The sequence below is a fragment of the Telluria antibiotica genome, from assembly GCF_011682055.1.
In the GTDB taxonomy this organism is placed as follows: domain Bacteria; phylum Pseudomonadota; class Gammaproteobacteria; order Burkholderiales; family Burkholderiaceae_D; genus Telluria; species Telluria antibiotica.
Map to the genome: position 1 here is coordinate 56,664 of NZ_JAAQOM010000015.1, position 115,343 is coordinate 172,006.

The 115,343-nt window shown below is 66.4% G+C and carries 94 protein-coding genes and 6 tRNA genes (2 of these 100 cut by a window edge); 62 read left to right on the forward strand and 38 right to left on the reverse strand.

The genetic code is table 11. The features are described from left to right. Together HAV22_RS22830 and HAV22_RS22835 are read right to left on the reverse strand one after the other, a co-directional pair. On the reverse strand, positions 1-702 hold the start of the coding sequence (locus tag HAV22_RS22830) for a DEAD/DEAH box helicase (protein ID WP_166862105.1). 873 nt of this gene lie to the left of the window's left edge; the window shows 702 of its 1,575 coding nt (coding positions 1-702); the start codon lies at positions 700-702; its stop codon lies beyond the left edge, outside the window. 429 nt (positions 703-1,131) lie between these two features. Beyond that, positions 1,132-2,502 carry a transglycosylase SLT domain-containing protein gene (locus HAV22_RS22835; protein WP_208296336.1) on the reverse strand — a complete coding sequence of 457 codons (1,371 nt, stop codon included), beginning with the start codon at positions 2,500-2,502 and terminating at the stop codon, positions 1,132-1,134. Between the two features lie 431 nt (positions 2,503-2,933). On the opposite strand from HAV22_RS22835, the gene HAV22_RS22840 reads away from it, so the two are divergent. Both HAV22_RS22840 and HAV22_RS22845 read left to right on the forward strand, forming a co-directional pair. Further along, on the forward strand, positions 2,934-3,503 hold the full coding sequence (locus HAV22_RS22840; protein ID WP_166862107.1) for a DUF1415 domain-containing protein: 570 nt from the start codon (positions 2,934-2,936) through the stop codon (positions 3,501-3,503). An 88-nt stretch (positions 3,504-3,591) separates the two neighbouring features. After that, positions 3,592-3,795 carry a DUF1289 domain-containing protein gene (locus HAV22_RS22845; protein ID WP_166862306.1) on the forward strand — a complete coding sequence of 68 codons (204 nt, stop codon included), beginning with the start codon at positions 3,592-3,594 and terminating at the stop codon, positions 3,793-3,795. A 4-nt stretch (positions 3,796-3,799) separates the two neighbouring features. On the opposite strand, the gene HAV22_RS22850 is transcribed toward HAV22_RS22845, so the two are convergent. After that, the gene (locus tag HAV22_RS22850; protein WP_166862109.1) at positions 3,800-4,306 is read right to left on the reverse strand and encodes a DUF1993 domain-containing protein; all 507 of its coding nucleotides are present in this window, start codon (positions 4,304-4,306) and stop codon (positions 3,800-3,802) included. A 337-nt stretch (positions 4,307-4,643) separates the two neighbouring features. Between HAV22_RS22850 and HAV22_RS22855 the strand changes: the two genes are divergently transcribed. From HAV22_RS22855 to HAV22_RS22865, 3 genes are all read left to right on the forward strand, one after another. Then, complete coding sequence (locus HAV22_RS22855; RefSeq protein WP_371869715.1) at positions 4,644-5,891, forward strand: XylR family transcriptional regulator; 1,248 nt, start codon at positions 4,644-4,646, stop codon at positions 5,889-5,891. 160 nt (positions 5,892-6,051) lie between these two features. Next, complete coding sequence (locus tag HAV22_RS22860; protein ID WP_166862111.1) at positions 6,052-7,224, forward strand: helix-turn-helix domain-containing protein; 1,173 nt, start codon at positions 6,052-6,054, stop codon at positions 7,222-7,224. Between the two features lie 274 nt (positions 7,225-7,498). Further along, the gene (locus tag HAV22_RS22865; RefSeq protein WP_166862113.1) at positions 7,499-9,061 is read left to right on the forward strand and encodes an alpha-N-arabinofuranosidase; all 1,563 of its coding nucleotides are present in this window, start codon (positions 7,499-7,501) and stop codon (positions 9,059-9,061) included. A gap of 75 nt (positions 9,062-9,136) precedes the next feature. On the opposite strand, the gene HAV22_RS22870 is transcribed toward HAV22_RS22865, so the two are convergent. Beyond that, positions 9,137-11,743, reverse strand: a complete 2,607-nt coding sequence (locus tag HAV22_RS22870) for a glycoside hydrolase family 3 C-terminal domain-containing protein (protein ID WP_166862115.1) — start codon at positions 11,741-11,743, stop codon at positions 9,137-9,139. A 328-nt stretch (positions 11,744-12,071) separates the two neighbouring features. On the opposite strand from HAV22_RS22870, the gene HAV22_RS22875 reads away from it, so the two are divergent. Next, the gene (locus HAV22_RS22875; RefSeq protein WP_166862117.1) at positions 12,072-14,429 is read left to right on the forward strand and encodes a beta propeller repeat protein; all 2,358 of its coding nucleotides are present in this window, start codon (positions 12,072-12,074) and stop codon (positions 14,427-14,429) included. A gap of 70 nt (positions 14,430-14,499) precedes the next feature. Further along, complete coding sequence (locus HAV22_RS22880) at positions 14,500-15,081, forward strand: VPLPA-CTERM sorting domain-containing protein (protein ID WP_166862119.1); 582 nt, start codon at positions 14,500-14,502, stop codon at positions 15,079-15,081. A 76-nt stretch (positions 15,082-15,157) separates the two neighbouring features. Here HAV22_RS22880 and HAV22_RS22885 read toward each other — a convergent pair whose 3' ends face one another. The 3 genes from HAV22_RS22885 to HAV22_RS22895 form a co-directional block, all read right to left on the reverse strand. After that, complete coding sequence (locus tag HAV22_RS22885) at positions 15,158-15,556, reverse strand: hypothetical protein (RefSeq protein WP_166862121.1); 399 nt, start codon at positions 15,554-15,556, stop codon at positions 15,158-15,160. 377 nt (positions 15,557-15,933) lie between these two features. Further along, positions 15,934-18,789 (reverse strand): beta-galactosidase GalA, encoded by a 2,856-nt coding sequence (galA, locus tag HAV22_RS22890; protein ID WP_229421377.1) that lies wholly within the window; start codon positions 18,787-18,789, stop codon positions 15,934-15,936. Between the two features lie 27 nt (positions 18,790-18,816). Further along, positions 18,817-21,141 (reverse strand): alpha-L-fucosidase, encoded by a 2,325-nt coding sequence (locus HAV22_RS22895; RefSeq protein WP_166862123.1) that lies wholly within the window; start codon positions 21,139-21,141, stop codon positions 18,817-18,819. 273 nt (positions 21,142-21,414) lie between these two features. Between HAV22_RS22895 and HAV22_RS22900 the strand changes: the two genes are divergently transcribed. Both HAV22_RS22900 and HAV22_RS22905 read left to right on the forward strand, forming a co-directional pair. Then, positions 21,415-24,573 carry a bifunctional diguanylate cyclase/phosphodiesterase gene (locus tag HAV22_RS22900; protein WP_166862125.1) on the forward strand — a complete coding sequence of 1,053 codons (3,159 nt, stop codon included), beginning with the start codon at positions 21,415-21,417 and terminating at the stop codon, positions 24,571-24,573. A 34-nt stretch (positions 24,574-24,607) separates the two neighbouring features. Continuing rightward, a complete protein-coding gene (locus tag HAV22_RS22905; RefSeq protein WP_166862312.1) occupies positions 24,608-26,893 on the forward strand; it encodes a xanthine dehydrogenase family protein molybdopterin-binding subunit in 2,286 nt (761 codons plus the stop codon). A 132-nt stretch (positions 26,894-27,025) separates the two neighbouring features. Here HAV22_RS22905 and HAV22_RS22910 read toward each other — a convergent pair whose 3' ends face one another. Then, complete coding sequence (locus HAV22_RS22910; RefSeq protein WP_166862127.1) at positions 27,026-27,454, reverse strand: thioredoxin family protein; 429 nt, start codon at positions 27,452-27,454, stop codon at positions 27,026-27,028. A gap of 62 nt (positions 27,455-27,516) precedes the next feature. On the opposite strand from HAV22_RS22910, the gene tsaB reads away from it, so the two are divergent. Genes tsaB through HAV22_RS22930 form a run of 4 tightly spaced genes read left to right on the forward strand, consistent with a single transcriptional unit; the run spans position 27,517 to position 30,581 of the window. After that, positions 27,517-28,245 carry a tRNA (adenosine(37)-N6)-threonylcarbamoyltransferase complex dimerization subunit type 1 TsaB gene (gene tsaB / locus HAV22_RS22915; RefSeq protein ID WP_166862129.1) on the forward strand — a complete coding sequence of 243 codons (729 nt, stop codon included), beginning with the start codon at positions 27,517-27,519 and terminating at the stop codon, positions 28,243-28,245. Further along, positions 28,242-28,703 (forward strand): ribosomal protein S18-alanine N-acetyltransferase, encoded by a 462-nt coding sequence (rimI, locus tag HAV22_RS22920; RefSeq protein ID WP_166862131.1) that lies wholly within the window; start codon positions 28,242-28,244, stop codon positions 28,701-28,703. Before tsaB ends, rimI begins: the two co-directional genes overlap by 4 nt. Beyond that, positions 28,700-29,662, forward strand: coding sequence for a uracil-DNA glycosylase (locus HAV22_RS22925; protein ID WP_166862133.1), 963 nt, complete (start codon positions 28,700-28,702; stop codon positions 29,660-29,662). Before rimI ends, HAV22_RS22925 begins: the two co-directional genes overlap by 4 nt. Beyond that, positions 29,646-30,581: a DUF1853 family protein gene (locus tag HAV22_RS22930; RefSeq protein ID WP_166862136.1), complete on the forward strand. Its 936-nt coding sequence runs from the start codon at positions 29,646-29,648 to the stop codon at positions 30,579-30,581. The genes HAV22_RS22925 and HAV22_RS22930 overlap by 17 nt, the downstream gene beginning before the upstream one ends. A gap of 247 nt (positions 30,582-30,828) precedes the next feature. Here HAV22_RS22930 and lplT read toward each other — a convergent pair whose 3' ends face one another. Beyond that, a complete protein-coding gene (lplT, locus tag HAV22_RS22935) occupies positions 30,829-32,091 on the reverse strand; it encodes a lysophospholipid transporter LplT (RefSeq protein WP_166862138.1) in 1,263 nt (420 codons plus the stop codon). Positions 32,092-32,229: 138 nt separating this feature from the next. Here lplT and alr point away from each other — a divergent pair, with 138 nt between their 5' ends. The 16 genes from alr to HAV22_RS23015 all read left to right on the forward strand — a co-directional run bounded on the left by alr (position 32,230) and on the right by HAV22_RS23015 (position 49,535). Then, positions 32,230-33,342, forward strand: a complete 1,113-nt coding sequence (alr, locus tag HAV22_RS22940) for an alanine racemase (RefSeq protein WP_166862140.1) — start codon at positions 32,230-32,232, stop codon at positions 33,340-33,342. Between the two features lie 10 nt (positions 33,343-33,352). After that, on the forward strand, positions 33,353-34,732 hold the full coding sequence (radA, locus tag HAV22_RS22945) for a DNA repair protein RadA (RefSeq protein ID WP_166862142.1): 1,380 nt from the start codon (positions 33,353-33,355) through the stop codon (positions 34,730-34,732). An 86-nt stretch (positions 34,733-34,818) separates the two neighbouring features. Continuing rightward, positions 34,819-35,136 (forward strand): PilZ domain-containing protein, encoded by a 318-nt coding sequence (locus tag HAV22_RS22950; RefSeq protein WP_371869717.1) that lies wholly within the window; start codon positions 34,819-34,821, stop codon positions 35,134-35,136. A 508-nt stretch (positions 35,137-35,644) separates the two neighbouring features. Continuing rightward, positions 35,645-36,688, forward strand: a complete 1,044-nt coding sequence (gene pstS / locus HAV22_RS22955; protein WP_166862144.1) for a phosphate ABC transporter substrate-binding protein PstS — start codon at positions 35,645-35,647, stop codon at positions 36,686-36,688. Between the two features lie 106 nt (positions 36,689-36,794). After that, complete coding sequence (gene pstC / locus HAV22_RS22960; protein WP_166862146.1) at positions 36,795-37,814, forward strand: phosphate ABC transporter permease subunit PstC; 1,020 nt, start codon at positions 36,795-36,797, stop codon at positions 37,812-37,814. Further along, entirely contained in the window at positions 37,814-38,668 is an 855-nt protein-coding gene (gene pstA, locus HAV22_RS22965) for a phosphate ABC transporter permease PstA (RefSeq protein WP_166862148.1), read from the forward strand. The genes pstC and pstA overlap by 1 nt, the downstream gene beginning before the upstream one ends. A gap of 19 nt (positions 38,669-38,687) precedes the next feature. Further along, positions 38,688-39,491: a phosphate ABC transporter ATP-binding protein PstB gene (pstB, locus tag HAV22_RS22970; protein WP_166862316.1), complete on the forward strand. Its 804-nt coding sequence runs from the start codon at positions 38,688-38,690 to the stop codon at positions 39,489-39,491. Positions 39,492-39,526: 35 nt separating this feature from the next. After that, positions 39,527-40,231 carry a phosphate signaling complex protein PhoU gene (gene phoU / locus HAV22_RS22975; RefSeq protein ID WP_166862150.1) on the forward strand — a complete coding sequence of 235 codons (705 nt, stop codon included), beginning with the start codon at positions 39,527-39,529 and terminating at the stop codon, positions 40,229-40,231. 3 nt (positions 40,232-40,234) lie between these two features. Continuing rightward, complete coding sequence (locus tag HAV22_RS22980; RefSeq protein ID WP_166862152.1) at positions 40,235-40,927, forward strand: response regulator; 693 nt, start codon at positions 40,235-40,237, stop codon at positions 40,925-40,927. Positions 40,928-40,942: 15 nt separating this feature from the next. Then, positions 40,943-42,235, forward strand: a complete 1,293-nt coding sequence (gene phoR, locus HAV22_RS22985; RefSeq protein ID WP_166862154.1) for a phosphate regulon sensor histidine kinase PhoR — start codon at positions 40,943-40,945, stop codon at positions 42,233-42,235. Positions 42,236-42,317: 82 nt separating this feature from the next. Then, a complete protein-coding gene (locus HAV22_RS22990; protein WP_166862156.1) occupies positions 42,318-43,262 on the forward strand; it encodes a patatin-like phospholipase family protein in 945 nt (314 codons plus the stop codon). A 44-nt stretch (positions 43,263-43,306) separates the two neighbouring features. Next, on the forward strand, positions 43,307-43,714 hold the full coding sequence (locus HAV22_RS22995; RefSeq protein ID WP_166862158.1) for a GlcG/HbpS family heme-binding protein: 408 nt from the start codon (positions 43,307-43,309) through the stop codon (positions 43,712-43,714). A 379-nt stretch (positions 43,715-44,093) separates the two neighbouring features. Continuing rightward, positions 44,094-45,257 (forward strand): glutamine-hydrolyzing carbamoyl-phosphate synthase small subunit, encoded by a 1,164-nt coding sequence (gene carA, locus HAV22_RS23000; protein WP_166862160.1) that lies wholly within the window; start codon positions 44,094-44,096, stop codon positions 45,255-45,257. 10 nt (positions 45,258-45,267) lie between these two features. Next, positions 45,268-48,498 carry a carbamoyl-phosphate synthase large subunit gene (gene carB / locus HAV22_RS23005; RefSeq protein WP_166862162.1) on the forward strand — a complete coding sequence of 1,077 codons (3,231 nt, stop codon included), beginning with the start codon at positions 45,268-45,270 and terminating at the stop codon, positions 48,496-48,498. Positions 48,499-48,607: 109 nt separating this feature from the next. After that, complete coding sequence (gene greA, locus HAV22_RS23010) at positions 48,608-49,081, forward strand: transcription elongation factor GreA (RefSeq protein WP_036234141.1); 474 nt, start codon at positions 48,608-48,610, stop codon at positions 49,079-49,081. 13 nt (positions 49,082-49,094) lie between these two features. Then, positions 49,095-49,535, forward strand: coding sequence for a DUF4149 domain-containing protein (locus HAV22_RS23015; RefSeq protein ID WP_166862164.1), 441 nt, complete (start codon positions 49,095-49,097; stop codon positions 49,533-49,535). A gap of 153 nt (positions 49,536-49,688) precedes the next feature. Here the strand turns inward: HAV22_RS23015 and yhbY are convergent, their stop codons facing one another. After that, a complete protein-coding gene (gene yhbY, locus HAV22_RS23020) occupies positions 49,689-50,156 on the reverse strand; it encodes a ribosome assembly RNA-binding protein YhbY (RefSeq protein ID WP_166862166.1) in 468 nt (155 codons plus the stop codon). 43 nt (positions 50,157-50,199) lie between these two features. Here yhbY and HAV22_RS23025 point away from each other — a divergent pair, with 43 nt between their 5' ends. The 7 genes from HAV22_RS23025 (at position 50,200) to HAV22_RS23055 (ending at position 56,575) form a co-directional block, all read left to right on the forward strand. Next, the gene (locus tag HAV22_RS23025; protein WP_166862168.1) at positions 50,200-50,847 is read left to right on the forward strand and encodes an RlmE family RNA methyltransferase; all 648 of its coding nucleotides are present in this window, start codon (positions 50,200-50,202) and stop codon (positions 50,845-50,847) included. 241 nt (positions 50,848-51,088) lie between these two features. Beyond that, positions 51,089-52,966, forward strand: a complete 1,878-nt coding sequence (ftsH, locus tag HAV22_RS23030) for an ATP-dependent zinc metalloprotease FtsH (protein WP_166862170.1) — start codon at positions 51,089-51,091, stop codon at positions 52,964-52,966. A 95-nt stretch (positions 52,967-53,061) separates the two neighbouring features. Further along, a complete protein-coding gene (folP, locus tag HAV22_RS23035; RefSeq protein WP_166862172.1) occupies positions 53,062-53,898 on the forward strand; it encodes a dihydropteroate synthase in 837 nt (278 codons plus the stop codon). Positions 53,899-53,923: 25 nt separating this feature from the next. Further along, positions 53,924-55,261 (forward strand): phosphoglucosamine mutase, encoded by a 1,338-nt coding sequence (gene glmM, locus HAV22_RS23040; protein ID WP_166862174.1) that lies wholly within the window; start codon positions 53,924-53,926, stop codon positions 55,259-55,261. Positions 55,262-55,318: 57 nt separating this feature from the next. Continuing rightward, a tRNA-Pro gene (locus HAV22_RS23045) sits at positions 55,319-55,395 on the forward strand. Between the two features lie 71 nt (positions 55,396-55,466). After that, positions 55,467-55,543 (forward strand) — tRNA-Arg (locus tag HAV22_RS23050). A 114-nt stretch (positions 55,544-55,657) separates the two neighbouring features. After that, on the forward strand, positions 55,658-56,575 hold the full coding sequence (locus HAV22_RS23055) for an MBL fold metallo-hydrolase (protein WP_229421379.1): 918 nt from the start codon (positions 55,658-55,660) through the stop codon (positions 56,573-56,575). A 25-nt stretch (positions 56,576-56,600) separates the two neighbouring features. Here the strand turns inward: HAV22_RS23055 and HAV22_RS23060 are convergent, their stop codons facing one another. After that, positions 56,601-57,821: a family 1 glycosylhydrolase gene (locus tag HAV22_RS23060; RefSeq protein WP_229421380.1), complete on the reverse strand. Its 1,221-nt coding sequence runs from the start codon at positions 57,819-57,821 to the stop codon at positions 56,601-56,603. Between the two features lie 174 nt (positions 57,822-57,995). Next, entirely contained in the window at positions 57,996-59,216 is a 1,221-nt protein-coding gene (locus HAV22_RS23065; protein ID WP_166862178.1) for a hypothetical protein, read from the reverse strand. Here HAV22_RS23065 and HAV22_RS23070 point away from each other — a divergent pair. The 3 genes from HAV22_RS23070 to HAV22_RS23080 all read left to right on the forward strand — a co-directional run bounded on the left by HAV22_RS23070 (position 59,211) and on the right by HAV22_RS23080 (position 63,527). Next, a complete protein-coding gene (locus HAV22_RS23070) occupies positions 59,211-59,861 on the forward strand; it encodes a TonB C-terminal domain-containing protein (RefSeq protein ID WP_166862180.1) in 651 nt (216 codons plus the stop codon). The two genes, HAV22_RS23065 and HAV22_RS23070, sit on opposite strands and share 6 nt — an antisense overlap. 122 nt (positions 59,862-59,983) lie before the next feature. Further along, a complete protein-coding gene (locus HAV22_RS23075; protein ID WP_166862182.1) occupies positions 59,984-61,177 on the forward strand; it encodes a polysaccharide biosynthesis/export family protein in 1,194 nt (397 codons plus the stop codon). Between the two features lie 61 nt (positions 61,178-61,238). Further along, on the forward strand, positions 61,239-63,527 hold the full coding sequence (locus HAV22_RS23080) for a polysaccharide biosynthesis tyrosine autokinase (protein ID WP_166862184.1): 2,289 nt from the start codon (positions 61,239-61,241) through the stop codon (positions 63,525-63,527). A gap of 86 nt (positions 63,528-63,613) precedes the next feature. Here the strand turns inward: HAV22_RS23080 and HAV22_RS23085 are convergent, their stop codons facing one another. The 14 genes from HAV22_RS23085 to HAV22_RS23150 all read right to left on the reverse strand — a co-directional run bounded on the left by HAV22_RS23085 (position 63,614) and on the right by HAV22_RS23150 (position 79,033). Then, positions 63,614-64,843 (reverse strand): acyltransferase family protein, encoded by a 1,230-nt coding sequence (locus tag HAV22_RS23085; RefSeq protein ID WP_166862186.1) that lies wholly within the window; start codon positions 64,841-64,843, stop codon positions 63,614-63,616. Positions 64,844-64,871: 28 nt separating this feature from the next. After that, positions 64,872-65,474 (reverse strand): phosphatase PAP2 family protein, encoded by a 603-nt coding sequence (locus tag HAV22_RS23090; protein WP_166862188.1) that lies wholly within the window; start codon positions 65,472-65,474, stop codon positions 64,872-64,874. A gap of 15 nt (positions 65,475-65,489) precedes the next feature. Next, a complete protein-coding gene (locus HAV22_RS23095) occupies positions 65,490-66,080 on the reverse strand; it encodes a sugar transferase (protein WP_166862190.1) in 591 nt (196 codons plus the stop codon). Beyond that, positions 66,077-67,252, reverse strand: coding sequence for a DegT/DnrJ/EryC1/StrS family aminotransferase (locus HAV22_RS23100; protein ID WP_166862193.1), 1,176 nt, complete (start codon positions 67,250-67,252; stop codon positions 66,077-66,079). Before HAV22_RS23100 ends, HAV22_RS23095 begins: the two co-directional genes overlap by 4 nt. Further along, positions 67,245-68,489 (reverse strand): glycosyltransferase family 4 protein, encoded by a 1,245-nt coding sequence (locus HAV22_RS23105; protein ID WP_166862195.1) that lies wholly within the window; start codon positions 68,487-68,489, stop codon positions 67,245-67,247. Before HAV22_RS23105 ends, HAV22_RS23100 begins: the two co-directional genes overlap by 8 nt. Then, positions 68,486-69,268, reverse strand: a complete 783-nt coding sequence (locus tag HAV22_RS23110; protein WP_166862196.1) for a polysaccharide deacetylase family protein — start codon at positions 69,266-69,268, stop codon at positions 68,486-68,488. Before HAV22_RS23110 ends, HAV22_RS23105 begins: the two co-directional genes overlap by 4 nt. After that, entirely contained in the window at positions 69,265-69,957 is a 693-nt protein-coding gene (locus HAV22_RS23115; protein ID WP_166862198.1) for a hypothetical protein, read from the reverse strand. The genes HAV22_RS23110 and HAV22_RS23115 overlap by 4 nt, the downstream gene beginning before the upstream one ends. Positions 69,958-70,026: 69 nt before the next feature. Then, positions 70,027-71,190 carry a glycosyltransferase family 4 protein gene (locus tag HAV22_RS23120; RefSeq protein ID WP_166862200.1) on the reverse strand — a complete coding sequence of 388 codons (1,164 nt, stop codon included), beginning with the start codon at positions 71,188-71,190 and terminating at the stop codon, positions 70,027-70,029. A 151-nt stretch (positions 71,191-71,341) separates the two neighbouring features. Beyond that, entirely contained in the window at positions 71,342-72,496 is a 1,155-nt protein-coding gene (locus HAV22_RS23125; RefSeq protein WP_166862202.1) for a DegT/DnrJ/EryC1/StrS family aminotransferase, read from the reverse strand. An 18-nt stretch (positions 72,497-72,514) separates the two neighbouring features. Beyond that, complete coding sequence (locus HAV22_RS23130; protein ID WP_166862204.1) at positions 72,515-73,120, reverse strand: acyltransferase; 606 nt, start codon at positions 73,118-73,120, stop codon at positions 72,515-72,517. 1 nt (position 73,121) lies between these two features. Further along, positions 73,122-74,183: a Gfo/Idh/MocA family protein gene (locus tag HAV22_RS23135; protein WP_166862206.1), complete on the reverse strand. Its 1,062-nt coding sequence runs from the start codon at positions 74,181-74,183 to the stop codon at positions 73,122-73,124. 9 nt (positions 74,184-74,192) lie between these two features. After that, positions 74,193-75,521, reverse strand: coding sequence for a nucleotide sugar dehydrogenase (locus HAV22_RS23140; RefSeq protein WP_166862208.1), 1,329 nt, complete (start codon positions 75,519-75,521; stop codon positions 74,193-74,195). A gap of 35 nt (positions 75,522-75,556) precedes the next feature. Next, a complete protein-coding gene (locus tag HAV22_RS23145; protein WP_229421381.1) occupies positions 75,557-77,500 on the reverse strand; it encodes a polysaccharide biosynthesis protein in 1,944 nt (647 codons plus the stop codon). A 522-nt stretch (positions 77,501-78,022) separates the two neighbouring features. Next, positions 78,023-79,033 carry an N-acetylmuramoyl-L-alanine amidase-like domain-containing protein gene (locus HAV22_RS23150; RefSeq protein ID WP_229421382.1) on the reverse strand — a complete coding sequence of 337 codons (1,011 nt, stop codon included), beginning with the start codon at positions 79,031-79,033 and terminating at the stop codon, positions 78,023-78,025. A 222-nt stretch (positions 79,034-79,255) separates the two neighbouring features. Here HAV22_RS23150 and HAV22_RS23155 point away from each other — a divergent pair, with 222 nt between their 5' ends. The 7 genes from HAV22_RS23155 to HAV22_RS23185 all read left to right on the forward strand — a co-directional run bounded on the left by HAV22_RS23155 (position 79,256) and on the right by HAV22_RS23185 (position 85,959). Beyond that, a complete protein-coding gene (locus HAV22_RS23155; protein WP_166862212.1) occupies positions 79,256-82,201 on the forward strand; it encodes a TonB-dependent receptor in 2,946 nt (981 codons plus the stop codon). Between the two features lie 297 nt (positions 82,202-82,498). Continuing rightward, on the forward strand, positions 82,499-82,663 hold the full coding sequence (locus HAV22_RS23160; RefSeq protein WP_166862214.1) for a hypothetical protein: 165 nt from the start codon (positions 82,499-82,501) through the stop codon (positions 82,661-82,663). Between the two features lie 33 nt (positions 82,664-82,696). Continuing rightward, positions 82,697-82,864: a hypothetical protein gene (locus tag HAV22_RS23165; protein WP_166862216.1), complete on the forward strand. Its 168-nt coding sequence runs from the start codon at positions 82,697-82,699 to the stop codon at positions 82,862-82,864. A 202-nt stretch (positions 82,865-83,066) separates the two neighbouring features. Further along, positions 83,067-83,441 carry a LiaF transmembrane domain-containing protein gene (locus HAV22_RS23170; RefSeq protein WP_166862217.1) on the forward strand — a complete coding sequence of 125 codons (375 nt, stop codon included), beginning with the start codon at positions 83,067-83,069 and terminating at the stop codon, positions 83,439-83,441. Next, entirely contained in the window at positions 83,431-84,129 is a 699-nt protein-coding gene (locus HAV22_RS23175; RefSeq protein WP_166862219.1) for a LiaI-LiaF-like domain-containing protein, read from the forward strand. Before HAV22_RS23170 ends, HAV22_RS23175 begins: the two co-directional genes overlap by 11 nt. Before the next feature lie 10 nt (positions 84,130-84,139). Beyond that, on the forward strand, positions 84,140-85,240 hold the full coding sequence (locus HAV22_RS23180) for a sensor histidine kinase (protein WP_166862221.1): 1,101 nt from the start codon (positions 84,140-84,142) through the stop codon (positions 85,238-85,240). 2 nt (positions 85,241-85,242) lie between these two features. Further along, entirely contained in the window at positions 85,243-85,959 is a 717-nt protein-coding gene (locus tag HAV22_RS23185; RefSeq protein ID WP_166862223.1) for a LytR/AlgR family response regulator transcription factor, read from the forward strand. On the opposite strand, the gene HAV22_RS23190 is transcribed toward HAV22_RS23185, so the two are convergent. The 3 genes from HAV22_RS23190 to HAV22_RS23200 all read right to left on the reverse strand — a co-directional run bounded on the left by HAV22_RS23190 (position 85,956) and on the right by HAV22_RS23200 (position 90,758). Beyond that, the gene (locus HAV22_RS23190) at positions 85,956-88,226 is read right to left on the reverse strand and encodes an ATP-dependent DNA helicase (protein WP_166862225.1); all 2,271 of its coding nucleotides are present in this window, start codon (positions 88,224-88,226) and stop codon (positions 85,956-85,958) included. The two genes, HAV22_RS23185 and HAV22_RS23190, sit on opposite strands and share 4 nt — an antisense overlap. Continuing rightward, positions 88,223-89,878: a VRR-NUC domain-containing protein gene (locus HAV22_RS23195; protein WP_166862322.1), complete on the reverse strand. Its 1,656-nt coding sequence runs from the start codon at positions 89,876-89,878 to the stop codon at positions 88,223-88,225. The genes HAV22_RS23190 and HAV22_RS23195 overlap by 4 nt, the downstream gene beginning before the upstream one ends. Positions 89,879-89,984: 106 nt before the next feature. Then, entirely contained in the window at positions 89,985-90,758 is a 774-nt protein-coding gene (locus tag HAV22_RS23200) for a hypothetical protein (protein ID WP_166862227.1), read from the reverse strand. A 104-nt stretch (positions 90,759-90,862) separates the two neighbouring features. On the opposite strand from HAV22_RS23200, the gene HAV22_RS23205 reads away from it, so the two are divergent. From HAV22_RS23205 to HAV22_RS23225, 5 genes are all read left to right on the forward strand, one after another. Next, positions 90,863-91,702: a M15 family metallopeptidase gene (locus tag HAV22_RS23205; protein WP_166862229.1), complete on the forward strand. Its 840-nt coding sequence runs from the start codon at positions 90,863-90,865 to the stop codon at positions 91,700-91,702. Positions 91,703-91,801: 99 nt separating this feature from the next. Next, positions 91,802-95,548: a type VI secretion system membrane subunit TssM gene (tssM, locus tag HAV22_RS23210; protein ID WP_166862324.1), complete on the forward strand. Its 3,747-nt coding sequence runs from the start codon at positions 91,802-91,804 to the stop codon at positions 95,546-95,548. Next, the gene (tagF, locus tag HAV22_RS23215; RefSeq protein WP_371869718.1) at positions 95,545-96,534 is read left to right on the forward strand and encodes a type VI secretion system-associated protein TagF; all 990 of its coding nucleotides are present in this window, start codon (positions 95,545-95,547) and stop codon (positions 96,532-96,534) included. The genes tssM and tagF overlap by 4 nt, the downstream gene beginning before the upstream one ends. Beyond that, positions 96,531-97,316 carry an OmpA family protein gene (locus HAV22_RS23220; protein WP_166862231.1) on the forward strand — a complete coding sequence of 262 codons (786 nt, stop codon included), beginning with the start codon at positions 96,531-96,533 and terminating at the stop codon, positions 97,314-97,316. The genes tagF and HAV22_RS23220 overlap by 4 nt, the downstream gene beginning before the upstream one ends. An 84-nt stretch (positions 97,317-97,400) precedes the next feature. Beyond that, positions 97,401-98,702 carry a glycosyltransferase gene (locus HAV22_RS23225; RefSeq protein WP_166862233.1) on the forward strand — a complete coding sequence of 434 codons (1,302 nt, stop codon included), beginning with the start codon at positions 97,401-97,403 and terminating at the stop codon, positions 98,700-98,702. 12 nt (positions 98,703-98,714) lie between these two features. Here the strand turns inward: HAV22_RS23225 and icmH are convergent, their stop codons facing one another. The 3 genes from icmH to tssJ are packed head-to-tail and all read right to left on the reverse strand — an operon-like array spanning position 98,715 to position 101,431. Beyond that, the gene (icmH, locus tag HAV22_RS23230) at positions 98,715-99,476 is read right to left on the reverse strand and encodes a type IVB secretion system protein IcmH/DotU (protein WP_166862235.1); all 762 of its coding nucleotides are present in this window, start codon (positions 99,474-99,476) and stop codon (positions 98,715-98,717) included. Then, positions 99,473-100,819, reverse strand: a complete 1,347-nt coding sequence (tssK, locus tag HAV22_RS23235) for a type VI secretion system baseplate subunit TssK (protein WP_166862237.1) — start codon at positions 100,817-100,819, stop codon at positions 99,473-99,475. The genes icmH and tssK overlap by 4 nt, the downstream gene beginning before the upstream one ends. 48 nt (positions 100,820-100,867) lie before the next feature. Continuing rightward, entirely contained in the window at positions 100,868-101,431 is a 564-nt protein-coding gene (gene tssJ, locus HAV22_RS23240; RefSeq protein WP_229421383.1) for a type VI secretion system lipoprotein TssJ, read from the reverse strand. Between the two features lie 185 nt (positions 101,432-101,616). Here tssJ and HAV22_RS23245 point away from each other — a divergent pair, with 185 nt between their 5' ends. The 7 genes from HAV22_RS23245 to tssA all read left to right on the forward strand — a co-directional run bounded on the left by HAV22_RS23245 (position 101,617) and on the right by tssA (position 109,014). After that, the gene (locus tag HAV22_RS23245) at positions 101,617-102,219 is read left to right on the forward strand and encodes a tetratricopeptide repeat protein (protein ID WP_229421384.1); all 603 of its coding nucleotides are present in this window, start codon (positions 101,617-101,619) and stop codon (positions 102,217-102,219) included. Between the two features lie 45 nt (positions 102,220-102,264). After that, positions 102,265-102,783, forward strand: a complete 519-nt coding sequence (tssB, locus tag HAV22_RS23250) for a type VI secretion system contractile sheath small subunit (protein ID WP_166862239.1) — start codon at positions 102,265-102,267, stop codon at positions 102,781-102,783. Continuing rightward, complete coding sequence (tssC, locus tag HAV22_RS23255) at positions 102,780-104,270, forward strand: type VI secretion system contractile sheath large subunit (RefSeq protein WP_166862241.1); 1,491 nt, start codon at positions 102,780-102,782, stop codon at positions 104,268-104,270. The genes tssB and tssC overlap by 4 nt, the downstream gene beginning before the upstream one ends. Before the next feature lie 29 nt (positions 104,271-104,299). Continuing rightward, positions 104,300-104,791 (forward strand): Hcp family type VI secretion system effector, encoded by a 492-nt coding sequence (locus HAV22_RS23260; protein ID WP_166862243.1) that lies wholly within the window; start codon positions 104,300-104,302, stop codon positions 104,789-104,791. A 72-nt stretch (positions 104,792-104,863) separates the two neighbouring features. Continuing rightward, complete coding sequence (tssE, locus tag HAV22_RS23265) at positions 104,864-105,340, forward strand: type VI secretion system baseplate subunit TssE (protein ID WP_308789234.1); 477 nt, start codon at positions 104,864-104,866, stop codon at positions 105,338-105,340. A gap of 37 nt (positions 105,341-105,377) precedes the next feature. Continuing rightward, a complete protein-coding gene (tssH, locus tag HAV22_RS23270; protein WP_166862245.1) occupies positions 105,378-108,017 on the forward strand; it encodes a type VI secretion system ATPase TssH in 2,640 nt (879 codons plus the stop codon). 10 nt (positions 108,018-108,027) lie between these two features. Then, positions 108,028-109,014: a type VI secretion system protein TssA gene (gene tssA, locus HAV22_RS23275; protein ID WP_166862247.1), complete on the forward strand. Its 987-nt coding sequence runs from the start codon at positions 108,028-108,030 to the stop codon at positions 109,012-109,014. A gap of 21 nt (positions 109,015-109,035) precedes the next feature. On the opposite strand, the gene phaP is transcribed toward tssA, so the two are convergent. After that, positions 109,036-109,602 (reverse strand): TIGR01841 family phasin, encoded by a 567-nt coding sequence (gene phaP / locus HAV22_RS23280; RefSeq protein ID WP_166862250.1) that lies wholly within the window; start codon positions 109,600-109,602, stop codon positions 109,036-109,038. A 67-nt stretch (positions 109,603-109,669) separates the two neighbouring features. Next, positions 109,670-109,873: a hypothetical protein gene (locus HAV22_RS23285; RefSeq protein ID WP_166862252.1), complete on the reverse strand. Its 204-nt coding sequence runs from the start codon at positions 109,871-109,873 to the stop codon at positions 109,670-109,672. Positions 109,874-109,971: 98 nt separating this feature from the next. Between HAV22_RS23285 and cueR the strand changes: the two genes are divergently transcribed. Continuing rightward, entirely contained in the window at positions 109,972-110,391 is a 420-nt protein-coding gene (gene cueR, locus HAV22_RS23290; protein WP_166862254.1) for a Cu(I)-responsive transcriptional regulator, read from the forward strand. 40 nt (positions 110,392-110,431) lie between these two features. Then, positions 110,432-111,205, forward strand: a complete 774-nt coding sequence (locus HAV22_RS23295) for an alpha/beta hydrolase (RefSeq protein ID WP_166862256.1) — start codon at positions 110,432-110,434, stop codon at positions 111,203-111,205. A gap of 109 nt (positions 111,206-111,314) precedes the next feature. Here the strand turns inward: HAV22_RS23295 and HAV22_RS23300 are convergent. From HAV22_RS23300 to HAV22_RS23315, 4 genes are all read right to left on the reverse strand, one after another. After that, positions 111,315-111,399, reverse strand: a tRNA-Leu gene (locus HAV22_RS23300). Positions 111,400-111,431: 32 nt separating this feature from the next. After that, positions 111,432-111,516: transfer RNA gene (locus HAV22_RS23305), tRNA-Leu, on the reverse strand. Between the two features lie 65 nt (positions 111,517-111,581). Continuing rightward, positions 111,582-111,666: transfer RNA gene (locus HAV22_RS23310), tRNA-Leu, on the reverse strand. A 31-nt stretch (positions 111,667-111,697) separates the two neighbouring features. Continuing rightward, positions 111,698-111,782: transfer RNA gene (locus HAV22_RS23315), tRNA-Leu, on the reverse strand. A 305-nt stretch (positions 111,783-112,087) separates the two neighbouring features. Here HAV22_RS23315 and rnr point away from each other — a divergent pair. Both rnr and rlmB read left to right on the forward strand, forming a co-directional pair. Next, the gene (rnr, locus tag HAV22_RS23320; protein ID WP_166862257.1) at positions 112,088-114,676 is read left to right on the forward strand and encodes a ribonuclease R; all 2,589 of its coding nucleotides are present in this window, start codon (positions 112,088-112,090) and stop codon (positions 114,674-114,676) included. Between the two features lie 3 nt (positions 114,677-114,679). After that, positions 114,680-115,343, forward strand: the 5' portion of a protein-coding gene (gene rlmB, locus HAV22_RS23325; protein WP_166862259.1) for a 23S rRNA (guanosine(2251)-2'-O)-methyltransferase RlmB. It continues 83 nt past the right edge of the window; only the first 664 of its 747 coding nucleotides appear in the window; its start codon is at positions 114,680-114,682; its stop codon lies beyond the right edge, outside the window.

The following is a 115,343-nucleotide window of genomic DNA, read 5'->3' on the forward strand; positions in this document are numbered from 1 at the left end:
CGCGCTCATGATCTGGATCACTTGCGGATTCTTCGTGATGCGGCGCGCCATGTTGCCGACGACGCCATCCAGCGTGGCCGAGAACAGCATGGTCTGGCGCGTTTCCGGCGTCGCGGCGACGATCTTCTCGATGTCTTCGATGAAGCCCATGTCCAGCATGCGATCGGCTTCGTCCAGCACGAGGATCTCGAGCTGCGAGAAGTCGATCTTGCCCGACTCCATGTGGTCGATCAGGCGGCCAGGCGTCGCGACGAGGATTTCCGGATTCTTGGCCAGCAGTTGCATCTGCTTCGGATACGGCATGCCGCCCAGGATCGAGACGGCGCGGATGCGGCGCATGTGCGCGGTGTACTGCTCGGTGGCGGTGGTCACCTGCAGGGCCAGTTCGCGGGTCGGGGTCAGCACGAGCATTTTCGGCTGGGCTGCCTTGAAACGGACGCGCTCGCCACGAGCGCGGGCCGCCTGCGCATCCTGCGCGGGCGTGCGGCCGGCCGGGGCCGGTTCGGCGTCAGCGAATTTGTGCAGGGAGGGCAGCATGAATGCCGCCGTCTTGCCGGAACCGGTTTGCGACGAGACCAGCAGATCGCGGCCGGCGATCGCTGCCGGCACCGCCTGCTCCTGCACCGGGGTCGGCTTTTCATAGCCGGCCTGGAAGACTGCCTTGACGATGGACGCGTGTAAGCCTAGTGCTTCAAAACTCATTGTTTATTTAACTTTCGGTATGGATCAGTGAGCGTCCACGCTATTCGGAGCGGAACGCGAAATAGCAACGCGAGCCAACAATACGAAATGACTCTGAAACGAAAGAAATTTCGGCACAAAAGCTTTGCGCCGGGACGGTGCCTGTTTCGGCACGCAGGGCGGGAGGGCTTTATGAAAGGACATCCTTAAGGTGCGTCGATAAACCTGGTTTGTCGACGCATCCACTTTGTGGACGCCTGGGCTTGCGATGCTGCGGTTGTACTGCTTTACGACTTTGGTGGGCTGCCCTCGCGGAGCATGACAACGCGTTTATTGCAGCGCACAACCGACACTATACCGTACTTTTGAAGAGCGTGCACGGCACACGTCGGTATGTGCGCGATTGGACGGGCTGCGGGGCCCGTCGCGTTGTCGGAATGATACGGCGGATCAGCGGCGCTTGCGCCCGTGGGCACTGACGGCCGGCTTGTTGCCGCGCGACACGCGGCTCTTGAGCTCGGCCACGGCATGGGCCGCGCTGGCCTTGATGCGCTGGGCGCCGGACAGCTTGTGGGCGCGGCGCGCATCGCCGCGGTCGGCTTCGAGCGCCATCGAGGCGTTCTCGACGATGCTCTCGGCGATGTCGTTGCCGGCCGTGGCCGTGGTCTTCGGCACGAGGATGGTCGAGCCGGCCTTCAGGCGCATCTGCGGCGGGATGTTGTTCGCCTGGCGGATCACTTCCGGCGTCGTGCCCAGCTTGGCGGCCAGCGACGCGATGCTTTCGCGGGCCGACGTGATCTTGTGCGTCGTCCACGACGACAGCGCCCGGCCCCATTGCGCGAGGTTCAGGTTGAACTTCTCGGCGTTTTCCTTGGGGAGCAGGATCTTCGTGGATTCGCCCGTGATGACGGGCTTCTTGAATTGCGGGTTCAGCGCCTTGAATTCGTCGACGGACATCTCGGCCAGCTGGGCAGCCACGGCCAGGTCGATGTCGGACGTCTTGTCGACGGCGACGAAATACGGCGAATTGTCGATCGTGGGCAGCGCGACGCCGTACTGGGCTGGATTGGCGATGATGTTCTTGACCGCCTGCAGCTTCGGCACGTAGTTGCGCGTCTCGGCCGGCATCAGTTCGCACAGGCTTTCGTAATCCGTCGGCTTGCCCAGCGCGCGGTTCTTCTGGATGGCCCGCTGCACATTGCCTTCGCCCCAGTTGTAGGCGGCCAGCGCGAGCTGCCAGTCGCCGAACATCGTGTACAGGCGCTGCAGATAGGTGAGGGCGGCGTCCGTGGAGGCGAGCACGCCGCGGCGCTCGTCCTTGAACATGTTCTGCTGCAGATTGAAGTCGCGCCCGGTGCCGGGCACGAATTGCCAGATGCCGGCCGCGTCGGCGTTCGACAGCGCTTGCGGGTTGAACGCGGATTCGATGACGGGCAGCAACGCGAGCTCCGTCGGCATGCCGCGCTTTTCCAGTTCCTGCACGACGTGGTACAGGTACAGCGACGCGCGGCCGGAGGTGCGGGCCAGGTAATCGGGACGGCTCGCGTACCACTGGACGTGCTTGGCGACGAGGGCGTTGTCGATGTCGGGAATCGCGTAGCCGCTGCGGATGCGGGCCCACAAGTCCGGATCTTTATAGTCGTCGGCCTTGGCCGGGGTCAGCGCCTGCGGCAGGATGGACTTGGCCAGCGCCGCCGTGCTGGTCGTGGTGCTGCCGCTCTGGGCGATCGGGCTCGGGGCGCTGTCGGCGGCGTGACCGAGCGCGGGTCCCAGCAGGAGCGCGACGGTCAGGGCGTAAGTGGAGCGAGTCGTTTCGTTCATAGCTTTCCAGTGTTGCGTCCAGGAACGGCAGGACTGACGAGTAAACCCGGAGTGTACGGACCAGTTACCGGGCCAGTCAAGAAATAAGTCGCCGCGGTTACAAAAAACCTTGTCTATTCTTTTTGCCAACGGGTACCTGCGATAAGACGTTTTGGATGGGAGTATGGTTCCCTGCTTTGCATTTTTGTCTGACGGATATCAAGTGGATTTTTGCATACACCCGGGTGTACCTTGAAAATTGCGGTGGCGGCGCCGACATCCGCATTGTCAAGCCGGTATCCAGCGGCGAGCAACCGGCGGGTAATACCACCTGCGTGCGGGGATTTCGCCAAGGTAGCCCGGCGTGCCGGTCGTTCTATGAGAGGACGCAAACTGCGCGTACAATTGCCGTCTCCGCAGCATGCGGTTTGTATTACTTTAGAAAGCGTCACATGAGCACTGCCAACGAGATTCCGGACGATGAAGCGATCGTCGCCGCCACCCGGCGCTGGGTCGACCGCGCCGTCATCGGCCTGAACCTGTGCCCGTTCGCGAAGGCCGTGCAAGTCAAGGACCAGGTCCGCTACGTCGTCTCGCATGCGCGCACGCCGGAATCGCTGCTGGACACGCTGATGGATGAATTGCAGCTGCTGGCGGAGACCGACCCGGAACAGGTCGACACCACGTTGCTGATCCATCCGTACGTCTTGCAGGATTTCCTGGATTTCAATGAATTCCTCGACGTGGCCGACGCGGCCGTCGAAGACATGAGCCTGGATGGCGAGCTGCAGATCGCCAGCTTCCATCCGGACTACCAGTTCGCCGACACGGATCCGAACGACATCGAGAACTACACGAACCGTTCGCCTTACCCGACGCTGCAGCTGCTGCGCGAGGACAGCATCGACCGCGCCGTCGAAGCGATTCCGGACGCTGCCGAGATCTTCGAGAAGAATATCGAGACCATGGAAAAGCTCGGCCATGAAGGCTGGGACAAGCTCGATGTCGGCCCCGCCCGTTGATGCGCAGGGCGGGCCGTTGCCCGAAAGTCCTGTCGAGGCACTGCCGGAGCGGCCTGTCGAGTCACTGCGGGAGCGGCCTGTCGAGGCATTGCCGGAGCGCCCTGTCGGGGCGCTCCCGCAGCGCCCCGACACACCTTGTGTTGCCGTCTGCTCCACGACGTTCGACGACATCTGCCGCGGCTGCGGCCGGACCGTCGTCGAGGTCGCGCACTGGGTCTCGATGACGGCCGAGCAGAAGGAAGTCGTGTGGCAGCGGATTCTGGCGCAGGGCTATCCGCGCCGCAATACCTGATTCCTCAGAACGTCCCGACGAAATCCCGTTTCCCGATCTCCAGCCCGTTGTGGCGCAGGATGTCGTATGCCGTCGTGGCATGGAAATAGAAGTTGGGCAGCGCGTAGTGTAATAAATAGACCTGGCCCTTGAACTGGCGCTTGTTGTCGCCGGTGCCGATCGTGATGTCGCGGTCGCCGCCCGCGTCGACGGCTTCGCGCACGACCGTGTCGAGGAACGCCAGCGTCTTTTCCAGGCGGGCTTGCAGTCCTGCAAAATCCGTCTCGACGTCGTCGTAGCGGGGCACGTCCATGCCCGCCAGGCGCGCGCCCGCACCCTTGGCAAAATCCGTCGCAAGCTGGACCTGGCGCACCAGCGGGAACATGTCCGGGAACAGCCGCGCCTGCAGCAGCGCATTCGGGTCCAGCTTCTTCGCATCGACGTGCGCCTCCGCCTTCGCCAGGATGGCCGCCAGGCTGCCGAGGATCTGGCGGAATACGGGCACGGAGGCCGTGTACAGGGAAATGCTCATCAGGATCTCCTTTGTGGAAAGAGTTCGATCATAACAAGCTTGCATCGATGCCGCTTGGCGCCTGCCGGAAACTTCATGTTGCCTTAGAGAACTGCGGCTGCGGCGTGCCCCTGCCGCAGCCCATCGCGTGCGTGCGACACCGATGCGGCAGGAATAACAATTTTTTCGCGCAAAACTTCAACTTTTTGAATCCTCCTAGGAAATCGAAAAATACTATTACGAGAGGATCCTTATGCGAAAAATATACTTTTCCACGTAGGCGGAAGGGCTTGCTCCCGAGCATTGTCACGCTGCGGGGCCGGCCGGTTGCACTAGAGACGTCCGGACAGGACGCAACGTGGAGACTTGCATGACGACTTCTAAAACGCATCGGATCGCGCTGCTGTTCAACGCAAACAAGGTTTTCGATCGGGAGATCATCGCCGGCATCGCCGGGTACCTGTCGAGCAGGCGGGCATCCTGGGAATTGTTCGTGGAAGACGATTTCCGCCTGCGCCTGCCGAGTCTGGCTAACTGGCAAGGCGACGGCATCATCGCGGATTTCGACGACCCGGCCGTCGCCGCAGCCTTGTCCGGCAGCAGCATCCCCGTCGTCGGGGTGGGCGGCTCGTACGCCGACGACGCGGATTATCCCGTCGGCGTACCCTATGTCGCGACCGACAATTTCAAGCTCGTCAATCTCGCCTATACGCACCTGATCGACGTCGGCCTGCGTCATTTTGCCCTGTTTTCCTTGCCCAACGGCATCGAGCACCGCTGGGCGCACGAACGTGAAAAGGCGTTCGAGAATTTAATGAGGCGAGATAAACTCGACGTCGCGGTCTTCCGTGGACGGGCGCACGCGGGATCGTCGTGGGACGAGGTCGTCGCGCACCAGGTCGAGTGGCTGCACAGCCTGCCCAAGCCGGTCGGTATCATCGCGGTCACGGATGCACGGGCCCGGCAACTGCTGCAAGCATGTCAGACCGCCAATATCGCCGTCCCGGAACAGGTCGCGATCATCGGCATCGACAACGACCCGCTCGCTCGCATGCTGTCGTGCATCCCGCTCAGCTCAGTGATCCAGGGCACCCAGGAAATGGGGCGGACGGCGGCCCGCATGCTCCATCAGTTGCTCGAGGGAACGTATCTGGAGTGTAAGCGCATCCTCGTGCCGCCCGCCGGTATCAACGTGCTGTCGTCGAGCGCCCACCGGCCGATCAAGAATCCGCGCGTCATGCGCGCCAGGCATTTCATCCGCCAATACGCCTGCCAGGGCATCAAGGGCGACCAGGTGGCGGATTACGTCGGCGTGTCGCGCTCGACGCTCGAGTTGTATTTCCAGCAAGAACTGGCGTGCAGCGTGCACGATGAAATCCTGCGCTTCAAGCTCGAGGCCGCGACCGCGTTGCTGACGCGCGGCGACGTCAGCGTGGCCGAGGTTGCACATCGTTGCGGATTTACCTCAATGCAATACCTGTTCGCCGTGTTCAAGCGCGAACTCGGATGCACGCCGCGCGAGTACCAGCAGCGCATCGGTAACGGCGTGGCGGCGCCCGCCGACGGCGCCGCGAACGATGCCGATGCCTGCGTGATCGCCATGTAATGCCGTTGCGGCCGGCCTGCAGTAGTTAGTTGCCAGGAGGTGATGTCCCTCGACAGATGCGCCCGCGACCTGTCATCATATTGACGACGACCATGCCATGACGGCCTTGGGCGCGGAACGATGTCAGTCAGCGTAAATTTGCCGAGGCAGTAATCGCGTAATGCAGAGTTTTTACAACAAGGCGCTCACGGGGCTGCTGGTCCTGATGGCGGCAAGTGTCCTCATCGGCTTTATCTGTATGCGCTGCACGTACATCCGCATGACCGTGTTGCCGGCGGCGGACCGCGCCCTGCCGATGCGGAGTGACCTGATTTCCGACAAGGACGTGGGCGGACGGTCGACGATCCGGCTCGTCGACGACACGTCCACGCTGAGTTTCGAATCCACGTCGGTGAAGGCGGTGGACTACCCGTATGCCAAGGTCGAGCTGGCGTTTCTCGATCGGGCCGGCAAGCCCACGCTCGTCGACCTGTCGCGCTACAGCAGCATTGCCTTCGACGTCGCGTGCGCGCCGGCCAACACGCTGGCGTTCGGCCTCGTGATGTTCGAGGACCATGTGTCGGTCCCGGGCGACTACGCGACATACCGCTTGGCCTATTCCTATTATTTCTGCAATGAGCGAGGCGAACACGTCGAGCTCGACCTGGCGCGCCTCCGGACCGACCAGTGGTGGTTCGACAGGCACAAGCTGAACCTCGCGCAGCAGGAGTTCACGCCGAAGAAGGTCGCCAAGCTCTCGTTCGGCAACACGTTCCAGAGTCCGTTCGACGTGGTGTCCAAGGTGCAGATCAAGGGCGTCACCCTGATGGGGCGCGACATGCGCTACTTGTATGGATTCTGGGCGTTCATGATCGTCGCGTGGCCCGCCTACGCCTTCTGGTTCTTCCGGCGGCACACGCAGGCGTTGCTCGTGGACGTCGAAGACAAGGTGCGACGCGACCTGCCGCTGGTCGCTTACCAGCAACTGTCCCAGGACCTGCACAGGGACAAGGAGCAGAGTGCCATCCTGCGCTTCATGGCGACGGCGTATCCGAACCCGGAACTCGACGTCGAGACCATGGTGAGCACGCTTGGCATCAGCCGCAACAAGATCAACGAGATCCTCAAGGCGGAGCTGGGCTTCACGTTCTCCACCTATCTCAACAAGCTCAGGCTGACCGAGGCGGCACGCCTTCTGGGCGACAAGGAAGACAGCAGCGTGGCGGAAATTGCTTACGCGGTCGGCTACCGGAACGTCTCCTACTTCAACAAGCTGTTCAAGGAAGAATACGGCTGCACGCCGAAGACCTTCCGCAAGCTGCGCGAAGCGGCGCCCGCCGACCTCGGATCGTAGCGCGCGGCCGCGCTCGCGGCCGCATTTTTCACTTTGCCCACCCACGGGATTTCACCGCGCGGTTGATGGATTTCGTTGTGGCCGCGCCGCCGGGCCATTCGTAGAATGATTGCGTCGTATTGCATATCGTGCCGGGCTCGGCAGCGCGCATGCGCGACCCCGCCCGGCGATTTTCATTGCGATCTCCTCCCGCGTTCAAGTGGGTTCCGGGCGGCTTCGGCCGCCTTTTTTTTCGTCCGTGTTGGCTGGAGCATTCCCGACATCCATGAATTTTATGAAACGCATCCACTATCGCGCGCTCGCGCTGGGCGTGCTCGCGGCCTGCGCGTCCGCATCCGTGCTCGCCGCGGCGCAAGTCGCCGTCACCATCGACGCCGGCAAGCCGGGCCCCGTCATCAGCAAATACGTCTACGGCCAGTTCGCCGAACACCTCGGGACGGGCATCTACGGCGGCCTGTGGGTCGGCCCGGACTCGACGATTCCGAATACGCGCGGCTGGCGCAACGACGTCGTCGCCGCGCTGAAGGCGCTGCACGTGCCCCTCGTGCGCTGGCCGGGCGGCTGCTTCGCGGACCAGTACCACTGGCGCGACGGCATCGGCCCGCGCGCGCACCGGCCCGTGCGCATCAACACGAACTGGGGCGGCGTCGACGAGGACAACGCCGTCGGCACGCACGAATTCTTCGACCTCGTCGAGCAGCTCGGCGCCGACGCCTACGTCAACGGCAACCTCGGCACGGGCACCGTGCAGGACATGGCGGAATGGGTCGAGTACATGACGGCGAACGGCACATCCAGCCTGGCGCAGCTGCGTGCCCGCAACGGCCATCCGGCGCCGTACAAGCTCGCGTTCTTCGGCATCGGCAACGAGGCCTGGGGCTGCGGCGGCAACATGCGGCCGGAGCAGTACGCGGACGCCTACCGCCGCTACGCCACGTTCCTGCATCCAACCGGCGACACGCAATTCATCGCCGCCGGCGGCCACGACGACGACGCCAGCTGGACGGATTACCTGAGCCAGCACATCTTCGGCTGGGGCGTACGCGCCCACGGCATCTCGTTCCACTACTACACGTCGCCCGGTGCGGACAAGAACGGCAAGTACGGCGCGACGGGCTTCGACGAAAGCCGCTGGATCTCCACGTTGAGCCAGACGCAGCGCATGGAGGGCTTCATCGCCGCCAACGTCGCGAAGCTGGACGAGCACGACCCGCAGAAGAAGCTGATGTTCGCCGTCGACGAATGGGGCACGTGGTACGACGCGGAAGAGGGCAGCAGGTCCGGCTTCCTCCAGCAGCAGAACACGCTGCGCGACGGCCTCGTGGCCGCGCTCAACTTCAACATCTTCCACGCGCACGCGGACCGCGTGCGCATGACGAGCATCGCGCAGATGGTGAACGTGCTGCAGGCCATGGTCCGCACGGATGGCGCGAAGATGGTGCTGACGCCGACCTATCACGTTTTCCGGATGTACGTGCCGTTCCAGGACGCCGTCTCGGTACCGGTGCGGCTGGCGAACAATCCGTCGTACACGTTCGGCGGCGTGGCCATCCCCGCCGTCAGCGCGTCGGCCGCGCGCGCGAAGGACGGCAGGCTGTACCTCGCGCTCGTCAACACGAACCCGCACGAGCAGGCGGATGTGACGGTCGACGTGGGCGGCGCGGGCGCGCGCGGGGCGGCGGGTTCCGTGCTGACGGCCGCCGCGATGGATGCGCACAATACGTTCGCGACACCGGCCGCCGTCGCGCCGGCGCCGTTGCAGGCGAGGGCCAGCGGTGGCCGGCTGGTGCTGCACTTGCCGGCGAAGTCCGTCGTGGTGGTCGCCGTGCAGGAATAAGGCGTAGGGTGGGCACCCTGTGCCCACCAGATGCATGCCGGTGCGCGAACGTTTGGTGGGCACGGAGTGCCCACCCTACAGCTGCGGCAGTTCGCGCCGGCCTGTTACGTTCACCTTCAGGCCGACGCCCGCGGTCTGCGCACCGGGCTGGCCACCGCCGACCCAGACGGTGGCCGGACCCGCCTCCACCTTGCGCCGGCCAACCGCATCGACCGTGCTGAAGGCCTTGCCGTCCAGGTCGAACGTCAGGCGGCGCTTTTCTCCCGGCTGCAGCGTGACGCGGGCGAAGCGGACGAGGGTGCGGTTCGGCGCCGCGGGCACCCCCGGCCGGGCGACGTAGACCTGCACCACCTCGTCGCCGGCGCGCGGTCCGTCGTTCTTCACGTCGACGGCGACCTTCACGGGGCAGCCGGCACACACCGTCTTCGGCGCCGGCGCGGCCGGCTTGTACGAGAAGTGCGTGTACGAGAGGCCGTGGCCGAACGGATACAGCGGCTCGCCCTTGAAGTACTTGTAGGTGCGGCCCTGCATGCCGTAGTCCTTGAACGGCGGCAGGTCGGCGACGGACTTGTAGAACGTCACCGGCAGGCGGCCGGACGGACTGAAGTCGCCCGCGATCAGTTCGGCCACCGCCTGGCCGCCTACGCCGCCCGGATACCACGCCTGGATGATGGCCGGGACGTGGCCCGCGGCCCAGTTCAGCGCGACGGCGCTGCCGCTCATGTTGACGAGCACCAGTGGCTTGCCGAGGCCGCCCAGGCGTTCCAGTAGCGCTTCCTGCGGGGCGGGCAGGTCGATGCTCGTGCGGTCGCCGCCGGCGAAGCCCGGTGCGTTGACGGACATCTCTTCGCCTTCCAGCTGCCATGTGAGCCCGGCCGCGTACACGACGAGGTCGGCGTCGCGGGCCGCTTGCAGCGCCGCCGTGTCGTCGAAGCTGGGCCGCGTCCATTGCAGTTGCTGCTCGCCGTCCCAGCCCAGCTGCCGGGCCTCGATCTCGATCGTGTACACCTTGCCGGCCGCGAGTTCCACCGGCGTGTTCGACGTCGGCCAGGCGATGTCCCACAGGTCCGTGACGAGGCGTCCGTCGACGCGGATGCGATAGCCCTGGCCACCCTTCAGGCGCAGATGATGCGGGCCGCTTTCGCCGGCGCGCAAGTAGCCGCTCCAGCGCGTCGAGGTCTTGCGGTCGGACCGGTCCGGCCAGCCCCACCGGAATGCCGCCTGCGTGCCCGTCTCGACCGCGGTGGGCGTGCCGGCCAGGTCGACGTTGTCGAACCGTTCCACCTTGACACCCGGATGGGCGCAGTCGGCGTCCAGGCACATCGCGTCCGCCGGCACGTCCTGCAGCGGCGGCGCGACCCAGCCCGTGCCTTCGACGAACGTCACCTGCGCCTGCGGGAAACGGGCGCGCAGGCCGGCCAGCACCGTGATCGGCTTCGATGGCGTGCCGCTGTAGTTGCCGACCAGTGCGTCGACGCTGTCCGCGTTCGGGCCAATCACGGCGATGCGGCGCGGCGCCGTCTTCAGGGGCAGCAGGCCGTCGTTCTTCAGCAGCACGAGCGATTGGCGTGCCGCTTCCAGGTTCAGGCGTTTGTCGGCCGGCGTGTCGTAGTCCTTGGCCGTGATGCCGGCGAAAGGCTGCGGTTTGTCGAGCAGGCCGAGGCGGATCCGCGCTTCCAGCAGGCGCAGCACGGCGCGGTCGACGTCGGCCTCCGTCAGCAGCCCCTGCTTGACGGCACGCACCGTGGTGGCGGGCGTGGCGGTCGGGCTGTTTCCGAATTCGCACATCACGTCCGTGCCCGTCTTGATCGCAGCCGCCACCGCGCGCTCCGGTGTGTCGACATAGTGGTGCGCCCAGTCCGAGTGGATGTCGGCGATGGCGCCGCAGTCGGACACGACGTGGCCCTGGAATTTCCACGTGTCGCGCAACAGGTCCTTCAGCAGGGGGCCGTTGGCGCATGCCGGCACGCCGTTCACCGCGTTGTAGGCGCACATGAGGGACAGCACATGGCCTTCCGTCACGGCGGCGTGGAATGCGGGCAGGTAGGTCTCCGTCAGGTCGCGCGGCGAAGGGTGGACGTCTTCGCGGTGGCGGTCGGCCTCGGGGCCGCTGTGCACGGCGAAGTGCTTGACGGTGGCCGAGACCTTCGGCGCACCCGCATCGGGACCCTGCAGGCCGCGGATATAGGCCACGCCCATGCGCGACGTCAGGTACGGGTCTTCGCCATAGGTTTCCTGGCCGCGGCCCCAGCGCGGGTCGCGGAAGATGTTCACGTTCGGCGACCACACCGTGAGGCCGCGGTACAGGTCGGAACCGCCGTCGGGGCGTACGGTCTCCAGGTACTTGGCGCGGAATTCCGTCGCGACGGTGTCCGCCACGCGTTCGACGAGCGCATTGTTCCACGTGGCGGCCAGGCCGATCGCCTGCGGGAACACGGTGGCGTTGCCGGCGCGCGCGACGCCGTGCAGGCCCTCGCTCCACCAGTTGTAGGCGGGGATGCCGAGCCGCGCGATCGCGGGCGACGTGGATTGCAGCAGGCTGGCCTTGTCGTCCAGCGTCATGCGGGCCAGCAGGGCCTGGGCCCGCGCGGCGGGATCGGCCTGCGCGGCGAGGGCGGGCAGGGCCAGCGTCAGCACCACGGCCGCCGCGATGGCGGTCCTGGACAGGTGTCGAGTTGTCATATGCGTTTTCAAATAGGTTGCGGGTGGCGCACGGTGCGCGCGCGCATGCTAGCACCGGCGCGGGCGCGCGCGGCCGGCGCGGGGCCTGGTCGGAAAATTTTCTTGCCAGGCTGGCGGATTTCATCATGCGGCGCCGACGATTCCGGTATTTCGTTGGCAACTTGAGGTTTTTCGTCATTGCCGCCGTCCCGGCATATTCACAGAATGTCTCAACGCCGCGAGCATCGGACGATCTTCCGGCGGCGGTCCGACACCGGCGATCGGGCGCGCCCGGGAGACGTGGCGCGCGAGGCCGGTACCTCATAACAATCATATGGAGTACACAAGCATGCAGAAGATGCGACTCATCGCGCTCGCCGGCGTCGTGGCGGGCCTGGCGGCCGGCTGTGGCGGCAGCGACGCCGATCACGCCAATGGCAGCACCGTGCTGGCGGGCACGATCGGATCCGCGAGCCCCACCATCAAGCCCGCCCGCTTCGCGAGCGTGAAGTTCGGCGGCGGCGGCTACGTGCCGGGCCTGATCTTCCACCCGACCAGCCCTGACGTGCTGTATGCGCGCACGGACGTCGGCGGCGCCTACCGCTGGGATGCGGCCACCTCGTCCTGGACCGCGATCACGGACATGTTCGGTCCCGACGAGGGCTTCTACCACGGCAGCGAAACGATGGCAGTCGACCCGAACGACGACCAGCGCGTCTACATGAGCGCCGGCATGTACAACTGGGCCAGCAGCCACGCTCGCCTGTACATTTCCACCGACCGCGGCAGCCACTGGACGCACGTCGACCTGCCGTTCCCCGCGGGCGGCAACAACCAGGGCCGTGCGGTCGGCGAGCGCCTGATGGTCGACCCGAACGATTCCACGATCCTGTTCTACGCGACGCGCACGGCCGGTCTGTGGAAGAGCACGGACCGCGGCCAGACGTGGAACCAGGTGACGTCGCTGTCGACGCTGACGATGACTCAGGCGCAGATCGACACGGCCTACTGGAGCAGCCCGGTCGGCATGGAACAGCTGATCTTCGACACCGATACCAAGGGCACCGGCACCGCCACGCAGACGATCTACACGGCGGTGGCGCCCGACTACGCGAACATGGCGGGCCTGACCGCCGGTCTGTACAAGACGACCAACGGTGGCGCGTCGTGGACCAGCATTCCCGTCCCGGCCGACGTGCAGGGCTTCATCATCCCGCACATGGTGCGTGCCAAGGACGGCATGATGTACGTGGCGTTCACGAAGGGCGAGGGGCCTGGCGCCGGCGGTCCGTGCCGCCTGTACAAGTTCGACGGCACCAACTGGACCCTGCTGAAGGGCTACGACGACACCCAGTGGAGCAGCTTCGGCATGGGCGGCCTGTCCGTGTCCGGCACCGGCGCCCACACCCGCATCGCGCTGGGCGTGACCAATACGTGGGGCAACTGGCAAGGCATGCCGGCCGTGCAGATGTCCGACGACGGTGGCGCCACGTGGCGCGAAATCGCCAACCTGATGCCGCGCGACCCGGCCAAGACCGGTTACTCCGGCTGGGTGGACGACGTCGAGATCGATCCGAACAATCCGGACCGCGTCCTGCACGTGACCGGCGGCGGCGTGTGGGAGACCCGCAACGCATCGGACGCGCAGCCGACGTGGAACTTCATCGTCAACGGCGTCGAGGAAGTCGCGACGAAGGCCCTGATGGCCCCGGCACCGGGCGCCAACTATTCGCTGATGCGCGCGGGCCTCGACATCGGCATCACCGTGCAGACGGAACTCCTCAAGGCGCCCACGCGCACGACGGGCGAATGGTTCAGCAGCGCGTTCGGCATCGACGCCGCGTGGTCCAACCCCAACTACATCGCCGCCATCGGCGCCGGGGCCTCGAAGACGCCGGACATCGTCGGCGCCTACTCCAGCGACGGCGGGGTAAGCTGGAACAAATTCGCGAACAACCATCCGGACGCGAAGGCGCACCAGTCCGAAACGGCCAGCGTCGCCGTCACGAAGACCGGCAACGTGGTCTGGGCGCCGGCCGAATCGGTACCGGCGTGGACGGCCGACAGCGGCAACACGTGGACCTATACCAACCTGCCCGCGCTGGAACACATGAGCACGTCGCGCGGCTATCACGTGGTGGCGGACCGCAAGAACCCGAACAAGGTCTATGCTTACGATTCGGGCGGCGCGTGGTGGGCGCAATGGGGCGGCGCGGCGCACTTCTACACGTCGACGGACGGTGGTCAAACGTTCACCGAGAGCGCCACGTTCAAGAACAGTGCCGCGCTGAACTCGTTCCAGCAGACCTCGGTCGCCGTCAACCCGAACGCGGAGGGCGACGTCTGGGTGGTGGACGGCTTCAGCATCCTGCACTCGACCGATTCGGGCGCGCACTGGACCAAGCTGAACGTGACCCAGTCGATTCCGGACCCGAACAACTATTACGTGCCGAAGGTCTATGGCGCCATCTCGATCGCCCTCGGCAAGGCTCCGGTCGGTGCGAAGTACTCGGCCTCGATCTACATCGTGGGCGTGATCAACGGACAGTGGGGCGTGTACCGCTCGGATGACGGCGGCGTCAATTGGACCCGTTACAACGACGACCAGCACCAGTACGGCGGCATCAGCAACCTGGCGGCCGACCAGGCCGTGCCCGGACGCCTGTACTTCGCCGGCGCCGCCCGCGGCGTGCTGTTCACCTACTGATGCATGCACCGGTCCCGCGCATCGGCCACGGGACCGGCCTGCCGCAACCGATATCACTGGAGACATTCGAATGAAACTGAAAGCAATCCTGGCCGCGCTCGCGCTGGGCATCGCGGCCGCCAACGCCGGCGCCACCGTCCTGACGTTCGACGGCTTGATCGAGTCGATGTACGGCGACGGCTTCCCGCTGGCCGCCAACATGCACTACGAGGGCACCAACCTCGTGTACGAAGAAGCGGGCTACCGCGTCACGTTGAACGCGCCCGGGGCGGCCGCCGGCCAGGCCCACGTCGGCGACGGCACGTTCGACCCGCAGACGTACAACTGGCACGACGGCTTTGAAAACGGCGCAAACACCTTCGTCACGCTGACCCGCGCAGGCGGCGGCTCGTTCGACCTGCGCAGCTTCGACTACTACACCGACGGCAGCGCGCTGTCGACGGACGGCACGCTGCAGGCCTTCCTGGCGGGTGGCGGCACCTGGACGACGGCGCTGAACGGCATCACGGAACTGCGCTTCACGTCGAGCGCGCACAACGCGATCGCCAACGTCGACGTGGCCGCTGCGGGCACCGTGCCGCTGCCGGGCACCTTGCCGCTGTTGATGGGCGGCGTGGCCGCCTTCGGCCTGGCGCGCCGTCGCCGGGGCTGATCCGCACGCCGCAATGAAACGCGGCGGCTGCGCGCCGAATGCCGGTCAGTCGGGTTGACCGGCATTTTTTTTATAGTCAATGCAGGAGCGGTCGCGCACCCCGGCTGTTGAACGCGCCATGGTCGCCGGATTCCAGCACGGTGTCGAACACGTCGTTGTGCGTGATGCGGTGCCCACCCCGGTTGCCATCGCCGACGTCGATGCCGGCACGCGGCCCGTCGTAGATCGACTTGTGGTCTACCCTGATGCGCGCGACCGTCTCGATCTGCACGCCGGCTGCCTGCTTGTCGATGGTGCCGATGTCGTGGATGTGGTTGCCCGTGACGGCGCGGGTGCGGGCGAATTTCCAGTCCGAGCGCAGCAGCGGCTCGGTCGCCTGCGGGGGACGCGGGTTCCGTGTGCGTGAACACGAGGTTGCGCACGCTGATGTCGTGCACGTCGCCATCGTGGCCTTCGATGCGCACGAGCGCGTCAACGGCGCTGTCCCCGCAGCCGCGCGCGGGCGACGGGGCCGGCGTTAAGGCGCTTCAGGTAGAGCCAGTCGTCGCGCCGGTCGAGGAATCATTCGTCCGGCGCATCCAGTTCCTCGAACACGTTGTCGCTCCAGCGCGCGCTGTCGCTCGGCGCCATCGTGCGATTGTTGCCGACCTGCGGACCGTAGACCGGGTTGCCGCCGCGTCCTTGCCGAGGATGGGTACCTGTACGCCGCCCCAGCCCAGGCCGTGCAGCGCGTGCGGGTTGGCGCCTGCCAGTTCGAACGGATGGCCGTGTCGTGCACGGTCACCGTGCGGGCCTCGACTGCGCCCGCCAGCGCCAGCGTCAGGGCTGCGGCGAGTGCCGTGGCCCGCAGCTTCACGGCGTGCCCCGTTCGATCAGCACGTCGCCGAGGAGGCCGGACGGTTTGCCCGGCTCCGCTTCCACCAGCACGGTCAGCGTGCGCCAGCCTGGCCCGTGCGGCACCGGCAGCACGAGGGGGCCCGGTGCGAACGACGTCTTGTCGCCCAGCTTGACGCCGTCCAGCCAGACTTCGGCCTTGCCGGCGATTTCGCGCAGGACGACGTGGGCGCGGCCGTCGTTGTGGTCGGCGCGCAGCGGGAACGAGACCCGGAACGCGCGCCAGCGCTTGGCGCCCGGCGCCATCCCGAGGGGCGGATCGCCCCAGGCCCAGCTGTTCATGTCGTTGTCTGCGAGCGCGACGTTCGGATCCGGCCGTTCGGATTGCGGCGGAGACGAGCGCCACGTGCCTGGCCGCACGATCGGCTGCGCCTCCGGGACGACGGCCAGGGCGCCCGCGTCGCGCACGGCAAGCAGGACCTCGGCCGGCTGCAGGCCGTCGGCCCGGGCGCGCAGCACGAGCTTGCCGTGGGCGCCGCGGCGGCCCTGCACGATCACTTGTGCGAGGCCGTTGTACAGGCTGCGCTCGGACGCCTTGTCCGGTTCGTGCGAGTTCGGGTCGCCGTTGCCCACGCCGATGATGCGGCCGGCGCCGTCGGTGTCGAAACGCACGTGCAGGTTCGCGTCCGCGACGGGACGGCCCTGCGCGTCGACCACGCTCACCGTGACCGGCACGGCATCGGCACCGTCGCCGAGCAGGGCGCTGCGATCCGGCGTGAGCACGACGCGCGCCGGCGCGCCACTCGTCTCGACGGCGTCGCGGCCGACTTCCTTGCCATTCCTGGACGCCACGACTTCGAGCCTGCCCGGCGCGTACGGCACGTCGAACGTGGCCATGTCGAACGGGGCGACGTCCTGTTCGCCGACGACGGCGCCGTTCAGCAGGAGGCGCACGTGCGGCGCGTTGGTTGCGACGCGCACTTTGACCGGCCGGCCTTCCTGGCCGGGCCAGTTCCAGTGCGGCATCAGCTTGACGACCGGCTTGTCCTTGATCCACAGCGCCTGGCGGAACCAGTAGGCGTTCTTCGGGAACGCACACAGGTCCATGATGCCGAAGAACGAGCTGGCGCTCGGCCACTCGTGCGGCGTGGGTTCGCCGCGGTAGTCCAGGCCCGTCCAGGCGAAGCCGCCGGCCATGAACGGGTGGTCGGTGATGTGTTTCCAGCTGCCCCGCTGCGTCTGGCCCCAGTCGGCCGCGTCGTCGTCGTAGCTGGCGACGACGTGCTTCGCGACGTCGGTCTTGTACGCGCCGCGCGACATGAAGGCCGACGTGTCCTCGGAGCTGAACACGGGCTTGTCCGGGTAGGTCTTGTGGAAGTGCTCGTATTCCCACACCTGGTAGTTGATGCCCGCCACGTCCAGCGCCTGCACGGCGCCCTTGTCCGAGAACAGGCCGCCGTGCATGGCGGCGGTGACGGGGCGGGTCGGATCCAGTTCCCGGATGGCCGCCACCATGCGGCGCGCCATCTCGTAGCCGACTTCCGTGCCCTGTAGCGGCTCTTCGTTGAAGATCGACCACAGCACGACGCTCGGGCGGTTGCGGTCGCGCCGCACCAGCCAGGTCAGTTGCTGCATGTAGTCGGGCGACGTGTTGAAGTTGCGGTTCTCGTCCATCACGAGGATGCCGAGCCGGTCGGCCAGGTCCATCACCTCGGCCGCCGGGGCGTTGTGCGCGAAGCGGATCGCGTTCACGCCCATCGATTTCAGCTGGCGCATCCGGTATTCCCATATCGAGTCGGGTACCGCCACGCCCACGCCGGCGTGGTCCTGGTGGATCGCCACGCCCTGCAGCTTCGTCGGCTGGCCGTTCAGGAAGAAGCCGCGGTCGGCGTCGAAGCGGAACGTGCGGAAGCCCGTGTGCGTCTCGGCGCTGTCGATCTCGCCCTTGGCATCGCGCAGCACGGCGTGTACGCGGTACAGCGCGGGCTTGTCCAGCGTCCACGGCTGCGGGTTCCGGACCGCGAGGTCGAGTCTCGCGCTGGCGCTGTGCAGCGCGTCCACGTGCACGGGCGCCGTGGCCCGCGCTACGGCGCGGCCGTCCGGCGCGACCAGTATGACGTCGAGTGTCGCGTCGCGCGCCGCCGCCGCGCTGCTGTCCACCTGCACGGTCACGGGCAACGTCCAGCGGCCGTTCTTCTGCACCGGATTGGCGTGGATGCCGTCGGTGGCGATGTGCACGGCGTCGCGCTTGACGAGCCAGGTGTGGCGGTACATGCCGGCGCCTTCGTACCACCAGCCTTCCATCACCTCGGCGTCGACCCGCACGGCGATCGTGTTCACTTCCTTGCCGTAGCGGAGGTAGGGCGTGATGTCGATGTTGCGGCCGTTGTAGCCGGACCAGTTGCGGTTGACGACGATGCCGTTCACCCACACGGTGCTGTGCGTGGCGATGCCGTCCAGCTGCAGCTCGATGTTGCGGCCGCGGTCCGTCACGGGCAGGGTCAGGTAGCGCCGGTACCAGCCGATGCCGCGCGGCCGGTAGCCCTGCGCGCGGTTCTGGTCGGGATCGAACGGGCCTTCCACCGCCCAGTCGTGCGGCAGGTCGACGTGGCGCCATGTGGAGTCGTCGTAATCGGCGCCGGCCGGACCCGGCGCCTCGCCGGCCTTGGTGGTCATGTAGCTCGCGCCCTGGCCCTTGATCGAGGGCAGGGGCACGTCGCCCTGCAGGAACAGCCAGCCGGGGTCGAGCGACAGGCGCTCGGGCGTGCCGGCCCTGGCGATCTGCATGGACGCGAACATGACGGCGCCGGCCGCGAGCAGGCAGTGGAGGGCCGCGCGTGGCCACGCACCGCGGTCATCGAGAGTTGGACGCATGAGGTTTCCTGGATGAGTCAATGGTTGTCAATGCTTGTCGGCCGGGATGACGGTCAGCTCGGCCGCGTTGGCGCCGCCCGTGTGCCACACGTCGTTGATGGCCGTGAAGCGGAAGAAGCGGGCGTCCACGGGGGCGAAGCGCGCCGTCTGCCAGTCCGGATTGTTCTGGATGTTGGAAAACGTGCCTTGCGCGACGGCGGTCTGCCACTGCGCGCCGTCCACGCTCGTCTCGAAGCGGTAGTCCACGACGGTGCCGAGGACTTGTCCATCCTGGCGCGGCAGGTAGGCCAGCCCGGCGATGCGGTGTGGCGCGCCCATGTCGATCGTGATCGATTTCGGGCCCTTGTCGGCGTCGTTCCAGCCCGTGTCCCAGAACGTGGCGGGGTTGCCGTCGACGGCCAGCGCCGCCTGGCCGGACTTCTCGCCATCCACGGCCGCGACCTTCCAGCCGCGCGGCGACAGGCCGACGAACGTGCGCGTGCCGACCACGCCCAGGCGTCCGCCGGGCAGCAGGCGCGCCGCCTTCACGACGGCGTTGCCGGGCAGCGGGATGGGCGCGCGGTACACGGGCGAGGCCGCGGTGGGCGCGGACCCGTCGACCGTGTAGACGATCGTGCCGCCGCCCGGATGGGTCACGTGCACGGCGCCATCGGCGTCGCGATCGGCGATGGCGGGCGGCAGCAGGTCCACCGCCTGTTTGTACAGGCCCACTTCGGCGAGCGTCGGCGCCAGGCGCGCGCCCGTGATGCGGATGCGCACGCGGTCCGTCGTCACGGGGTTGGCCAGGCGGATCAGCCGGCGGTGGCCGACCGTCGTCGTCACGTCGGCCGGGTGCAGCGCGGGCGCCGTCCAGGAGGTGCCGTTCCACGTCTCGATGGCGAACGATTCGATGCGCTGGCCGCGGTGATCGACCGCTTCCTGCAGCGACACGACGTCGAACGTCGCCCGGCGCGGCAGGGTCAAGGTCAGCGTGCCGTCCGTGCGGCCGGGGGCGGCTTCCCACCACGTGTCGAGGTTGCCGTCGAGGACGGCGGCCGGGCCGCGCCGCGGCGCCGCGTGGTCGGCGGCCGCCTTCGCGCCGCGCGCCAGGTTGACGGCGAACGTGTCGCGCACGATTTCGCCCATCTGTCCCAGCGCCGTGACCTGGTCGTCCGGTACGAGGCCGCGGTTGTCGGGCGACAGGTTCAGGATCAGGTTGCCGTTGCGGCCGACCGACGAATAAAAGATGTCGACCAGTTGCGTGACGGGGCGCGGCCGCTTGTCGCGGGCCCAGAACCATTGACCGTTGCCGAGCATGGTGACGTTGGTCTCCGCCGGATACCACCACAGGTGCGACCCCGGCACGAGTTTCGCCCGGCTGCCCAGGTCGCCGTCCGTCATGTCGGGCCAGCGGAAGTCGGCGGGCGCGGTGGGCAGCGGCACGACGCTCCATTCCGTCGGGCGGCCGTAGCCGCTCTCGCTGCCGACCCAGCGCACGTCGGGGCCCTTGCCCATGATGACGGCGTTCGGCTGCAGCTTGCGGATCAGGTCGTACCACGCGGTGTAGTCGTACGTCTCGGTGACGCTGGGATCGGGGTTGGCGCCGTCGAACCACACTTCGTCCACGGGGCCGTATTGCGTCAGCAGTTCGTACAGCTGATTCAGGAAGTAGCGGTTGTAGTCGTCGACGTCGTACGTGAACGTGTCGAAGCCCGGCGTCGGCGTGCGGCCCCGGGACGGGTCGTCCTGGAAGTGGGCCGGATCGGTCGGGATCGTCGAGCTGCGCTTCGGGCTGCCGTTGCCGTAGTAGCCGGCGGGGTTGGCCGGGTTCGTCTTCAACTGGTACAGGTCGGCGGGGGACAGGTAGATGCCCAGCTTGACGCCGGCGGCGCGGGCCGCATCGGCCACTTCGCGCACGAGGTCGCCCTTGCCGCCGCGCCAGGGGCTGGCGGCCGACGAATGCGCCGTGTAGCGCGTGGGCCACATGGCGAAGCCGTCGTGGTGCTTGGCCACAAGCACGAGCATCTTGCCGTCCAGCTGTTTGACGGCACGGAGCCACTGGCTCGCGTCCAGTTGGGCGGGATTGAAGATGGCGGGGTCTTCCTTGCCATTCCCCCATTCCACGCCGTTGAAGGTATTGACGCCGAAGTGCAGGAAAAATGTGCGCTCCAGCCGCATCCATGCGGACTGGTTCGGCCTGGGCAAGACCTTGGCCGCTTTTTCGGCCACGATGGCCGGGGTGTCGCCGGCGGCAATCACCTGTTCCGTCGCATACGGCACGGGCGCGGCCGTGCCGGGGGAACAAATGCCTGCGAGCGCCAGGCCGAGGGCCGCGCGGGCCCATGTCGTCGTGTTGGGAAGTGAGGTGATCATGATGTCGGCGTAATAAGTGGCGTGCCGATTCTGCGATCACGGATACGGCCGGGCAAGTGCGAAATTCATCAATGGAGGCACGAAATTCGGGACGGTGTCGCAACGCCAACGTGGCGGTCTGGTAACGGTTATCGCTACCAAACCTAGCACAATCGAAAAACTTGTGACGTAGAGCAATTGTTGTGGGCATAATCCGAACATAACTCTAACTACTTGATTTGCCACAATAGTTGTCGTGCCGGCCACAAGCGGGGCGGCACCGCATCCCACGCCATGGCCTTCCTATCCAGAGTTGCCCTGTCCGCGCTGCCAGCGCGCCTCGCCCGGCTGTATGGCCGTTCGTTGTATACCGCACTGCTCGTGCTGGTGTCCGGCGGCCTGGGCGTGCCCGCGGTCGTGGGCGGCTATCTGCTGATCGGCGTGCAGGAGCAACAGGCCGCGCGCCGCGAGCTGGACGACACGTTGCAGCGCAACGCCGACATCCTCGCGCTCGGGATGCAGGAATCGCTGTGGAACATGAACGTGGACGCCGCGCGCTCGCTCGTCGATTCACTGATGCGCGACCCGGCCGTCGTGCACGTGCACGTGGGCGCGCAGGTTGAGGGCGATTTCATCGACCGCCGCGCGATCGCCCCGCCCGGCGGCCACGTGCTGCGGGCGGAGCGCGACGTCGTCGTGCACGGCCAGCCGATCGGCCACGTGACCGTCGAGATGGACGACAGCCGCAGCCAGCAGTCGCTGCGCGCGAAGCAGGCGCGCTATGCGCTCGTGCTGGCCGTTCAGCTGGGCGTGTCGCTGTTGTTGATCCTGATCCTGCTGCGGCGGCGCCTGCTTGCGCCGCTGGGCACGTTGATGAGCTTTTCCGACCGGCTGTCGCGCGGCAAGTTCGACGCGCCGCTCGCGCTGTCGACGAACGACGAACTGGGCCGCCTCGGCGGGCAGCTGGAGCGCATGCGTATCGCGATCGGCGACCTGTTCCAGGACATCGGCCGGCGCGAGGAGCGCTTCCGCACGATCGTCACGCAGGTGCCGGGCGCCGTGTTCCGCGCCCGGCCGGGCGGCATGATCGACTTCGTCAGCGACGCCATCGAAGACATTTCCGGTTATCCGGCCAGCCGCTTCATCGGTGCGCACACGGACACCTGGGCCGACGTGATCTGCGCGGAAGACCGCAAGCTGCAGCGGCACTTCATCAAGGGAGCCGTGCTGGCCGCGCGCCCGTACGAGATCGAGTACCGCATCCTCGACGCCGCCGGCATCGAGCGCTGGGTGCTGGAGAGCGGCCAGCCGGTCGGGTTCGAGGGCAATGCCGTATTCTGGATCGACGGGATCATCTCCGACATCAGCGAACGCAAATACAACGAGATGCGCATCGAGGCGCTGCTGGCCGAGCAGGGTGCCGTGCTGGACAACGTCATGTTCGGCATCCTGTACGTGCGCGAGCGCCGCGTCGTGTCGACCAACCGCCGCTTCGACGAATTGTTCGGCTACGCGGAGGGCGAGCTGGTGGGCGACCCGATCGGCGTGCTGTTCCCCACCGTCGACGACTACGCGCAGGGCCTGGACGCCGCGACGCCCGTGCTGGCGGGCGGCAGCGATTTCAGCGACGACCGCGCGTTCCGGCGCCGCGACGGCAGCCTGTTCTGGTGCGCCGTCAGCGGCCGCGCGCTCGACCCGGAACGCCACGACGAGGGCAGCATCTGGGTGTTCGCCGACATCACGGAGCGGCGCCAGGCCGAGGAAAAGCTGCGCCTGTCGGCCACCGTGCTGGAACACATCGCGGACGGCGTGATGGTGATCGACGTGCACGGCCGGATCGTCGCCACGAATCCCGCGTTCACGCAGATCACCGGCTATACGGAGAGCGAGGCCGTGGGCACGCACTCGAACCTGACGCGCATGACGGGCGACGACACGGGCCTGCACGAGGCGCTGTGGGCCGACCTCGCGGAGATGGGCTTCTGGCGCGGCGAGATCCACAACCGTCGCAAGAACGGCGAAGCCTACCTCGAGTGGTTGACCGTGTCCGCGGTGCGCGACGACCACGACGCCGTCACGCACTACGTCTGCGTGTTCTCCGACATCACGAAGGTGAAGGAATCGCAGGACAAGCTGGACCACCTGGCGCACCACGACCCGCTCACGGGCCTGCCGAACCGCCTGCTGTTCCACGACCGCCTGCAGCACGCGATGGTGCGCGCGGCGCGCGACGGCAGCCAGCTCGCCGTGATGTTCATCGACCTGGACCGCTTCAAGACCGTCAACGATACGCTGGGCCACCACGTCGGCGACGAGCTGCTGAAACAGGTCGCGGGCGAGCTGATCCAATGCCTGCGCGAAGGGGACACGCTGGCGCGCCTGGGCGGCGACGAATTCATCGTGCTGCTGGAAGACGTCGACGGCGCACAAGGCGCGCGCCAGGTGGCGGAAAAGCTGATGCAGCTGTTCGAGGGGCCCGTCGTCGTTTCCGACTACGAGCTATTCGTCACCGGCAGCGTGGGCATCAGCCTGTTCCCGCGGGACGCCGTCGATATGAACGTCCTGATCCGCAATGCCGACGTGGCGATGTACCAGGCCAAGGCGCGCGGCCGCAACGGCTACCAGCTGTACGCACCGTCGATGGATGGCGACGGCGCCGAGCGCCTGCGCATGGAGGGCCTGCTGCGCCGCGCGATCGAGCGCGACGAGATCCGCCTGCACTACCAGCCGCAGGTCGACATCGAGACCGGACGGCTGACGGGCGCCGAGGCCCTCGTGCGCTGGCACAGCCCGGAACTGGGCCACGTGCCGCCCGTGCGCTTCATCCCGCTGGCCGAGGACATCGGCTTCATCGGCCAACTGGGCGCCTGGGTGCTGGAAGAGGCGTGCCGCCAGGTGGTATGCTGGGAGGCTGCCGGGCTGTATGTGCCGAAGATCGCGGTGAACCTGTCCGGGCGCCAGTTCGACCGCGGCAGCCTGGCGCCGCTCGTCGCGCGCGTGCTGGCCGACACAGGCCTCGCGCCGCAGCGCCTGCAGCTGGAGGTGACGGAATCCGTCATCATGAATACGGCCGATGCGCTCCAGTACATCAACGACCTGCACGCGCTGGGCGTGGAGCTGGCGATCGACGACTTCGGCACCGGCTACTCGTCGCTCGCCTATTTGAAGCAGCTGCCGGTGCAGACGTTGAAGATCGACCGGAGCTTCATCAAGGACATCCCGGCGGACAAGGACGATGAGGCGATCGCCATCGCCATCGTCCAGCTGGGCAAGAGCCTGGACCTCGCGGTGATCGGCGAAGGTGTGGAGACGGCCGAACAGGCAGCGTTCCTGCTGCGCCACGGCTGCCGGCGCGCGCAGGGCTATCTGTATGGCCGGCCGATGGCGCCGGGCGAATTGCTGGACACATGGAGGGAGGACGATGCGGGACACGAGCGGACCAGGTTCGGATAAGGACGAGCGGGAACGGAGGCCCGGCGTGCGCGGCATGCGCAAGGGCCGGCGGCGGTTCCTGCTCGGCGGCCTGGCTGCCGGTGCCACGCTCGTCGTGGGTTGGGGTGTCGAGCCGCCGCGCCAGCGCCTGCGCGCGACGGCGGGCAGCGCCGTGCATGACGCGGGCACCGTTGCCCTGAACGGCTGGGTCGCCATCGCGCCCGACGGCACTGTCGACGTCGTCGTCCCGCGCAGCGAGATGGGGCAGGGCGTGCACACGGCGTTGCCCATGCTGCTGGCGGAGGAACTGGACGCGCCGCTGGCAGCCGTGCGCGTCGTGCAGGCCCCCATCGACAAGATCTTCGCGAACCTCACCGTGCTGCGCGACACGCTGCCGTTCCATCCGGAAGACGTCGGCAACCTGCCGCAGGGCGCGCGCTGGATCGCCGGCAAGGTGGCGCGCGAGCTGGGCATCATGTTCACGGGCGCTTCGACGAGCGTGAAGGATGCGTGGCCGACGATGCGGGCGGCCGGCGCCGTCGCCCGTGCCATGCTGCTGCGCGCCGCCGCGGAACAGTGGAACACGAACGCCGACACGCTGTCCACGCGCGACGGCATGGTCGTGCACCCGGATGGACGGCGCGCGCCGTACGGCCTGCTGGCCGCGCGCGCGGCCGCACTGGGCGGGAACATCGACGCGTCCGACGTGCCCCTCAAGACGCCCGCGCAATTCACCCTGATCGGCAAGCCGCTGCCGCGGCGCGATGCGGCGTCCAAGGTCAACGGGCAGGCCCGCTTCGGCATCGACGTGCGGCCCGAAGGCCTGCTGTACGCGGCGCTGCGCATGGCGCCCGTGCTGGGCGCCGGCGTCGGCGGTTTCGAGGCGGATGCGATCGCGACGCTGCCCGGCGTCGTCAAGGTCGTCGACGTGTCGGCCGCGCTGGCGCCATTGTCCGGTGCGGGCGCCGGCGTCGCCGTCGTGGCCAATGGCTGGTGGCAGGCGAAGCAGGCCGCGCTCGCGCTGCCCGTGCGCTGGACCGCGAGCCCGCATGCAGAGTTGTCGAGCGAGTCCGTGTTCGCGGGCTTCGCGCGGGCGCTCGACCGCGAGCCGGGCTACACGTATTTCGAGTCCGGCAGCCAGGACGCGCCGGAACTGGCGGGCGCGCGCACCGTGCAAGCGGAATACCGTGCGCCGTTCCTCGCCCATGCGACGATGGAACCGCAGAACTGCACGGCGCAAGTCCTGAATGGCAAGGTGAAATTGTGGGCGCCGACGCAGGTGGCCAGCATCGCCGTGGACGTGGCGGCGAAGGTCGCCGGCGTGTCGCGCGAGGACGTGACCATCGAGGTGACGATGCTGGGCGGCGGCTTCGGCCGGCGCCTCGAGACGGACATGGTGGCGCAGGCCGTCGCCGTCGCGCTGCAGACGCGCGGCCGTCCCGTGCAGCTGATCTGGACGCGCGAGGACGACACGGGCCACGACGTCTATCGCCCGGCCGCGCTCGCGCGCTACACGGCCGGCGTGGGCGCGGACGGGCGCGTGCTGGCCTGGGACAGCAAGCTGGCCAGCGGCGCGATCGGGCACCAGTACTTCCCGCGCAACCTGGGACTGCCCGGCGTCGGCCCGGACAAGGCGACGGCCGAGGGCGAATACGACATGCAGTATGCGATCGCGAACCGGCGCTGCCGTCACGTGGCCGTGGAGAGCGTCGTCCCCATCGGCTACTGGCGCTCGGTGGGCCACTCGCACAACGCGTTCTTCAAGGAGAGCTTCGCCGACGAACTAGCCCATGCGGGGGGCCAGGATCCGGCCGCGTGGCGGCGCGCGCTGCTGAAGGACCATCCGCGCCACCTCGCGGTGCTCGACGCCGCGCGCGCGCGCGCGGGCACGCCGGCGCAAGGGTGCGCGCATGGCCTCGCCGTGCACCAGTCGTTCGGCACGGTCGTCGCGATGGTGGCGGAGGTGTCGGTGGCGGAGGTGCCGCTGGCGGACAAGGCCATCCGCGTGCACAGGGTCGTATGCGCCGTCGACTGCGGCATCGCCGTGAATCCGAACATCGTCGCGCAGCAGGTCGAGTCGAGCGTCGTGTTCGGCCTGTCGGCCGCGCTGGCGGGCGAGATCACGTTCGCGAACGGCCAGCCGCAGCAGTCGAATTTCGGCGACTATCCCGTGCTGCGGATGGCGCAGGCGCCGGAGGTCGAGACGATCGTCATGCCCAGCGCGGCGCCGCCGGAAGGCATGGGCGAACCCGCAGTGCCGCCCGTGGCGCCGGCCGTCGCGAATGCGGTGTTCAAATTGACGGGGCAGAGGTTGCGCAGCTTGCCGCTGCGCCTCATGTAAAGCTCACCGGTGACAGGCAGGGTCGCCGGCGGCCCGTAGGGTGGGCACCCCGTGCCCACGCGTGACGTTTGCGTGATGCCGGCGTCCGCGTGGGCGGAGGGCCGCCCACCCTACGTCATCGTAGTGCCGCGTTTATTCGTCGGCGTTCGCCATCAACGTGCGCAAATTGCACTCGCGTTGCCACGCCTGCCGCTCCGGTGTCGATACGGCCTGGCGCGACAACTCATCGGTGCTGAGCCCCGCCTGCGCCTGGATCAGGCGGTCGGCCACGCCCGCATCGGGCAGCATCGTGCCGAAGAAGGCGACGGCGTCGCCGCGCTGCAGCAGCAGGGTGGGAAAGTTGTCGACGTCGAGGTCGCCGACGACGTCCGCCCGGTCTTCCACGTCGATCCACACGAAGGTTTTATCGGGATGACGGGCGGCCAGGCCGTCGAACGCGGCGCGGTAGGACGAGCAGGTGCCGCACCAGGCGGCGCACAGGCAAGCGACGATCCAGCCGTCGCCGCTAACGGCGGCGGCGACCTGGTCGCGGGTATCGGGCTCGAGGGTCAGACTGGACATGGGCGGGATTTTACAACGGTTCCGCGCTTTTGGCCGGCCGGGCCGGCGGGTTACAATATGCCATGCCTATCATCCTCGCAATCGAAACCTCGTCCGAACTGGCGTCCTGCGCTTTATTGAACGGCACGGATGCCGCCGTCCTGACCCGCGAATCGGCCGGCGTGCGCACGCACTCCCAAGCCGTGCTGCCGATGGTGCAGGAGCTGCTGCGCGACGCGGGCATCGCCCTGGCCGACTGCGACGCCATCGCGTTCGGCGCCGGCCCCGGCTCGTTCACGGGTGTGCGCACGGCGTGCGGTGTGGCGCAGGGTCTCGCATTCGGCGCCCGCAAACCCGTGCTGCCGCTCGTTACCCTGGAAGCGATGGCCGAGGCCTGCCGCGCACGCACGGGCGCGGCGGACGTCGTCGCCGTGCTCGATGCGCGCATGGGCGAAGTGTATTGGGCGCAGTACCGCTGGATGGCTGGCTGGCAGGTCGTGCGCGAGCCCGCGCTGTGCGCGCCGGCCGACGTCGCGCCGGAACTCGTGGCTGGTCTCGCCGCATGCGGCAACGGTTTTGCCGCGTACCCGGACGCGTTCGCGGCCCACGCGTTCGCCACAGGTGCACTCGCCGACATCCTCCCGCATGCGCGCGAACTGGCGGTGCTGGGCGCGGCCGCGCTGGCGGCCGGCCGCGCCGTGCCGGCCGACGACGCGCAGCCGATCTACCTGCGCAACAAGGTCGCGTACACGAGCGCGGAACGCCAGGCCATCAACGCGGCCAAGGCCGGGGCGGAGCAGGGCAAGCCATGAGTGGGGCGGCACAGCCGGCATTGCGGCCGATGGTCGTGGCCGACGTCGACGACGTGCATGAGCTCGAATGCAGCGTCTTCCCGCATCCGTGGAGCCGCACGAATTTCATGGATTCGCTGGCGAGCGGCTACGACGCGTGGGTGTTGCGCGAGCCGGAAGGCACGCTGGCCGGCTACTTCCTGCTGATGTATGCAGTGGACGAAGCCCATCTGCTCGACGTGGCCGTCGCCGCGCAGCGCCAGGGCCGCGGCCTGGGACGTTATCTGCTGGACCGGATCGCGGCCCGCGCACGCGCGGAGCGCATGGAATCGATCCTGCTCGAGGTGCGGCCGTCGAACACGCGCGCGCTGGACGTGTACCGGCGTTACGGCTATGCGGAGATCGGCCGGCGCAAAGGTTATTATCCGGCGCACGAAGGCCGGCGCGAGGATGCGATCGTGATGAGGTATATGTTATGAACGGTGTCAGCGAACGCGATGCCATCTTCCTGAACGAGATGGGCCTGACCCCGCTGTGGCAGTTGCGCGCGGTGCCCGCACACGAGGGCGCGGCGGCGCCCGCAGCCGCGCCTGACGTCGCGCCGGGACCGTCGCCGCTGCAGCCCGTGGCGCAGTCGGCGTCCGCGCTGGCGCCCGTGGCCGAAGCACCGGTCGCCGAAGTGCCGGCAGCGCCCGCGCGGCGGCCCGCGCCGCCGGCCGGTCCGCGCGCGCCGGGACCATCGCCGCTGCAGCCCGTCGCACAGTCGGTATCCGCGCTGGCGCCCGTCGACACGGATTCCGCCTGGGACGACGCCGCGCTCCCGAGCGACGCGACGCCGGAAGAAATCGCCGTGATGGATTGGGACCAGCTGTCCATCGCCATCGCGGCCTGTCGCCGCTGCAGCGCCTGCCGCGAAGGCCGTGCGCCGGTGCCGGGCACGGGTGCGAAACGGGCGCGCTGGCTCGTCGCGGCCGGCGCCACGACGGCCGCCGACGAAAAAGCGCGCGTGCCGCTCGCCGGCGAGCCGGGCAAGCTGCTCGACAACATGCTGGCCGCCGTCGACCTGGCGCGCGAGCGCGACGTCTACGTCACGAACCTGATCAAGTGCCGCCCGACGACGCCGAACGGCGGCGAGCGCGCACCCACGCCGGACGAGGCGGCCGCCTGCCGTCCCTACCTCGAACGCGAAGTGGCGCTGACCGGCGCCGACATGGTGCTCACGCTGGGCCAGATCGCCGCCAACACCTTGCTGGGCCGGCCGCTGCCGGAACCGCTGGCCGGCGCGCGCGGGGACGTGCACACGCTCGACGCGGGCGGGCGCGCCGTGACCCTCGTGGCCACGCTGCATCCGGGCGAACTGCTGCGGCGCGGCGCCGACAAGGCGCTCGCGTGGGCCGACCTGTGCAGGGCAAGGAACGCCCGTGCACGATCCGGCTGACACGTACCAGGCGTATTTCGAGCGCCGCTGGGGCCATCTGCGGCGCGCACGCGTGCGGGCGCTGGCCTGGTTGCTGGACGCCCCGGACCTGCTGGACGTCCACGACCCGCATTGGGACGGCCGCATCGCCACCCTGGGCCCGGTGACGCCGGAGACGGAGCGGTGGCTCGCCGATCTCGATGCCGACCCGTCCGCCCTCGACGCGGCGCTGGGCGCAAAGATGATCACACGGCTCGGGCTGTACGCGGAAAAGCTGATGGCCTTTTATTTCGCGCAGCAGGGACGCCTCGTCGCGCACGGCCTGCAGGTGCGCGCGACCCGCAACGACACGGTCGGCGAGTTCGATTTTCTGCTGGATGCGGGGGAGGGTGTCGAACACATCGAGTTCGCCACGAAGTTCTACCTGCTGCAGGGCGATTCCACGGCGGGCTTCGACACGTTCGTCGGCCCGAACCTGGCCGACAGCCTGGGGCGCAAGATGCGCAAGGTGTTCGACCGCCAGCTGGAACTCGGCAGCCATCCGGCCGCCCAGGACGTGCTGCCGCGGCCTGTCGTCGCGGCGCGCGCGCTCGTGAAGGGCTGGCTGTTCTACCCGAGGGGCACTTACCAGGCGCTGCGCGGCATCACGGCCGGCCACTGCCGCGGCTTCTGGTGCGCGTTGGGAGAGCTGGACGCGTTGCCCGGCGACCGGTTTTTGATCTTGCCCCGGCTGCAATGGCTGCCGCCGTTCCGCGCGCAATCGGCCACGTGGATGCTCGACAAGGCCCAGCTCGCGGCGGAACTGGACGACCATTTCGCCGTGTCGGATGCCCCGGTGCTCGTGTCGCTCGTGCGCGAAGAGCCCGGCTGCATCGTCGAATTCGAGCGGGGTTTCATCGTCCCCGACGACTGGCGCGAACGGGCCGCCGCCCGCCTGTAAAATTCGGGGTCAGAGCACATCGGCGCAAGAATTCGGGGTCAGAGCACTTTGCCACGCAATGGCCCCGGCACCATGGTCGGACGCGGTGCGTCGGCACGTGATCCACACATGTGCAGGTGTTCCGCATGACCGGCGTGACGACGTACTGAGCCGGCTAATGGTTGGTCGTCGGACGCTAGCTCAGATCAATTTTTCGAAAAGGTGCTCTGACCCCGAATTTCGAGAAAAAAGTGCTCTGACCCCGAATTTAGTGCTTGTGCTCGCCGATCAGCGCGAGCGAGTCGTGCTCGCGCTGGTTCGTCGCGTGGCGGCGGCCGATCAGCCACATGACGCCGGCCAGCGACAGGCCGAAGAGGACGATGATGACGTTCAGGTCCAGGTTCAGCGTGATCATGATGGCGTACACGGCCAGCATGGTGAGGATGGAGAGGTTCTCGTTGAAGTTCTGCACGGCGATCGAGTGGCCGGCACTCATCAGCACGTGGCCCCGGTGCTGCAGCAACGCGTTCATCGGCACGACGAAGAAGCCGGACAGCAGGCCGATGATCAGCAGCATGGGCACGGCGATCGTCAGCGAGTGCACGAGCGTCATGGCCGTCACGACGAGGCCCATGAGGATGCCCAGCGGGATCACGGTCAGCGACTTCTTCAGCGGGATCATCTTCGCGGCCAGCGCCGCCCCCACGGCCACGCCGATGGCGACGACGCCGATGAGGCTCGTCGCCTTGTCGAGCGGCATGTGCAGCGAGCGCTCGGCCCACTTCAGCACGATGAACTGGAGCGTTGCCCCGGCGCCCCAGAACAGCGTGGTCACGGCCAGCGAGATCTGCCCGAGTTTATCTTTCCACAACGTGGCGGAGCAGTCGGCGAAGTCGGCGATCAGCTTGGCCGGGTTGCGTTCCTGGTGCTCGTAGCGGGCCTCGGTGTCCGGGATGCGCAGGTTGAAGCCGGCGGCCAGCGCGTACACGCCGATCAGCACCGCGAGCTGGCCCTTCGTCGGGGTGTTGATGCCGGTCTCGATATAGGGTACGTCGAGGGTCATCAGCCACGCGCTGCCGTGCTGGCTGACGAGGGCACCGCCCATGACGGTGCCGAGGATGATGGACATGACGGTCAAGCCCTCGATCCAGCCGTTCGCCGCCACGAGTTTCTCCGGCGGCAGCAGTTCCGTCAGGATGCCGTACTTGGCAGGGGAATAGACGGCGGCGCCGAAGCCCACGACGGCGCACGCGATGAGGGGATGCACGCCGAAAAAGATCAGGCAGCAGCCGAAAACCTTGATTAAATTGGCGATGAACATCACCCGTCCCTTGGGCATCGAATCGGCGAACGCACCGACGAAAGCGGCCAGCAGGACGTAGAACAGGACGAACGACAGCTTCAGCAGCGGAGTGAGGGAAGCCGGGGCTTTCATCGCCGTTAGCAGACCGATCGCGACAAATATCAGCGCGTTGTCTGCCAGCGACGAGAAGAACTGCGCCGCCATGATGGTATAAAAACCACGGTTCATTCGAGAGTTTCAAAAAACGGGATGGGTTGCTTTATACCATGAAAGACCGGTTCGCCCAAGGAATCGACAATACGGCATTTCACTGCCGCAGGTAAAATAAACCTTTCGTTCCCGGCCGACCGCCCCCATCTGCAAGCCATGCCACGTCCCCTGCACGCCACCATTCACCTCGACTCCATGCAGCACAATCTGGCCCGTGCGCGCGCCTGCGCGCCGCAGGCGCGCGTCTGGGCCGTGGTGAAGGCGAATGCGTACGGACACGGGCTGGAGCGGGGCATGCGCGGCTTCGCCCAGGCCGACGGCCTGGCGCTGATCGAGACGGAGAACGCGCTGCGCCTGCGCGAGCTGGGCTGGACGAAGCCGATCCTGTTATTAGAGGGAATCTTCGATACGTCCGACATTCCACTGCTGGCCGAGCACGGCATCGACAGCACGGTGCACTGCATCGAGCAGGTCAAGATGCTCGAGTACACGCAGCTGTACCGCCCCATCGACGTGCACCTCAAGATGAACACGGGGATGAACCGCCTGGGCTTCCGTCCGGATGAGTTCGCCGCTGCATACGGTCGCCTGCGCGCGATCCCGGGCATCCGCAACGTCACCCTGATGACGCATTTCGCGAATGCGGACGAGCTGGAACATCCGCGCATGTCGATCGGGGAGCAGGTGCGGCGCTTCCGTTCCGGTGCCGATGGCTTGCCGGGCGAGCGCAGCCTGTCGAATTCCGGCGGCGTGCTGCACACGACGGAACTCGTCCAGGAACTCCAGAGCGATTGGGTCCGGCCCGGCATCATGCTGTACGGCGGCACGCCGGGCGGGCGGTCGGCCAGGGATTACGGCCTGTTGCCGACGATGACCCTGAAATCGGAAATCATCGGCATCCAGCACTTGCAGCCCGGCGACAGCGTGGGCTACGGCAGCCGCTTCCAGGCGGACGCTCCCATGACGATCGGCGTCGTCGCCTGCGGCTATGCGGACGGCTACCCGCGCCACGCGGAACACGGCACACCCGTCCTCGTGGACGGCGTGCGCACGACGCTCGTCGGCCGCGTGTCGATGGACATGATGGCCGTCGACCTGTCCCCGATCGCGAATGCGCGCGTCGGCAGCAAGGTCACGTTGTGGGGCGACGGCCTCCCGATCGACGAGGTGGCCCAGGCCGCCGGTACGATCGGCTACGAATTGATGTGCGCCGTGGCGCCGCGCGTGCGCGTGGCCGAGGCGCCGCTCGGGTGCGATCCCATTTTATAAGTAAGGAACCATGGCTAAACCCCGTACCAGTTTCGTCTGCAGCGATTGCGGCAGCGTCTCCAGCCGCTGGACCGGCCAGTGCGTCGACTGCAAGGCGTGGAACACGATGACCGAGCAGGTCGAGACGCAGGGCCTGAACCGCATGTCGCAGGCGGCGCATATGCACAAGAGCCTCGCGCAGACGGCGCCCGTGCTGTCGCTGAGGGACATCGAGGCGATCGACGTGCCGCGCTTCGGTACCGGCATCGACGAATTCGACCGCGTGCTGGGCGGCGGCCTCGTCGCGGGCGGCGTCGTGCTGATCGGCGGCGACCCCGGCATCGGCAAGTCCACGTTGCTGCTGCAGGCGCTCGCGAACCTGGCCGGCGCGCGCAGCACCTTGTACGTCTCCGGCGAGGAATCCGGCGCCCAGATCGCCCTGCGCGCGCGCCGGTTGCAGGTCGAGGCAAAGGATTTGAAATTGCAGGCCGAGATCCAGCTGGAGAAAATCCTCGGCACGATCGCCGACCTCAAGCCCGACGTCGCCGTCATCGACTCGATCCAGACCTTGTACTCGGACGCGCTGACGTCGGCGCCCGGGTCCGTGTCGCAGGTGCGCGAATGCGCCGCCCAGCTCACGCGCGTCGCCAAGCAGACGGGGGTGACGATCATCCTCGTCGGCCACGTGACGAAGGAGGGTGCGCTGGCAGGCCCGCGCGTGCTGGAGCACATCGTCGACACGGTGCTGTATTTCGAGGGCGATACGCAGTCGAGCTTCCGCCTCGTGCGCGCCATCAAGAACCGCTTCGGCGCCGTCAACGAGCTGGGCGTGTTCGCCATGACGGAAAAAGGCCTGAAAGGCGTGTCGAACCCGTCGGCGTTATTTCTTTCGCAACACGACAACCAGGTGCCCGGTTCCTGCGTGATGGTGACGCAGGAGGGCACGCGGCCGCTGCTCGTCGAGGTGCAGGCCCTCGTCGACGCGAGTCATTTGCCGAACGCGCGCCGCCTGTCGGTCGGCCTGGAGCAAAACCGCCTCGCGATGCTGCTGGCCGTGCTGCACCGCCATGCCGGCATCGCGGCGTTCGACCAGGACGTGTTCATCAACGCGGTGGGCGGCGTCAAGATCACGGAGCCGGCGGCCGACCTCGCCGTGCTGCTTGCCATTAATTCATCGATGCGCAACAAGGCCCTGCCGCGGGGGCTGGTCGTGTTCGGCGAAGTGGGCCTTGCGGGCGAGATCCGCCCGGCGCCGCGCGGCCAGGAACGCTTGCGCGAGGCCGCGAAGCTCGGCTTCTCCGTCGCCGTGATCCCGAAGGCGAACGTTCCAAAGCAAAAGATTGAAGGAATGACGATCGTGGCCGTCGAGCGCATCGACGAAGCGTTCAGCAAGTTGCGCGAGCTCGATTGACGTGGCGGGGATTGGTGCACGGTAACACACGGAGCGCCGTTTGCCCCTATAATCCCACCTCGTTTCCAAACGCATCACAGGCTATCGTGGCAGATCAACGGACTTCCGCACGCAAGATTTTGAAAGTAAGGGCCGTGCTGGCGATGGAAGGGCAGGCGCCCGTCCAGGGCCGCACGTCCGACATCGGCACCAATGGCGTCAGTATCACGGTGCCCAATCCGCTGCAGACGGGGCAGACGGGCCAGGTCGGTTTCGACCTGCTCGTCGACGGCAAGCCATTTCCCTTGCACGCGCGCGCCAAGGTCGTATATTGCGTTTTCAGCAATGGCGAATTCAAGGCGGGGTTTCAGTTCATGAACCTGGACCTGGCGGCGATGGGCAAGCTGTCGCGCTTCCTGCGCTGACCGCCCGTTGCGGCGACAAGAAAAGCGGCGAGCGCCTCGGGCCCCGCCGCTTTTTCTTTGATGAGGCCTCATCGGTCTCCAATGCTATTCGTGATAGCGGTCGTGCAACTTTTGCGAACTGCCGATACCTTCCGAGATCACCTCGTACAACACGAGGACGACGATACCGGTCAGCATTCCAGAAATAAATAACATAGCCATCAAACGCCGTTAGGCGCTCCCTCCGATCCTGCCTGACTTGTCGATTGTTCAGTTTGTAGGACAAATCCTCCATGCCTTGCGATATCTTCAACATAGCAAATGCCGAAGCATTTACAAGGCGCTTTTACGCGGCCGTAGGCTCGGCAATATGACAGGGCGCCTCCAATTGTGTGACACGATTTTTCGTCGTGTCACATCATGCATGCAGCATGTCATATGGTCGAACTGGCCATGTCATAAAGCCGTCATATTTGCTCTCTACACTGCGCAACATCAACCGTGTCACTACCTAAACAAAGGACTTGATATGCGCATGAAGCAAATGCTGGCAACCATCATCATCGGCACCACCGCCGCGTTCGCGAGCACCGCGACGCTGGCCGCCGACATCACCGGTGCTGGTTCGACCTTCGCCTACCCGATCTATTCGAAATGGGCGGAGATGTACAAGAAGACCAGCGGCAACGGCCTGAACTACCAATCGATCGGCTCGGGCGCCGGCATCAAGCAGATCAAGGCCAAGACTGTCGACTTCGGCGCGTCGGACATGCCGCTGCCGGTCGAAGAATTGAACGAAGCGGGCCTGATGCAGTTCCCGACGATCATGGGCGGCGTCGTCGCCATCGTCAACCTGGACGGCGTGGCGCCGGGCCAGCTGAAGCTGACGGGGCCGGTGCTCGCCGACATCTACCTCGGCAAGATCACCAAGTGGAACGACAAGGCCATCGCCGCCCTGAACCCGGGTGTCAAGCTGCCAGCCGAAGACATCACGGTCGTGCACCGCGCCGACGGTTCGGGTACCTCGTTCCTGTTCACGAACTACCTGTCGCAGACCAACGCCGACTTCAAGGCGAAGATCGGTGCCGGCACCGCCGTGAAATGGGTCGTCGGCGTGGGCGGCAAGGGCAATGACGGCGTCGCCGCCAACGTCCAGCGCATCAAGGGTTCGATCGGCTATGTCGAGTGGGCCTACTCGAAGAAGAACAAGCTGGCGCACACCCAGCTGAAGAACCACGACGGCAACTTCCTGCAGCCGGACGACGACGCGTTCAAGGCGGCCGCCGCCAACGCCGACTGGGTCAAGGCACCGGGCTTCGGTGTGGTGCTGACCGACCAGCCGGGCAAGGCCGCATGGCCGATCACCGGTGTGACGTACGCCATCGTGCACAAGCAACAGCTTGATGCCGCCAAGGGCAAGGAAGTGCTGAGCTTCTTCAACTACGCGTACAAGAACGGCGCCGCCGCCGCAACCGAACTGGACTACGTGCCGATGCCGGATGCCGTCACCAAGCTGGTGGAAACGGCCTGGAAAAACAATCTGAAAGATGCGTCGGGCAAGGCGATCTGGTAATTGAGCAAATCCCGCATCGTGGGTAGCGTCGCTCCCACCGTCCCGGCGAGCGGTCGGGAGGGTGGGAGCGACGCGTTTTGCTGCAGGTAATAAATTGGACAAACACATGAACGGACAAACCGCGCTCGCCGCCGACGCTGGCGGCCAGGCCGCGTTGCAGGACGAGGTCCGCAACGCCGCGCTGCGCAACACGATGCGCGTGCAGCGCATCCAGGACTTCGTCTTCCACAAGGTGACCCTGCTGTTTGCCGCGAGCGTCCTCGTCGTCCTCGTCGGCATCATCATCTCGCTCGCGATCGGCGCGGCGCCCGCGTTCCGCGAGTTCGGCGCATCGTTCTTGGTCACGAACGAATGGGACCCCGTCAACGACAAATTCGGCGCGCTGATCGCCATCACGGGCACGCTGGTGACGTCCATCATCGCGCTGCTCGTCGCGTTCCCGATCAGTTTCGGCATCGCCCTGTTCCTCACCGAAATCTGCCCCGTCTGGCTGCGCCGTCCGATGGGCATGGCCGTCGAACTGCTGGCGGGCGTGCCGTCGATCATCTACGGCATGTGGGGCCTGTTCGTATTCGCGCCGCTGTTCGGCGACCATGTCCAGCCGCTGCTGAAAAAGACGCTGGGCGTGCTGCCGTTCATCGGCCCGTTCTTCCAGGGCCCCACGATGGGCCTGGGCCTGCTGACGGCGGGCCTGATCCTCGCCGTCATGATCATCCCGTTCATCGCCTCCGTGATGCGCGACGTGTTCGAGATCGTCCCGGCCGTGCTGAAGGAATCCGCGTACGGCCTCGGCTGCACCAAATGGGAAGTCGTGCGCAAGATCGTGCTGCCGTACACCCGCGCGGGTGTCGTCGGCGGCGTAATGCTGGGCCTGGGCCGCGCACTGGGCGAGACGATGGCCGTCACGTTCGTCATCGGCAACGCGAACGACATCGCGCTGTCGCTGTTCGCGCCGGGTAACTCGATTTCCTCGACGTTGGCCAACGAATTCGCCGAAGCCAGTTCGCCGCTGCACGTGTCCTCGCTGTTCGCGCTGGGCCTGATCCTGTTCGCCATCACGTTCATCGTGCTGTCGGCCGCCAAATTGATGCTTGTCGGGATGTCCCGCAAGGAAGGGGTGAAGTAATGGATGCCGTCGTCAATTCCGTCTACCGTCGCCGCCTGTTGGGGCATCGCGTCGGCATCGCGCTGTCGGTGCTCGCGATGGCGATCGGCCTCGGCTTCCTGCTGTGGATTCTCGCGACCTTGCTGATCAATGGCTTCGGCGCGTTGTCGCACACGCTGTTCACGATGGACACGCCTGCGCCGGGCAGCCCGGGCGGGCTGCGCAACGCCATCGTCGGCAGCCTGATGATGGTGGGCCTGTCCACCGCGATCTCGACGCCAGTCGGCATCCTGGCCGGCATCTACCTGGCCGAGTACGGCCAGAACAACAAGTTCGCCGCCGTCACGCGCTTCGTCACCGACATCATGCTGTCGGCACCATCGATCGTGATCGGCCTGTTCGTGTACGCGCTGTGCGTCGCCCGCTTCCAGCATTTCTCCGGTTATGCGGGCACGGTCGCGCTGTCGCTGATCTCGATTCCCGTCATCGTGCGCACGACCGACAATATGCTGCACCTCGTGCCGAACAGCCTGCTGGAAGCGGCGTTCGCGCTGGGCGCGCCGCGCTGGAAGGTGTCGATGACGGTGCGCCTGCGCGCCGTGAAGGCCGGCGTCGTGACGGGCGTGCTGCTCGCCGTCGCCCGCATCGCCGGCGAGACGGCGCCCCTGCTGTTCACCGCCCTGAACAACCAGTTCTTCAGCCTGGACATGAAACAACCGATGGCCAACCTGCCGGTGGCGATCTATCTGTTCGCGATGAGCTCGTACGAAGACTGGCGCAGCCTGGCGTGGGGCGCGGCGCTGATCGTCACGTTCAGCGTGCTCCTGTTGAATATCCTGTCGCGGACCGCGTTCCGCCAAAAGAACCCGCAATAAGATGACCTTAGCGACCATGATGACCCAGACCCTGTCCACCCCGGCCCCGACGAGCACGTCCAAGGCCAAGACCAAGACCATCGAGATCGCCGGTCTGGACTTTTACTACGGTAAGACGAAGAGCCTGAAGAACGTCAGCCTGGACGTCCACGACAAGCAGGTCACCGCGTTCATCGGCCCGTCCGGCTGCGGCAAGTCGACGTTGCTGCGCACGTTGAATCGCATGTACGACCTGTACCCGGGCCAGCGTGCCGAGGGATCGATCCTGTACCGCGGCCGGAATATCCTGGAGCCGGGTGTCGACGTGAACATGCTGCGCGCGAAGATCGGCATGGTGTTCCAGAAGCCGACGCCGTTCCCGATGTCCATCTACGACAACATCGCGTTCGGCGTGCGCCTGTACGAGAACCTGTCCCGCGGCGAGATGGACGAGCGCGTGGAATGGGCGCTGAAGAAAGCCGCCCTGTGGACCGAAGTGAAGGACAAGTTGAACAAGAGCGGCCTGTCGCTGTCGGGCGGCCAGCAGCAGCGCCTGTGCATCGCGCGCGGCGTCGCCGTGAAGCCGGACGTGCTGCTGCTGGACGAGCCGACGTCCGCGCTGGACCCGATCTCGACCGCGAAGATCGAAGAGCTGATCAGCGAACTGAAGGGCGACTACACGATCGCCATCGTCACGCACAACATGCAGCAGGCGGCGCGCTGCTCCGACTACACGGCCTATATGTACCTGGGCGAACTGGTGGAATTCGGCGAGACCGATCAACTCTTCCTGAACCCGGTGCGCAAGGAAACCCAGGACTACATCACCGGTCGCTTCGGCTGATACGGTAAGATTACATTATTGAACAGGATGGACACATGGTAGGCGAGCACTCTTCCAAGCAGTACGACCAGGAGTTGGAGGCGATTCGTTCCAAGGTGCTGCTGATGGGCGGCATGGTGGAGACGCAGTTCGACGAGGCGCTGAACTGCTTTCGTGTCGGCAATACCGAACAGGCCGACAAGGTCATCGCGGACGATCACTCCGTCAACCAGCTCGAAGTGCAGCTGGACGATGCCTGCAGCCACCTGATCGTGCGCCGCCAGCCCGCCGCGAACGACCTGCGTACGATCATGGCGACGATCAAGGTGATCACGGACCTCGAGCGCATCGGCGACGAGTCCTCCAAGATCGCGCGCACGGCGAAGAGCCTGCACGAGCGCGGCATGGTCAGCTTCAACCACTACGAGACGGTGCGTACGATCTCGCGCGCCACCGCCGACATGCTGCACGACGCGCTCGACGCGTTCGCGCGCCTGGACGGCCGTGCCGCCGTGCAGATCATCGCCCAGGACGACGTGATCGACCACGAATTCCGCACCATCCTGCGCAGCACGATCACGTTCATGATGGAAGACCCGCGCACGATCTCGTCCGCGCTGGACGTGCTGTGGGTCGCGAAGGCCATCGAGCGCATCGGCGACCACGCCAAGAACATCGCGGAATACGTGATCTACGTTGTCGAAGGACGCGATATCCGCCACAGCAAACCGGCGGCCCTCGCGGCCAACGGCGAAGGGTGATCGATGGCGGCCAACACGAGCGTGCTGATCGTCGAGGATGAGCCGGCGATCGTCGAACTGGTGAGCTACTCCCTGCGCGAGACTGGCTGGGAGATCCGCACGGCCGCCAACGTGGCATCGGCCTGGGATTCGATCGTGCACGGCCGGCCCGACCTGCTGCTGCTCGACTGGATGCTGCCGGACCAGAGCGGCCTGCGGTTATTGTCCCGGCTGCGCGGCGACCGCGATTTCCAGGACATCCCCGTCATCATGCTGACGGCGAAGAGCATGGAAGAGGACAAGATCGCGGGCCTGAACACGGGGGCCGACGATTATGTGACGAAGCCGTTCTCGCCGCGCGAACTGGTGGCCCGCTCGAAGGCCCTGTTGCGCCGCAAGAGCCCGCACCTCGCGGAAGCGCCGCTGATGGCCGGCCCCGTGACGCTCGATCCGGCCAGCTGCACCGTCACCCTGGACGGCCGCCAGCTCGACATGGGCAATGCCGAATACCGCCTGCTGAAATTCCTGATGGCGCACCGCGAGCGCGTGTTCTCGCGCAGCCAGCTGCTCGACAAGGTGTGGGGCGATGCCGCCGCCGTCGAGGAGCGCACGGTCGACGTCCACGTCCTCCGCCTGCGCAAGGCGTTGAAAGAAGCGGAAAAGCTGATCAAGACCGTGCGCAGCGTGGGCTACATGCTGACCGAGAAAGAAAAATAAGGAAAGGTCGTTCGTTTGAATCCACGAGTCGTGTTCTGGGTGCCGGCGCTGCTGCGCCTCGGCCTGACACTTGCCGTCGCCGCCATCGCCTGGTGGCTGCTGGGTCCCGTCTCCGGGCTGGCGCTCGCGCTGCTCATCACCCTGGGCCTGTTGATCGTCCAGCTGAACTACCTGCACAAGCTCGGGGAGTGGCTGAACGACCCGCAAAGCACGAAGCTGCCGGACGGGTGGGGCGCGTGGACCGACGTCTTCGCCCGCCTGTACCGCCTGCGGCGCGACGACGAGCGCAACCGCGACGAGCTGACGGAATGGCTAGCCCGCTTCCGCCAGGCCATGCACCTGCTGCCGGAAGGTGTCGCGATCATGGACGACGTGCTGTTCCTCGAATGGTGCAACCCGGCTGCCGAGCGCCACCTGGGCCTCACCCTTGACCGCGACAAGGGCCGCCGGGTGACGAACTTGATTCGCCACCCGGAATTCATCGACTACCTGATCCTCGGCCGCTACGAACAGCCGCTCACGCTGTCGATCCGCGGCCGCAAGCTGATCGTGCAGATCATCCCGTTCGAGAACCGCCGCCAGATCCTCGTCACGCACGATGCCACGGACACGGACCGCATCGAGGCGATGCGCCGCGACTTCATCGCCAACGCGTCGCACGAGCTGCGCACGCCGCTGACGGTGATCGTCGGCTTCCTCGAGATCGCGCTGGCCGACCCGGGCCTGGACGAGAAGACCCGTACGGCGCACCTGATGCTGATGACGGAGCAGGCGGGACGCATGCAGCGCCTCATCGAGGACATGCTCACGTTGTCGCGGCTTGAATCGGACGAGTATCCGCTGAAGCGCGAGCGCGTGGACGTGAAGGCGTTGGTCGAGCAGGTGGCCGGCGACGCGCGCGCGTTGTCGAACGGCCGCCACGAGATCGCCTTCACCGTAGACGGCCCGGACGTCATGGGCAGCACGGAAGAACTGCGCAGCGCGTTCGGCAACCTGGCCAGCAACGCCGTGCGCTACACGCCGGAAGGCGGCAAGATCGAGCTGCATTGGCTGCGCGGGCCGAACGACTTGCGCTTCGAGGTGGTCGACAACGGCATCGGCATCGACGACCAGCACATCGCGCGGCTGACCGAGCGCTTCTACCGCGTCGACAAGAGCCGCTCGCGCGAGACGCAGGGCACGGGCCTGGGCCTCGCCATCGTCAAGCACGTGCTGCTGCGCCACGGCGGCAAGCTGGCGATCCGCTCCGTGCCGGGCAAGGGCAGCGTATTTACGGCTACGTTGCCGAACACGTCGCTGCCGGGCTGACGCTTACAGGCGGCTTAAACGGGGCCGGCAAACGGGCGGGATCGGGTTACAATCCCGTCTTTGCCTCGTTTCCTGTCTTCGGATGACCTTCTCCCGACGTTCCCTTCTCGCCACGCTCGGCGCCGCGGCCCTGGTGGCCGGGTGCGGGTCCACGCCCACGCAACCGCCGGCCCCCCTCGCCGCCGCGCCCGCACCCGTGCCGCTGCCGCCGCGCCACGTGAAGATCGCACTCGCGCTGGGCGGTGGTGCCGCCCGCGGCTTCGCCCACATCGGCGTGATCAAGGCGTTGGAAGCGCAGGGCATCGTGCCCGACATCGTCGTCGGTACGAGCGCCGGTTCCGTCGTCGGCGCGCTGTACGCGTCCGGATACAACGGCTTCCAGTTGCAGAAGATCGCCCTCGACATGGACGAGACGACGATCTCCGACTGGGCCATCCCGTTCTTCAGCAAGTCGTCCGGCGTGCTGAAAGGGGAGGCGCTGCAGGCCTATGTCAACAAGGCCGTGCACAACCAGCCGATCGAAAAACTCAAGATTCCGTTCGGCGCCGTCGCGACCGACCTGAAAACGGGACAGCCGATCCTGTTCCGGCGCGGGAACACGGGCATGGCCGTGCGCGCGTCGTCGTCCGTGCCGGGCGTGTTCCAGCCCGTCGTGATCGCCGGACGTACTTATGTCGACGGTGGCCTCGTCGCGCCCGTTCCGGTGCGCTTCGCGAAGGAGATGGGCGCGGAATTCATCATCGCCGTCAACATCTCGAGCGCGACGGAGGCGCAGGCGACGGCGAGTTCCATGGACGTGCTGATGCAGACGTTCACGATCATGGGCCAGCGGCTGAACCAGCACGAATTGAAGGATGCCGACGTCGTCATCACGCCCGCGCTGGGCGCGATGGGCAGCGCCGACTTCAACGGCCGTAACCTGGCCGTGCTGGCCGGCGAACAGGCCGCGGCCGGCGTCATGGCGGAACTCAAGGCCAGGCTGAAGGCCAAACAAAGCACGTCCGCCCCGCTGGCGGCGGCGCGCTGACCTCGTAATCACTTTTGTAACGCTTCACGAAAGAAAGACTCAAGATGCAAACCAAACCCGTTCTTACCCTCGAAGACATCAAGAAGATCGCTGCCGGCGCGGAAAGCCACGCCATTGCGAATGGCTGGAACGTCGTCATCGCCATCTGCGACGACGGCGGCCATCCGCTGTGGCTGCAACGCCTGGACGGCGCCGCGCCCGTGTCCGCGCACATCGCCCCCGCGAAGGCCAAGACGGCCGCGCTGGGCCGCCGTGAATCGAAGATCTACGAAGACATGATCAACAACGGCCGCGTGTCGTTCGCCCGCGCGCCGGAACTGGACGGCATGCTGGAAGGCGGCGTACCCATCATCGTGGACGGCCACGTCGTCGGTGCCGTGGGCGTGTCGGGCGTGAAGTCGGCGGAAGACGTGCAGATCGCCAAGGCCGGTATCGCGGCGCTGGGCCTGTAATTTACGTGTCCGCCAAGTCGGCGGGCGTGGCGCGACTCCGGTCGGGCCCGCCCGCCGATTTTTTTGCGCTTGCACTTGGTGGGCGCGGGGAGCCCACCCTACGATGGGTCAAGGTGCCGTAGGGTGGGCACCCCGTGCCCACCGGAACGCCAGAAGCATTTTCCGCGGGACATTTAGACGAAAAGTGAAGGCAAGGCGATTGCCGACCGATATAAATCGCGCTATAATTCAGAGGTTTAGCCATCACTTATCTGCCGTAGCGACTACCCACCCATACCTCTATCTAGCGACCTGTAACACTGGGCGAAATGCATGCCCACACCTTGTGCAGGCCGGTCTGACGTGGCGCAGCCTACGGCGACTTTATCGGGAGTTGCCCTTGCCGCCATTTTTTTCTGGCCCAGCCGTTCCAGCCATCCTCGCCTTGGCAGACGGAACCATTTTCAAAGGATATTCGATCGGCGCCGCCGGTCACACGACGGGTGAGGTGGTGTTCAATACCGCCATCACCGGTTACCAGGAAATCCTGACCGACCCCAGCTACTCGCGTCAGATCGTGACGCTGACCTATCCGCACATCGGCAACTACGGCATCAATCCGGAAGACGTCGAGGCGACCAAGGTGCACGCCGCCGGCCTCATCATCCGTGACCTGCCGCTGCTGGCATCGAACTTCCGCTCCACCCAGTCGCTGGCCGACTACCTGAAGCAGGAAAACGTCGTGGCCATCGCCGGCATCGACACCCGCAAGCTGACCCGCATCCTGCGCGAAAAAGGCGCCCAGAACGGCGCCATCCTCACCGGCACGCAAGGCAATGAGCCGTCGGAAGCGCAGGCGCTGGAACTGGCACGCTCGTTCCCCGGCCTCAACGGCATGGACCTGGCGAAGGTCGTCTCCGTCAAGGAGCCGTACACGTTCGACCAGACGGAATGGAAGCTGGGGCAGGGCTACGGCAAGCAGGAAAACCCGCGATTCCACGTCGTCGCCTTCGACTACGGCGTCAAGCGCAACATCCTGCGCATGCTGGCCGAGCGCGGCTGCAAGATCACCGTGCTGCCGGCGCAAGCCACCGCGGAAGAAGCCCTTGCTCTGAACCCGGACGGCATCTTCCTCGCCAACGGCCCGGGCGACCCGGCCGCGTGCGACTACGCGATCGCCGCGACGAAGAAAGTGATCGACTCGGGCATCCCGACGTTCGGCATCTGCCTCGGCCACCAGATCATGGCGCTGGCCTCCGGCGCGAAGACGGTCAAGATGAAGTTCGGTCACCACGGCGCCAACCATCCGGTGCAAGACCTGGATTCGAAGCAGGTGATGATCACGTCGCAGAACCACGGCTTCGCGGTCGACGCGGCCACCTTGCCGGCCAACTGCCGCGTGACGCACGTCTCGCTGTTCGACGGCTCGCTGCAGGGCTTCGAGCGCACGGACAAGCCCGCGTTCTGCTTCCAGGGCCACCCGGAAGCGTCGCCCGGCCCGACCGACGTCGCCTACCTGTTCGACCGTTTCATCAGCAAGATGCAAGCCCACGCCAGCAAGTGAGAAGAAATAAATGCCAAAACGTACTGACATCAAAAGCATCCTGATCATCGGCGCGGGCCCGATCGTCATCGGCCAGGCGGTCGAATTCGACTACTCCGGCGCGCAAGCGTGCAAGGCGCTGCGCGAAGAGGGTTACAAGGTCATCCTGGTCAACTCGAACCCGGCCACGATCATGACGGACCCGGAAACGGCCGACGTCACCTATATCGAACCGATCACGTGGAAGGCCGTCGAGCGCATCATCGACAAGGAGCGTCCCGACGCGATCCTGCCGACGATGGGCGGCCAGACGGCGCTGAACTGCGCGCTGGACCTGCACCGCCACGGCGTGCTGGACAAGTACCAGGTCGAGCTGATCGGCGCCACGCCGGAAGCCATCGACAAGGCCGAGGACCGCTTCAAGTTCAAGGAAGCGATGACGAAGATCGGCCTCGGTTCGGCCCGTTCCGGCATCGCCCACTCGATGGACGAAGCCCGCGCCGTGCAGCGCGAACTGGGCTTCCCGACGATCATCCGTCCGTCGTTCACGATGGGCGGCTCGGGCGGCGGTATCGCGTACAACGAAGAAGAATTCGAAGCGATCTGCAAGCGCGGCCTGGAAGCGTCGCCCACGTCCGAACTGCTGATCGAGGAATCGCTGCTCGGCTGGAAAGAGTACGAGATGGAAGTCGTCCGCGACAAGAAGGACAACTGCATCATCGTCTGCTCGATCGAAAACCTGGATCCGATGGGCGTGCACACGGGCGACTCGATCACCGTCGCACCGGCACAGACGCTGACGGACAAGGAATACCAGATCATGCGCAACGCGTCGATCAACGTGCTGCGCGAGATCGGCGTCGACACGGGCGGCTCGAACGTGCAGTTCTCGATCAACCCGAAGGACGGCCGCATGATCGTCATCGAGATGAACCCGCGCGTGTCGCGTTCGTCCGCACTGGCCTCGAAGGCAACCGGCTTCCCGATCGCGAAAGTGGCGGCGAAACTGGCCGTGGGCTTCACGCTGGATGAGCTGCGCAACGAGATCACCGGCGGCGCGACCCCGGCCTCGTTCGAGCCGTCGATCGACTACGTCGTCACCAAGATCCCGCGCTTCACGTTCGAGAAATTCCCGACCGCCGACAAGCACCTGACGACGCAGATGAAGTCCGTCGGTGAAGTGATGGCGATGGGCCGCACGTTCCAGGAATCGTTCCAGAAAGCGCTGCGCGGCCTGGAAGTCGGCGTCGACGGCCTGAACGAAAAGACGCGCGACCGCGAAAAGATCGAGGAAGAACTGGGCGAGCCGGGTCCGGAGCGCATCTGGTACGTGGGCGACGCGTTCGCGCAGGGCTTCACGATGGAAGAGGTGCACAACCTCACCAAGATCGATCCGTGGTTCCTCATCCAGATCAAGGAAATCGTCGACATCGAACTCTGGCTCGATCACCAGAAGCTGGAAAGCCTCGACAAGCCGACGCTCTATAAACTGAAGCAGAAGGGCTTCTCCGACCGCCGCCTCGCATTCCTGATGCAGACGACGCCGGAAGCCGTGCGCGCGCAGCGCCACGCCTTCGGCATCCGTCCGGTCTACAAGCGCGTGGACACGTGCGCCGCCGAATTCGCGACGAACACCGCGTACATGTACTCGACGTACGACGAAGAGTGCGAATCGAATCCGACCGACAAGAAGAAGATCATGGTGCTGGGCGGTGGCCCGAACCGCATCGGCCAGGGCATCGAGTTCGACTACTGCTGCGTGCACGCGGCCCTCGCGATGCGCGAAGACGGCTACGAGACCATCATGGTCAACTGCAACCCGGAGACCGTGTCGACCGACTACGACACGTCCGACCGCCTGTACTTCGAATCGCTGACCCTCGAAGACGTGCTGGAAATCGTCGACCTGGAAAAGCCGGAAGGCGTGATCGTGCAGTACGGCGGCCAGACCCCGCTGAAGCTCGCGCTGGACCTGGAAAAGAACGGCGTCCCCATCATCGGCACGTCGCCGGACATGATCGACGCCGCGGAAGACCGCGAGCGCTTCCAGAAGCTCCTGCAGGACCTGGGCCTGCGCCAGCCGCCGAACCGCACCGCGCGCACGGAAGCCGAAGCGCTGGCGCTGGCATCCGAGATCGGCTACCCGCTCGTCGTGCGTCCGTCGTACGTGCTGGGCGGCCGCGCGATGGAGATCGTCCACGAGCAGCGCGACCTCGAGCGCTACATGCGCGAAGCCGTGAAGGTATCGAACGATTCGCCGGTGCTGCTGGACCGCTTCCTGAACGACGCGATCGAAGTCGACGTCGACTGCATCTCGGACGGCGAGACGACGTTCATCGGCGGCGTGATGGAACACATCGAGCAGGCCGGCGTCCACTCGGGCGACTCTGCGTGCTCGCTGCCGCCGTACTCGCTGGCGCAAGCCACGATCGATGAACTGAAGCGCCAGACGTCGCTGATGGCGAAGGCGTTGAACGTCGTCGGCCTGATGAACGTGCAGTTCGCGATCCAGCAGTCGGAAGTCGACGGCAAGACCGTGGACACCGTGTACGTGCTGGAAGTGAACCCGCGCGCGTCGCGTACCGTGCCGTTCGTGTCGAAGGCGACGGGCCTGCAACTGGCGAAGATCGCCGCGCGCTGCATGGTCGGCCAGACCCTGGCACAGCAGGGCATCACGAAAGAGATCGTCCCGCCGTTCTACAGCGTGAAGGAAGCCGTGTTCCCGTTCGTGAAATTCCCGGGTGTCGACACGATCCTCGGCCCCGAGATGAAGTCGACGGGTGAAGTGATGGGCGTGGGCATGACGTTCGGCGAAGCGTTCGTCAAGTCGCAGCTGGCGGCCGGCATCATCCTGCCGGAGACTGGCCGCGTGTTCCTGTCCGTGAAAGGCTCGGACAAGCCGCGCACCGTGAAAGTGGCGCGCGACCTCGTCGACCTGGGCTTCTCGCTCGTCGCGACGAAGGGCACGGCAGCCGTGATCTCCGCCGCCGGCATCCCCGTCACGCCGGTCAACAAGGTGATCGAGGGCCGTCCGCACATCGTCGACATGATCAAGAACCACGAGATCGCGATGGTCGTGAACACGGTCGAAGAGAAGCGCAGCGCCATCGCCGACTCGCGTACGATCCGTACGTCGGCACTGCAGTCGCGCGTCGTCACCTACACGACGATCGCCGGCGCCGAGGCCGCGGTGCAGGGCATGCGCCACCTGGACGAGTTGCGCGTGTACGATTTACAAGGCCTGCATAAAACCTTAAACTAAGCGGCAAAGCAGTAATACGCTGTACCCAAGACCACAGAGTTCGCGCGGCTCGCGCCGTGCGGCTCTGTGGTTTTCACTTGGTACGTCCGCAAACACTGAGAACAGAACCATGAACACTCCATTGACCAAATTCGGCGCCGAGAAGTTGAAGGAAGAGCTGCACCAGCTCAAGACCAAGGAGCGCCGCAACGTGATCGATGCGATCGCCGAGGCGCGCTCGCATGGTGACCTGTCCGAAAACGCAGAGTACGACGCCGCCAAGGAGCGCCAGGCCTTCGTCGAAGGCCGTATCGCCGAGCTGGAACAGAAGCTCTCGACCGCCCAGATCATCGATCCGGCCACGCTGGACGCGGAAGGCCGCGTCGTGTTCGCCTCGACCGTCGATCTCGAAGACCTCGACAACGGCCAGAAGGTCACGTACCAGATCGTCGGCATCGACGAAGCCGATCTCAAGGAGAACAAGGTCTCCGTCACGTCGCCGATCGCGCGCGCGCTGATCGGCAAATACGCCGGCGACGTGGTCGAAGTGCAGGCCCCGTCCGGTCCGCGCGAATACGAAATCCTGGAAGTCCGCTACGTTTAAGTCACCCGCCACGATGCTCGCCAACGCGCGCCTGTTGCTGGCCGCCCTCTGGGCCGGCAGCGTGTGGGCCGTCAGCTACCTGGCCGCGCCGAGCGCGTTTGCCGTCCTCGACAGCACGCAGGCCGGGAACGTCGTCGGCGCGATGCTGACGCGGTCGGCCTGGCTGGCGATCGCGCTGGCCGCGGTGCTGGCGCTGCTGACGGCGCGCGCGGCGGATGTGGATGCGCGGCGCAAGCGCTGGCTGTACGGGCTGATCGCCGGCATGCTGGCGTGCAGCCTCGTCGTCTACCTTGGCCTGCAGCCGATGATGGCGGCAATCCGCGAGGCGGCCGGGCCGGCCGGTGTGCGCGCGTCGCCGCAGTGGGGGACGTTCGCGGCGCTGCATGGGGTGTCGCAGGTGTTGTACCTGGCCGAGAGTATTCTGGGTGCCATGCTGGTCGTGAAGGCGCGGTGATGCGAACGTTTGGTGGGCGGAGGGTCGCCCACCCTACGGATCGTTGCCGGCGTGTCGAATGGCGTAGGGTGGGCACCCCGTGCCCGCCATGCACGCCGCCGACGCAAAAAAACCGGGGCATCGGCCCCGGTTAATTTTTGAAACGGACAAGGATTACTTCAAGGCCGTCTTCTTGGTGCTGGCCTGGCGCGTCTTGGCCCGCTTGATGTTGCCGCCCTGGGTCACGCGTTCATTCCCTTTCAGCAATACCTTGGTGACGCTCGGCTTCTTGGTGCCGCTTGGGCTCGGCTTGACGATGGTGACTTCGCGCAGGCCCTTGCCGGACTTGGAGGCACGTTCCTTGACGGCGTCCTTCTTCGGACGGTACAGGACGAGCAGCTTGCCGATATGCTGGACCGGGGCCGCATCGAGTTCTTCGCAGATCCGTTCGTAGATCGCGACGCGCGCTTCGCGGTCGTCGCCGAAGACGCGGACCTTGATCAGGCCGTGCGCATCCAGGCTGGACGCGATTTCCTTCAGGACCGAATCCGTCAGGCCGGCTTCGCCGATCATGACGACAGGATTGAGTCCGTGGGCTTCCGCACGCAGCGCGGCACGCTCGACCGGTGTAAGTTTGATCATGATGTTATTTTGAGATACCTATTAAAAGCAGTATTTTACGCGAATGGCCAAGAACAAATTCAATAAAAACTGGATCCACGATCACATCAACGATCCCTATGTCAAATTGGCACAGAAGGAGGGCTACCGGGCCCGTGCGGCCTACAAGCTGAAAGAAATCGACGAAAGCGAAAAGCTCATCAGGCCGGGCCAGGTGATCGTCGACCTCGGTTGCACGCCGGGCAGCTGGGGCCAGTACACGCGGCGCAAGCTGGCCGGCGGCGGGGAGGGCGGCATCAAGGGCACGATGATCGGCCTGGACATCCTGCCGATGGAACCGATCGCCGACATGCATTTCATCCAGGGCGATTTCCGCGAACAGGACGTGCTGGACGAGCTGGCCGGCGTCCTCGAGGGCCGCATGGCCGACCTCGTGCTGTCGGACATGGCGCCGAACCTGTCCGGCATCCCGTCCGCCGACGCGGCGCGCATGGAGGATTTGATCGATCTCGCCATTGAGTTCTCTCAATCTCACCTCAAACCATCCGGCGCATTGTTGGTGAAATGCTTTAAAGATATGGGTTTTACGCAAATTCTTGAGAAGTTCCGCACCGAATTCAAGGTCGTCAAGCAGATCAAGCCGAAGGCCAGTCGCGACAAATCGTCGGAAATTTTTCTGCTGGGGCGCGGTCTGAAGAATCCGGCTGGCTGAGATTGCGAAAATCGCCGGCGCCGCCCTTGATTTTCAGGAGTACAACCGCACATCAGCATGGGACAACCCTCTCCGTATCCATCCGGGTGGAATGTTCGCCGTGCCTGCACAACGGAAATAAAAACCGTTTATAGTGGAGCATGGGCACCATGGGCGGGCGTGCGTGGCACGGGCTGCTTAATGCGGTAAAATCTGCCTTTGAAAAAATGGGAAAAGATGCGTTCGCATCAGAGGAGTCTTCGTGAATAATATGTTTTCCAAATCCGCCATCTGGGTGGTCGTCGCGCTGCTGTTGTTCATGCTGTTCAAGCAGTTCGACAATCACAGCGTCTCGGGCGGCAGCAAGACCATTGCTTATTCCGAGCTGCTCGATGACGTCAAGGCGAAACGCATCAAGGACGTCGTGATCGAAGGGTCGAGCATCACCGCGACCCGCAACGACGACTCCAAGGTCCGCACCACCGCCACCATGCTCGACCGCGGCCTGATCGGCGACCTGCGCGACAACAACGTGCGCTTCGACGTCAAGCCGCCCGAGGAACCGTCGTTCCTCCAGCAAGTCTTCATCTCCTGGTTCCCGATGCTCCTGCTGATCGGCGTCTGGGTCTTCTTCATGCGCCAGATGCAGGGCGGCGGCAAGGGCGGGGCGTTCTCGTTCGGCAAGTCGAAGGCGCGCATGATGGATGAAACGAACAACACCGTCACGTTCGCCGACGTCGCCGGCTGCGACGAAGCGAAGGAAGAAGTGGGCGAGATCGTCGACTTCCTGAAGGACCCGACCAAGTTCCAGAAACTGGGCGGCCGCATCCCGCGCGGCGTGCTGATGGTGGGCCCTCCGGGTACCGGCAAGACGCTGCTGGCCCGCGCCATCGCCGGCGAAGCGAAGGTGCCGTTCTTCTCGATCTCCGGTTCCGACTTCGTGGAGATGTTCGTCGGCGTGGGTGCATCCCGCGTGCGCGACATGTTCGAGAACGCGAAAAAGCATTCGCCGTGCATCATCTTCATCGACGAGATCGACGCCGTCGGCCGCCACCGCGGCGCCGGCATGGGCGGCGGCAACGACGAACGCGAACAGACGTTGAACCAGTTGCTCGTCGAGATGGACGGCTTCGAGGCATCGTCGGGCGTGATCGTGATCGCCGCGACGAACCGCGCCGACGTGCTGGACAAGGCACTGCTGCGTCCGGGCCGTTTCGACCGCCAGGTGATGGTGGGCCTGCCGGACATCCGCGGCCGCGAACAGATCTTGAACGTGCACATGCGTAAAGTGCCGATCGGTACCGACGTGAAGGCCGACATCCTGGCACGCGGCACCCCGGGCTTCTCGGGCGCCGACCTGGCCAACCTCGTCAACGAAGCGGCGCTGTTCGCCGCGCGCCGCAACAAGCGCCTCGTCGAGATGAGCGACTTCGAAGATGCGAAGGACAAGATCTACATGGGCCCGGAGCGCAAGTCGATGGTGATGCGCGAGGAAGAGCGCCGCAACACCGCGTACCACGAATCGGGCCACGCCGTGATCGCCAAGCTGCTGCCGAAGGCCGATCCCGTGCACAAGGTCACGATCATGCCGCGCGGCTATGCCCTTGGCCTGACCTGGCAGCTGCCGGAGCACGACAGCCTGTCCGGTTACAAGGACAAGATGCTGGAAGAAATCTCGATCCTGTTCGGCGGCCGTATCGCCGAGGAGATCTTCGTCGGCCAGATGTCGACGGGCGCATCGAACGACTTCGCCCGCGCCACCAAGCTGGCCCGGTCGATGGTGACGAAGTTCGGCATGTCCGAGAGCATGGGCGTGATGGTGTACGAGGACAGCGAGAACGAAGGCTTCTTCGGCGGCTCCGTCAAGACCATCTCCGAAGCGACGCAGCAGAAAGTCGATGCCGAGATCCGCAGCATCCTCGACACGCAGTACTCGCTGGCGCGCCGGCTGCTGGAAGAAAACCGCGAGAAGGTCGAAGTGATGACGAAGGCGCTGCTCGAGTGGGAAACCATCGATGCCGACCAGATCAACGACATCATGGCTGGGCGCGAGCCGCGTCCGCCGAAGTCGGTGGTCCTGACGAAGCGCACGCCGCCGAACGACAACGGCGTCGCTCCGAACGCGACGGCTCCGGCCTGACGCGGCCCGGCCTGATCGACTTCATCAGCGCACAGTCTCATTAAAAGGCACCCGAGCGGGTGCCTTTTTATTGTTCATCGAGTTGGTGTTTTAACATGCGTAAATACCTGCAGTGTGGCCGTTTCGGCTACGACCTCGCCCAGCGCCCACTGGTCATGGGCATCCTCAACGTCACCCCCGATTCGTTCTCCGACGGTGGCCGCCATCAGGCTCTCGAATTCGCCGTGGAGCGGGCCGAGCAGATGATCAAGGATGGCGTCGACCTCATCGACATCGGCGGCGAATCCACCCGTCCGGGCTCGCCCAGCGTCCCCGTCGATGAAGAGCTGCGCCGCGTCATGCCGGCGATTTACGCGTTGCGCGAACTGGGCTATCCATTGTCGATCGACACATGCAAGCCCGAGGTGATGCGCGAGGCAATCATCGCCGGCGCGGACATGATCAACGACATCAATGCCTTCCGGTCACCGGGCGCCATCGACGCCGTGAAGGACAGCGATTGCGCGCTGTGCGTGATGCACATGCAGGGCTCGCCGCAGGACATGCAAGCCAGTCCGGAATATGCCGACGTCGTGGCCGACGTGATCGCGTTCCTGCGTGAGCGCGTCGACGCGCTGCTTACGGCGGGTGTGGCGCGCGAACGCATCACGGTCGATCCTGGATTTGGTTTTGGGAAGCGGGTCGAGCATAATTACGCTTTGCTTCGAAACATAAGCCGTGTGGAACGCGAACTGGGCCTGCCCGTATTGGCCGGGCTGTCGCGCAAATCGATGATCGGCGCCGTGACGGGGCGCAGCGTCGAGCAGCGCCTGGCCGGCAGCCTGGGCGGGGCGCTTGCTGCGGTAGCGCAGGGCGCCCGGATCGTCCGGGTCCATGATGTGGCAGAGACGGTGGACGCGCTGAAGGTCTGGCAAGCGGCCCACCACGAATAATCAATAGATGATGAGAATTTAATTAATGGCACGTAAATATTTCGGTACCGATGGCATACGTGGCCTGGTGGGCGAGTCGCCCATCACGCCCGATTTCGTGATGCGCCTGGGTTATGCGGCCGGCAAGGTGCTGGCGAAAGACAATGCCAAGAGCGGACGCCCCACCGTGCTGATCGGCAAGGACACGCGCATTTCCGGCTACATGCTGGAAGCGGCGCTGGAAGCGGGTTTCTCGGCGGCCGGCGTCGACGTGATGCTGGCCGGCCCGATGCCGACCCCGGCCATCGCCTACCTGACGCGCGCGCTGCGGCTGCAGGCGGGCGTCGTGATTTCGGCGTCGCACAACCCGTTCCAGGACAACGGCATCAAGTTCTTTTCCGAGCATGGCACCAAATTGCCGGACGCCGTGGAACTCGAAATCGAGGACGCGATCGACCAGCCGATGGGCTGCGTGTCGTCCGAAAAGCTGGGCCGTGCCACGCGCCTGCGCGACGCGCAAGGCCGCTACATCGAGTTCTGCAAGAGCACGTTCCCGAACGAGCTCGACCTGCGTGGCCTGAAGATCGTCGTCGACTGCGCCCATGGCGCGGCGTACAACATCGCGCCGCACGTGTTCCATGAACTCGGTGCGGAAGTCATCGAACTGGGCACGAAGCCGGACGGCTTCAACATCAACGACGGCGTCGGCGCCACGGCACCGAAGGCGATGGCCGCGGCCGTCGTCGAGCACAAGGCCGACCTGGGCATCGCGCTGGACGGCGACGCCGACCGCCTGATCATGTGCGACGCCAATGGCCGCCTGTACAACGGTGACGAGCTCCTGTACGTGATGGTGCGGGCGCGCATGGCGACGGGACCGGTGGAGGGCGCCGTCGGCACGCTGATGACCAATATGGCGCTGGAAGTCGCGTTCAAGGAAATGGGCATCGGCTTCGCGCGCGCGAAGGTCGGCGACCGCTACGTCCTGGAAATGATGCAGGAGCGGGGCTGGCTGCTGGGCGGCGAAGGCTCCGGCCACCTGCTGGCGCTGGACAAGCACTCGACTGGCGACGGCATCGTCTCGGCGCTGCAGGTCTTGACCGCACTCAAGCGCTCGGGCCGCGGCCTGGCGGATTGCTGCAGCGACTTGACGCTGTACCCGCAGACCTTGATCAACGTCCGCGTGCAGCCGGGCACGGACTGGACGAAGAATGCGGCCGTTGTCGCGGAGAAAGAACACGTCGAACGCGAACTGGGCGACACGGGCCGCGTGCTGATCCGCCCATCGGGCACGGAACCGCTCGTACGCGTGATGGTGGAAGCGAAGAGTGCGGAGATGGCCGAGTCGATGGCCAAGCGGATCGCGGCCCAGTTCGAGGTCTGACCGGTCGGCGGGAGGCTTCATTGACGCTACCCTCCCGGCGGGGTATGATCGTCCCATCGGAGTGTAGCGCAGCCCGGTAGCGCACCTGCTTTGGGAGCAGGGGGTCCAAGGTTCGAATCCTTGTACTCCGACCACCGTTTCGCAAACGGGCTGTCGCCGACGGCCCGTTTTCATTTGTGACGCCGTACGTCGTACGGCCGCCAAACTGCCCATAGCTCAGTTGGATAGAGCAACGGCCTTCTAAGCCGTAGGTCGCTGGTTCGAACCCAGCTGGGCAGGCCATCCATCTTCCTCGTCGTGTCGTGCGGCCGTTGACCTCGGGCCCATGCTAGCCTTGCTCGACATTGGCGAGGAGGCGACATGACGTGGTACCGGATGCTCGGACGAGCGGTCTTGATGGCAACGATGATCCTGTCGACTTGCGTCGCCGCAAGCGTGCAGGCGGCGGCGCCGAATCCTGCCGTCCTTGCCCTCAGGCTGCCGTCGGGGGACAACGCCACGCCGCCCGGACCGAACGGTACCGTGCAGTTCATCGGCACCGCGACGGTGCTGATCCACTATCAGGGCTTCACGATCCTGACGGACCCCAACTTCCTGCACAAGGGCGAAGACGTGCATCTTGGGTACGGCATCACGTCCGAGCGGCTCACGAATCCCGCTTTGGGTCTCGAACAATTGCCGCCCGTCGATCTCGTGCTGCTGTCGCATTTCCACGAGGATCACTTCGACAAGCTCGTGCAACAGAAGCTCGACAAGAACATCCCCATCGTCACGACGAAAGAGGCTGCCGAGCATTTGAAACGCATCGGCTTCAAGCGTACGTTCGGGTTGTCGACGTGGGACCGCATCGACGTCGAAAAAGGCGAGGCGCGGTTGCGTATCTCGGCAGCGCCCGGACGCCACGGCAAGGCGGGGATGCAGCTCCTGCTGCCGCCCGTCATGGGCGCGGTGCTCGACTTCGGTCCGAACCTGGCGGCGCCGAGCCATCGGATGTACATCAGTGGCGATACCTTGATTTACGACGACCTGAAGGCGATTCCGCAGCGCTTCCCCGACGTCGATCTTGCCCTGCTGCACCTGGGCGGGACGCGCATTCTCGGCGTGTTCAAGGTGACGATGGACGGCAAGGACGGCGTCAAGCTGATGCAGATCGTCCAGCCGAAAAAAGCGATTCCCATCCACTTCGACGACTACGATGTGTTCAAGTCGCCGCTGTCGGATTTCGCGCGCGAGGTGAAGGACGCCGGCCTGGAGCAGCAGGTGGTATTTCTCGCGCACGGCGACACGTACACGTTCACGCCCAGCGAGCGCTGAGCGCGCCGCACCTGCTTTCGATCGATCACTCGCTCTCTTCGGTGCGTGGTGCCATGGTCGCGTCCTCGTCGAACGGCCAGCCGCTGGGCGGCGGCACGTGGCGCTGGAATTCGTGCGGCATCACGATCGGCACTTGCAGGCAGACGCTCTGCGTGGGCAGCACTTCCATCCAGGCGCGCACGAGTTCCTTGTAGGCGATGCCGACGGGACGGATCTTGCGGTCGAGGTCGAACAAGCCCAGCGCATTCACGTTGCCGTTGTTCTCGCGCAGCGCGGTGTCCCAATCGACCTGGTCCGTGAGCGAATACCACGTGAAGCCGACGAGTGGCACGCCGTTGTTGCGCACGCGCAGGACATTGGCCCATTCCTTGCGCAACCAGTTCACGGCTTCGTCGCCGCGCGGTCCTTCCGACAGATTCGTTTCCGTGTGCATCACGGGCAAGCGGTAGCGGTTGTAGTACTGGTGCGTGATGACCGCATAGCCGAAGATCTCGCCGGCCGCGCGCGTCAATCCATCCGCGGACACGTAGTGCTCGTTCGTCTGGTAATAATCGTTGCCCATGATGCAGTGGTGCTTCAGATTATTGTTCAGGAAGAAGTGATACTCGTCCCGCGTCATCCCGTTGTCCATCATGTATTCGTACATTTCCGAATCGACGCGCCGGCCGTAGTTCAGGTCCAGCGACAGGAAGCGGCGGGAGTTGTAGAGTTCGGCGGGACCGATGGCGGATGGGCTTTCTGCGTGAAAATATTCCGTCGATTCGCTCTGGATGAACAGCGCGTCCGGCCGCACTTGCAGGATGGCATGCATGGCCAAGATGTTGGCCTTGACGAGGTGCTTCGTCGCGGTGACGAACGCGCGGTCCGTCGTCATCTGTTCGTTCCACCAGCCGTACAGCGCGGAAAAGAGGGCACAGATCGACATCTCGTTGATGGGCGTGTACAACTGCAGCCACGGATAGCGACGCGCGAACGTGCCGGCGTAATCGGCGAACAGCTCGGGAAAATCGGGGTTCTGGAAATTCCCGATCCAGTCGGGCACGCCGAAGTGGCACAGGTCGACGATCGATGCGATATTGCGTTGGCGCAGATCGTTGAGCGACAGGTCGGCGAATTCCCAGTCGTAACGCTTGGGGCCGAGCCAGGTCTTGTGCAGGGGTGGGCCGTAGCGCAGGACTTTCAGCCCGAGTTCCTGCACCAGGTCGAAGTCCGTGCGCCAGTGGGTGTAGTGGCCGCACTTCTCCATTTCGTCCATCCGGACCCGACCGTTATTAATCGTCGGAATGCTGTTTTCGATACCGGTAGCGAAAATAAATCCTGGCGACATACGGAACCTCAGGGCTGATCGGTCAAAATCATTGTAGCCGGGATTACAAACAGCGTTCCGAACCGTGCGCGCCGCCATTCGTGCGCGGGCACTTTACTGTCGAGTGTAAGCTGTGCTATCAATCGGGCAACGCTCCGTTCGCCATTCCTGACGTCCACGACCAGCATGCCCAACGCCACCGCGGCACGACCCGTACCGTCCATGGACGCTTCCCAGCGCCGGCTCGCGATGGGTGTGCTGGGGTCCCTGCTGTTGCACGGCCTCGTACTGTCGCTGCAGTTCGGCATTCCCGGCCTGCGTCCCGGCCCCGGTGCGCCGATCGCGATACGGTTGGCGCCGCCCCCTGCCGTGGTGCCTGTGCCGCTTCCGCTCGCGCCCCAGCCTCCGGCGCCGATCACGGCCGTACCCGAGTCGCCGGCACCTGCGCCCATGCCGCTGGCGCAGGCGCAGCCGGATGCGCCGCCGAATGTACTGCATCACGGCTTCAGGCTCGTCGATCCCGTCGTGCCCTCGCCGGCGCCGCCTGCGCCCGCGCCGCCACCGCGGCAGCCGGCAAAACGCCGTCGCAAGGCGCCGACGCCGCGTGTGGCCGATGGCTTGCATACCCGCGTGATCGCACGGGAAGCGCAGCAGCCGGCGACGTTCGAGGTCCCGCTCCCGGCCGTGGAACCCGATCCCGCTCCGGAGTCGTCCGGCCGTGTGGAGGAACCTCCGGCGATAGCGAAGTCCGTCGCCGACGACACGTCGTCCCGGGAAGATGCACATGCCGAACGCGCCCGTTTGGATGACGAACGAGAGCATGCCCGCGTCCGACAGCGTGAAGCGGACGACGCCCGACTGCGTGCCGATGCGGAGGAACGGCTGCGTGCCGCAGCCCAGGAGCAACGGCGGCAGCTCGCGGAACAGTCCGCGCAGTTCGAGGCGGCGCTCGCCGAGCAGCGCGCCGCCGAAGACGCGCAGGCCCGGGCACGTCAGGAAGCGGAGCGCCAGGCCGAGCAGCAACGGCAGCAAAGGGCTGAGCAGGAACGTGCCCAGCGGCTCGCCGATCAGCAACGGGTGCAACAGGCGGAACAGGAGCAGGCGCGGCAGCTCGCTGAGCAGCAGCGTCAGCACCAGGCCGAGCAGGCACGCGCACAACAACTGGCAGAGCAGCGGCGCATCGACGCCGAGCAGCAGCGGGTACAGCAGCTGGCGGAACAGCAGCGTCTGCAGCAAGCCGAGCAGGCGCGGGCGCAACAACTGGCGGAACAGCAGCGTCTGCATCAGGCCGAGGAAGAGCGGGCACAGCAACTGGCCGAGCAGCGGCGCTTGCAACTGGCCGACCAGGCTCGTGCGCGGCAGGCGGAAGAAGAGCGGCTGCGCCAGGCACGCACAGGGCAGGCCGACGACGGCGCGCGCCAGGCCGGGGAGCCGGCGAGCCCGGCCCGCGCGGCTACGGGCGCGGTCGGCGGCGACGGGGCAGGGCGTGGCACCGGCACGCTCCCGCGTGCGGCGCTGGGCAGCGACGTGGCCTCGCGGGCGCGCGAGATGATGCGCGGGATCGATATCCTGAAAGCCGCCCCGCAGGTAGTGCGTCCCGCGGAGGACGCGGCACGCGCCGTGCGGCGTGCACTCGCCGAGGCCGTGCGCCGCGACGTCCCGCTGCGCATGTACGTGGACAGCGTGCGCGAAAAGATCGAACGCAACGCGGTCCTCAGCGCAGCCCAGCTGGCGACCGACGTCGTGCGCACCGACCCCATCGTCAGCGTGGCGATCCGCAGCGACGGCAGCGTCGAGGACGTCACCATCCTGCGCTCCAGCGGCCGCGCCGACATCGACGAATTCGTGCGCCGCATCGTGCGCCTGAACGCGCGCTACTCGGCCTTTCCGCCGAACGTCGCCGCCCAGTACGACGTCGTCGAATTGCGGCGCGTGTGGCGCTTCGCCGGCGCCCTGCGCCTGCTGGAAGAGATGCGCTGAGGACAGTCCACGCAAGCGGTCGACCTATGCGTGGTGCTTGACGTGCGCCAAAGTCCTGTCGGTTGAGCGGCTTACGCTGACTCTGATTGCCAGAGGCTGGCGGCTCACTCGACAGGCGACACATGCATGCTTCCATTACGCAATTTTTGACACGGTCGCGCCGTGCCGCGACGGTGCGGGCGCGCGCATGGGCGTCGCTGCTGCTCGCAGGCGCGACGCTCGTCCTGCCATGGCTGTTAGGCAGCCTGCTGGCGGGCTGCGCGCCGGCCATCCACTTCCGTTCGCCGGACCACGCGGCCGCCGATGATCCCGCTCCTCCCACAGAAATGATCACCGAACAACTGATCGCCGAGGAGCGCCAGCAACACCAGGTCCGCGCCAACGAGGATCTCGAACAGCTGCTGGTACCGAATCCGCCGGCCTACGCGATCGGCAGCGGTGACATCGTGGCCATCGTCGTATGGGACCATCCCGAACTGACGGGGGGCCTCGTCACGTCGGCCAATGCCGATCCGGCCGTGTCCGCCGCGGCGGCGGCGAGCGCGAACGCGACGCCGCAAGGCTTCGTCGTCGACCGCCAGGGCCGCATCCAGTTCCCGCTCGCTGGCCTGCTGGCCGTCGAGGGACTCACCGAGGAACAGGCACGCGCGCTGCTGACGTCGCGCCTCGCCAGGTACCTCGCCCACCCGAACGTGACGCTGCGCGTGCAAGCCTACCGCAGCAAGCGCGTGTACATCGACGGCGAGGTAAAGTCGCCCGGCCTGCAGGCGATCAACGACATCCCGATGACGCTGGTCGAAGCCATCAACCGCGCAGGTGGCCTGCTGCCCACGGCCGACCAGAGCCGTATCGAGCTGGAGCGTGACAAGGTGCATTACGCGATCAATTTGCGCGACCTCGTCCAGAAAAACATCAACCCGGGACTCGTCATGCTGGCACCGGGCGACGTCGTACGCGTGCACTCGCGCGACGAAAGCAAGGTCTTCGTGTCCGGCGAGGTCGTGACACCCAAGGCGCTGACCATGCACGACGGGCGGCTGACGCTCAACGAAGCGTTGGGGGAGAGCGGCGGCATCAGTCCATTGAGCGGTGACGCGCGCCAGGTCTATGTGGTGCGCAAGACGCCGCAGCGCACGCGCGTGTTCCAGCTCGACGCGCGCATCGCGGGTTCGCTGGCGATGGCCGAAGCATTCGAACTGCAGCCGAAGGACGTCGTGTACGTGGCCGCGACACCGCTGGCGAACTGGAACCGCAACCTCAGCCTGTTGTTCCCCGGCGCGCTGACGTCGGCGGTGAGCGCGGCCAGCCGGCCGTGATACGCCGGGCTTTGCGCATTTTCAGCATTTGTCCGCATACGCCGACCTACGGAGCGTTTCCATGAGTACCCACGTTGAGCCGCACGCCCTGTCAACCGTTCGTTCGCGGCCGCCTTTCCTCGGCGTGCCGTTCGACCCGAGCGTCGTCGACGCGGCAAGCGATGAGCCTGCGTTCAACCTGAAGGGTTACCTGAACACGCTGTACGACAGCCGGTGGCTGATCGGCAGCATCACGGCGTTCATCACCGTGGCAGCGGTGCTGTATGCGCTCGTCGCCAAGCCCGTGTTCGAGGCGGACCTGATGATCCACGTGGAGGAAGAAAGTCCGAACGCGTCGAAGAACATTCTCTCCGAGGCGTCCTCGCTGTTCGAGACGAAGAAGGCGGCCATCGCCGAGATGGAGCTGCTGCGGTCGCGGATGGTCGTGTCGCGGGCGGTGGACAACCTGCAGCTGTACATCGACGTGCGGCCCAAATACTTCCCCGTTGCCGGATTCTGGTTCGCCAACCAGAACGGCCAAGCCTTGTCGACGCCGGGCCTGTTCGGCTACGGCGGCTATGTATGGGGCAGCGAAAAGGCCGAGGTGTCGCTGTTCGACGTGCCCGACGCGTGGCTGGGGCGCGAGTTCACGTTGACGGCACTCGGCCAGGACCGTTTCCGGTTTTCAGGCGGCGGTCAGCGGATCATGTTCGACGGTGAAGTGGGCGTGCGCTATCGCGTGCCGACTCCCTCAGGGGTGATCGAGATGAAGGTCGACCGGCTGGCCGCGAACCCCGGCGGACGTTTCCGCCTGCGCCGCATGTCGCGCCTTGCCATGATCGAAGCGATCCAGAACGCGCTCGTGATCAGCGAACAGGGCAAGCAGTCGGGCATCATCGAAGTCAAGCTGCAGGGTGAGAACGCGCGCCGGACGTATGCGGTGCTGAGCGAGATCGGCCGGGAATACATGCGCCAGAACCTGGCTCGCAAGACGGAGGAGGCGGAAAAATCGCTCGCTTTCCTCAACCAGCAGTTGCCCACCCTGAAGCGCCAGCTGGAACAGGCGGAAGACCGTTACAACCAGTTCCGGAACGCCCACGGTACGGTCGACCTGCAGGAGGAGGCGCGGATGAGCCTTGCCCAGGCCGCGGCGGCACGCGGGCGGCGCATGGACCTGATCCAGAAAAAGACGGAGCTGCTGGCGCGCTTCACGGAAGATCACCCGGTCGTCGCCGCGATCAACCGCCAGATCAAGGAAGTCGATGCGGAGATCGATCAGGTCAACGTGCGCATCAAGGACTTGCCCGTGCTCGAACAGGACGAAGCCCGTCTCACGCGCGACATCAAGGTCAATACCGACCTGTACACGGCCTTGTCGAACACGGCGCAGCAGCTGCGCCTGATCTCCGTGGCCCGGGTCAGCAACGTGCGCATGGTCGACGCGCCAATCGCGCCGGAGAAGCCGATCAAGCCGAACCGGCCGCTGATCGTCGCGCTCGCCGTCGTTACCGGCCTGTTCCTCGGCACACTGATCGCGTTCACGCGCAAGGCAATGGCGGGCGGGATCGACGAACCGCAGGCCATCGAGCGCCTCCTGCGTGCGCGGGTCGTCTACGCGACAATTCCGCATAGCGTCCCCCAGGACAAGCTGATGCGCAAGGCGCGAAGCGACGATGGCGCGTTGCCATTGCTGGCCCAGGTCATCCCGGACGATGCCGCCATCGAAAGTCTGCGCAGCTTTCGCGCCGCGCTCTTGTTTGCCATGCCCCACTTCAGGAACAATATCGTCATGTTCGCGGGCCCCACGCGCGGCCTCGGCAAGTCGTTCGTGTCGGCCAATTTCGCGGCCGTGATGGCGGCGAGCGGCAAACGCGTACTGTTGATCGATGCGGATCTGCGGAACGGCCAGCTGCACCGCTATTTCGGCATCGGCCGCGATCCGGGGCTGTCGCGTGCCATTCTCGGCCAGGTCGCGATCGACGAGGTGATCCATCACGACGTCGTGGAAAACCTCGACTTCATCCCGACGGGCGAACTCCCGCCGAACCGTTCCGAGTTTCTCCTTCACTTGAATTTCGCCGGGATGTTGCAACAGGTCGCGGCCCACTACGACCTCGTGCTGCTCGACCCTCCGCCGCTGCTCGACGTCGCCGACGCCCTGATCATCGGCGGACACGCCGGTACCGTTTTCATCGTGGCTCGCGCCGGCCACACGAACGAATCCGAGATCAACGAATCGATCAAACGCCTGAACCACGCCGGGATCTCGCCCCAAGGTGTCGTGTTCAACGACATGGCGTTGCGCCTGGGCGCATACGGCACCCATGCCAAGGTCACGTCGGCAGGGCAAATCGGCTTCGCGGGAGGCTGAGCGGCGCCACACCTGTCCGGAATGCGCGCAAAGCACTCGAGGCAAGCGTTGATTTTGTACCCCGATGGCGGGACGGGCGTCACGTGTCACTTGATCGATGAAGCCATCGACGTGCGCCGTAGACGGGGTTGCAAGGCATACTTGACGGCGCGCCGCACGCGGGCGGTGCGGGACTCGAACAGCAGGTAAGACAGCCACGCAGCGGCGAGCAGGGCCAGCAGCATCCCGGCATAGATCGCACAGTCCAGCGGCGCATTGGGTACGAGGCGATCGCGGCCAACCGTTTGCCGGCCGATAGATTGCAGGAGTTTGATGACGGGGATGTGCGTCACGTACAGCGTGAACGACAACTCCGACAGGAACCGCGAGAGTCGTGCGACGAGCCGCATCGGTGACGATCTCACGGCGAGCGGCGCCTGCATCGTGGACAGGAAGGCCAGCAGGGGAAGGCTGACCACGAGGTCTTGCGGGAACGATTCAAGGCTGAGGTCGTCGTTGCTGCCCCGTAGCCGGAAATAAATCGAACACACGGCCAGTACGGTCAACAGGGCGGCGCGCGTGCCGCGGCCACAGTCGACACGAATGCGTGAAAAGGCGGCGCCAAGCAGCCACAGCACGAAATAGACGGTGATCGGCAACCGGAGCGTCGTGACCAGCAACAGCAGGACTGCCGCGACCCCGAGCCGGCGCGTCCGGCTGGGACTCGTGAACGCAATCAGCAGCAGGGGGAACTGGATGTAGTACCACGTCTCGTTGGCCAGGCTCCACAAGGCGTAATTGGCCCCGTAGTTGTCGACAGCCATCGTCTGCAGACCGAGGAGGTTACCGAAGAACGCGGTCGCCGAGTAGTCGTTGGCCGTGGAAACGTCGGTGCGGGTGGAGTCGACGGCACCCGTCAGTATGCCGACGAGCAGCATGAGGCCAAGGCCGGGCACCAGCACCGTCCACAGGCGCGTCAGGCGATCGATCGCATAGACGCGCCAAGGCGAGTCGGGGTTCGCCGCCGTGGTCGTCGCAGCACTGTTCGCTGCCGCCAGCTTGTTGAGCAGGCTGCCGCCGACCAGCCAGCCGCTGATCAGGAAGAAGACGACGACCGCCTGGTGCGCGAAGCCTGTCGTGAAGGCCAGCACCTGATAGTGGACTGCGGGATGGCCGACGTCGCGCAGTCCCGGATACATCTCGGCGCGCAGGTGGGCTGCCGCGACCTGCAGGGCCGCCAGGCCACGCATCAGGGCAATCAGCAACGAGCAACCGGTCGTGTTGTCGAGCCGGCTCTGTCGTTGCAAACGTATCGACGGACGACGCATGTGGTACATGGGGACTCCTGATAAGCGCCCGGGAACGTCAGCCACAGATGTTCCAGGGATGGGGATAGGGGTTGCCGGACAATGCCGTCGCGAGCCGGATCATCCAGTAGCCGACGGAGACCGTTCGCAACGCCCATGCCGTCGCGGCGAACGCGAGGGCAGCGCACGCGAGCGCGACGTCCACTCGGGGCGTGGCGGTATCGCCCGCAACGAGGACGGTGCATACGAAGGCGGCCATGCCGACGATCCAGCCGGCGGCCGCTTCGATCGGTGTGTGCTCGCCAGCGCGGACGAGGGCCACGGCCACGACCGCGCCGAGCGCGAGCGCCGTCACGGCGGCGGCGCTGCGGACGACGGACGGACAGCGCTGCGCCAGCAGCCAGCACAGCGTCGGGGCGGCGGCCGTGAAGCCGGCGGCGTGACCGCTGATCGCCTTGTAGCCCAGCGCCGGCATGCCCGTCGCCCATCCCAGGAAGGCGATCTTTGTCGCCGCCACGATGGCCAGCGTCAGCCCGAACGCGAGACTCCAGCCGAGCGCGGCACGCCCCGCCCGGGACGCCAGCAGCCAGGCGGCGATCGCACTGCCGGCCGGGAGGGTGAGGGACAGGTCGCCCAGGTGGAGCAGCTTGGACCAGAGCATGGCGTCAGTGACTCGCTACCTGAGGATCGCGCCCAGTGTCCGGACAAGGATGCGCAGGTCGAGCCAGAATGACCGGTCGCGCACGTAGCGCTGGTAATACTCGAGCTTCACCGGGAGGATCGTCTCGATATATTCATGTTCCGGATCAGGGGCGCCGACGAGGATGTCGCTCTCGTTCTTGTACAGGATGGCGGCGAGGTCGGTGATGCCTGGCGTCACCGACAGGATCGTCTCCCGGACCGCCGGCGGATAGTGGTCGACGTAGCGCGGCACTTCGGGCCGCGGGCCGACGAGGCTCATCGTACCCGCCAGTACGTTGAGGAGTTGCGGCAGCTCGTCCAGCTTCGTGCGCCGCAGGACACGGCCGGCGCGGGTGATGCGAGGATCGTGGCCGACCGTCAGCTGGCGCCCGTGGTCGGGGTGAATGACCATCGTCCGGAATTTGTAGATCTCGAACAGGCGGCCGTGGCGCCCGACCCGCCGCTGGCGGAACAGCGCCGGGCCCGGCGAGTCGAGCCGGATCCACAGCGCGATCGCGAGCAGCGGGGGCGCGAGGACGATGAGTCCGCAACCGGCCGTCATGACGTCGAACAGGCGCTTGCTCATGCCAGCAGCTCCCGCAGGTGGCCGATGACACGGTCCTGGTCGGCGTCGCTCATCTTCGTGTACAGCGGCAGCGTGAGCATGCGCGGATAGCACACCTCGGCCACGGGGAACCGGGCGGGCGACAGGTCGTAGGTGTCGCGCCAGTAGGGCTGGCGGTGCAGGGGGATGAAGTGCACGCTGGTGCCGATGCCGCGCCGGGCAAGCTCGCCGATCAGGTCGTCGCGCCCGAGCGGCGCGCCGTGCGCCAGGCGGACGACGTACAAATGCCACGCATGCGTGCTGTCGCCGTCGGGCCGGGCCGGCAAGTGCAGCGGGAGATCGGCGAGGCCGTCGTGGTAACGCCGTGCCAGATCGGCGCGGCGGGAGGCGAAGCGGTCGATCTTGCGCAGTTGCTCGATGCCGATGGCAGAAGCGATATCGGTCAGGTTGTACTTGAAACCGGCGGCCACGACTTCGTAGTACCACGCGGGCTTGTGCGACACGTAGCGGTCGAACGCATCCTGGCTGATGCCGTGCAGACGCATGACACGCATGCGCTGCGCGAGATCCGGGTCGCGTGTGACGACCATGCCGCCTTCGCCCGTCGTCATTGTCTTGTTGGCATAGAAGCTGAACACAGTGAGGTCGCTGTCCAGCGTGCCGACCAGGTGGCCGTTGTAACGTGTCGGGAACGCGTGCGCAGCGTCCTCGACGACGCGTAACCCGTGGCGTCTTGCCAATGCCAGCAGGCCGTCCATGTCGCAGGCCAGGCCCGCGTAGTGGACGGGGACGATCGCGCGCGTGCGCGGCGTGAGCGCCGCTTCGACGGCGGCCACGGACAGCGTCATCCGGTCCGGTTCGACGTCGACGAACACGGGTCGCGCGCCCAGGTAGCGTGCGACCTCGGCCGTGGCGGTGAACGTCAGCGTGGGTACGATGACCTCGTCGCCGGGGCCGATGCCGAGGCTTTCCAGCGCCAGGTGCAGGCCTGCGGTGGCCGAGTTCACGGCGATGGCTTGCACGTCGCCGCCCAGGTAGGCGCCGAAATCGTGTTCGAACCGGCGCGTGGTGGGGCCGGTCGTGACCCAGCCGGAACGCAGGCACGCGACGACGGCGTCGATCTCCGCCTCGTCGATGTCGGGCACGGCGAACGGCAGGAAGGGGGCTGAGGCTTGGATCGGGGTGTCAGGCATGGCGGTGGTCTCCGGCGAGTGCGGCGAGGAAGCGTTGTGCAAGGACGGGATACGCATGATTGGCCAGTACATGGGCGCGCCCGCGCCGGCCCAGTGCCGCACGCGCGGGAGCGTCGAGGGCCTGCAGCGCGAGGACGGCGTCGACGATGGCTTGCGGATCGTCCGGCGCCACCGTCAACCCGCAACCCGCTTCCCTGACGGGGTCGTTGCCGGCATCCACGGCATGGATGACCGGCCGGCCCGCCATCATGTAGTCGAGCAGCTTGTTCGGTGAAATGCCGAAGCGGTACAGTGGCTGGCGCCGCCAGCCGATGTAGGCGACGTCCACGTGTGCCAGCAGGGCCGGCACCTGGGATTTCGTGACCGGATCGATGAAGTGCACGTTGTCCAGACCGAGCTCGGCAGCGAGTCGCATTAGCGCCGGTTTCTCGGGTCCGGTTCCGACCAGCACGATGGCGACCGGATACCCGCGCAGGCCGTGCGCGGCGTCGAGCAGCGTCTCGAGCGCGTTCGCGACGCCGTGTGTGCCGGCATAACCGATGATGAACCGGCCCTGCCGTCGGAGTCCGTCGAGCATCGCATCGAGTCTGGCCGGCAAGGGCGCCTTGTCCCGCTCGCACTCCGCCGGGTCGACGCCGTTCGGCACGACGTGCAGCTTGTGGGGCGCCATGCCGTGCGCCTCCAGGTGTGGGCGCACCTTCGGCAGGATCGACACAACGGCGTCCGCGTGGCGGCACGCGAAGTCTTCGGCCGCTTGCAACAGCATGATGAACGGATGACGGCGCGAGTAGCCGCCCAGTTCGATGGGCGTCAAGGGCCACAGGTCGTGCACCTCGTGCAGCAGGCGGGCCCCGGCACGGCGCGCAATCCGGGCGGCCGGCCAGATGTCGAGTGGATACGTGCTGGATGCGATGACGACATCCGGGTGGACGGTCCGCACCAGCTGCCCGCTTGCCGCGGCCAGGCGCCACAGGAACGCGGCCATATTGCGCACCCGCGCGGCATTGCCGCGATAGGAGGGGGCCGACAGCCAGATGTACTCGATACCGTCGATGACCTCGTCCATGCGCGCGCGCCCTTCCATCTGTGGCGCCTGTGTGCGCACGTGCGAGGCCGAGGCGGCGACGATCGCGACTCGATGGCCCGCCCGCACCCATTCGCGCGCGAGGTAGTACGGCCGGTACTCCATGCCGTGGCGTACCGATCCCGCGTAATGGTTGATCAGCAGGATATTCATGTGTGCCACACCACTTCCTCGGCCAGCCGCACCATGTTGCAGCGGGTGCTCTCGAGCCAGTTCGTCTCCCATTGCACGGGATGCGTCAGCAAGCAGATGCGGTCGTGGCGCCCGAGCGCGTCGAACGGCGACACGGGAGCGTAGTACATGGGATGCGGACGGTCGCTGATGTACACGTCGAAGTGCCGCAGCAGGTCGGCGTCGTACGATTCGCATTCGATGCCGCAACGCCGGCGCAATGCCGGATCGCTCAACAGCTCGTGGTTGATCACCTGCAGGCGGCGATTCGCGAAGTCGCCGTGGCTGGCGACAGTCGTCATCGGCCTGCCCAGCCGCTCGCCGATCCGCATGAAGTTACGCACGAACAGCTCGCGGATCTCGGGAAAACGGGCGCGCACGTCGTCCCCGCGGCGCAGGCGATGGCGCTTGGCAAACGTCGCGACTTCTTCGTAGTGGTAGCTGGCTTCGCTCCCCGCCGCTTCGATGGCGCGCATGAAGCCATAGTCCAGCGTGCTGAGGCGGAAGTAATAGCTGGCGTGTACGCCGTGCTTCGTCTCCAGCGCGAATAGTTTGCGGGCCGTGCGCAGGTCGCTGTCGATGTCGTGGCGGTGCACGAGCACCTTGTCTGGCGCGGGCGTCTGCCGGATCGCGCCGTGGAATTCGCGCACGGACAGTTGCCGGTAGCCACAATCGGCCGCACGGACGAGCAATGCTTCGTACTCGGCCAGGCGCGACGGCATCAGGTAGTCCGCATAGAGGCGGTTGAGCAGCGTCTTCATTGCAGGCTGTACCTCACGCGATAGGGTTCGAAGCCGACGATGCGCTTGAAGTTCTGCAGGCCCTCGCGCGCGCCGAAGAACGTGTCGTACATGACGTAGCGAACGCATTGCCGCTCGATGAGGCGTAAGACGATGTCGACGAAGAGCATGTGCATGATGCCGTCGTTGTTGCGCAGGCCGATCACTTGCGAGAACGCGCTGAAATTGCCGTAGCGTCCGATGTTCGCGTACGCGACCAGCCTGCCGTCGCTGTCCAGGACGCCGTAATAATCGAAGTGAGGCTGGCGCTCGAAGCGTGTGATCTTCTGGAGATATCTCTGGTCCATCGCCCGTCCCTGGCGCGTCTCGAGCGACGTGTTGATGGCATGGATGGCGTCGACGTAGTCGTTGCGATCGATCTCCGTGCAGACGTAGCCCCGGGTGCGCGCGCGCCTGGCGTGCCAAGCACCGCGGTTCTTGCCCTGGAGCGCATCGACGTAAGCGCTGGCAGCGGGGTAGCGGGCCAGGTCGATCAGTGCCGCACCGATCGTCTTGTGCCGGATGAGCTTGTAGCGCGGATGCGGCTTCGTGTAGTAGCGATAGGTCGCTGCGATGTCGTCGGGCTCGATCCGGGCATCGAAGTGCAGGTCGGCCTGCGGGAGGCTGAGGACCTGGCGCAGCGTCTCGAAGTGGCGCAGGAGCGTGGTCATGGTACGGGTCGATTCGCAGTGTTCGCTGGTCGTTGCAGTGTGGCGGGATGCGGTGGCGCAGGTCGCGGTTCAGGGACAGCTGGCGTGCAAGCCGTCTCCACGGTCCTGGCGGCAATGGATAGCGGCGGCCGGCAGCAGGGCGTCGTAGAATGCCGCGAGCTTGCCCGCTTCGCTTTCCCAGTTGTAGCGCGCGAGGACCGCGCGGCGCCCGTTCTCGCCCATGCGCCGCGCAATGTGCGGATGCCGGCAGAAATGGTCGATGGCGGCGGCAATCGCGGCAGGGTTGCCGGGATCGACGCAGACGCCGCACCCGTTGCCTTCGACGATGTCCTGCCAGAGCGGAAAGCGTGAAGCGATCACGGGCAGGCCAGCCGCCATGTACTCGAACATCTTGACCGGCAGCGCGTCTAGATAATTGACGACGGGGTGTAACGTAACCAGTCCCGCCATCGCACGACGCATCACCTGCTGCACGCCGAGGCGGTCGAGGTGGCCGTGCGCCTGCACCCGCGCCCAGCCAGCGAAACCGGCGACTTCGCGCTCCAGCGCGGGCTCCGCGAACGTGCCCACGAGGGCCAGGCGTGCCGGCGAGTGCAGCAGCTCACAGGCGCGCACCAGTTCGCGGATACCGCGGATCGCGGAGATGCTGCCGACGTAGCACACTTCCTGTGACTTGCGGTCCCACTGGGGCGCGCCGGCGAATTCCTGCAGCAGCGGATAGTTGTTCACGTCGATCGTGCGGGGATGCAGATGGGCCAGCCGGCCACGGATAAATGGCGTCGCGGCGATCAGGCCGTCGAAGCGCCGACACACATAGTCCTCATAGATGCGGAACGCGCCGGACAGCAACCGCCGCGACAGCTTGCCGAGGTAGGGCTTCGCGAGGAGCTGCGTGGGCACGTCTTCGTGGGAATCGAAGATCACGCGCTTGCCGAGGCGCTTGAGGCGCAGGCCTGCCGGCAGCAGCTCCGGGTCGTGCAACTGGTAGACGTCCGCGTCGAGCCGCAGCGCCGCGCGCAGCACGCGCCGCGTCGTCCTCAGCATCCGGTCGATGCGTCCGCCGGGGAGGCCCACGTCGACGATGCGCACGCCATCGGCCGTTTCATTGCCCAGGCCGTCGGCCACTACCAAGGTGACGTCATGCCCCCGTTCGTGCAAGCTCCGGCATTGCTTGACGAAGATCCGGGTGTCGTAGCGTGGATGGGCTGAAGTCAGATGGACGATATTGGCCATGTTTTCTCTCGTACCGGTATCGCGCATGGGCGCAGGTTGCGGCGCCGATCGGCATGCCGGCGATGGCCTGGGGCCCTATGCGCGGCGCGCGTCACCGCATGGATGCCGACAGACCGCGGTCGGTGGTGCCGTAATGGCCGACGGTGCAGACTCATACGGACACCGCAACCGTTGCGCCAGTTGCTGGCGCGTCGAGAACGGACGGCCCCTGCGCGGACGTGCCGACGGCGTCCAGCAGCGCCGCGCACACCCGCCGGACATCCTCGTCGGGCAGGTAAGGTCCCATCGGCAGGCTCATCACCTTGTCCGCCAGCGCATGCGCGACCGGACAGGCAGCGTCTCCGCTCACGTGCGCATACGCCGGCTGCAGGTGGATCGGTACCGGATAGTGCACGGCCGTCGGCACGCCGGCATCCTGCAAGGCGCGCTGCACGTCGTCGCGCCGCTCGACGAGTACCGTGTACTGGGCGAATGCGCTCGTGCGGTCGGCGGCGCGGCCGATCAGGCCGACCTTGCCGGCCAACAGCGCGTCATACGTGGCCGCGGCGCGCCGGCGCTGCGCCAGTTCCCAGTCGAACAGGCCGAGTTTCGCCAGCACGATCGCGCATTGGAGCGTGTCCATGCGGCCGCCGACGCCGATCCGTGTGTGGACGTAGCGCCGGCTCTGGCCGTGCACCCGGATCTCGCGCATGGCGCGCGCGAGGCCACAGTCGCTCGTGAACAGGGCGCCGCCGTCGCCGTAGCAGCCAAGCGGCTTGCTGGGGAAGAAGCTCGTGCATCCTATCGTGGACAGGTTGCCACTGCGGCGACCGCGGTAGCCGGCGCCGAAACTCTGGGCGCCGTCCTCGATCACGTGCAGCCCGTGGCGTGCCGCGATGGCATTGATGGCGTCCATGTCGGCCGGCTGGCCGTACAGCGAGACGGGCACGATGGCGCGCGTGCGTGGGCCGATGCGGGCTTCGACGAGGGACGCGTCGAGGTTGCCGGTACGGGCATCCACGTCGACGAACACGGGGACGGCGCCCAGCAACACGATCACCTCGGCCGTCGCGATGAACGTGAATGGCGTCGTGATGACTTCGTCGCCCGGCCGGACGCCGAGCGCCATCAGGGCGACCAACAATGCCTCGGTGCCCGATGCAACCGTGACGCAATGGCGCGCGCCCGTGTATGCGGCGAGGCGCTCCTCGAGTTCCGCGACTTCGGGGCCCATGATGTACTGGCCGTGGTCGAGCACGGCCTGGATGCGCTGGTTGATCACGTCGCGCGCCGCCTGGTACTGGGATTTCAGGTCGATGAATTCCATGATGGTCCGTGGACGGGTTCAGGATCGATGGGCGGCCGGGCGCAGGGTGCAGGTTCCGTCCCGCAGTTCGTAGACGTCGCCCGTGTGGGGGCAGGTGGCCTCGCCGACGCCGGACAGCGGCAGCGCGAGGCGTTCGCCGAAGCGGCTGATCCAGCCGATCTGGCGTGCCGGGACGCCAGCCATCAGGGCGAAGTCGGCCACGTCGCGCTTGACGACCGCACCCGCGCCGACGAAGGCAAAGCGGCCGATCGTCACGCCGCAGACGATGGTGGCGTTGGCACCGATGCTGGCGCCGCGCTTGACGATGGTGCGGCGATACTGGTCTTTGCGGACGATGCCGGCACGCGGGTTGTAGACGTTCGTGAAGACCATGCTGGGACCGCAGAACACCTCGTCCTCGAGCGTGACGGCGTCGTACACGGATACGTTGTTCTGGATCTTGACCCCGTTTCCGACGACGACGTCGTTGCCGACGAAGACGTTCTGGCCGAGCGAGCAGTCGGCGCCGATGCGGGCGCCGCCGCACACGTGCGCGAAGTGCCAGACGCGCGTCCCGGGCCCGAGGACAGCGCCCGCATCGACGATGGCGCTGGGATGGACGGACTGGATTTCATTCGGGTGCATGTCAGTACTCCAGGGGCAAGGCGACGCGCCGGCCGTCGCGCGCGGACATATAGGCTGCCACGAGCACTTCCAGGGACTTCAGGCCTTCGCGCCCGTCGGTCTCCGGCTCGGCCTCGCCGCGCAGCACGCGGATCACGTTGTCGTAGTACAGAGGATGGCCGAAACCGTAGACCGAGGTCGTCTGGTAGCTGGCATCGGCAACGAGCGTGTCGTCCGGGTCGGGTGCGGCGAACTCCCATTGCTGGATCTCATTGACGGCGACGCCACCAATGCGCACGGTGCCGTGTTCCCCCAGTACCGTGATCGAGCCTTCCAGGTTGCGCGGATAGGTGAGCATCGTGACGTTCATCGAGCCGAGCGCGCCGTTCCGCCAGCGCAGGCTGATGACGCCCGTATCCTCGACCTCGATGTCGCGTGCCAGCGTGGCCGTATAGGCCTGCAGGCTCTCGACGGGACCGACGATCCAGTCGATGAGGTCGACGTAGTGGCTGGCCTGGTTCATGAAGGCGCCGCCGTCGAATTCCCACGTGCCGCGCCAGCCGGCGCTCTGGTAATACTCCGGGGGGCGCGTCCAGAACACGTTCAGGTTGACCATGTAGATGCGGCCGAAGCGCTTCTTGTCGACGGCACGCTTGAGCAGTTGCAGCGTGGCGTTGCGACGGTTCTGCTTGACGACAAACAGCCGCACGCCCGCCGCGTCGGCCGCTGCCACCATGCGCTTCCCGTCATCCCAGCGCGTCGCCATCGGTTTTTCCGTGACCACGTGGCGCCCGGCCTGGGCGATGCGGATCGACTGTTCGGGGTGCAGCCCGGACGGTGTCGTGACCACGACGGCGTCGGCCGCGCTGTCGCGCAGCATCGTCTCCAGGCTCGCGTAGGCCTCCGCACCGGTGGCCCCGACCGCACGGTCGAGGGCGCGCGGGTCGACGTCGCATACGCCGACCAGCTGGGCGCGGTCATGATGCTGGCGCAGCGCTTCGAAGTGGTTGGCGGCGATCCGTCCGCAGCCGACGAGCGCGAAGCGGATCTTGCGGTCCGTGATGGGAGCGGGATAGTGGCGCACGGCGGCTCCTCAGGCTTTGACGACGTTCGGCAGCGGGGCCGTGTAGACGCCGCGGGTATCGACGATCAGCGTGGCGTACTGGCGCACGAGGTCGTAGTCGAAGGCGCTGTGCGCCGTGGCCAGCAGCACGACGTCGTACGACGCGATGCGCTGCGGCGTGAGGTCGACGCTTCTGAGGTCGAAGCGGTGTTCGCGCATGCGCGGGAACACGGGCACGTGCGGGTCGGCATAATCGACGACGGCCCCCTTGTCGCGCAGGATCTCCATGAGTTCGACCGACGGGGATTCGCGCATGTCCTCCACGTCCTTCTTGTAGGCGATGCCGAGCACCAGCACCCGGCTGCCCATGACGGCCTTGCCGCGGCCGTTCAATGCGTCCGCGAGCTTGCCCACGACCCAGTGCGGCATATCGCTGTTGATCTCGCCGGCGAGTTCGATGAAGCGCGTGTGCAGGCCGTATTCGCGCGCCTTCCAGGTGAGGTAGAACGGGTCGATCGGGATGCAGTGCCCGCCCAGGCCGGGACCCGGATAGTACGGCGTGAAGCCGAACGGCTTCGTGGCGGCCGCGCGGATCACCTCGTGGATGTCGATCCGCATCCGGTCGGCGATGATCTTCATCTCGTTCACGAGGCCGATGTTGACGGCGCGATGGATGTTCTCCAGCAGCTTCGTGAGTTCGGCGGCGCGGGTCGAGCTGACGGGAACGACACGGTCGATCGCGGGACTGTACAGCGCGATCCCGGCCTCCAGGCACGCGGGCGTCACGCCCCCGCAGACCTTCGGAATCGTCCGGGTATGGAAGTCGGGATTGCCGGGGTCTTCGCGTTCGGGCGAGAACACGAGGAAGACGTCGTGCCCGATCACGAACCCGCGCGACTCCAGCCGCGGCTTGAGTTCTTCGTCGGTCGTGCCCGGGTAGGTCGTGCTTTCCAGCGACAGTACTTGGCCCGGCCGCATGAACGGCAGCAGGGCGTCCGTCGTGTCGAGCACGAATGACAGGTCCGGTTCGCGATAGGCGCCCAGCGGCGTCGGCACGCAGATGATCAGCGCGTCCGGTTCGCCCGCACGGGTGAAGTCGGTCGTGGCCTCGAAGCCGTTCTCGCGCGCGCGGGCAACGTCGGTGGTCGCGATATGGCGGATATAGCTTTCCCCGCGGTTCAGGCGCTCGACCTTGTCGCAGTCGATGTCGATGCCGAGCACGCGGAAGCCGGCCTCGGCGTAACGCAAGGTCAGCGGCAGGCCCACATAGCCCAGGCCGACGATGCCGATGACGGCGCCGCGCTCACGCAGCCGCGTCGTGAGCTGTTCGAGATAGGCCGGTTTGCTTTCGTCACGCATTGTGTCCTCGCCAAACAGGTGGGTGGATGCCGCCGTCAGATCCGGAACGGCACGAATTTCTTGATCAGGCCAAGGCGCTGCTGGGGGGCGGCGAGTGGGGCTGTCGCTGCCGTCGTGGTCGCCGCCGCGGCCACGGGAGCTGCGGCCGGCTCCACGATCGGTCGGCTGGGGCTGTATTCGGTCACGATGGTCTTGACCATCGCCTCGATCATGGTTCGCTCATGCGTTTCGCACGCCATCATCAGGCAGGTGACGAAGGTGTCCAGAACGCCCGGCCGCAAGGCGTTTTCCTTCATGCGCATGATGCGCGGATGTTCACTGGGGAAGACGACGCCGTCGGTCAGCAATTCCTCGTGCAGTTTTTCGCCGGGGAACAGCCCGACGTAGCGGATCTCGATGTCGCCGCCTGGATTCTGCAGCGTTTTTTCCGTAAGCCCGGACAGCGCGATCAGCGTGCGTGCCAGGTCGACGATGCGGACGGGTTCGCCCATGTCGAGCACGAACACGTCGCCGCCCTTGGCCATCGCGCCGGCCTGGATCACCAGCTGGGCCGCCTCGGGAATCAGCATGAAGTAGCGCGACACGTCGGGATGCGTGATGGTGAGCGGGCCGCCGCGCGCGATCTGGCGCTGGAACAGGGGGATCACGGAGCCGGACGACCCGAGCACGTTGCCGAAGCGGACCATGCAGAAGGTCGTGTTCATGCCGTTGCCGGGACCGTGCCGCACCGCCGCTGCCTGGAAGATCAGTTCCGCGATGCGCTTGCTGGCGCCCATGACGTTGGTCGGACGCACGGCCTTGTCGCTCGAAATCAGCACGCACGTTTCGACACCGTGCCTGGCCGCCTGGGCGGCGATCACCTGTGCACCCAACACGTTGTTGCGCAGGCCTTCGACGATGTTCGTCTCGACGAGGGGCACGTGCTTGTAGGCGGCGGCGTGGTAGATCGTGTCGATCGGGCCCGCGCGCAGGATGCGTTCGACGAGGTCGGCGTTGCAGACGGAGCCCAGGTGCGCGTCCACGCCAAGGTCGGGGAAGCGGGCCGCGAGCTCCTGGCGGATCGTGTACAGCGCGAACTCCGAGTGGTCGAGCAGGTGCAGCCGGCGCGGGCCGAGGGTGGCGATCTGGCGGCACAGCTCGGCGCCGATCGAACCGCCGGCGCCCGTGACGAGCACCGCCTTGCCGCTCACGCAGCGGGCGAACAGGTCGACGCGCGGCGGCACGGGCGGACGGCCAAGCAGGTCCTCGAACTTCAGGTCGCGGATGCTGTCGCGGGGCGTGGCCTTGTCGTCGGCGAGGTCGACGAGGCGGCTCAGGATCTTGGTGCTGATGCCGGCCTGCGCCAGGCGCTGCATGATGTCGCGCAGGCGCTCCGGCGATACGGACGGGAGGGCGATCACGATCGACCGGATGCACATCGCATCCACGATTTCCGGCAGCCGGTCGGTGTTGAATACGCGCAGTCCGCCAATGTTCCGGTCGTTCAGTGCGTGCTTGTCATCGAAGAAGCAGACCGGGCGGTATTCCTCGCTGTTGCGCATTGCCTGCGCCAGTCGCGCGCCTGCGTCGCCGGCCCCGTAGATCGCGACCACCTCGATGGCAACGCGTTGTCCGGCATGTCCGTTGCGCAGGACGGTGCGGACGCCGATGCGCGATGCGATGACATAGGAAAATACGATGAACCAGTAAATGGCCAATGCGCTGCGGGGGAAGTTTTCCTCCTTGATCGAGAACGTGACGGCATAGGCGCCCGATATGGCGATACCCAGCGCAATACCCGTCGCGCTCAATAAACGCTGGTCGATGAAGCGAATGACGGCGCGGTATAAGTCCGAAACGGAAAAGGCGGCGATCGTGACTACCGCCACGAGAATATAAGAGGCCGGCCCGAAATGAGACGCCAGTTTCAGGTCGCCACCGCGCAACAGCATCGCAATCAGAAAGCAGAAAGGCAGTGCGATCAAATCGGTGATGACCATCAGCGCGATTTTCGTCGTGCGGTGGAGGGACACCATCCTGGAGCAAAATCGGCTGATAAGCGCCTGATATAGCTTGATCATGATTTTGAATCGCGGCGTGGGTTGGCGAATGTGAATATCCGTTAGAAAACAGAACGGTTATCGTCCGTGCGTTTTATTTCCTGGCCGGTTTGTCGAAGGATGATGTGGGTCGCCAATACGATTGAGTTCCGCGATTGGGATTATTATCTCGGTGCGCTTGAAATGCGGATTTGACGATGCTCAACCGCTTAAACGGAATTCGCCGAGAGTGACGCGACAATATAAATAGGAAATTGAATTGCGGATATTATTCAAAAGAATTGGTCAATTGAAATGGCCGTAATTCTTAAACGTAGTTATTTGGCGAAATTTTGACGAATGGACCGCTCCGCGCTCGGGCGCTGGACGCGAACGCGGAGCACATGGCAGGCGAGGCGACCCCGCGTGGCGCGCGGGGCCTCGGATGCGCGGCCGGCAGCCGCGCGACGATGGGGCCCGGATTCAGGCGCCGGCCGGATGGCCCGGGCGCGGCTGCGGCGCCATCGGCGGCACCGTGACGTCGTCATTCAGGCGCAGGAACTTGAAGCCGGCGAGCACCTGGCCATTCTTGCCTGCCTGGCGGTTGCGTTCCTCGCGCGCGGCCGCGCGGGCGATGAACGATTCGAAGGTTTCTTCGCGCACCTGCGGGTCGGACGAATGGAGGAAGTGGCGCTGGCCGTCGGCGCCAAGCACGACGAGGCCCACGTGCGAGGCCCAGTACTGGCCGCCGCGCGTCGAGATCACGTTGACGAGGTCGCCCTCGCGCAGCTGGCCCGCGATGACGGCTACGCGGTCCTTCGGCACATACGCCTGGCGGCTCGTCTCGACGGGGAAGCTGGCGTCCGTGTGGTGGCGCGTCTTGAGGAAGCGGGCGCGGTCGATCGTCATCGTGTACGCGGGGCCGTCCGGGCCCGCCAGTTCCGCGCTGACGTCCGTCACGAGCCAGCGGTTGGCGACGTTCCAGTCCATTTCCGTGTAGTGGTTGCGCGTGGCCACGCCGACGACGCCGTCGCGGTAGCGGATGCGCTGCAGCATCCAGAAGAATTCTTCCCACGACTGCGACAGTGCCATCGCGTACGTGTGTTCCGCGAACACGACGCAGTCGCTGTGATCCAGGCTGAACATCGGCAAGTCGTCGTGCACCTGGTACGGGAATTCGCCCAGCAGGTTCAGGCGGTAAGGCTGGCCGAGGTTCTTGCGGGCGATGGCGGCGATGCGCTTGCGCAGGTCGGGCTCCGCGTCGTGCGCCCACGCGATGTAGCGGCCCGCTTCGACGGGATGCATGCGGTACAGCGGTTTGGCCAGGATCGCGTCCAGCGGTTCGCTGGCCGCGACTTGCGCGGTCGGGACGGCATCGACGGCGGCCATGGACGGTGTGGCGGGCGGTGCGGGAGGCGGCGTCGCGCAGCCGGCGAGAAGGGTGGCGATCAGGGCGGGCAGCAGAAGCGCGGGCAGCGCGCGGGCAGGACGCATGGCGGGTCTCGGACGATAAAATGCTACGCTAACGCGGCCGGACGACGCTGTCAAAATGAAAATGTTTATGTGGGTATAACCCGGTGTCATCGATGGCGCCGCGCATTCCTTTAAGTTATAGATTCTTCAACAGTAATCATTATCCAATGGCGTTGCCATCGCCAATACTGTCCGCGCGACCGGGAGACACCGGCCTTGACAAGACAACGACAGGAGAGAGAAATGTTGAAGCAGAAGCCGCTCGCGGCCGCAGTCTCGATGGCGCTGCTGGCTGCGCCGGGTGCGCCCGCCCTGGCCCGGAGCGACGCCGGCAGCCCGCAGATCCAGACGGTCGAAGTGACGGGCATCCGTGCATCGATGGCGAAGTCGCTGGCCGTCAAGCGCGACGCCAGCGCGAACGTCGAAGTGATCACGGCCGAGGACGTTGGCAAGATGCCGGACAAGAACCTCGCCGATTCCCTGCAGCGCCTGCCCGGCGTGGCCGTGCGCACCGATTACGACGAAGCGGAAAAGGTCGCGATGCGCGGCACCAATCCGGACATGTCGCTGATCATCTTCAACGGCCACACCGTCAGCAGCGGCGACTGGTACATCGCGGACCAGGCGTCCAGCAGCCGCTCGACGAGTCTGTCGCTGATGCCGTCGTCCGTGCTGAACCAAGCCATCGTGTACAAGACGTCGCAGGCGAACATCGTCGACGGTGGCCTCGCGGGGACGATCAACGTCACGACGCGCAAGCCGCTGGCGCAGAAGGAGCGCCTGTCCGGCGTGGCCAGCGTCGGGGCCAGCTATGCGACCTTGCCGGGCAAGACGGCGCCGGACCTGAATGCGTCCGTCAACTGGAAGAACGAAGCGGGCACGTTCGGCTTCATCGTCCAGGGCTTCGCGGAAAAGCGCTACATCCGCCGCGATTCGGCGTCGCGCCTCGCGTACGGCACGAGCAGCGGCTGGGACGTCATCAACACGAGCACGATGAAGGGCATCACGGACGCGTCGCTGGCCGGCAGCGGTTACAAGGCCGCTGACCTGAACGGCGTGCGCCTGCCCGGCTCGATGAGCACCGAGTTCGTCGAAGGCGTGCGCGACCGCAAGGGCGGCATGTTCTCGCTGGAGTTCAAGCCGAACCAGGACCTCGACTTCACCATGACGGGCTTCACCTCCACGCTGAAGGCGCCGAACTACGGCCGCCTGAAGGCCGGCGCCATCTACAGCATGCTGCTCGGGAAGGCGTCGCTGGCCGATGGCGCCACGGGCGCGTCCGCGCCGAACACGAACTCGAACGGCCAGCAGGTGTTCGCGGCTATCCGCAACCCCGTCATCGTCACGGAGACGACGATGTACGGCGACCAGCTGCGCGTGCTGAAAAGCGCCGACATCCTGTTCCCCGACGGGACGACGCCCCAGTACATCGGCAACTCGGAAGGCTTCTATCGCCAGGGCGCGCGCGCCACCAGTTCGTTCCTCGACCTGGACGGCAAGTGGCGCGTGAACCCCGATTTGACGCTGAAGACCTTGCTGTCGACGACGCGCGGCGTCGGCAAGACGGACTGGGACCAGGGCCTGACCTATGCCAGCTTCGGCACGGGCGTGTCGTATGCGCTGGCCGGCGTCGACAACGCGCCGTACGTGAAGTACTACGGCACGGGCATCAAGCCCGACCAGCTCGTCGTGCGCACGATCTCCGGCCTCAAGACGACGGACCGCGAGACGAGCGGCCAGGTCGATGGCGAGTACCGCGTCGCGAAGGGCTGGGTCCAGTCCGTCGAAAGCGGTCTGCGCTACGCCGACCACCATCGTGACAGCGCGCGTCGCTACCCCGCTTACCACAACGCGAACCTGCAGGCGGGCGCGCCCACGAGCACGACCCCGTGGCCGGCGAACTTCGGCGCGGGCCTGGATGGGCCGGCCGGCTGGGACAACACGGGTTATACGTTCGATCCCGCCGTGCTGATGGCGTATTTTGCCAACGCCACCAAGACGACGAGCGACGAATACGAGCGCCGCATCGCGTCCGAACTGCACCTGCGCGAGCGCCAGGCCTCGGGCTATGTGATGGCCAACCTGGAAGGCGAACATTGGTCCGGCAACGTGGGGCTGCGCTTCGTGCAGACGCGCATCAATGCCGACATCCCGACCCCGATCGCGGCCGGCATCTGCAAGCGCACGGCGCCGGGGCAGCCGGCCATCCCGTGCGCGGCGTATCCGGGCGCCATCTCGACGGCGGGCGACCTGCAGCCTTATTACGACGACGTCCCGTTCAATCCGCTCACGGGCAATATGTACTACTTCACGAGGACGGACCGCCGTTTCGACAACTGGCTGCCCAGCATGAACGTGCGCTACGAACCGAGGCAGGACCAGATCGTGCGCTTCGGCGCGAGCCGCACGGTGGGACGCCAGAACTACAACCTGCTCGGCGCCGGCTTCGGCACGCCCGCGTGCGATGCCCAGGGGTGCCGCGTGACGGGGCCGAACCCGGACATCAAGCCGCTCACGTCGGACAACCTCGACGCATCGTGGGCCTGGTATTTCGCGCGCCGTTCGATGGTCGGCGTGGACTTGTTCTACTCGCGCATCCAGGGCTATGCGAAGACCGGCACGTCGGGCGGTGCGACGGTCGACCTGTGGGATCCGGCCGCGCAGGCGATGAAGACGTATGCGGTCCAGACGTCGCAGCAGCAGGGCGCACACATCGCGGGCCTGGAGCTGTCGTACGAACAGCCGATCGGCACGACGGGCTTCGGCATCACGAGCAACGTCAGCCGCGCCCGCACGAAGGTCGACGACGGCCGGCCGATGGTCGGCGCGTCGGAATGGGCCGCGAATCTCGGGGGCTATTTCGAGAACGACAAGGTGTCGCTGCGCCTCGTGGCGAACTATCGCAGCGAGTACGTGAACAGTTCCACGGCCCCGGCGCCGACGGCGAACAGCCAGGGCCTGTACAGCGTGAACGGCGTCCTGATGCCGACGGCGCCCACGATGGCCGCACCGGTGACCACGCTCGCTTTCAACGCCAGCTGGAACATCACGCGCAACCTGTTGCTCGCCTTCGATGCGACGAATCTGACCAACGTGAAGCGCGCGTATTACCGCTACAGCGAGGAGGAGCAGCAGAAGCTTGACGTGAGCGGCCGCCAGTTCTATGTGAACCTGAAATACCGGTTCTGACCTGTCCCGCGCATCCACAAAAGGGAGGCTGCGGCCTCCTTTTTTCATCATGTTGCACCGTCGCGTAGGCGCAGTTGAAGGTGATCTGTAGGACTGCAACTCATGGGGACGGACAGTGTGCGGCACCTAACGGTCCACCCCCGGGCGGTTCGTTACGATGGAGGCGTCGAGTGAGGCGCCACGCGAAGTTTGCGGCGACCAACCACCTCGACAGGTCAGCCGGTCGCCTCGAGGACCGGCACCAGAATTCACGCCGGCGACGCGAACGCGCCGGCCCTAACGGAAGCGGAGGTTGCCATGTCCACGACGACGAACCATCCACCTAAGCATCTCGTGCGCGAATACCTGGAACGGCGCTCGAAGGACACCCAACCTCCGCCGACACCGGAAGAAATCCGGCGCCAGTTGGGGTGGGGCATGCTGATGCCTTCGGACGACCGTATCGGCGCCTCCCGCTCGTGAGCCGAAACCCACCGTGATGAACAGGAGAACACCATGACCGCCAAGATCGGCAGCAAACACATCGCCCAGCACCGCGGCAAGAAAGAGCGCGAGGAGATCCACAAGATGAACGTCGCGCGCGAAGCCATCAAGATCGCCACGGCGCGCGCGAAGTACCGCAACCAGCAGAAGGGCCAGCGTCCGCAGGCCGCTGCCGCGTGATCGTCGCCTGATCCGTCCGCCACATCCGCTTCCCGGGGCTCGCCAGGGCGACATGGCGGGCCCCTCCGCATTTGCCGGCGACGTTCGCCGACAACGCCGCCATTGACCGGCACCGGCCCGCCATTGGCCGAAAAACGCTTCCATCCCCGACCCCGTCTCCGTTATCGTGTCGACATTCGATCGAACGACAACCGGAGATGACATGAATAGCGAAGCTTCCTACCACCTGCGGCGCCAGGTGCTGTGGGGCCTGGTGCTGGTGGGGCTCGGCGTGGCCTTCCTGCTCGACCAGATGGATGTGTTCGACATCCGCAGCTTGTGGCACTACGCACCGCTGCTGCTCGTCGTGGTGGGCATCAACCAGACCATCGGCTATCCGAGCGCACGCGAGTTTTCGAACGGCCTGTGGACCGTATTCATCGGCCTATGGCTGTTCGCCGTACTCGAGGGACTCTGGGGCCTCACGTTCGGCAACAGCTGGCCGCTGCTCATCATCATCAGCGGCATCACGATGGCCGTCCGGCCGATCGCCGAGCGCCGCTTCGGCCAGAAGGGAGGCAACGGCCATGGAAAATAATACGAACCGCGCGTCGAGCCAGGTCGTGCTGGGCCTGCTCGTCGTGGGCATGGGCGTCCTGTTCCTGCTCGATAACCTGGACATCCTGAACTTCCGCCACGCGATCGGTTTCTGGCCGCTCGCCTTCATCGTCGCGGGCTGTGTCGCGCTGTTCGGCAACGGATCGCGCAGCAGCAACTACATGGGCGGCGTGCTGGTCGCGATCGGCGTGCTGATGATCGCGGGCCGAATGGGCTTCTTTTACATCAGCTGGGGCACGCTGTGGCCGCTCGTGATGATCGCGCTGGGCGGCCTCGTGCTGTTTCGCTCGTTGGGCCCGGGACGCGTGGCGCGGCCCGGGACAGCCGACGGGACGGGGACCGACAACGTGGTCGACGTCGTCGCCGTGCTGGGCGGTTTCGAGCGCCGCGTCACGACGTCCGATTTCCGCGGCGGCGAGATCACCGCGATCCTCGGTGGCTGCGAGCTCGACTTGCGCGAGGCGTCGATCGTCAAGGAAGCCGTCATCAACGTCTTCGCGATCTGGGGCGGCATCAACATCAAGGTCCCTCCCGACTGGGCCGTCGTCCTGAACGGCACGCCGCTGATGGGCGGCTTTTCGGAAAAGACGGTGACGCCCCCCGACACGAGCAAGCGCCTCGTCATCACCGGCTACGCCATCATGGGCGGCGTCGAAGTGCGCAACTGAGGGCAGGCCCGTGCACCGCATCTTCGCGAGCTGGCGGGCGACGGCCCTCTACCTGCTGGCCTGGCTGATGCTGGGCCTGCTGTTCGCGGCCATGCTGGCCGTCAGCGGCGCAGGGTGGGGCGCCAGTGTGGTGTTCGCCATGCCGCTGGCGTACCTGTACGCGTACGCGGCCGGCTTTTCCGCTTACTACGTGTGTCGCGCTTACCCGCTGGGCCGGCGCCGTCCCGTCGCCATCGCGGCCGGCGTCGGCGTGACGGCGGCCTGCGTGGCCGCGCTGTGGTGTGGCATGGGCGCCGCGTGGAACAGCCTGCTGGCCGCGCTGGCGCCCGACAGCTATGTGCCCGTCGCGAGCGGCCCCGTGCTGGCAGCGATGTTCGGCCTCGGCTTGATCCTGTATGGCCTGGCGGCCGCCGTGAACTACCTGTCGATCGAGTCGGAACGCGTGCGCCATCTCGAGACGCAGCGCCTGCAGATGAAGTTGACTGCTCAGGATGCGGAGTTGCACATGCTGCGCGCCCGGGTCGATCCGCACTTCCTGTTCAACAGCCTGAATTCGATCAGCGCGCTGACGTCGCTCGACCCGGCGGCCGCGCGCGCGATGACCGTGCAATTGGCCGAATTCTTTCGCCTCACGTTGGGCCTGCGCGCCGACCACATGGTGACGCTCGAGCGCGAACTTCAGCTCGTGCGCCATTTCGTCGCGATCGAGCAGGTGCGCTTCGGCGACCGCCTGCGTTTCGACGCTGCGGTCGATCCCGCGGCAGGTAACTGCCTGCTGCCGCCGCTGCTGCTGCAGCCGCTCGTCGAGAACGGCGTCAAGCACGGCATCGGCCAGTTAGTCGACCCGGGCCAGGTGCGTATCGAGGCCGTACGCACCGGGTCGATCCTGCGCATCCGCGTCGAGAACGACGTTGATCCGGACGGCAGCGCCGGCGCGGCGCGTGGTACCGGCCTGGGTCTCGTCAACGTGCGCCAGCGCCTCGCCGCCATCCACGGCCACGAGGCGAGCGTGCATTGGGCGCGCCGCGACGGCCGCTTCGTCGTCGAGCTGGCGCTGCCGGCCGTCACGACTGCACTCCCGCAAACCGCAACCGAACTGGAAGGAACTTGACGATGCGCGTGATCATCGTGGACGACGAACCGCTGGCGCGCGCCGTGCTGCGCGAACACCTGGGCTTTTTTGCCGACGTCGAGATCATCGGCGAATGCGCGAACGGCTTCGAGGCCGTGAAGGCCATCGCGGAACTGGCGCCGGATCTCGTGTTCCTCGACATCCAGATGCCCAAGCTGGACGGCTTCGAAGTCGTCGAGCTGGCCGGCGCGAGGACGCATTACGTGTTCGTGACCGCGTACGACCAGTTCGCGCTGCGCGCGTTCGACGTCCATGCGCTCGACTACCTGCTGAAACCGTTCACGCGCGAGCGTCTCGCGCAGGCCCTCGCGCACGCGCAGGGCGGCGATGCGATGCGTGCGCTCGTCGCCGACGCGCAGGCGCGGCACCAGCCCATCGAGCGCGTGCTGATCCGGGACGGCGCGCGCGTCCAGGTCATCCCTGTCGAACGCATCGATTACGTCGAGGCCCAGGACGACTACGTCGCCTTCTTCGCCGACGGCCGCCAGTGGCTGAAGAACCAGCGCATGGCCGAACTGGAAAGCCAGCTCGATCCGCAGGCGTTCCTGCGCGTGCACCGCTCGTACATCGTCAACCTCTCCGCCATCGCGCGCATCGAGCCGACGGGCAAGGATGGCCACTGCGCCGTGCTGAAGTCCGGCGCGCGCATTCCGATCAGCCGCAGCGGCTACACGAAAGTGCGCGACCTGATGCGCTAGGCTGCCTTGGCGACGTGCCACCAGGCGGGCAGCAACGATTGGATGTTGGCCCGTGCGAAGCGGTCGTCGATCAGCCAGACGACGCCGCGGTCCTGCTCCGTGCGGATCACGCGCCCGGCTGCCTGCACGACCTTCTGCATGCCGGGATACAGATACGTGTAGTCGTAGCCCGCGCCGAACATCGCCTGCATGCGCTGGCGCAGCTGCTCGTTGACGGGGTTCACCTGGGGCAGGCCCAAGGTCGCGACGAACGCGCCGATGAGACGCTCGCCCGGCAGGTCGACGCCTTCGCCGAACGAACCGCCCAACACGGCGAACCCGATGCCGCGGCCACCTGGAGCGAAGCGCGCGAGGAACCCGGCCCGCTCCGGCTCGCTCATGCGGCGCGCCTGGCGCCACACGGGGATGTCGGGATGCGCCTGCTCGAAGCGGTCGGCGACCTGCTGCAGGTAGTCGAAGCTGGAAAAGAATGCGAGATAGTTGCCGGGCCGCGCGTGGTACTGGTCGGCCATCAGCGTGGCGATCGGCGCGAGCGAGCCGGCACGTTCCTGGTAGCGGGTCGAGATGCCATGCGCCACGTGCACGTCCAACTGGCTCGCGCTGAACGGCGAATCGACGTCGATCCACGCCGTGTCGTCGGGCATGCCGAGCAGGTCGGCGAAATAATGCCAGGGGCTCAAGGTGGCGGAGAACAGCGTCGTCGAGTGCGCGAAGGCGAAGCGCGGGCCGAGGAAAGGCGCCGGAACGACGTTGCGGATGCACAGCGTCGTGTCGCGCTCGTTGTCGCGCGTGACGTCGAACAGGGAGTGTTCGCCGAACGATTCGGCCAGCCGCCCGAATTGCAGCGCCGCGAAATACAAGTCCTGCAGTTCCGTGTCGAGCGGCACGGGGAACGCGGCCATGTGTTCCGTGATGGCGCTGGCCGCGGCCTGCAGCGCGTTCAGGAATTTATCGGGCAGCGCGTCCAGCACCTGGTAGGGCAGGGGCGCGGACTTGCTCACGTCGGTCCACGCGCGCTTGACCTTGTCGAGCGGCTTGTGCAGCGACGGCGGCGCAACGGCGCGTGCCGCGCGCAGGTCGCCCCGCTGCAAGGTCGCCGTGTACATCGATCGTGCGCGCGACACGAGGTTGTGCGCCTCGTCCGCCAGCACGCTGACCTTCCACCCGCGGTCCAGTGCGAGTGCGTACAGCATGGCACCGCCGTCGAACCAGTAGTTGTAGTCGCCCACGACGACGTCGCTCCAGCGCACCATCTCGCTGCCCAGGTAGTATGGGCACACGTCGTGCGCGATGCCGATGTCGCGCAAGGTGGCGCGGTCGAGCATGTCGGCGTTCGTCGCCGCTTCGCGCGCGGCGGGCAGGCGGTCGTAGAAACCCTGCGCCAGCGGGCACGATTCGCCGTGGCAGGCCTTGTCCGGATGCTCGCAGGCCTTGTCGCGCGCACTCAGTTCCAGCACGCGCAGCGGCAGCGTGCCGCCCGCCTTCAACGTCGCGGCGGCGTCCAGCGCGAGCTGGCGGCCCGGCGTCTTCGCGGCCAGGAAAAAGACCTTGTCGAGGTCCTGCGCGGGCGCCGCCTTCAGCACGGGGAACAGCGTGCCGATGGTCTTGCCGATACCGGTCGGCGCTTGCGCGAGCAGGCTGCGCTTGCCCGCGTTCGCGCGGAAGATGGCTTCCGCCAGCTGGCGCTGGCCGGGGCGGAAGCCGGCATGGGGAAAGTGCAGCGCCGTCAGCGCCGCGTCGCGTGCCGACCGGTGCGCGAGCTCGCGCTCGGCCCAGGCGACGAAGCGGCGGCACTGGTCGTCGAACAGCGCCGCGAGGTCGGCGCGTGTGCGGGTCTCGCTCAGCACCGTCTCCTGCTGGCTGCCGATGTCGAAATAGACGAGCGCCAGGTTGACGTGATCGAGGTCCAGCTGGGTGCACAGCAGGTGGCCGTAGACGCGCAGCTGGGCCCACGCGAGATGCCGGTGGTTGTCGGGCACCGAGGTGAACTGGCCGCGGTACGTCTTGACTTCTTCGAGCAGGTTGCGGTCCGGGTCGTAGCCGTCGGCCCGGCCGCGTACGTGCAGCGGGCCCCAGTCGCCTTCCAGCGACACTTCGCTGCGATAGTGCTCGCCACGCCGCGACGCGACGACCGCATGCCCGGCGATGCCTTCCTGCGCCGTGGGCGACGGCGTGAAACGCAGATCGAGGTCGCCCTGCTTGGCCGTGAACTCGCACAGGGCGCGCACGGCGACGACGTAGCGCGCGTCGGCGTTGGCGGCGCTCATGCCGCGGCCTGCTCCCACTGCAGATAGCACACCGTGATCGGCATGCCGTGCGCGGCGCAGTAATCGATCCAGCGCAGCTGGTTGTCCTGCAGGCGGTCGCCGGGACCCTTCACCTCGATCATGTCGTAGCGCGCTTCGTCCGGCCAGAACTGGATCAGGTCGGGAAAGCCCGTGCGGTTTTCCTTCACGTCCTGCAGGATGCGGCGGAACCACAGCTGCAGATGCGCGGCCGGGATGCAGTCCAGCGCCAGTTCGATGACGTCGCGCTCGAGCCAGTCCCACGCGACGAATGGCGATTGCAGGCCCGCTTTCTCGTCGTACGTGGCGAGGATGGCCGCGCGATGCGTGCCGTCGTCCAGCAGCGCGAGGCAGGCGTCGAATTCGGCCTTGCGGCGCTGGTAGAAGTCGGCCGCGTGCAGGTCGGCCGGGCCGCGGTGGAACGGGTGGAAGAACGCACCGGGAATGGCCGCGAACACGGCGCGCCAGCACAGGAGGCCGAACAGCGTGTTGGCCAGCGTGTTCTCGACGTAGAACACGGGCGCGTCGTCGCGCCACAGGTGCTCCAGCACGACCCCTTCGACGCGCCATTCTCCGGCCGGCAGCGGCAGGCGCAGGTCGAGGCGCGCGGCCGGCGTCGCGCGGCGCGTGGGCCCTTTCCGATGGCCCAGCTTGCGCGCGAGGCGCGGGCCGATGCGCATCAGGTGCTGGCGTTCCGCCTCGCTTTCCGGTGCCGCGCAGGCCGTCTCGAACAGGGCGTAGGCATCGTCGAACTTCTCGTGCTTTTCCAGCACGCGCATGGCGCGCCCGCGCGCGCCCGGGTAGCGGCACCCGGCGTACACGGCGTACGCATTGTCCCAGTCGCGTTCCTTTTCGAGCATCTGGCCCAGCTGGAACAGCAGGCGTTCGCGGCGGCTGTCGAGCCAGTCGTTGCCGAATGCGTGGCGGGGAAGGTCGGCCAGGATGTCCAGCGCCGGCTCGCCCGCGTAATAGCGCTCCTTGCAGGCATGCAGTTCCAGGTAGTGCTCGATGTCCTGGCGTGCCCGGAAACCACGCGACGCCGCCGAGAACTCGACCCGTTCGTAGCGGAACAGGCCCAGGTCGGACAGCACGAACTCCGTCCAGTCCTGCGCCAGGTTGCCGAAGAAGACGAGGCGCAGCCTGTCGCATAGCGGTTGCACGAGCAGGCGCAGCGCGAGGTCGTCGCAACGGGGATGCCATTGGGAGAACGGACGCTCGCCGGCGTGGGCCGGGTCGGCGCGCAACGCGTCGAGCTGGTCGCCCTTGCGTGCGCTCTTCTGCGCGCCCGCCAGGCCGAACGCGTCGGCCAGTTCCGGCTTGGACAGCAGGTCGAACAATTCGTCCAGCGTGAGCGCGGGATCGGACTCGATCCAGCCGCTGGGCAGCAACGCCTGTGCCGCGGCGCGGGGGCAGCCGATCTCGGCATAGTTGAGCTTGCTGGCCCGGAACAGCGTGCCCTTGCGCATCACCATCCGCACGAACAGGGCGCGGGCCGGCTGGGGCAGCTGCGGAAAGGCGGCAATGAAGGCGTGCTCTTCGTCGATCAGGAGGTCGGCGTAGCGCTCGGCGATCCAGTCCAGCACGCGCTGGAAGTTATCCAGATAATAAAACTCGTTTTCCAGGACTTTGATCATCGTCATGCGGCACCAACTGTACTTTTGTACAGTATAACGGTGCCGGCGACGCTGGCCCAGTGCTTTTGGCATGCGGCAGGGCGCCGCGTGGTTTTTTTTTGCTGTCTTATTGTCGGGATGGCATGTGCGGTCCGCAAGACTTGTCGGCGCACGGGGGCGTGACGGCACCCTCGGTGGCGGCCTCGTGAGGGGCGCCGGTGTGCTGGAGGATGGCCGAGATCAGCGCGACATCTGTATCGACCGTCACGGTGGGCGCTGGCGTCTTGGGCGCGGCCCGTTTCGGCCGGAACGGCACGCTGCTCGCATGCGCCAGAACGGGTGCCTGGTTCGTTACCGTCCGGTACCCCGGTTGCGGCCGCGCCACCGGGTGATGGACTGCGGGCGGTTGCGCGCGCGATGACGTCGGGCCGGGGATCGTATGCGGCGGGGCGACGGGGGCGGTCGTCGCCATCGATGGCGGCGATGTCGGCCCGGCGAGGTCGACGATGACGGCGCCGCGCACCGGGGCGTTCGACTGCGCGCCAGGTTCCGCGACTGGCCGGAGGGATGCGTGCGGCTGCGCGGACGTTTCCGCGGCCAGTGCCGCGTTCACGTCGTGCTCGATTGCGAAGGCGCTGGCGTGGGCTGCCGTACCGCCACCGGGCGCGACGGTCGTGTGCACCTCGTGTACGGCGGACGCGCTCGCGCCTGCCGTGCCCGTGTGCCGTGGTGGCGTTGCACTGCGCACGAGCCAGGCCAGCGCGACGAGCAGGGAACAGGCCAGTACGCCCGCCGTACCGTACCAGAACACCGGGCGGGCGCGGAACCGCCGGCCGCGCGACTGGCCGTCGAGCAGCGCAAGAATATTGATGTCGCCGGTCGCCCGACGCGACGACGACATCAGGTTGGGGCGTCTGGAGCCGGGTTGATTTTCATCTGTAGGGCGCACCGCTTTACTCCTAAGATTTGAGACTAATTCCTATTAGAAACAAGCCGGAGAAGCCGATGCTGATCTTCGTCGCATTCCTGTACTTTTGTCTTGCTTGCAGCGTCATCTGGATCGCGCTGTTCCCGGGCGGACGGGCGTCCGTGCTGCACGTGCTCGGCACGCTGCAGCGCCGGCTGCAGTGGCGCGTGGGCGGGTGGCAGCGCAGTGGGCGGGCCACGCTGCAGGCGTCCCGGTCCGGCGCACGCGGTCTGCTGAATGCTGGCCGTTCGACGCTGCGGCGGCACTGGGCGTGGTTCGCCGTCGGCGTGCCGCTCGTGCTGATCCCGACCTTGCTCGCGTTGCTGCTGCGCCGGCCGGACATGCTGCCCGACTACGAGCCCGTCGATACGGTCGTCGACGCGCAGGTGGCTGCCCTGCTCAAGGGCGAGCAACTCGTGCCGCCCGCCGCGCTGCCGCCTGTCGCGTTCAGCACACGGGAAGTGGAACTCGTGCGCCCGATGCTCGTCGACGCCAGCCGCAACTGGGGCCTGCTGCGGCCGGAATTCAGCCAGCGCCTGCTGCTGGTCTTCAAGATCATGAAAGAGAAATACGGGTACGAGATGGCGTTGCTGGAAGGCTATCGTAGCCCGGCCCGCCAGGAACTGCTTGCCGGCATGGGTTCACAAGTGACGAACGCACGGGCATTCCAGAGCTGGCACCAGTACGGGCTCGCCGCCGATTGCGCGTTCTGGCGCGACGGCAGGCTTGTGATCTCCGAAAAAGACCCCTGGGCCATGCGTGGCTATCAACTCTACGGCGAAGTCGCCGAATCGGTGGGTCTCACGTGGGGCGGGCGCTGGACGATGATGGACTTCGGCCATGCCGAACTGCGGATGCGCGGGGTGATGCGGCATTGATGCAGGCGGTGTTCCCGCGGCGTTGTCTCATCTCAAATTTTCAACTGGGAAATAGTGCCAGTATTGCCGTTGGTATTCATCAACCTGCGAACGAACATGATGGCCCGACTCTGGCAATTCTTCACCGACAGGCGTGTTCTGGCCGTGATCGGCATCGGCGTGCTCGCGGCATTCCTGCTGCTCGGCGCGGCATCCTTCGACGTGGCCCTCATCTGGGTTGCGCTGCTCGGCCTGGTGTTGCTGGGCGCGGCCGGCATCGGCTGGCTCGTCCGCGCCTGGCTGCGCAAGCGTGCCGCGCACCGGCTGGGCGACGCGATCCTGGCCGGCGCGGAGCCGGACGGCAAGGCCCAGGCGGCGCGCAACGATGCCGCCATCCTCCGCAAGGGCATGCTGGAGGCGATCAACACCATCAAGACGTCGAAGCTGGGCCTGACGCGCGGGGCGGCCGCGCTGTACGAACTGCCGTGGTACATGATCATCGGGAATCCTGCAGCCGGGAAAAGCAGCGCGATCAAGCACTCGGGCCTGACGTTCCCCATTCCCGGCAACAAGGCAGTGCAAGGCGTGGGCGGGACCCGCAATTGCGACTGGTTCTTTACCACCGACGGCATCCTGCTCGACACGGCGGGGCGTTATTCCGTGTTCGACGGGGATCGCGCCGAGTGGTTCAGCTTTCTCGACCTGTTGCGCAAGCACCGTTCGCGCGCGCCGATCAACGGGATCCTGATCGCCGTCAGCGTCGCGGAGCTGGCGGGCGGCAGTCCCGGCGCGTCGATCGAACTGGCCAAGAGCCTGCGCACACGGGTGCAGGAGTTGACGGAACGCCTCGGTATCCACGCACCCGTGTACGTGATCTTCACGAAGGCCGACCTCGTCGCCGGCTTCGCCGACTTCTTCCATGATTGCGAATGTACGGAGCGGGAACGCGTCTGGGGCGCCACCTTGCGCTACAACCGGCGGAGCACGCCGCAGGACGTCCTGGCATTCTTCGACCAGCATTTCGACGAACTGCACGACGGCCTCAAGGAAATGAGCCTGGCCAGCATGGCGGGCAACCGCAGTACCGCGCTGCGGCCCGGCGTGTTCACGTTCCCCCTCGAATTCGCCGCGCTCAAGCCCCAGCTGCGCGGATTCCTTGCCACCCTGTTCGAGGAAAACACGTGGCAGTTCAAGCCCGTGTTCCGGGGATTCTATTTCACCAGCGCCCTGCAGGAGGGCAGTGTCGAGACGCTGTCGGCCAACCGTGTCGCCGGCCGTTTCGACTTGCAGCTGCGTCCGCTCGGCGACGAGGGGAAGGCCGATGACGATGTGCAGAGCGTGGAGCAGTCGGGATATTTCCTGCTGCAGTTGTTCCGCAACGTGATCTTCGCCGATCGCGACCTGGTACGCCGCTACACGAGCCCGGCCGCCGCGCGCATGAAGATCGGCGCGTTCTTCGCCGCCACGGTGCTGCTCGGCTGCGCGCTCGGAGGGTGGAGCTGGTCCTATATGGGCAACCGCCAGCTGGTCGCGAACGTCAAAACCGACCTCGACAAGGTCATGAAGCTGCAGGCCGGCCGTACCGAGTTGCAGGCGCGCCTGGAGGGGCTCGACATCCTGCAGGACCGCATCGAACAGCTCGAGAAATACCGCGAGGATCGTCCGTGGGCACTGGCGTTTGGCCTGTACCAGGGCGACGCACTGGAGCGCAAGCTGCGCGACGAGTATTTCGCGGGTGTGCGCGAAGTGATGGTGCAGCCGGTGGCCGGGGCGCTGGAGAGCTTGCTGGCGGAGATGAATGCGAACGCGTCCCAGCTTGATCCGACCGTCCGCGCGACACCCGTCGGCAAGCCGGGCCAGCCCTACCAGGACGTGTCGGCCACGAACGTCGGCGACGCCTACAACGCGCTCAAGACCTACCTGATGTTGGCGGACAAGACCCACGCCGAACCCGGCCACTTGAACGACCAGTTGACGCGCTTCTGGCGCGGCTGGCTCGAAGCGAACCGGGGCGCCATGCCGCGCGAGCAGATGATCCGCAGCGCCGAGCGCCAACTGACCTTCGTGCTGGCCCACATCGACGACCAGGCATGGCCGCAGATCACGCCCAAGCTCAGCCTGCTGGACACCGCCCGCGAAAACCTGCGGCGCGTCGTGCGCGGCACGCCCGCGCGCGAGCGCGTGTATGCCGACATCCGTACGCGCGCATCGACCCGCTTTCCCGGCGTCACGGTCGCGCGCATCGTTGGCGAACAGGACCAGGCTCTCGTCGTGGGCAGCTACGCCGTCGGCGGCGCCTACACCCGCGAAGCCTGGGAAAAATTTGTCCAGGGCGCGATCCGTGATGCATCGACCCATGAATTGCAAAGCAGCGACTGGGTGCTCAAGAGCGTCGCCAAGGACGACCTCACGCTGGAAGGCAGCCCGGAGCAGATCCAGAAGGCACTCGTCGACATGTACAAGACCGATTACGCGCGTGAATGGAGCAAGTTCGTGCAGGGTGTGACCATCGCCGACCTGAGCGGCTTCGACGCCAGCGTACAGGCGATGAACCGCCTCGGTGACCCGCTGACGTCGCCGTTGGCCAAGGTGCTCAAGACCGTCCACGAACAGACTGCGTGGGACGATCCCGCGCAGGCCCGGATCGACAGCGTCAAGATCAAGCGCGGCGTCATGGGCTGGATCCGCGAAGTGGTGCTGCGGCAGGCGCCGGCCGATGCGCGCCCGATGACCGACGCCCTGGGCCCGCTGCCAGTCGGTGGCGTGCAGGTCGCCGGGCCCGTCGGGCGCGAGTTCGCCGGCGTCGCGCGGCTGGTGGGCGTGAAGGAAAAGGATGCGTCGCTGATGACCGGCTACCTCGACGCGCTGTCGAAGCTGCGCGGTCGCTTGAACCAGCTGAAGAACCAGGGCGACCCGGGCCCCGGCGCCAAGGAACTGATGCAGCAGACCCTGGAGGGCAGCGGGTCGGAACTGGCCGACGCGCTGAAATACGTCGACGAACAGATGCTGGCGGGGATGACGGAGACACAGAAGCAGATGCTGCGGCCGCTGCTCGTCCGCCCGCTCGTGCAGACGTTCGCGATGATCGTGCTGCCGTCGGAATCGGAAATCAACAAGACGTGGCAGGCCCAGGTCGTCGAGCCGTTCCAGAAGACGCTGGCGGCCAAGTATCCGTTCGCATCGTCGGCCCAGATCCAGGCGACGCCGGCCGAGATCGGCCAGGTGTTCGGACCGGACGGCGTCGTCGCGAAATTCGTGGGAGCGACGATGGGCCCGCTCGTCGTACGCCGCGGCGACGTCCTCACCAGCCGCACGTGGGCCGACATCGGCATTACGCTCGCGCCGCAAGTGGTGAGCGGATTCCCCGGCTGGGTGGCGCCGCTGTCGGCCAACGGCGTCGCCGCCGGCGGCGGTCCGCAGGCCGTGTTCCAGCTGCTGCCGCTGACGGCGCCCGGCGTCACCGAGTACACGATCGAGATCGACGGCCAGCAGCTGCGCTACCGGAATACGCCGCCCGCCTGGGTCAATATGGTGCACCCGGGGCCGCAAGGCAGCAGCGGCGCGCGGATCAGCGCCGTCATCTTCGACGGGCGCTCCGTCGAGCTGTTCAACGAGCCGGGCCAGTTCGGACTGCAAAAAATGATCGAGGCGGCGACGCAGAAACGCCTGGACGCGAGCACGCACGAATTGCGCTGGACGGTCGGCAACGTATCGGTGGCCGTCGACTTGAAGCGCGTCAGCAGCGCGGAGACTTCCGGCGGCGACGCCCAGGCAAGACAGGGTTTTCGCGGGCTGCGGCTGCCGGACGCCGTCGTCGGGCGACCGGCAGTCGGCCCCGGCCCCGTCCTGGCGGGAGCAGGCCAGTGAACCGCGCAGCGAGCCGCGCCGTGCTGCGCGAGCCCGTCCTGAGCCGGATCGCTTATTTCGGCAAGATCCCGGCGCACAGCGACTTCGTCAAACCGGCCGACGATCAGCCCGTCCTGGGCATGCTGGACGACTGGATCGCCCAGGTGATGACGCGCTTGCCGTCCGACGCGCGCTGGAAGCTGAACTACGATGCGATGGCGCCGGCCAGCTTCGCCTTCGTCGGCCCGGACCGGCGACACGCCGTCGCGGGCCACCTCGTCGCCAGCCACGACCGCTCGGGGCGGCGTTTTCCGTTCCTGATGATGCGCACGGTCGATGTCCCCGATCCGGCCGGTTTCGCGGCGCGTTGTCCGCTTGCTTTCGGCCCGTTGTGGGACTATCTGGAAACCATGGCGCCGCGTGTGCTGGGCAGCGGCGATCCCAGCGCCCACCTGCAGGCAATCGCGGACGCTCCGGTGGCGCTCGGCGAGTACGACGCCGCGTTGGCCAGCTATCTCGCGTTGTCCACCGTGAGCGAATTGACGGTGCAGCTGGAGGCGCCCGCGAATCGCATGATTCTCGGGCTCGGCCTGCTGCTGCAGCCCGTCATGCACAGCCGTCCCGCCAGCCTCCACAAGAGCCTGGTGCTGCCGCTGCCGCGCGATGCCGCGTTGCGCCACGTTGCCGCCGCTTTCTGGCTGGAGCTCGTGCTGCCGTTCATCCGGAAGAGCGGCTTCGACCTCGTGCTGTTCGTGACGCGCGTGCGCGAGCGTCCGGCCCTGGTCGTCGGGTTCGGCGCCATGGCGGCAGGGACGCTCCATGCGCTGATCGATCCGCTCGTCGCCGCCGAGCAGCAGGTGCATCTCGACGACGATGCCTGGATCGACGAACAACTTGGCGTGGACATCGACATGCGCACGCTGGCGAGTTATCTCGAGCAGCCCGCGCTGCCCTTGCGCCTCGCACGCGAACTGTTCCTGGACACCTTCATCGGAGCCGCGCCTTGAATCCGACAACCTCGCCCCTCAATAGACTGGTTCTGTGCGCCATCGTCGCGGCAGCAAGCTGGGTACCGCCTGTCGCCCTGGCCGATGCGGCCGCGCCCATTGTCGTCTCCGGCACGGTTGGCGACGAGGCCAGCAGGGCCGCCGTCCTCGCACGCCTGCGTGCCGTGTACGGTGCGGACCGGATCGTGGACCAGCTCGTCGTCGGACGCGTGTCGATGCCGGCGAACTGGAACGACCACGTCGCCAAGCTGATCGGCCCGGACCTGAAACTGATCAGCCGTGGGCAATTGCAGGTCGACGGCACGAACGTCAGCCTGCGCGGCGACGTTGCGAGCGAGTCCCAGCGCACGCAGGTCGCAAGCGACATTGCCCTGGCACTCGACCCGGGCTATACGGTCAACAACGGCTTGCGCGTGGCGGCGTCGGAGCAAGGTATGCTGGATGCGGCGTTGGCCAACCGCATCATCGAATTCGAATCCGGCCAGGCGACGCTCACCGATTCCGGCAAGGCCATCCTTGACCAGATGAGCGTGGCGCTGCTGCGCCTGAAGGACAAGCGGGTCGAAGTCATCGGCCACACGGACAATGCCGGGTCCCGCGCCGGCAACCTGTCGCTCAGCCAGGCGCGGGCGGAGGCCGTGAAGGCGTACGTGGTCGGACGCGGCATCAAGGCCGACATGATCGGCGTGTCCGGCGAAGGCCCCGATCGCCCCGTGGCCGACAACCGCACGCCCGAGGGCAGGGCGCGCAACCGGCGCATCGAGTTCAAGGTCGTGCAGTGACGTCTGCGCTGCGGGCCGTGCAGCAACGGGATGTCGCTCGTTTTGTTGTATATTTACAAGGTTAATATATAGGCAATAGAGCGCATGAAAATTGGCATGCAGACGTGGGGCAGCCACGGCGACATCCGGCCTTTCCTCGCCCTTGCGGAAGGCTTGCAGGCGGCGGGAAACGACGTGCATCTGTTGATCACGTGCGTCGACAGCGACGCCTACCGCGACATTGTGTCGGCCGCGGGCGTGAAGATCACTCTCGTCGCGTCGCCCGTGCTCACGCCGGAACAGCAGGAAAACATCGGCCGGACAGCGTACGCGATCCGCAATCCGATGACGCAGATGAAGGCCATCCTGCGCCTGTGCCTGGAACCGGTCGAGGACGCCATGTTCGACGCGGCGCGCCGGTTGTGCGCAGAGTCCGACGTGCTGATCGGCCACTATTTCCTTTACCCGTTGCAGACCGCCGCGGAGTCGGCCGGGCGGCCCTATGTCAGCGTCCTGTTGTCGCACGCGGGCGTGCCCAGCGACTTCGATCACCCGTTGACCATGCCCGGCGCCGGAAAGGTCGTTCATCGCCTGCTCTGGTGGCTGACCAGGACGCTGCTCAACCGAGGATTGAAGCACTACCCCGACCGATTGCGCGCGCAGCTCGGCATGGCGCCCCTGCGCGACGTCGTCACGCAGATCTGGCTGTCGCAGCATCTCACGCTGGTGGCCGTGAGCCCCACGATGTGCGCCGCGCGGCCGGACTGGCCGGTGCCGGTTCGTGTCTGCGGATTCCTCGACATGCCGAACCTTGCCATGGAAGGGCAGCTGTCGCCCGATCTCACCGATTTTCTCGCCGCCGGCGAGGCACCGGTGTACATGACGTTCGGCAGTTGGATGCCGCGTGACCGCATGGGCCAGGCGAAGGTCGTGCGCCTGTTGACCGCGGCCGCGCGCCAGGCCGGTTGCCGTGCCATCATCCAGGCGCCGTCGGCGGCGGCGTGCGGATTCCATGGCGATGGCAATATTCTGTACGTCGCGACGGCGCCGCACCACGCCGTATTTCCCCGCTGCCGCGCGATCGTCCACCACGGCGGCGCGGGCACGACGCAGTCCGCCATGCGCGCGGGGACGCCGTCCGTCGTCGTCGCCAACATCAGCGAGCAGGAGCATTGGGGCAAGGAGTTGCGCCGCCTGGGCATCGGGGGCAGGCCCGTCAAGCGCCGCAACGTGACGGCGGCCGCGCTGGCAAGGCGCATCCGGGACGTGCTGGCGGCGCCGGCAATGACGGCGCGTGCCGCGCAGGTCGCCGACGCCATGGCGGCCGAACGCGGCGTCGACACCGCCGTCGATCTCGTCATGCGCACGTTCGCGCAGCGCCAGGCGGATGCCGCGGCCGTGCGTTGACTGGAGCCTGCGTCAGGGCAGCGTGATCGTCACGTTGGCCGACCGCGGCGGCAGCTTGATGAGATCGTTGTAGCTGGCCAGCGCCCGGTCGGTCTCGCTGCCGAGCGCATTGCGATACCCCAGGTACGCGCCCAGGCCGGCGAGTGCGAACACGCCGCACAACACCCACTGCGACGTGTCGCTGCGCAGCTTGTGGACGATCTGGTCGGGACGGTCCGCATGCGGCGCGAAAGCGCGGCTCTTGCCGCGCATGCGGGCGATTTCGTCGCCCAGGCGCGCCGTCAGGTAATTCAGTTTATCCGGCCCGTCCAACGCGAAGCGGCCGCGGAAGCCGAGCAGCAGGCACAAATGGTAGACCTCGAGCGCCTGCAGGTGGACGCTGCCCTTGGCGCGCAAGTCGTCGAGGCGCTGGAAGAAATGTTCGCCGGCCAGCTGGTCACCGAACAGGCGTAGTTGCAGGGGACGGGTCTCCCACGCTTCGCGGATCGCGTAATCCGCGCCGAGGATGATTTCGTCGACGGCCGCGCAGAACGCGTACTTGGCGGCCGTCACGTCGTCGGCCCCGATGCCGAGCGCCTTGGCGCTGCGGTCGACGTCGCCTAGGAAGGACGTCATGCGGTCGGCGAACCCGTCCTGGTCGTGCGGACCGCAGCCGCGCTTGAGCAGGAACAGCGCATAGAAGCCCTCGTACATCAGATCGACGAGGGAGCCGGGGGCGGTGCCGGCGGCGCCGCGCTGGGAGGGCGCGGCGCGCCGTTCGACGGGATGATTCATGCTGCGATCGCAATCAATTCGAGGGTGAGGTCACGGATGCCGTTCGGGACGTAGATCGAGATGGCCTGCGCCTTGAGCATGCTGTCGTACAGGACCCCGCGGTTCTCGAGCACGAAATAGACCATGTCGGGCCGCACGGGCAGCGCGCTCGGCACCTTGGGCGCGTGCACGAGCTTGACGCCGGGCATTGCCGTCAGCACCAGCTTGTCGACGTCTTCGGGACCGCCGATCTTGAAGCGCAGCGGGACGATGTCGACGAGTTGCAACGCGGGCAGGTCGGCCGCGACGCCCAGGTACAGCGTCGTCTGGGGCGTGATCTTGCCGGAGTCGAGCGCGCCGAGATGGTAGGACGGGCGGTCGTTCGACAGCGCGATCGCGAAATAGCGGGACGAGATCACGGTGTCGAGCAGGTCGCGCAGGATGCCGTCCAGGCGGGCGAAGGCCGGGCCGGGATCCTGATGCGCATACGCGGGCAGGTCTTCCAGCCTCGCCGTGCGCGAAAACGTCATCAGGCCGCCGGCCAGGGCCAGCAAGTCCTGGAACAGGCGTTCCGGGTGCAACTCGCGGTGGGCCAGGTAATGGGTCAGCGCGGCATAGCCCGTGCTGACCGTGTGCAGCAGCCAGAACGAGGCGACGTCACCGCCGCGCAGTTCGACGACGTGCCGCCCCGGTTCGCGGTAATGGCCGTACAGGGCGTTCACCTTCGCCAGCAGTTTTTCCATCAGGCGCACGAGGCGCCCGTGCAGGCCCGGCGCGCCCGCGAGCGACAGGCTGGGCGGCGTGAACGCCTGGTCCGCTTCGAAGCCGCCCGTCGCCACGCGCTGCAGACGCACGAGAGGAAAGCTGTCGTAGGCGTCGAGCGATTCGAGTTCGGAGATTAGGCGCACGGTGCGCGTCAGGAAGGCGACAGGGGCCGGCGCGGCCTGGCTGAACAGGTCCTGCGTGTCGTGCTCGCGCTGGCCGAAGCGGGCATCCGGACGCGTTTCGCCGTGCGGCGCGCAATTGTCGCCGTGCGGTTTCAGGACGGGCAGCGCGGCATGGAAGCGGATCGCCTGCACGTCGGGCGGCAGCTCGTCCAGGCGCACCTGCGGCGGCAGCGGATCGCGGTCCGGGGCGCGTACGAGCTCGCCGTCCGGGAAGATCAGCGACAACTCCGTCACGCGCAGCGTGTCGGCCTTCAGCGCATCCGTATCGATGGCGAGCCGGCGCACGCCCCAGCAATAGGGATGGAGCGCGTTGGCCGTCTCGTTCAGGCGCGCCTCGTGATAGCGGTCCTGTTGCTGGAAGTGCTGGGGACGCAGGAACAACCCTTCACCCCACAAGACTTTCGATGGCGTAGTCATGAGCCTCCCGATTCATAAACTTCTAGCTTGCTGGAAACGCAGCGGCGTTCATTGACAGTGGACAAGAGACCCCGCCGGCGCGGCGCCCGTGCCGACCGTCAGCGCGCAAGCGTGCAGGCCGACCGTCACGCCAGCCCGCTCGGCGTCTGCGGCCGCAAATGCGACGCGCCAGCCCTGCGCGGCCGGCGCGTGGAACAGGGCGACGACGCCGAGCCACGGCGTGTCGAGCGAGACCTTGTCGTTGATATCGAGTTTCTGGCCAGGCACGAGGCTGATTTCCCTGACGTCGACGAGGTCGGTGCCGAGGGCGTCGCGCTCCGCCTGCGGCGACAGGAACGCGGCATACGGCGCCTGGTCGAACGCGGCGCGCTGGCGCAGCTTGTAGATGCGCACCAGCAGCGCGAGCGGCTGCCCCCGTGCGTCGACGTTCAGCCGCGGCGCGGCGTGCAGGTGTACGACGACGTTGCGCGGCGGCTGCTGCGCTTCCGGCAGGGGCGGCGGCTTGCGCAACCCGATGGCTTCCAATGCGCTGCCGCCCAATGTGCCGGCCCCGCCCGCACAGCCGCCCAGCAGCGAGGCCAGGCAGCACAACCCCATCCATGATCGCATCATCGGCGTTCCTTGCGTTCAATAAAGAGACAGGAAGATTTAACGGGATTGCACGCCGGGCGCGCTGACCGGGCGCAACGGCCTTTTCGACGAGGCGCAATCGACGGGTCAAGGAGCGTTGATAACACGCAATTCTTCCCGGAAATCGATCACCAATAATGGCGTCTGATTTCAACCGGGAGAGCCTCATGACATTCGAACGCCTGATGCCGCTTGCCGCGGTGCCCATCACATGTATCGCGTTGCTGTCGGCCTGTGCCAGCACGGAGCCGGTCGCCGCCCACGGGGCCCGGCCGGCGTCGACGATGCCAGCCGCGATGGCGGAAGCGGACGCCGCGGTGCTGGCGGGCCAGAACGAGAAGGCCTACGCGATCCTGAAGAAGGCCGGCAGCACCTTCCCGACCGACAAGACCCCGTGGGTGCGCATGGCCCAGATGCGCTTCGACAGCACGAATTACGGCGAGGCGATCGTCGACGCGTTGGAAGCGTTGCAGCGCGACCCGGACGATACGCTCGCCAACAGCATCGTCGCCGTGAGCGGCCTGCGCGTGACGAGCAAGGCGCTGGCCGACCTGAGCCGCAAGAACAACTTGACCGGCAACGTGCGGACCGAAGCGCAGGACCTGGCCCGGCTCCTGCGCACGAGCCTGAACGAAGACGTGCTGGTGCCGAGCAATCATCCCGCCGTCGCGCGCGCGCGGGAAGCGGCGAAGCACGCCGCCGGCACCGCGCCGGCAGCATCGACAGCGCGTTCGACGGCATCGAACGATCCGTTCGGCGCGCTCAGGTAACCCGCCAACAAGCCCAACAAGCCCAACAAGCCCACAGGAGTCGACATGGCCAAGAATGAAAGCGTGCAGAAACGCCTGCAGAAAGTGCGCGCCCCGCGCGTGCAGATGACGTACGACGTCGAGATCGGCGACGCGATCGAGAACAAGGAATTGCCGTTCGTCGTCGGGGTGCTCGGCGACTTCGGCACCGATCCGGACGCAGCGAAGAAACGCCTGAAGGACCGCAAGTTCGTCAACGTGGACGCGGACAATTTCGACGAGGTGCTGGGCGGCGTCGCGCCGGCGACGAGCTTCCGCGTACCGAATCACCTGTCGGCGGAAGGGGGAGAGTTCGCGGTGCAGCTGCAGTTCCGGCAGATGGACGACTTTCGTCCGGAAGCCGTCGTGCAGCAGGTGGCGCCGCTGAAAGGCTTGCTGGATGCGCGCGCCAAGCTGGCCGACCTGCGCAACAAGCTCGCCGGCAACGACAAGCTGGAAGACTTGCTGAACGACGTGCTGACCAACACGGAAAAACTGGACAGCCTGCGCAAGGTCGGCGCCAAGCCGGGCAAGGAGGAAGCATGAGCGCGATCCTCGAGACGGCAACCGCGGCCGCGCATGCGGACCGCCCGGACATCTCCCTGCTCGACCAGATCGTCGAACAGAGCCGAGTGGCGACGTCGAGCAGCGAACACGAACGGGCGCGCGACATCATCTCCGAACTCGTGAGCCAGGTGATGGAAGGCACGATGGTCGTGTCGACGAATCTGTCGGCCACGATCGACGCGCGCCTGGCGGAGCTGGACCGGATGATCTCGGCGCAGCTGTCCGCGATCATGCACGCCCCCGAATTCCAGAAGCTGGAACGTAGCTGGACCGGTCTGCACTACCTCGTCAAGAACACGGCGACGAGCAGCGGCCTGCAGGTACGCATGCTCAATGCGAGCAAGCGCGACCTGGTGAAGGACTTCCAGTCGGCGCTGGAATTCGACCAGAGCGCCTTGTTCAAGAAGGTCTACGAAGAGGAATTCGGCAGCTTCGGCGGCGCGCCGTACGGCACGCTGATCGGCGATTTCGAGATCACGCGACAGCCGGAGGACATCTATTTTCTCGAGCAGATGTCGCACGTCGCGGCGGCCAGCCACGCGCCGTTCATCACGTCGGCGGGGCCCGAGCTGTTCGGCATCGAAAGCTTCGGCGACCTGGGCAAGCCGCGCGACCTGGCGAAAGTGTTCGACACGGTCGAATACGCGAAGTGGAAGGCGTTCCGCGAATCGGAGGATTCCCGCTACGTGGGCCTTACGTTGCCGCGCTTCCTGGGCCGCCTGCCGTACAACCCGGCCGATGGCACGGCGACGGAAGGTTTCAATTACGTTGAGGACGTCGACGGCACCGACCACCAGAAATACCTGTGGTGTAACGCGGCGTATGCGTTCGCGACCAAGCTGACGAAGGCGTTCGAGGACTACGGCTGGTGCGCGGCGATCCGCGGCGTCGAAGGCGGGGGCCTCGTCGAGAACCTGCCCACGCATACGTTCAAGACGGACGAGGGCGAGATCGCGCTGAAATGCCCGACGGAGCTCGCGATCACGGATCGCCGCGAGAAGGAGCTGTCGGACCTGGGTTTCATCTCGCTCGTACACTGCAAGAACACGTCGTACGCCGCGTTCTTCGGCGCGCAGTCGGCGCAGAAGGCGCGCAAGTACGCGAACGACGCGGCCAATGCGAACGCGCTGCTGTCGTCGCAGCTGCAGTACATCTTTGCCGTGTCGCGCATCGCGCACTACATGAAGGCCATGATGCGCGACAAGATCGGCAGCTTCGCGGCCGCCTCGAACGTCGAGGATTACCTGAACCGCTGGCTGACGCAATACGTCCTTCTCGACGACAACGCGAGCCAGGACCAGAAGGCGCAATTCCCCTTGCGCGAAGCGAGCGTGCAGGTGGCCGAGGTGCCGGGCCGGCCCGGCGTCTACCGGGCCGTGTCGTTCCTGCGTCCCCATTTCCAGCTCGACGAATTGTCCGTTTCGCTCCGATTGGTCGCGGAGCTGCCGCAGTCGACCAAGAACTGAATCCTTCCACCACTGAACTGGAGTAGAACATGGCAATTGACGTGTACCTGCAAATCGACGGCATCAAGGGCGAGTCGGCCGACGACAAGCACAAGGACTGGATCGAATGCAAATCGGTCAACTGGGGCGTGATCCAGCCGAAGTCCGCGACGGCGTCGACGGGCGGCGGCCACACGGCCGAGCGCTGCGAGCACGACGAGATCGAGATCGCCAAGCTGGCCGACCTCTCGTCGCCGCTGCTGCTGCAGACCTGCTCGTCGGGAAAGACGATCCCGAAGGCGAAGTTCGAGTTCATGCGCGCCGACGGGCAGGGCGAACGCGTCAAGTATTTCGAGATCGAGATCGAGAACGTCCTGATCGGCTCCGTCAAGCCGCAGGTCGCGGAGGGCGACTTCCTGCACGAGACGGTCGGGCTGAAATTCTCGAAAGTCAAATGGCGCTACACCCAGCAGAAGATCGGCGGCGGTGCCGGCGGCAATACGTCGGGCGGCTGGGACCTCGCCACGAACCGGGTCGCCTGACGCGCTTGTTATTCACTTCCCCCCCCGCGATTTCCGCGGCCTCCGGGCCGCGGTCTTTTTTACCGACGCCGCATGCCACCGATGAAAGCCTATTCGCCCGGCCTGCTCGACCGCCTGATGGGGCAGCAAGTCCACCCCGGCCGCGCGGGCATCGACCAGCTCAAGGACAACGTCGCGCGCGACCTGGAAGCCTTGCTGAACGCCCGTGCCGCCATGCCGCCGGCGTCGTTCGACGGGTATCCGCTGGCGCGTGCCTCCATCCTGAACTACGGCCTGACCGACTTCGCCGCGTTCTGCCTGTCCAGCAGCGAGGACCGGAGCGCGATCTGCGCCTGCCTGAAGGATGCAATCGAGCGCCATGAACCGCGGCTGCAGAACGTCAGTGCGGCGCTGGTGGCCGAGGAGGGCGGCGTGAACCGCCTTCACTTCGTGATCGATGCGACGCTCGTTGCCGGCCCGGGGCGCGAACCGGTCAACTTCAACGCCGTGCTGCAGCCGTCTTCGCTGAACTACGCGATCAGCAAGGCCGGCCGCCCCGCGCGTCCGTAACGCGGCGCGGCCGCCATTCCACCAAAGGACACCGACGATGGACATCAACCTGAAGACCCTGATCGCCAAGCTGAACGACGTCACGCGCTCGGCCGCCACGCGCGCGGCCGGCATCTGCGTCGGGCTCGGCCAGTATGAAGTCGACATCGAGCACCTGTTCCTCGCGCTGCTGGAGCAGCCCGCGAGCGATCTCGTGGTGGCGGCACGCGCGGCCGGCGTCAGCACGACGGGCCTCGAAGCCGATCTGCGCCGCGAAGTGGAGCGCCTGCCGTCCGGCAGCGCGCGCACGCCCGTGTTCTCGCGCCATCTGCCGGTGCTGTTCGAGCATGCGTGGCTGATCGCGTCGCTGGGTGCATCGACGCAACCGCAGCACATCCGCAGCGGCCACTTGCTGCTCGCGCTGCTGACGGAGCCCGGTTTCGCGCAGCTGGCCCAGCGCGCGTCGCGCCATTTCGCGGGCTTCCCCGTCGACCGCCTGAAGCACGAATTCGACAAGCTGACGGAGGGTTCCGGCGAAACGCCCGCACTGGCGCCCGCGGCGCAGGTCGCGGGCGCCGATCCCGTCACGGAATTGCAGGCGGCCGCACCCGGCAAGACGCCCGCGCTCGACCAGTACACGACCTGCCTCACGGCGCGCGCGCGCGAGGGCAAGCTCGATCCCGTGATCGGGCGCGATGCCGAGATCCGGCAGGTGGTCGACATACTCATGCGCCGCCGCCAGAACAACCCGATCCTGACGGGCGAGGCGGGCGTCGGCAAGACGGCCGTCGTCGAAGGCCTTGCGCTGCGCATCGCGCAAGGCGACGTCCCGGACGTGTTGCGCGGTGTGGAGATCCACGTGCTCGACCTGGGCCTGCTTCAGGCCGGCGCCAGCGTCAAGGGCGAGTTCGAGAACCGCCTGAAGAACGTGATCGACGAAGTGAAGAAAAGCCTGCACGCGATCATCCTGTTCATCGACGAGGCGCACACGATGATCGGCGCCGGCGGCACCGCGGGCCAGAACGATGCCGCCAACCTGCTGAAGCCCGCGCTGGCGCGGGGCGAGCTGCGCACGGTGGCCGCGACCACGTGGAGCGAATACAAGAAATACTTCGAGAAGGATGCGGCGCTGGCGCGGCGCTTCCAGGTGGTGAAGGTCGAGGAACCAAGCGAAGAGACGGCGTGCGCCATGCTGCGCGCGATGGCGCCGCTGATGGAAGCGCATTTCGGCGTGCGCATCTACGACGAGGCGATCGTGGAAGCGGTGCGCCTGTCGCACCGCTACATCAGCGGGCGCCAGCTGCCGGACAAGGCCGTCAGTGTGCTCGATACGGCGTGCGCGAAGGTGGCGCTGGGCCAGAAGGCGACGCCCGCCGTGCTGGAGGATTGCACGCGCCGCGTGGAACGGCTCGATGCGCGCATCCAGGCGCTCGTGCGCGAGGAAAGCGCGGGCGCCGATCACGCGGCCGCGCTGGTGGGGCTGCGCGCGGAACGGGCGCAGGCGCTGGACGAACAGGTGACCTTGCGCGCGCGCTGGGACGCCGAGCAGGCCTTGTGTGCCGAGATCCACGCGTTGCGCGCGCGCCTGGAAGCGGGGCAGGGCGACAGCCCGGCGTTGCGCGAGAAGGTGGCCCGGCTGCACGCGCTGCAGGGCGACGCGCCGCTCGTGCCCGTGCAGGTCGATGGCCAGACGGTGGCCGCCATCGTCGCCGCGTGGACGGGCATTCCGCTCGGGCGCATGGTGAAGGACGAGATCCGCACCGTGATGAATTTGCAGGGCTTGCTGGACGAGCGGATCCTGGGCCAGCGCCACGCCAGCGGCATCGTCGCGCAGCGCGTGCGTACGGCGCGCGCGAACCTCGAGGATCCGAACAAGCCGAAGGGCGTGTTCCTGTTCGTCGGCACGTCCGGCGTCGGCAAGACGGAGACCGCGCTCGCGCTCGCGGACCTGCTGTACGGCGGCGAACGGAAACTCGTCACCATCAACATGAGCGAGTACCAGGAAGCGCACAGCGTCTCCGGCCTGAAAGGCTCGCCGCCGGGCTATGTCGGCTATGGCGAAGGCGGCGTTCTGACGGAAGCCGTGCGGCGCAATCCGTACAGCGTCGTGCTGCTGGACGAGGTCGAGAAGGCGCATGCGGACGTGCTCGAACTGTTCTTCCAGGTGTTCGACAAGGGCGTGCTGGACGACGCGGAAGGGCGCCAGATCGACTTCCGCAACACGATCATCATCCTCACGTCGAACGCGGCGTCGAGCCAGATCATGCAGGCCTGCCTGAACAAGGCGCCGGAGGAGCGGCCGACGCCGGACGCGTTGGCGGAACTGATCCGGCCCAGCCTCATGAAGCATTTCAAGCCCGCGTTCCTGGGCCGGCTGACGGTGGTGCCGTTCTATCCGATCGACGATGGCGTCCTCGCCAACATCATCCGCCTCAAGCTGGACCGCATCCGCCGGCGCGTCGCCGCAAACCACCAGGCCCGCTTCGACTACGACGACGCGCTCGTCGCTGCCGTGCTGGCGCGCTGTACGGAGGTCGACTCCGGCGCACGCAACGTCGACACGATCCTGAACGGCACCTTGCTGCCCGAGATCGCGGACGCGGTGCTCGCCCGCATGGCGGAAGGTAGCGCGATCGGGCGGGTAAAGGTCGGCGCGACGAAGGCCGGCAAGATCAAGTATGCCGTCGAACCAGCGTGAGGAGGCCGCCATGCTGAACCTGGACCGGCTGCTCGCGCCCGTCAGCGCGGACAAACCCTGCGGCGACGACCTCGCGTTTTCCAGCGAGATCGATGCCATCGTGCGTGCGCGCCAGGCCGACGATCCGTCGCTGGAGCAGGGCGCCTGGGTCACGGACTTGAAGGAGGCGGACTGGAAGTTCGTCGCGCGCCAGTGCGCCCAGCTGATCGAGACGCGCAGCAAGGATTTGCAGCTGGCCGTCTGGCTGGCCGAGGCGGCCGCGCGGACGGAGGGCCTGCGCGCGCTGGGTGACAGCCTGCTGCTCGTCGCGATGCTGTGCGAACGCTACTGGGACGGCCTGTATCCGCTGCCCGACGAGGATGGCGTCGAGCGCCGGATCGGCAACCTTGCGTGGCTCGCGGCCCGCATCGCGCCGTGGCTGCGCGACGTGCCGCTGACGGAAGGACCGCACGGCCACGCGCTGCGCGAGTTCGACGTCGCGCGCATGGAGGGCGGCGATGCGCTGTTGAAGCTCGAAGCGGTGCGCCAGCGCACGTCGCCGGCGTTTGCCGCCAACCTGATGCGCGATTGCGAGCATTGCGCGGCCGCGATCGACCGGCTGGAAAACAGCGTCGACGCCGTGCTGGGCGCGGACGGACCGAGTTTCAGCGCTGCGCGCTCGGGGCTGGAAAGCCTCGTCCTGTTCGTCAAACCGGCATTGAAGGACGCAGCGCCCGTACCGGTGCCGGTTGCAGCCGACGTCGTGGTCGCGATGCCGGTGCACTCGCCGGTGCCGGCGGGACAGCTGCAGTCGCGCGCGCAGGCGCTGGCCCAGCTGCGCGCGGTGGCCGAGTACTTTCGGCGCACGGAGCCGCACAGCCCCGTCGCCTACCTGGCCGACAAGGCCGCGCACTGGGGCGAGCAGCCGCTGCACGTGTGGCTGCGCGCGGTCGTGAAGGACGATGCGGCGTTCGCCCAGATCGAAGAGATGCTGGGCGTGGGCGCGCGCCCGTCCTGAGCGCGGAAGCTGGTGCGGAACTTAGTGCGCGGCCGGCGGTTTCGGCATTTGCGACTGGGCGGCCTTCAGCTGCTCGGTCGCGCGCGCCACCTGTTCCTCGACGCGGCGCATGGCGTCGCGCGTGGACTGCGTCACCTGCTCGTAGCCCTTGAACGCGTTCTCGATCGCCGCCTTGATGATCTCCACGGCGTTTTCCTGGCCCGGCTTCACGTTCTGCGTGACGTCGTAGATCAGCGCCGACAAGGTGTTTTTCGCTTCGGCGAGGTGGGTATCGGCAGCCTGCTCGAATTCCTTCTTGATGTCGCTGATGACCACCTTGAGCTGGTCGCCGTAGGCCGCGGCTTCCGCCACGCCCGGCTGCACGCGCGAGGAGAGGGCGTCGATGGCGGCCTTCGGATCCGGCGCCTGGCTGAACTGGCGGCTGGCCTCCAGCGTGTTTTCCATCGATTGCTTGGCGGTCGCCAGGTTCAGCGCCACGACTTGTTCGACGCCCTGTACGGCCTTGCTGGCCAGGGCATTGAAGGTCTGCATCTGCAGGTCGAACAGCGTCTTGGTGGCGGATGCGAATTGCTCGGGATTGTTGAACATCGATTTCTCCTCGGTTAGGAAACTACGGCGGCGACCTGGGGTGACTCCTTCATGTTCCGGATGTTAATTATTTAGCAGGCAACGGTTTTTCGCAACGGGCGTCACGATAGGGCCCGTCCGCGCGCGCCCAGCCGGCGCCCAGCGGCGTCTGCGAGCAGGCGAGGGCACCCGTGCTCTTGCTGCGCCAGTGATACCAGGGCGCGGGCTCGGCGTGCAGCGCGACGGGGCCGATCAGGGCGATGACCAATGCGGTCAGAATAAACTTCGTCATGGTGCGTCGAGCTTAACCGCTTCGTGCCCCAAGTCAAGCGGGCTTGAGCTTCCCATCGTGGGAAGGTGTATGCTGGCCGCATCGACGAGGACCACACCATGGATGCGACGGCACGGGAAACCCCTAGTTTTAACATCGGCGAAGCGGCGCGGGCATCCGGCGTAACGGCCAAGATGGTGCGTCACTACGAATCGATTGGCCTGCTGCCGCCGGCGCGCCGCACGGAGGCGGGGTATCGGCAGTACGGCATGGACGACGTGCGCATCCTGCAATTCATCCATCGGGGCCGCGCGCTGGGCTTTTCGCTGGACCAGATCGCCGGCCTGCTGGCCCTGTGGCGCGACAAGCGGCGCGCGAGCGCCGACGTGCGCCGCCTGGCGCTCGGACACATCGACGAACTGGACCGCAAGATCGCCGAGCTGGAAGCGATGAAACGCACGCTCGCGGCACTGGCCAGCTCGTGCCATGGCGACGCGCGCTCCGACTGCCCCATCCTGGACGACCTCGCCGCGCATTGAGTTGCTGGACCGCATGTCGGCGTTGCGGTGTAATGGCGCCATGTCTTTCCGTCCATCACTGTCCATGTGCCTGATCGCGCTCGCCATCATCGTGGTGGCGGCCGCCGTGGTCGTCTGGATGATCGGCTCGAGGCTGATCGCCGTCGCGCCGCACGCCGTGCCGCTGCCGGGGCTAGTCGCGGAAGACGTGCTGCTGCAGGCCGTCCCGAACCAGCGCGTGGCCGGCTCGTTCCTGCCCGGACGCGGCAACGGGGCCGTATTGCTGCTGCATGGGATCCACGGCGACCGCCGCGACATGGCCGCGCGCGCCCGCTTCCTGCATGCGCAAGGCTATGCCGTGCTGCTGATCGACTTGCCGGGCCAGGGCGCCAGCACGGCGTCCGCCGTCACGTTCGGCCTGCGCGAGGCGATTGGCGTGCGCGCGGCGCTCCAGGAATTGCGGCGCCGCGCGCCGGCCCGGCGCATCGGGGTGATCGGCGTGTCGCTGGGGGCCGCATCGCTCGTGCTGTGCCGCGATTGTCCGCCGGTGGATGCCGTCGTGCTGGAATCGATGTATCCGACGATCGAGGACGCCGTCGCGAACCGGCTGCGCATGCGGCTGGGGCCCGTGGGCGGGCCATTGTCCGCGCTGCTGCTGTGGCAGCTCCCGCTGCGCCTGGGCATCCGGCCGGATGCGCTGCACCCGATCGCGCACATCGCGGACCTGAAGGCACCCGTCCTGGTCGCGGCCGGCGCCGCCGACCTGCACACGACGCTGTCCGAGACGCAGCGCCTGTATGCCGCAGCCGCGGCGCCTTCCTTGCGCAGCACCTGAGTCCCGCGCCGGTCGCACGGGTGCGCTGAAACGCAAAACGCCGCAATCCTTGAGCAAGGATTGCGGCGTTTTGCGCCAGTATTCTGGAGGTCTAACGACCGGTAGCTTTTGGTGCCCACGGAGGGACTCGAACCCCCACACCTCGCGGCACATGGACCTGAACCATGCGCGTCTACCAATTCCGCCACGTGGGCAAATCAAAACTTCAGTACAACAGGGTAGCATTTGGTGCCCACGGAGGGACTCGAACCCCCACACCTCGCGGCACATGGACCTGAACCATGCGCGTCTACCAATTCCGCCACGTGGGCATACAACTTCGATACTGCTACCACTACGCTTACTTCCGCGTGGGCTCAGGGAGCCCACCCTACTATGGTGCCCACGGAGGGACTCGAACCCCCACACCTCGCGGCACATGGACCTGAACCATGCGCGTCTACCAATTCCGCCACGTGGGCATGCAAAACTACCTGTACAATGCTCGCCAGCTGGTGCCCACGGAGGGACTCGAACCCCCACACCTCGCGGCACATGGACCTGAACCATGCGCGTCTACCAATTCCGCCACGTGGGCATTGGACCGCTTTGCTTGCATTGCTCGACGTTACCGCCGAATTCCGCTACGATATCAGGCTTTGCCGTTTTGCGCTAGACCAACTTTCGTTCGTCCCGGCGCGCATCGCCTGCGCAGCGCCTTCGTTTTTGGCTGTGCCGTTTCCGAAGAGACCGAGAGTATAGCGGATGGCCGGCAAATGTCAAAGGCCTCCGGGCGGGACACTCGCGGCACGCTTCGCTGTCGAAGTTAGGCGAATCCCGCCGTCCTCCGTTACACTACGCCTGCCCACGTGTCAATGTAACGAGATCCGCGCCGTCAGACAGATGGATGGCGCCACCACTGAAAAGAAGAATACGAATTTGAAGCACCCAACTCATACCATTCCAAGCCGCGAGGAAATCCTCGGCGTGTTTCGCCAGGCCCGGGGTCCGCTCGACAGCGGCGCCCTGGCCCGAGCCCTGCAAGTCAACCCGGAAGCGGAAGGCGTGCTGACGCGCCGCTTGAATGCGATGGAGCGCGACGGCCAGTTGCGCGCCAACCCGGCGGGCGAATACGCGCTCACGGACCATTCCAGTTTCATCTCGGGCCGCATCAGCGCGCACCGCGACGGCTTCGGCTTCGTGATCCCGGACGAGGGCGGCGAAGACCTGTTCCTGCCCGATAAGGAAATGCAGAAGGTCCTGCACGGGGACCGCGTCCTGGCGCGCGTCGTCGGTACCGACCGCCGCGGCCGCGCCGAAGGCACGATCGTCGAAGTCACGGACCGCGCCAACACCCACGTCATCGGCCGCCTGCTGAACGAGAACGGTGTGTGGGTCGTCGCGCCGGAAGACAAGCGCATCGGCCAGGACATCCTCGTGTCCGGCGCGCCGGGCAAGGCCAAGGCCGGCCAGGTGGTCAGCGTGGAACTCGTCGAACAGCCGTCGCGCTTCCGCCAGCCCACCGGCAAGATCGTCGAAGTGCTGGGCGAACTGGATGACCCGGGCATGGAGATCGAGATCGCCGTGCGCAAGTTCGGCGTGCCGCACATCTTCTCGCCGGCCGCCATCAAGCAGGCGAACAAGCTGCCGAACGAGGTGCGCGACGCCGACCTCGCCGACCGCGTCGACCTGCGCGACGTCCCGCTCGTCACGATCGACGGCGAGGATGCGCGCGACTTCGACGACGCCGTCTACTGCGAACCCGTCAAGATCGGCCGCACGAAGGGCTACCGCCTGCTCGTCGCGATCGCCGACGTCAGCCATTACGTGAAGCCGAACGATGCACTGGACGGCGACGCGATCGAGCGTTCGACGTCCGTGTACTTCCCGCGCCGCGTGATTCCGATGCTGCCGGAGAAGCTGTCCAACGGCCTGTGCTCGCTGAACCCGGCCGTCGACCGCCTCACGCTCGTGTGCGACATGGTCGTGACGACCGACGGCGAAGTGACGGCCTACCAGTTCTACCCGGCCGTGATGCACTCGGCGGCGCGCCTCACGTACAACGAGGTCGCGGCCATCCTCGGCAACACGAGCGGGCCGGAAGCGGGGCGCCGTCCCGGCATCGTGCCACATCTGCTGAACTTGAACGAGGTGTTCCGCTCGCTGCTGAAAGCGCGCCAGGAGCGCGGCGCGATCGATTTCGAGACGACGGAAACGTATATCGTCTGCAATGCGATGGGCAAGATCGAGAAGATCCTGCCGCGCACCCGCAACGACGCGCACCGCCTGATCGAGGAATGCATGCTGGCCGCCAACGTCTGCGCCGCCGACTTCCTGATCCGCCACGACCAGCCGAGCACCTTCCGCATCCACGCGGTGCCGACCGAGGAAAAGCTGAACCAGCTGCGCACCTTCCTCAAGCAGGTAGGCTTGAACCTGGGCGGCGGCACGACGCCGCAGGCGCGCGACTACGCCGAGCTGATGCTGCGCATCAAGGAACGCCCGGACGCCACCTTGCTGCAGACGATGCTGCTGCGCTCCATGCAGCAGGCCGTCTACAGCCCGGACAACGTCGGCCACTTCGGCCTCGCGTACGAAGCCTATGCGCACTTCACGAGCCCGATCCGCCGCTATCCCGACCTGCTGACGCACCGCGCCATCAAGGCCGTGTTGAAGGGCAAGAAGTACGAACCGACGGGCATCGACCTCTCCAGGCTCAACACGACCGTGTCGAACGCCGTGCGCAAGCAGGCCGCGAAAGACAAGGCGGAAGGCAAGCAGAAGAACCCGAAGGACTTGACGATCTGGGACGCGCTCGGCGTCCACTGCTCGGCCAACGAGCGCCGCGCCGACGAGGCGTCGCGCGACGTCGAGAACTGGCTCAAGTGCTACTACATGAAGGATCGCCTGGGCGACGAATTCACGGGTGTGATCTCGGGCGTGACGCCGTTCGGCATCTTCGTTCAGCTCGACCAGTTGTTCGTCGAGGGCCTCGTGCACGTCACGGGCCTCGGCACCGATTACTTCCAGTACGACGAGGCCCGCCATGAGCTGCGCGGCGAGCGCACGGGCCAGGTGTACCAGCTGACGGGCCGCGTCACGGTGCAGGTGGCCCGCGTCGACCTGGAGTCGCGCAAGATCGACCTCGTGCTCGCGCAACCGAAGGCGGAAGCGAGCGTGCCCGCGCCGCTGGAACGCGCCCGCGCCGCCGCGCTGGACGCGCGGGAATCGAAGCCGCCGCGCCGCCGCAAAGCCAGGAACGGCGGTGTGCCCGTGTCGCAGCAGGAAGCGCACGTGACGCCGGCCGAACCGGCCGCCGCGCTCAGCGCCACCGACGAGAGCGACGACGACGTCGTGTTCGTGCCGCCCACGCGCGGCCGCCGCGGCGGCCGCAACACCGCATCCGCAGCAAACCCGACCGCGGCCAAAAAGACCGCGGCGAAGACAAGCGCTTCCACCAAGAGCGCGTCCAAAACAAGGAAGAAGAAGTAACGCATGAAAAATAAAATGATTTTTGGCTTCCACGCCGTCACCTCGCGCTTGCGTCACGAGGCCGCCAGCGTGGAAGAGATCTTCGTCGATGCCGGCCGCCAGGACCGCCGCATGCAGGACCTGATCGCGAACGCGAAATCGGCCGGCGTGCGCGTGCTGCCGGTCGATGCCGAGCGCCTCGACAAGATCGTCGGCACCCGCCGCCACCAGGGCGTGATCGCGTTCGCCAGCCAGCTGTCGCTGGCGCGTAACCTGGATGAGTTGCTGGATGCGGTGGAAGGCCCGCCGTTGCTGCTGATCCTGGACGGCATCACCGATCCGCACAACCTGGGCGCCTGCCTGCGCGTGGCCGACGGCGTCGGCGCGCACGCCGTGATCGCTCCGAAGGACCGTTCCGTCGGCCTGAACGCGACGGCGGCCAAGGTGGCGAGCGGCGCCGCCGAGACCGTGCCCTACATCACCGTGACGAACCTCGCGCGCACGATGCGCGACCTGAAGGAGCGGGGCATCTGGCTGATCGGTACGTCCGACGACGCCGACAAGGGCCTGTACGAAGGCGATTTCACGGGCCCGACGGCGCTCGTGATGGGTTCGGAAGGCGAGGGCATGCGCCGGCTGACCCGCGAGACGTGCGATCTGCTCGTTTCGATTCCCATGTTCGGCTCCG

Coding starts and splice junctions, on each gene's coding strand:
- phoU (WP_166862150.1), top strand. CDS start 39,527: ATGGTAGGCGAGCACTCTTCCAAGCAGTACGACCAGGAGTTGGAGGCG.
- HAV22_RS23245 (WP_229421384.1), top strand. CDS start 101,617: ATGACATTCGAACGCCTGATGCCGCTTGCCGCGGTGCCCATCACATGT.
- cueR (WP_166862254.1), top strand. CDS start 109,972: ATGGATGCGACGGCACGGGAAACCCCTAGTTTTAACATCGGCGAAGCG.
- tssK (WP_166862237.1), bottom strand. CDS start 100,819: ATGACTACGCCATCGAAAGTCTTGTGGGGTGAAGGGTTGTTCCTGCGT.
- HAV22_RS22895 (WP_166862123.1), bottom strand. CDS start 21,141: ATGATCACCTCACTTCCCAACACGACGACATGGGCCCGCGCGGCCCTC.
- HAV22_RS23085 (WP_166862186.1), bottom strand. CDS start 64,843: ATGTACCACATGCGTCGTCCGTCGATACGTTTGCAACGACAGAGCCGG.
- galA (WP_229421377.1), bottom strand. CDS start 18,789: ATGCGTCCAACTCTCGATGACCGCGGTGCGTGGCCACGCGCGGCCCTC.
- HAV22_RS22840 (WP_166862107.1), top strand. CDS start 2,934: ATGAGCACTGCCAACGAGATTCCGGACGATGAAGCGATCGTCGCCGCC.
- radA (WP_166862142.1), top strand. CDS start 33,353: ATGGCTAAACCCCGTACCAGTTTCGTCTGCAGCGATTGCGGCAGCGTC.
- carB (WP_166862162.1), top strand. CDS start 45,268: ATGCCAAAACGTACTGACATCAAAAGCATCCTGATCATCGGCGCGGGC.
- HAV22_RS22860 (WP_166862111.1), top strand. CDS start 6,052: ATGCAGAGTTTTTACAACAAGGCGCTCACGGGGCTGCTGGTCCTGATG.
- HAV22_RS22900 (WP_166862125.1), top strand. CDS start 21,415: ATGGCCTTCCTATCCAGAGTTGCCCTGTCCGCGCTGCCAGCGCGCCTC.
- tssC (WP_166862241.1), top strand. CDS start 102,780: ATGAGCGCGATCCTCGAGACGGCAACCGCGGCCGCGCATGCGGACCGC.
- HAV22_RS23095 (WP_166862190.1), bottom strand. CDS start 66,080: ATGAGCAAGCGCCTGTTCGACGTCATGACGGCCGGTTGCGGACTCATC.
- HAV22_RS22850 (WP_166862109.1), bottom strand. CDS start 4,306: ATGAGCATTTCCCTGTACACGGCCTCCGTGCCCGTATTCCGCCAGATC.
- HAV22_RS23185 (WP_166862223.1), top strand. CDS start 85,243: ATGCGCGTGATCATCGTGGACGACGAACCGCTGGCGCGCGCCGTGCTG.
- tsaB (WP_166862129.1), top strand. CDS start 27,517: ATGCCTATCATCCTCGCAATCGAAACCTCGTCCGAACTGGCGTCCTGC.
- HAV22_RS23155 (WP_166862212.1), top strand. CDS start 79,256: ATGTTGAAGCAGAAGCCGCTCGCGGCCGCAGTCTCGATGGCGCTGCTG.
- HAV22_RS23295 (WP_166862256.1), top strand. CDS start 110,432: ATGTCTTTCCGTCCATCACTGTCCATGTGCCTGATCGCGCTCGCCATC.
- tssE (WP_308789234.1), top strand. CDS start 104,864: ATGCCACCGATGAAAGCCTATTCGCCCGGCCTGCTCGACCGCCTGATG.
- pstA (WP_166862148.1), top strand. CDS start 37,814: ATGGATGCCGTCGTCAATTCCGTCTACCGTCGCCGCCTGTTGGGGCAT.
- yhbY (WP_166862166.1), bottom strand. CDS start 50,156: ATGATCAAACTTACACCGGTCGAGCGTGCCGCGCTGCGTGCGGAAGCC.
- HAV22_RS23225 (WP_166862233.1), top strand. CDS start 97,401: ATGAAAATTGGCATGCAGACGTGGGGCAGCCACGGCGACATCCGGCCT.
- HAV22_RS23130 (WP_166862204.1), bottom strand. CDS start 73,120: ATGCACCCGAATGAAATCCAGTCCGTCCATCCCAGCGCCATCGTCGAT.
- HAV22_RS23105 (WP_166862195.1), bottom strand. CDS start 68,489: ATGAATATCCTGCTGATCAACCATTACGCGGGATCGGTACGCCACGGC.
- folP (WP_166862172.1), top strand. CDS start 53,062: ATGCGTAAATACCTGCAGTGTGGCCGTTTCGGCTACGACCTCGCCCAG.
- lplT (WP_166862138.1), bottom strand. CDS start 32,091: ATGAACCGTGGTTTTTATACCATCATGGCGGCGCAGTTCTTCTCGTCG.
- HAV22_RS22875 (WP_166862117.1), top strand. CDS start 12,072: ATGCAGAAGATGCGACTCATCGCGCTCGCCGGCGTCGTGGCGGGCCTG.
- HAV22_RS22990 (WP_166862156.1), top strand. CDS start 42,318: ATGACCTTCTCCCGACGTTCCCTTCTCGCCACGCTCGGCGCCGCGGCC.
- glmM (WP_166862174.1), top strand. CDS start 53,924: ATGGCACGTAAATATTTCGGTACCGATGGCATACGTGGCCTGGTGGGC.
- HAV22_RS23110 (WP_166862196.1), bottom strand. CDS start 69,268: ATGAAGACGCTGCTCAACCGCCTCTATGCGGACTACCTGATGCCGTCG.
- HAV22_RS23100 (WP_166862193.1), bottom strand. CDS start 67,252: ATGCCTGACACCCCGATCCAAGCCTCAGCCCCCTTCCTGCCGTTCGCC.
- HAV22_RS22995 (WP_166862158.1), top strand. CDS start 43,307: ATGCAAACCAAACCCGTTCTTACCCTCGAAGACATCAAGAAGATCGCT.
- HAV22_RS23115 (WP_166862198.1), bottom strand. CDS start 69,957: ATGACCACGCTCCTGCGCCACTTCGAGACGCTGCGCCAGGTCCTCAGC.
- HAV22_RS23025 (WP_166862168.1), top strand. CDS start 50,200: ATGGCCAAGAACAAATTCAATAAAAACTGGATCCACGATCACATCAAC.
- greA (WP_036234141.1), top strand. CDS start 48,608: ATGAACACTCCATTGACCAAATTCGGCGCCGAGAAGTTGAAGGAAGAG.
- HAV22_RS23145 (WP_229421381.1), bottom strand. CDS start 77,500: ATGGTCATCACCGATTTGATCGCACTGCCTTTCTGCTTTCTGATTGCG.
- HAV22_RS22880 (WP_166862119.1), top strand. CDS start 14,500: ATGAAACTGAAAGCAATCCTGGCCGCGCTCGCGCTGGGCATCGCGGCC.
- HAV22_RS23150 (WP_229421382.1), bottom strand. CDS start 79,033: ATGCGTCCTGCCCGCGCGCTGCCCGCGCTTCTGCTGCCCGCCCTGATC.
- HAV22_RS23205 (WP_166862229.1), top strand. CDS start 90,863: ATGCTGATCTTCGTCGCATTCCTGTACTTTTGTCTTGCTTGCAGCGTC.
- tssH (WP_166862245.1), top strand. CDS start 105,378: ATGGACATCAACCTGAAGACCCTGATCGCCAAGCTGAACGACGTCACG.
- HAV22_RS22910 (WP_166862127.1), bottom strand. CDS start 27,454: ATGTCCAGTCTGACCCTCGAGCCCGATACCCGCGACCAGGTCGCCGCC.
- HAV22_RS23285 (WP_166862252.1), bottom strand. CDS start 109,873: ATGACGAAGTTTATTCTGACCGCATTGGTCATCGCCCTGATCGGCCCC.
- HAV22_RS23140 (WP_166862208.1), bottom strand. CDS start 75,521: ATGCGTGACGAAAGCAAACCGGCCTATCTCGAACAGCTCACGACGCGG.
- tssM (WP_166862324.1), top strand. CDS start 91,802: ATGGCCCGACTCTGGCAATTCTTCACCGACAGGCGTGTTCTGGCCGTG.
- HAV22_RS23120 (WP_166862200.1), bottom strand. CDS start 71,190: ATGGCCAATATCGTCCATCTGACTTCAGCCCATCCACGCTACGACACC.
- HAV22_RS23060 (WP_229421380.1), bottom strand. CDS start 57,821: ATGGAGAAGTGCGGCCACTACACCCACTGGCGCACGGACTTCGACCTG.
- rimI (WP_166862131.1), top strand. CDS start 28,242: ATGAGTGGGGCGGCACAGCCGGCATTGCGGCCGATGGTCGTGGCCGAC.
- HAV22_RS22870 (WP_166862115.1), bottom strand. CDS start 11,743: ATGACAACTCGACACCTGTCCAGGACCGCCATCGCGGCGGCCGTGGTG.
- tssB (WP_166862239.1), top strand. CDS start 102,265: ATGGCCAAGAATGAAAGCGTGCAGAAACGCCTGCAGAAAGTGCGCGCC.
- HAV22_RS22835 (WP_208296336.1), bottom strand. CDS start 2,502: ATGAACGAAACGACTCGCTCCACTTACGCCCTGACCGTCGCGCTCCTG.
- HAV22_RS23125 (WP_166862202.1), bottom strand. CDS start 72,496: ATGGAATTCATCGACCTGAAATCCCAGTACCAGGCGGCGCGCGACGTG.
- pstC (WP_166862146.1), top strand. CDS start 36,795: ATGAACGGACAAACCGCGCTCGCCGCCGACGCTGGCGGCCAGGCCGCG.
- HAV22_RS23015 (WP_166862164.1), top strand. CDS start 49,095: ATGCTCGCCAACGCGCGCCTGTTGCTGGCCGCCCTCTGGGCCGGCAGC.
- phaP (WP_166862250.1), bottom strand. CDS start 109,602: ATGTTCAACAATCCCGAGCAATTCGCATCCGCCACCAAGACGCTGTTC.
- HAV22_RS22905 (WP_166862312.1), top strand. CDS start 24,608: ATGCGCAAGGGCCGGCGGCGGTTCCTGCTCGGCGGCCTGGCTGCCGGT.
- HAV22_RS23200 (WP_166862227.1), bottom strand. CDS start 90,758: ATGTCGTCGTCGCGTCGGGCGACCGGCGACATCAATATTCTTGCGCTG.
- HAV22_RS23090 (WP_166862188.1), bottom strand. CDS start 65,474: ATGCTCTGGTCCAAGCTGCTCCACCTGGGCGACCTGTCCCTCACCCTC.
- HAV22_RS23080 (WP_166862184.1), top strand. CDS start 61,239: ATGAGTACCCACGTTGAGCCGCACGCCCTGTCAACCGTTCGTTCGCGG.
- HAV22_RS22980 (WP_166862152.1), top strand. CDS start 40,235: ATGGCGGCCAACACGAGCGTGCTGATCGTCGAGGATGAGCCGGCGATC.
- HAV22_RS23075 (WP_166862182.1), top strand. CDS start 59,984: ATGCATGCTTCCATTACGCAATTTTTGACACGGTCGCGCCGTGCCGCG.
- HAV22_RS23175 (WP_166862219.1), top strand. CDS start 83,431: ATGGAAAATAATACGAACCGCGCGTCGAGCCAGGTCGTGCTGGGCCTG.
- HAV22_RS23195 (WP_166862322.1), bottom strand. CDS start 89,878: ATGATCAAAGTCCTGGAAAACGAGTTTTATTATCTGGATAACTTCCAG.
- tssA (WP_166862247.1), top strand. CDS start 108,028: ATGCTGAACCTGGACCGGCTGCTCGCGCCCGTCAGCGCGGACAAACCC.
- HAV22_RS23055 (WP_229421379.1), top strand. CDS start 55,658: ATGGCAACGATGATCCTGTCGACTTGCGTCGCCGCAAGCGTGCAGGCG.
- HAV22_RS23190 (WP_166862225.1), bottom strand. CDS start 88,226: ATGAGCGCCGCCAACGCCGACGCGCGCTACGTCGTCGCCGTGCGCGCC.
- pstB (WP_166862316.1), top strand. CDS start 38,688: ATGACCCAGACCCTGTCCACCCCGGCCCCGACGAGCACGTCCAAGGCC.
- pstS (WP_166862144.1), top strand. CDS start 35,645: ATGCGCATGAAGCAAATGCTGGCAACCATCATCATCGGCACCACCGCC.
- HAV22_RS23160 (WP_166862214.1), top strand. CDS start 82,499: ATGTCCACGACGACGAACCATCCACCTAAGCATCTCGTGCGCGAATAC.
- tssJ (WP_229421383.1), bottom strand. CDS start 101,431: ATGATGCGATCATGGATGGGGTTGTGCTGCCTGGCCTCGCTGCTGGGC.
- HAV22_RS22865 (WP_166862113.1), top strand. CDS start 7,499: ATGAAACGCATCCACTATCGCGCGCTCGCGCTGGGCGTGCTCGCGGCC.
- HAV22_RS23165 (WP_166862216.1), top strand. CDS start 82,697: ATGACCGCCAAGATCGGCAGCAAACACATCGCCCAGCACCGCGGCAAG.
- HAV22_RS23260 (WP_166862243.1), top strand. CDS start 104,300: ATGGCAATTGACGTGTACCTGCAAATCGACGGCATCAAGGGCGAGTCG.
- icmH (WP_166862235.1), bottom strand. CDS start 99,476: ATGAATCATCCCGTCGAACGGCGCGCCGCGCCCTCCCAGCGCGGCGCC.
- rnr (WP_166862257.1), top strand. CDS start 112,088: ATGGATGGCGCCACCACTGAAAAGAAGAATACGAATTTGAAGCACCCA.
- alr (WP_166862140.1), top strand. CDS start 32,230: ATGCCACGTCCCCTGCACGCCACCATTCACCTCGACTCCATGCAGCAC.
- HAV22_RS22925 (WP_166862133.1), top strand. CDS start 28,700: ATGAACGGTGTCAGCGAACGCGATGCCATCTTCCTGAACGAGATGGGC.
- HAV22_RS23170 (WP_166862217.1), top strand. CDS start 83,067: ATGAATAGCGAAGCTTCCTACCACCTGCGGCGCCAGGTGCTGTGGGGC.